This window comes from Clostridium sp. DFI.1.208 (genome assembly GCF_024463855.1).
Taxonomy (GTDB): Bacteria; Bacillota_I; Bacilli_A; order Erysipelotrichales; family Erysipelotrichaceae; genus Clostridium_AQ.
Window position 1 is genome coordinate 1 of record NZ_JANGCA010000016.1, and the last position, 93,499, is coordinate 93,499.

79 protein-coding genes are annotated in these 93,499 nt (G+C 42.6%); 19 read left to right on the forward strand and 60 right to left on the reverse strand.

The window, feature by feature from the left end:
• Positions 1 to 524 precede the first annotated feature (524 nt).
• On the forward strand, positions 525 to 1,220 hold the full coding sequence (locus tag NE665_RS09945) for a hypothetical protein (RefSeq protein WP_117441791.1): 696 nt from the start codon (positions 525 to 527) through the stop codon (positions 1,218 to 1,220).
• A 272-nt stretch (positions 1,221 to 1,492) separates the two neighbouring features.
• Here NE665_RS09945 and NE665_RS09950 read toward each other — a convergent pair whose 3' ends face one another.
• The 13 genes from NE665_RS09950 to NE665_RS10010 all read right to left on the reverse strand — a co-directional run bounded on the left by NE665_RS09950 (position 1,493) and on the right by NE665_RS10010 (position 14,816).
• A complete protein-coding gene (locus NE665_RS09950) occupies positions 1,493 to 2,365 on the reverse strand; it encodes a ketose-bisphosphate aldolase (RefSeq protein ID WP_117441792.1) in 873 nt (290 codons plus the stop codon).
• Positions 2,365 to 3,768, reverse strand: a complete 1,404-nt coding sequence (locus NE665_RS09955) for a fructose-specific PTS transporter subunit EIIC (RefSeq protein ID WP_117441793.1) — start codon at positions 3,766 to 3,768, stop codon at positions 2,365 to 2,367. The genes NE665_RS09950 and NE665_RS09955 overlap by 1 nt, the downstream gene beginning before the upstream one ends.
• A 69-nt stretch (positions 3,769 to 3,837) precedes the next feature.
• On the reverse strand, positions 3,838 to 4,284 hold the full coding sequence (locus tag NE665_RS09960) for a fructose PTS transporter subunit IIA (RefSeq protein ID WP_117441794.1): 447 nt from the start codon (positions 4,282 to 4,284) through the stop codon (positions 3,838 to 3,840).
• Positions 4,281 to 6,221, reverse strand: coding sequence for a PTS sugar transporter subunit IIA (locus NE665_RS09965; protein WP_178760097.1), 1,941 nt, complete (start codon positions 6,219 to 6,221; stop codon positions 4,281 to 4,283). The genes NE665_RS09960 and NE665_RS09965 overlap by 4 nt, the downstream gene beginning before the upstream one ends.
• A gap of 22 nt (positions 6,222 to 6,243) precedes the next feature.
• Positions 6,244 to 7,194: a Gfo/Idh/MocA family oxidoreductase gene (locus tag NE665_RS09970; RefSeq protein WP_117441796.1), complete on the reverse strand. Its 951-nt coding sequence runs from the start codon at positions 7,192 to 7,194 to the stop codon at positions 6,244 to 6,246.
• Position 7,195: 1 nt separating this feature from the next.
• Positions 7,196 to 8,146 (reverse strand): Gfo/Idh/MocA family oxidoreductase, encoded by a 951-nt coding sequence (locus NE665_RS09975; protein ID WP_178760096.1) that lies wholly within the window; start codon positions 8,144 to 8,146, stop codon positions 7,196 to 7,198.
• A 383-nt stretch (positions 8,147 to 8,529) separates the two neighbouring features.
• Positions 8,530 to 10,170 carry an AAA family ATPase gene (locus NE665_RS09980; RefSeq protein ID WP_117441798.1) on the reverse strand — a complete coding sequence of 547 codons (1,641 nt, stop codon included), beginning with the start codon at positions 10,168 to 10,170 and terminating at the stop codon, positions 8,530 to 8,532.
• Positions 10,171 to 10,282: 112 nt separating this feature from the next.
• Complete coding sequence (locus NE665_RS09985; protein ID WP_117441799.1) at positions 10,283 to 10,972, reverse strand: HAD family hydrolase; 690 nt, start codon at positions 10,970 to 10,972, stop codon at positions 10,283 to 10,285.
• A gap of 180 nt (positions 10,973 to 11,152) precedes the next feature.
• A complete protein-coding gene (locus tag NE665_RS09990; RefSeq protein WP_117441946.1) occupies positions 11,153 to 12,424 on the reverse strand; it encodes a class II D-tagatose-bisphosphate aldolase, non-catalytic subunit in 1,272 nt (423 codons plus the stop codon).
• 43 nt (positions 12,425 to 12,467) lie between these two features.
• Positions 12,468 to 12,923, reverse strand: a complete 456-nt coding sequence (locus tag NE665_RS09995; RefSeq protein ID WP_117441800.1) for a hypothetical protein — start codon at positions 12,921 to 12,923, stop codon at positions 12,468 to 12,470.
• A gap of 5 nt (positions 12,924 to 12,928) precedes the next feature.
• Positions 12,929 to 14,020 carry a PTS fructose transporter subunit IIC gene (locus tag NE665_RS10000; protein WP_117441801.1) on the reverse strand — a complete coding sequence of 364 codons (1,092 nt, stop codon included), beginning with the start codon at positions 14,018 to 14,020 and terminating at the stop codon, positions 12,929 to 12,931.
• A gap of 24 nt (positions 14,021 to 14,044) precedes the next feature.
• Positions 14,045 to 14,359, reverse strand: coding sequence for a fructose PTS transporter subunit IIB (locus NE665_RS10005; protein ID WP_117441802.1), 315 nt, complete (start codon positions 14,357 to 14,359; stop codon positions 14,045 to 14,047).
• Between the two features lie 13 nt (positions 14,360 to 14,372).
• Complete coding sequence (locus tag NE665_RS10010) at positions 14,373 to 14,816, reverse strand: PTS sugar transporter subunit IIA (protein ID WP_117441803.1); 444 nt, start codon at positions 14,814 to 14,816, stop codon at positions 14,373 to 14,375.
• 280 nt (positions 14,817 to 15,096) lie between these two features.
• Between NE665_RS10010 and NE665_RS10015 the strand changes: the two genes are divergently transcribed.
• Complete coding sequence (locus NE665_RS10015; protein WP_117441804.1) at positions 15,097 to 17,040, forward strand: PTS sugar transporter subunit IIA; 1,944 nt, start codon at positions 15,097 to 15,099, stop codon at positions 17,038 to 17,040.
• 235 nt (positions 17,041 to 17,275) lie between these two features.
• On the opposite strand, the gene NE665_RS10020 is transcribed toward NE665_RS10015, so the two are convergent.
• Complete coding sequence (locus NE665_RS10020) at positions 17,276 to 18,112, reverse strand: hypothetical protein (protein ID WP_233104577.1); 837 nt, start codon at positions 18,110 to 18,112, stop codon at positions 17,276 to 17,278.
• 814 nt (positions 18,113 to 18,926) lie between these two features.
• Between NE665_RS10020 and NE665_RS10025 the strand changes: the two genes are divergently transcribed.
• Complete coding sequence (locus tag NE665_RS10025; protein WP_117441806.1) at positions 18,927 to 19,877, forward strand: UPF0236 family protein; 951 nt, start codon at positions 18,927 to 18,929, stop codon at positions 19,875 to 19,877.
• Here NE665_RS10025 and glyA read toward each other — a convergent pair.
• From glyA to NE665_RS10085, 12 genes are all read right to left on the reverse strand, one after another.
• Complete coding sequence (gene glyA, locus NE665_RS10030; protein WP_117441807.1) at positions 19,843 to 21,072, reverse strand: serine hydroxymethyltransferase; 1,230 nt, start codon at positions 21,070 to 21,072, stop codon at positions 19,843 to 19,845. The genes NE665_RS10025 and glyA overlap by 35 nt on opposite strands.
• 48 nt (positions 21,073 to 21,120) lie before the next feature.
• Positions 21,121 to 21,495: a phosphate-starvation-inducible PsiE family protein gene (locus NE665_RS10035; protein WP_117441808.1), complete on the reverse strand. Its 375-nt coding sequence runs from the start codon at positions 21,493 to 21,495 to the stop codon at positions 21,121 to 21,123.
• Positions 21,496 to 21,511: 16 nt separating this feature from the next.
• Positions 21,512 to 22,240 (reverse strand): DUF5131 family protein, encoded by a 729-nt coding sequence (locus NE665_RS10040; protein WP_117441809.1) that lies wholly within the window; start codon positions 22,238 to 22,240, stop codon positions 21,512 to 21,514.
• Positions 22,241 to 22,251: 11 nt separating this feature from the next.
• Positions 22,252 to 22,581, reverse strand: a complete 330-nt coding sequence (locus NE665_RS10045; RefSeq protein WP_233104578.1) for a hypothetical protein — start codon at positions 22,579 to 22,581, stop codon at positions 22,252 to 22,254.
• A gap of 1 nt (position 22,582) precedes the next feature.
• Entirely contained in the window at positions 22,583 to 23,023 is a 441-nt protein-coding gene (gene rpiB / locus NE665_RS10050) for a ribose 5-phosphate isomerase B (RefSeq protein WP_008818196.1), read from the reverse strand.
• A 77-nt stretch (positions 23,024 to 23,100) separates the two neighbouring features.
• Positions 23,101 to 23,277: a hypothetical protein gene (locus NE665_RS10055; RefSeq protein WP_178760095.1), complete on the reverse strand. Its 177-nt coding sequence runs from the start codon at positions 23,275 to 23,277 to the stop codon at positions 23,101 to 23,103.
• Between the two features lie 59 nt (positions 23,278 to 23,336).
• The gene (locus NE665_RS10060) at positions 23,337 to 23,762 is read right to left on the reverse strand and encodes a hypothetical protein (protein ID WP_117441810.1); all 426 of its coding nucleotides are present in this window, start codon (positions 23,760 to 23,762) and stop codon (positions 23,337 to 23,339) included.
• 14 nt (positions 23,763 to 23,776) lie between these two features.
• The gene (locus NE665_RS10065; protein ID WP_117441811.1) at positions 23,777 to 24,961 is read right to left on the reverse strand and encodes a BTAD domain-containing putative transcriptional regulator; all 1,185 of its coding nucleotides are present in this window, start codon (positions 24,959 to 24,961) and stop codon (positions 23,777 to 23,779) included.
• Between the two features lie 90 nt (positions 24,962 to 25,051).
• Positions 25,052 to 26,935: a hypothetical protein gene (locus NE665_RS10070; protein ID WP_147324000.1), complete on the reverse strand. Its 1,884-nt coding sequence runs from the start codon at positions 26,933 to 26,935 to the stop codon at positions 25,052 to 25,054.
• 240 nt (positions 26,936 to 27,175) lie between these two features.
• Entirely contained in the window at positions 27,176 to 39,337 is a 12,162-nt protein-coding gene (locus NE665_RS10075; protein ID WP_178760094.1) for a SpaA isopeptide-forming pilin-related protein, read from the reverse strand.
• A gap of 421 nt (positions 39,338 to 39,758) precedes the next feature.
• Positions 39,759 to 40,946, reverse strand: coding sequence for a BTAD domain-containing putative transcriptional regulator (locus tag NE665_RS10080; RefSeq protein ID WP_117441815.1), 1,188 nt, complete (start codon positions 40,944 to 40,946; stop codon positions 39,759 to 39,761).
• 184 nt (positions 40,947 to 41,130) lie between these two features.
• Positions 41,131 to 41,745, reverse strand: a complete 615-nt coding sequence (locus NE665_RS10085) for an L-threonylcarbamoyladenylate synthase (RefSeq protein ID WP_178760093.1) — start codon at positions 41,743 to 41,745, stop codon at positions 41,131 to 41,133.
• A 214-nt stretch (positions 41,746 to 41,959) separates the two neighbouring features.
• Between NE665_RS10085 and NE665_RS10090 the strand changes: the two genes are divergently transcribed.
• The 5 genes from NE665_RS10090 to NE665_RS10110 all read left to right on the forward strand — a co-directional run bounded on the left by NE665_RS10090 (position 41,960) and on the right by NE665_RS10110 (position 47,661).
• Positions 41,960 to 43,384: an amino acid permease gene (locus tag NE665_RS10090; protein ID WP_117441817.1), complete on the forward strand. Its 1,425-nt coding sequence runs from the start codon at positions 41,960 to 41,962 to the stop codon at positions 43,382 to 43,384.
• A gap of 289 nt (positions 43,385 to 43,673) precedes the next feature.
• Positions 43,674 to 44,990 (forward strand): M18 family aminopeptidase, encoded by a 1,317-nt coding sequence (locus NE665_RS10095; protein ID WP_178760092.1) that lies wholly within the window; start codon positions 43,674 to 43,676, stop codon positions 44,988 to 44,990.
• A gap of 6 nt (positions 44,991 to 44,996) precedes the next feature.
• The gene (locus tag NE665_RS10100; protein WP_178760091.1) at positions 44,997 to 45,653 is read left to right on the forward strand and encodes a transporter; all 657 of its coding nucleotides are present in this window, start codon (positions 44,997 to 44,999) and stop codon (positions 45,651 to 45,653) included.
• A gap of 326 nt (positions 45,654 to 45,979) precedes the next feature.
• On the forward strand, positions 45,980 to 46,789 hold the full coding sequence (locus tag NE665_RS10105) for a C39 family peptidase (RefSeq protein ID WP_117441820.1): 810 nt from the start codon (positions 45,980 to 45,982) through the stop codon (positions 46,787 to 46,789).
• A 440-nt stretch (positions 46,790 to 47,229) separates the two neighbouring features.
• Positions 47,230 to 47,661 (forward strand): YjdF family protein, encoded by a 432-nt coding sequence (locus tag NE665_RS10110; RefSeq protein WP_178760099.1) that lies wholly within the window; start codon positions 47,230 to 47,232, stop codon positions 47,659 to 47,661.
• 79 nt (positions 47,662 to 47,740) lie between these two features.
• Here NE665_RS10110 and NE665_RS10115 read toward each other — a convergent pair whose 3' ends face one another.
• From NE665_RS10115 to NE665_RS10125, 3 genes are read right to left on the reverse strand one after another with little or no spacing between them, the layout of a single operon-like run.
• Positions 47,741 to 48,418 (reverse strand): nitrous oxide-stimulated promoter family protein, encoded by a 678-nt coding sequence (locus NE665_RS10115; protein ID WP_117441822.1) that lies wholly within the window; start codon positions 48,416 to 48,418, stop codon positions 47,741 to 47,743.
• The gene (locus NE665_RS10120) at positions 48,418 to 50,073 is read right to left on the reverse strand and encodes an ABC transporter ATP-binding protein (RefSeq protein ID WP_117441823.1); all 1,656 of its coding nucleotides are present in this window, start codon (positions 50,071 to 50,073) and stop codon (positions 48,418 to 48,420) included. The genes NE665_RS10115 and NE665_RS10120 overlap by 1 nt, the downstream gene beginning before the upstream one ends.
• Positions 50,066 to 51,805, reverse strand: a complete 1,740-nt coding sequence (locus NE665_RS10125) for an ABC transporter ATP-binding protein/permease (protein WP_117441824.1) — start codon at positions 51,803 to 51,805, stop codon at positions 50,066 to 50,068. Before NE665_RS10125 ends, NE665_RS10120 begins: the two co-directional genes overlap by 8 nt.
• 160 nt (positions 51,806 to 51,965) lie before the next feature.
• Between NE665_RS10125 and NE665_RS10130 the strand changes: the two genes are divergently transcribed.
• A complete protein-coding gene (locus tag NE665_RS10130; protein WP_178760090.1) occupies positions 51,966 to 53,591 on the forward strand; it encodes a GGDEF domain-containing protein in 1,626 nt (541 codons plus the stop codon).
• A 149-nt stretch (positions 53,592 to 53,740) separates the two neighbouring features.
• On the opposite strand, the gene NE665_RS10135 is transcribed toward NE665_RS10130, so the two are convergent.
• Positions 53,741 to 54,337, reverse strand: coding sequence for an RDD family protein (locus NE665_RS10135; protein ID WP_117441826.1), 597 nt, complete (start codon positions 54,335 to 54,337; stop codon positions 53,741 to 53,743).
• Positions 54,338 to 54,515: 178 nt separating this feature from the next.
• Between NE665_RS10135 and NE665_RS10140 the strand changes: the two genes are divergently transcribed.
• Together NE665_RS10140 and NE665_RS10145 are read left to right on the forward strand one after the other, a co-directional pair.
• The gene (locus NE665_RS10140; RefSeq protein WP_256302538.1) at positions 54,516 to 54,770 is read left to right on the forward strand and encodes a PD-(D/E)XK nuclease family transposase; all 255 of its coding nucleotides are present in this window, start codon (positions 54,516 to 54,518) and stop codon (positions 54,768 to 54,770) included.
• A 133-nt stretch (positions 54,771 to 54,903) separates the two neighbouring features.
• The gene (locus NE665_RS10145) at positions 54,904 to 55,677 is read left to right on the forward strand and encodes a sulfite exporter TauE/SafE family protein (protein WP_347285925.1); all 774 of its coding nucleotides are present in this window, start codon (positions 54,904 to 54,906) and stop codon (positions 55,675 to 55,677) included.
• A 175-nt stretch (positions 55,678 to 55,852) separates the two neighbouring features.
• Here NE665_RS10145 and NE665_RS10150 read toward each other — a convergent pair whose 3' ends face one another.
• Both NE665_RS10150 and NE665_RS10155 read right to left on the reverse strand, forming a co-directional pair.
• Complete coding sequence (locus NE665_RS10150; RefSeq protein WP_117441828.1) at positions 55,853 to 56,851, reverse strand: D-2-hydroxyacid dehydrogenase; 999 nt, start codon at positions 56,849 to 56,851, stop codon at positions 55,853 to 55,855.
• Positions 56,838 to 57,302, reverse strand: coding sequence for a hypothetical protein (locus NE665_RS10155; protein WP_117441829.1), 465 nt, complete (start codon positions 57,300 to 57,302; stop codon positions 56,838 to 56,840). Before NE665_RS10155 ends, NE665_RS10150 begins: the two co-directional genes overlap by 14 nt.
• Before the next feature lie 138 nt (positions 57,303 to 57,440).
• Between NE665_RS10155 and NE665_RS10160 the strand changes: the two genes are divergently transcribed.
• Together NE665_RS10160 and iadA are read left to right on the forward strand one after the other, a co-directional pair.
• Entirely contained in the window at positions 57,441 to 58,385 is a 945-nt protein-coding gene (locus tag NE665_RS10160; RefSeq protein ID WP_117441830.1) for an AEC family transporter, read from the forward strand.
• 11 nt (positions 58,386 to 58,396) lie between these two features.
• Positions 58,397 to 59,524 carry a beta-aspartyl-peptidase gene (iadA, locus tag NE665_RS10165; protein ID WP_117441831.1) on the forward strand — a complete coding sequence of 376 codons (1,128 nt, stop codon included), beginning with the start codon at positions 58,397 to 58,399 and terminating at the stop codon, positions 59,522 to 59,524.
• 135 nt (positions 59,525 to 59,659) lie between these two features.
• Here iadA and metK read toward each other — a convergent pair whose 3' ends face one another.
• Positions 59,660 to 60,757 carry a methionine adenosyltransferase gene (gene metK, locus NE665_RS10170; protein WP_117441832.1) on the reverse strand — a complete coding sequence of 366 codons (1,098 nt, stop codon included), beginning with the start codon at positions 60,755 to 60,757 and terminating at the stop codon, positions 59,660 to 59,662.
• A 242-nt stretch (positions 60,758 to 60,999) separates the two neighbouring features.
• Positions 61,000 to 61,161 (reverse strand): hypothetical protein, encoded by a 162-nt coding sequence (locus NE665_RS10175; protein WP_009588313.1) that lies wholly within the window; start codon positions 61,159 to 61,161, stop codon positions 61,000 to 61,002.
• A 543-nt stretch (positions 61,162 to 61,704) separates the two neighbouring features.
• On the opposite strand from NE665_RS10175, the gene NE665_RS10180 reads away from it, so the two are divergent.
• Positions 61,705 to 63,165, forward strand: a complete 1,461-nt coding sequence (locus tag NE665_RS10180) for a sodium-dependent transporter (protein ID WP_117441834.1) — start codon at positions 61,705 to 61,707, stop codon at positions 63,163 to 63,165.
• A 124-nt stretch (positions 63,166 to 63,289) separates the two neighbouring features.
• Here NE665_RS10180 and NE665_RS10185 read toward each other — a convergent pair whose 3' ends face one another.
• From NE665_RS10185 to NE665_RS10230, 10 genes are all read right to left on the reverse strand, one after another.
• Positions 63,290 to 64,036: an HAD family hydrolase gene (locus NE665_RS10185; RefSeq protein ID WP_233104579.1), complete on the reverse strand. Its 747-nt coding sequence runs from the start codon at positions 64,034 to 64,036 to the stop codon at positions 63,290 to 63,292.
• A gap of 346 nt (positions 64,037 to 64,382) precedes the next feature.
• The gene (dapA, locus tag NE665_RS10190) at positions 64,383 to 65,270 is read right to left on the reverse strand and encodes a 4-hydroxy-tetrahydrodipicolinate synthase (RefSeq protein ID WP_117441835.1); all 888 of its coding nucleotides are present in this window, start codon (positions 65,268 to 65,270) and stop codon (positions 64,383 to 64,385) included.
• 19 nt (positions 65,271 to 65,289) lie between these two features.
• The gene (locus NE665_RS10195; RefSeq protein WP_117441836.1) at positions 65,290 to 65,757 is read right to left on the reverse strand and encodes a PTS sugar transporter subunit IIB; all 468 of its coding nucleotides are present in this window, start codon (positions 65,755 to 65,757) and stop codon (positions 65,290 to 65,292) included.
• Positions 65,754 to 66,839 (reverse strand): helix-turn-helix domain-containing protein, encoded by a 1,086-nt coding sequence (locus tag NE665_RS10200; protein WP_117441837.1) that lies wholly within the window; start codon positions 66,837 to 66,839, stop codon positions 65,754 to 65,756. Before NE665_RS10200 ends, NE665_RS10195 begins: the two co-directional genes overlap by 4 nt.
• Positions 66,840 to 66,992: 153 nt before the next feature.
• Positions 66,993 to 67,406 carry a PTS mannose transporter subunit IIAB gene (locus tag NE665_RS10205; RefSeq protein WP_117441838.1) on the reverse strand — a complete coding sequence of 138 codons (414 nt, stop codon included), beginning with the start codon at positions 67,404 to 67,406 and terminating at the stop codon, positions 66,993 to 66,995.
• Between the two features lie 12 nt (positions 67,407 to 67,418).
• The gene (locus NE665_RS10210) at positions 67,419 to 68,021 is read right to left on the reverse strand and encodes an SIS domain-containing protein (protein ID WP_117441839.1); all 603 of its coding nucleotides are present in this window, start codon (positions 68,019 to 68,021) and stop codon (positions 67,419 to 67,421) included.
• Between the two features lie 9 nt (positions 68,022 to 68,030).
• Entirely contained in the window at positions 68,031 to 68,963 is a 933-nt protein-coding gene (locus tag NE665_RS10215; RefSeq protein WP_117441840.1) for a phosphoglycerate dehydrogenase, read from the reverse strand.
• Positions 68,964 to 69,042: 79 nt separating this feature from the next.
• Positions 69,043 to 69,894: a PTS system mannose/fructose/sorbose family transporter subunit IID gene (locus NE665_RS10220; protein ID WP_117441841.1), complete on the reverse strand. Its 852-nt coding sequence runs from the start codon at positions 69,892 to 69,894 to the stop codon at positions 69,043 to 69,045.
• Complete coding sequence (locus NE665_RS10225) at positions 69,891 to 70,637, reverse strand: PTS sugar transporter subunit IIC (RefSeq protein WP_178760088.1); 747 nt, start codon at positions 70,635 to 70,637, stop codon at positions 69,891 to 69,893. Before NE665_RS10225 ends, NE665_RS10220 begins: the two co-directional genes overlap by 4 nt.
• Before the next feature lie 15 nt (positions 70,638 to 70,652).
• The gene (locus tag NE665_RS10230) at positions 70,653 to 71,135 is read right to left on the reverse strand and encodes a PTS sugar transporter subunit IIB (protein ID WP_008818150.1); all 483 of its coding nucleotides are present in this window, start codon (positions 71,133 to 71,135) and stop codon (positions 70,653 to 70,655) included.
• 344 nt (positions 71,136 to 71,479) lie between these two features.
• On the opposite strand from NE665_RS10230, the gene NE665_RS10235 reads away from it, so the two are divergent.
• Positions 71,480 to 72,121, forward strand: a complete 642-nt coding sequence (locus NE665_RS10235; RefSeq protein ID WP_220431373.1) for a ketohydroxyglutarate aldolase — start codon at positions 71,480 to 71,482, stop codon at positions 72,119 to 72,121.
• 319 nt (positions 72,122 to 72,440) lie between these two features.
• Here the strand turns inward: NE665_RS10235 and NE665_RS10240 are convergent, their stop codons facing one another.
• Positions 72,441 to 73,892, reverse strand: a complete 1,452-nt coding sequence (locus tag NE665_RS10240) for a glycoside hydrolase family 1 protein (protein WP_117441842.1) — start codon at positions 73,890 to 73,892, stop codon at positions 72,441 to 72,443.
• Between the two features lie 44 nt (positions 73,893 to 73,936).
• Positions 73,937 to 74,653 carry a GntR family transcriptional regulator gene (locus tag NE665_RS10245; RefSeq protein ID WP_117441843.1) on the reverse strand — a complete coding sequence of 239 codons (717 nt, stop codon included), beginning with the start codon at positions 74,651 to 74,653 and terminating at the stop codon, positions 73,937 to 73,939.
• A gap of 368 nt (positions 74,654 to 75,021) precedes the next feature.
• Here NE665_RS10245 and NE665_RS10250 point away from each other — a divergent pair, with 368 nt between their 5' ends.
• From NE665_RS10250 to NE665_RS10260, 3 genes are all read left to right on the forward strand, one after another.
• Positions 75,022 to 75,468, forward strand: coding sequence for a GNAT family N-acetyltransferase (locus tag NE665_RS10250; protein WP_117441844.1), 447 nt, complete (start codon positions 75,022 to 75,024; stop codon positions 75,466 to 75,468).
• 456 nt (positions 75,469 to 75,924) lie between these two features.
• Positions 75,925 to 76,449 (forward strand): DUF5662 family protein, encoded by a 525-nt coding sequence (locus NE665_RS10255; protein WP_117441846.1) that lies wholly within the window; start codon positions 75,925 to 75,927, stop codon positions 76,447 to 76,449.
• A gap of 1,400 nt (positions 76,450 to 77,849) precedes the next feature.
• Positions 77,850 to 78,326: a hypothetical protein gene (locus tag NE665_RS10260; protein WP_117441849.1), complete on the forward strand. Its 477-nt coding sequence runs from the start codon at positions 77,850 to 77,852 to the stop codon at positions 78,324 to 78,326.
• Positions 78,327 to 78,409: 83 nt separating this feature from the next.
• Here NE665_RS10260 and NE665_RS10265 read toward each other — a convergent pair whose 3' ends face one another.
• The 14 genes from NE665_RS10265 to NE665_RS10330 all read right to left on the reverse strand — a co-directional run bounded on the left by NE665_RS10265 (position 78,410) and on the right by NE665_RS10330 (position 91,604).
• Entirely contained in the window at positions 78,410 to 78,988 is a 579-nt protein-coding gene (locus NE665_RS10265; protein ID WP_117441850.1) for a transcription repressor NadR, read from the reverse strand.
• A gap of 12 nt (positions 78,989 to 79,000) precedes the next feature.
• Positions 79,001 to 79,858, reverse strand: coding sequence for a carboxylating nicotinate-nucleotide diphosphorylase (gene nadC / locus NE665_RS10270; RefSeq protein ID WP_117441851.1), 858 nt, complete (start codon positions 79,856 to 79,858; stop codon positions 79,001 to 79,003).
• Positions 79,827 to 81,044 carry an L-aspartate oxidase gene (locus tag NE665_RS10275; protein ID WP_117441852.1) on the reverse strand — a complete coding sequence of 406 codons (1,218 nt, stop codon included), beginning with the start codon at positions 81,042 to 81,044 and terminating at the stop codon, positions 79,827 to 79,829. The genes nadC and NE665_RS10275 overlap by 32 nt, the downstream gene beginning before the upstream one ends.
• A gap of 21 nt (positions 81,045 to 81,065) precedes the next feature.
• Entirely contained in the window at positions 81,066 to 81,971 is a 906-nt protein-coding gene (gene nadA, locus NE665_RS10280; RefSeq protein ID WP_117441853.1) for a quinolinate synthase NadA, read from the reverse strand.
• A 490-nt stretch (positions 81,972 to 82,461) separates the two neighbouring features.
• The gene (locus NE665_RS10285; protein WP_117441854.1) at positions 82,462 to 83,346 is read right to left on the reverse strand and encodes a ParB/RepB/Spo0J family partition protein; all 885 of its coding nucleotides are present in this window, start codon (positions 83,344 to 83,346) and stop codon (positions 82,462 to 82,464) included.
• A gap of 12 nt (positions 83,347 to 83,358) precedes the next feature.
• Positions 83,359 to 84,141 (reverse strand): AAA family ATPase, encoded by a 783-nt coding sequence (locus tag NE665_RS10290; protein ID WP_117441855.1) that lies wholly within the window; start codon positions 84,139 to 84,141, stop codon positions 83,359 to 83,361.
• Between the two features lie 15 nt (positions 84,142 to 84,156).
• On the reverse strand, positions 84,157 to 84,921 hold the full coding sequence (locus NE665_RS10295; RefSeq protein ID WP_117441856.1) for a ParB/RepB/Spo0J family partition protein: 765 nt from the start codon (positions 84,919 to 84,921) through the stop codon (positions 84,157 to 84,159).
• Between the two features lie 11 nt (positions 84,922 to 84,932).
• Positions 84,933 to 85,643, reverse strand: coding sequence for a 16S rRNA (guanine(527)-N(7))-methyltransferase RsmG (rsmG, locus tag NE665_RS10300; protein ID WP_117441857.1), 711 nt, complete (start codon positions 85,641 to 85,643; stop codon positions 84,933 to 84,935).
• Between the two features lie 884 nt (positions 85,644 to 86,527).
• Positions 86,528 to 86,674: a hypothetical protein gene (locus tag NE665_RS10305; RefSeq protein ID WP_178759876.1), complete on the reverse strand. Its 147-nt coding sequence runs from the start codon at positions 86,672 to 86,674 to the stop codon at positions 86,528 to 86,530.
• A gap of 269 nt (positions 86,675 to 86,943) precedes the next feature.
• The gene (locus NE665_RS10310; RefSeq protein WP_117441858.1) at positions 86,944 to 87,561 is read right to left on the reverse strand and encodes a DNA-binding protein; all 618 of its coding nucleotides are present in this window, start codon (positions 87,559 to 87,561) and stop codon (positions 86,944 to 86,946) included.
• Between the two features lie 322 nt (positions 87,562 to 87,883).
• Positions 87,884 to 88,564 (reverse strand): LytTR family DNA-binding domain-containing protein, encoded by a 681-nt coding sequence (locus NE665_RS10315; protein WP_117441859.1) that lies wholly within the window; start codon positions 88,562 to 88,564, stop codon positions 87,884 to 87,886.
• A 26-nt stretch (positions 88,565 to 88,590) separates the two neighbouring features.
• Positions 88,591 to 89,310 (reverse strand): carbohydrate deacetylase, encoded by a 720-nt coding sequence (locus NE665_RS10320; protein ID WP_117441860.1) that lies wholly within the window; start codon positions 89,308 to 89,310, stop codon positions 88,591 to 88,593.
• A gap of 61 nt (positions 89,311 to 89,371) precedes the next feature.
• Positions 89,372 to 90,076 carry an MBL fold metallo-hydrolase gene (locus tag NE665_RS10325; protein ID WP_117441861.1) on the reverse strand — a complete coding sequence of 235 codons (705 nt, stop codon included), beginning with the start codon at positions 90,074 to 90,076 and terminating at the stop codon, positions 89,372 to 89,374.
• 265 nt (positions 90,077 to 90,341) lie between these two features.
• Entirely contained in the window at positions 90,342 to 91,604 is a 1,263-nt protein-coding gene (locus NE665_RS10330) for a UDP-N-acetylglucosamine 1-carboxyvinyltransferase (RefSeq protein WP_117441862.1), read from the reverse strand.
• Between the two features lie 258 nt (positions 91,605 to 91,862).
• Here NE665_RS10330 and NE665_RS10335 point away from each other — a divergent pair, with 258 nt between their 5' ends.
• Positions 91,863 to 93,347 (forward strand): DUF1846 domain-containing protein, encoded by a 1,485-nt coding sequence (locus NE665_RS10335; protein WP_117441863.1) that lies wholly within the window; start codon positions 91,863 to 91,865, stop codon positions 93,345 to 93,347.
• Positions 93,348 to 93,499 lie beyond the last annotated feature (152 nt).

Here is a 93,499-nt window from a genome sequence, read left to right on the forward strand (position 1 = left end):
TGGTTTGGTCGCTTAAGAAAAATACCATATGGTTTTCTTATATTCAAATATTCTTATTTTATACGATGAATAAAAGCGATATTCATTCTTTTGATAAAGATCTACCCACATTTAGTACAGAAGAGCCTAATTTTATAATATTTATTTTTTATAGCTGTTGTCAAAAAATTTGAGACCATATTGTTTCTTCATATCCTCCTATCCCAGATAGCATATGTTTGTTTCAAATTCATTTAAAAGACATCTCCTCTTTACAAATAAGATTATTGCCTATATGATTGAAAAGAGTAGGCACATATCCGATTGTAGTAAACAATAGAGAAAGATATAAAAAAGGCACTCTTTGATCCTACAATATTTTCATTAGCGTTAAATCCCTTATACCTTTTGCAGATAGAAGATTTAAAGCTAAAAACAATCATACGAATACCTACGAATCATTATCAGAATATGTAAATAAACATAGGGCTAGCTGCTTTCTGTTAAACTGTCAAATCATAATATCCCTACCAAAGGAGAACACCATGAAAAGAATAATTATTTCTATATTATTTATATTGTTAAGCGCATGCTCTACGAAAGATGAAAAAGCTCCTATAAAACCCACAGTTATAGAATACCCTACCTCCACCTTTGTCTCAGATGAAATACGAAAGAACAGTGAGCTGAATGAGCTTATTCGTTGTACTCTATCTCGCGATGAAAAAGAATTGAAAAAAGCAGCTACAGATATTGCTATGATAAAAGTCATTAGCATAGATTATTCAGATATGAACTTTTTCGATGCTGCACCAACTACCTACGGAAAATTCCTTGTTGATAAAACGATACATGGAACTATAAAAGAAAACAGCATTTACACTTATGCAAAGGAAGGGGGATTCATTCCTATCAATGAATATGAACAGATAAGAAACCCCGATTTTTATAATGAAACAACAAAGGAATACCGTAAAAAAAGAGAGAATCGCTATTACAATGCGACATTTGAACCTGATATAGAAATAGAAGCAGGAAAATGCTATCTCGCCCTGATGAGCTTTAATAAGGACAAGGATTTATATGCTTTTCTCGATATGGGCGATGGTTTAAGAGAGATTGACTTACCTGCTCAGAAGAAAGTAAAACACGAATCTTACGATTTAAATCAATTAAACGTTCGTAACAATACCACCGGTGATATGGAGTCTTTAAAATCAGTTATAGAAAAATTAAAGTAAACAATACAGATGACACATGCTATGATTTTCATGCGTGAATTGAATGAAAAGAATGATAAGCATTTTCATAAGCGATACGATAAAAACGGAAGAGAGCACCTATACTGTCTTCCGTTTTCTATTTGTGTTACTTACATAACAAATATTCAGTTTCTTTATACATTCTATTTACTTATATCTTAATCTTTTTTATAATTTCCTAAATATAGAATCCTTTTTCACACGAAATAACTCATCATAAGTTTATTTAAAACAATCGTACAGCAGTCAAATCATTCCCCGGTATACAACACTGCCTTACCGATTGTATGCAGCAGCTGAAGCTTATGCTTCACAACCCTATCAGCTGCATTCTGTGCATTCTTTAGAATAACATTCGGTTCATATTCCTGCGGATGTTTATCCATATAATGTTTTACTTCCTTAAAATATGCACTTTTTACATCACTTGAAATATTAACCTTACAGATCCCTAATCTTACAGCTTCTTCTACTTCATGATCCGGATTACCACTGCCGCCGTGTAATACCAATGGCAAATCTGTAGCATGCTCAATTTCTTTTAGTAATTCAAGCTGTAATTTTGGATCAAAGCCTTTCGGGTAGAGACCATGTGCTGTACCGATTGCAACAGCTAATGTGTCAATGCCGGTTTCTTCAACAAATTCTTTTGCAGTTATCGGATCCGTATAAATAATCTCACTCGTACCACCTTCAAAAGATACACCGGTAGCTCCAATCGTTCCCAGCTCTGCCTCTACTGAGATATGCAGGGGATGTGCAAGTGATACAGCCTGCTTCACAATTCCGACATTATCATCATAAGCAAGCCGCGAACCGTCAATCATGACGGAGGTAAAGCCTGCATGAATCGCCTTTATGATATGCTTTAATTCACTGCCATGATCCAGATGCAGAACACATGGTATGCTGGAATTAGACATCCGCAATTTCATCATCTGTATAAACTCTTCTCCGATATAAGACAATTCATCGGGATGCACTTCCATAATAACAGGTGCACAAAGCTCTTCCGCACAGCGCAGCACACTTTGAAATATATCCAGACTACTGATATTGAAAGCAGGAACTGCAAACCGATGTTCCTTCGCTTTTACCAGAAGCTCCTTCATATTATAAAGCATCAGATATTCCCCTTTTCCTTCTTAACCAGACCGAGCAGGACAGCACCTGCGATCGTACCACAGGCAATGCCAACGACCCACATAACCGGATTCGTAAACACATTCGGAATCAGCGTTGCCCACAGACCTCCATGCGGTACACGACATCCACAATCAAACATCAGTGAAAGAGTAGATGATACCGCACTTGCAGCCATAATACATGGAATTACACGAAGAGGATCTGCTACAGCAAACGGAATTGCTCCCTCTGTAATATTACTTGCTCCCAGTATCCATGCTGATTTACCAAGCTCACGTTCTTCTTTTGTATATTTTTTCTTAAATATGATTGTAGATAATGCCAGAGCAAGCGGAGGTGTTACACCACCAGCCATAACAGCCGCAAACGGCATATAATTTCCATCCGCAAAGGCAATCATACTGAAAGCGAAAATTGATTTATTCAAAGGTCCGCCCATATCAGCCGCCATCATACATCCGGTAATGACACCAAGTAAAACCTTATTTCCTGTACCCAGACTATTCAGCCAGCCCTCAAGTGCTTCCAGCAGCGCTGTTACAGGCGTTCCAATCACAAATGTCATCAAAAGACAGGATATTCCAACAGAAAGCACAGGTATAATCAATACAGCTTTGATGGATTCAATGCTCTTTGGAAGACGAATATACTTTACGAGATATAACGTGATATAGCCTGCGACAAACCCGCCGATCATTCCGCCTAAGAATCCAGCACCGATTGTCTTTGCAATCCAGCCGCTCATCAGACCAGCCGTAATACCGGCACGATCTGCAATGGAGAAGGAAATACCAGCTGCCAATACTGGCACCATAAGGCCCAGAGCTCCATCCCCTCCACCAATCGCATTCAATGCAGCCGCAAATGCATTATAGCTGTCACTGTCTTTTGAGGCTGAATCAAGACCCCAGATAAAGCTTATCGCAAGTAGAATACCTCCGGCAACAACGACTGGAATCATAAAGCTGACACCGGTCATTAAATGCTTATACACACCTGTCAGTCTGTTCTCCTCATTCTTTTTAGAACCGCTTGCTGCTGCGGATGCTTCTGAGGTATTCTTCAAAATATACGCATCCCCCAGATGCAGCGCCTCATCAATCACCTTCTCTGCTTCCTTTAATGCTCTTGATACATCAACCTCATAAACCTTCTTCCCGTAAAACCGATCCTTATTGACCCCTTTCCCCGCTGCGATAATGACGACGTCAGCCTGCGCAATATCATGCTCATTCAATGTATTCTCAGAGCCAAGTGCTCCCTGTGTTTCCACTTTTATTTGAATACCCTTGCTTTCAGCAGCTTCCTTGATTGCTTCCGCTGCCATATATGTATGCGCTACTCCAGTCGGACAGGTTGTAACTGCCACAAATCTTGTCATAGAAACTCCTCTCTTTCTCAATCATTTATGCAACAATCCATGGGGCCCTTCACGGATGGTTCGCCTGTTTTAATGAAGCATTAGTATCTCATATACATCAGATATACTCTTTGCATTTAATAACTGCTCACGAAATTCTTTGTGCATCAGCTTTGTAGCCAGTGAGCTCAGCATTCTCAGATGCTGTTCATTTGAATCTTTTGGTATTGCCAGCATAAACAACAGCTTCACCGTCTCATCCGATGATCCATACTGAAATGCCTTATCACTGCGTAAAAATGCAATACCTGCCTTACTCACACAATTACTGATTGCATGTGGAATCGCGGTTTCATGTCCTACATACGTACAGAATTCTTCCTCACGTTTATGAATGTCCTTTAAAAATGCTGATGGATCTGTAATATAGGCTTCTTCGTTCAAACAATCCGCAAGCATATGCAATGCATCTTCTTTGCTCTGTACATCTTTTTTAAGCAGTATACACTGCTTTACAATAACATCTTCCATACTCATCCGTTTCCACCCTCCATAATATAGTGCTTTAATATATCCAGCTTTTCCGGTCCATCGATCGTTCGGATAAGCTCACTTTTTTCAATACAGCTGTATAATCGCATAAAGAACCGCTTATTTTGCTGAATATCCGTAAATTTTAGAATGAGGAATAAAACAATATCAACCTGTTCATTACCCCAGTCTACCGGGACATCATTTCGTACAATAAATACTGCCGGCTTCATGATATGAGCATCATCCCCATGCGGAATTGCAATACGCTTTCCTATAGAAGTCGACGCTCTTTGCTCTCGCTCAAAAACCGTTTGCATATAGATATGATCACAATAGCCAAACTGCTCCGCTATTGACAGATATGTTGTGAAAATCTCCTCTCTGCTTCTTTGATGACTTTCAAAATACTTGAAGTCTATTGCATCATATGGTTCCTGCTTCACTTTTTTCTGAAGCCTTTGCGAACCGACTCTGAGAATCTGTTCAGATATATGTTGTATATCGTCTTCACCGATAAAATTACTGATACGAATCAGCTTTTCCATATATTCATGCTTTAAAAGCAGAGAACAGGTACTGATAATAAAGTCACAATCTTCCAGCTTGTGCTCATTCAGCATCAGACTGTTACAGGTATCATGAATCAGCAGATTATGAAAATGATTCATGACCTGCATAGATAACAGCTGTGTCTGTCCAACGCCCTCATCACTGACCAATAGAACTTTATAATACTGATTGCGGATATTCTTTTCATATATAGCGCAAATATATATGGTGATAAAACCTATTTCATCTTCATTTAAAGAGATGTTATAGCTTTTCTCAAATTGTGTAACATTGGTAAGAACCATAGAGTAGAATTTTCCATACTGCTGCTTAATCTTATTTAATACAGGATTATTGACCTTGATTCCGATATTCGAGCGCTTGACTGCCTGACATATATGAAATGCCAGATTTTTTATAAGATAATCAATTTCCTCGCTAGCCTGTAGATCAACCACAGAGCTTAACAGCTCTCTGGCAAGAATTAAGTATTTATCATCTACTTTTTTTGCATCCGTTTTCACAAAACGATTATTGATGCAGCGTCTCCATAAATAGATATAATCATTGTGATGTAGAAGCATGTGGTTTCTTTCAAACAGCTGAATAAATTCCTGAAAGTGCAAATTCATTTCACAGGGGTCTTCATGAATTCTATTGATATAGCTGCCTTGTCCGCTTCGATGACTGCTGATCAATATTTGCAGGATGATTTCCTTACTACCCTCATCAGTGAATTTTCCAACCAGCTCCTTCTGAATCTCCTTTACCAGAGATATCGCATTTTCAAGATATACATCAAATGCTATATCCTGAAGCACCCTCGCAACACCTTCATCAAAAACAATGCTTTTATGATGTGAATCCTTATAATAAACACTCTGATGTAATATGGTTCGTTCCAACAGCTGTCTACGACTAATTTCATCACCGGTTATACTAACACCTGCATTCTGTTTTCGGATCAGCTGTAATTGATATTGATGCAGCTGCTGTTGTAAGCAATCAAGATCCTGTAGCATCGTTTTACGGGAAACCAGATAGGTCTGTGATAGTTCCTGAATCGGCAAAGGAACGTCTGCCTTTAAAAGCTGCATCATTACGTTATTTCTACGATATTCTTCCTGAAAGGCCGGATGCTGTACAGCCCCGTTTAATTTATGGCGTAGAGAATCCAGTGCATCCTTTGTACCGTCCAGGTACATTCCTACATTCGTCTTTCTTACTAATATTACATCTGATCCCAGCATTGCATCTAAATTTTTAGCGTTAATTCTGTTCCATACTGTCTTTTCAGACATATGAAGCCGCTCTGCCAGTTCCTTGATTGTAATCGGCTTTTGAAAATCCAAAAGCAAACGGATGATATCTTCAGTACCTTTTTTCAGCAACTCCATCAGCTCCTATCATGTATTACATCAGATTCTCCTGTCTTAACAATGAATCCATGCAGCGAACGACATCGAGCGTAAGCCGCATATAATCCTTACCATTATCCGGATCATCCAGATAATCTTCGATATCCTTAATTTCGTATTCCAATGCCTGTTCTGTCTTCCCCTCCTGAATCAAAACTGTTTCACCATTCGGATAAGTAAGCTGTGCTTCCTGTGCGCGAACATAATTATATACTGTTATGTATGCCTTATCTCCTGCGATCACCCCTCGTTTTGGCAGCTTTGCCCGAAAGGTGATATTTGCATTTCCGATTTCCTTTTGGTCTGTTGTTACCGCGATGCCCCACATTTCATCTACACCGGTTGGATATTTATGCATTACGTGCTTGATATCGGTGATATTACCTTTCAAAAAATAGCGAAGGAAAGATAATGTGTAGGTGCCAATATCAAGCATTGCGCCACCGCCAAGCTCTTTTGAAAAAAAGCGGTTTGTCGGATCATCCTCTTTCAAGCTCCCAAGATCTGCTTCAACCAGCTTGATTTTTCCAAGAACGCCTTCATCAATCATCTCTGTTATTTTTTTGAACAACGGCATATGATAAATCGTCATAGCTTCACAAAGCAAAAGATTATGATCCTTGGCATAATTATATGCTGTTACCAGTTCTTCATAATTACCCCAGATTGCTTTCTCACAGAGAACATGCTTTCCATGCTGTAAACATTCCATTATATTTGTAAAATGCTGTGCGTTTACAGTAGCAATATAAACAATATCAATCGCATCATCCTCTAACAGCTCCTGATAGGAGGAATAAATATGAAGTACATCATATTTCCTTTGAAATGTCTTTGCTTTCCTCACATCTCTGGCTGCAGCACCATAGATGGGATGCAGCCTCACCATATTCTGTGCGAATTCCTCTGCAATATTACCTAGTCCGATTATACCCCAGTTTTTCATTTTATTTGCCCTCTTTTCTATAAATCTGCTTCATTGTATTCATAGCTTCTATTGTTATGAAGCGATTGGGATCCTGACAGCCTGCACGTACATATTCCTGAACCTTCTCTATCTCATACAAAACAGCCTGCTCGCGGCTTCCACACTTTATACTTTCTCTGTTTCCATCCGGATATACGATAGCCGCATGATCCCCTCTATGATAATCATAAACCTCAATGTATGCACGTTCCCCTGCTATAATAAGACGTTTATCCAGCTTGCTGCGAATGGATATGTCCAGACATGCCAGAATCTGCTGTGTGTTTTTCAGCAGAATTGTCCAGCGCTCATCAACCCCATATGGATGATCAAATCCGACCGTTGATACAGTTTCGATATCCGTTCCCATAAGCTGCAGTGCAGCACTCAGTGCATAGATGCCAATGTCCAGCAATGCTCCACCTCCACAGTCTTTTCGATAGATAGCCGCTTCTTCCTTTTCTTCTTTCAAACTGCCAAAATCTGCACGTATCATTTTCAGCTTGCCAATCTTACCATTTTGCATTATATTACTGATTTCTTTATATAAAGGCATATAGAAAATTGTATTCGCCTCACCTAGAAACAGCTTCTGCTTTTCTGCATATGCAAAGGCTTCCTGAGCTTCTTCAAAATTTGTAAACATGGATTTCTCACAAAGTACATGCATCCCCTTTTCCAGACATTGCATGATACATGAAAAATGTCTATGTCCATAAGATGAAATATATATGATATCTGCACAATCGGCAGCCAGCATATCCTTCAAATTCTTATATGCATGCATATTCTCATGCTTTCTTAGAAAGGCCGCAGTCTGCTCGTCATGCTCACATATAATACTATATGGCAACTGCATTTGTTCCAGTGCAGAAGCAAATTCTTCTGCAATCAAATCCAGTCCCCATATACTCCAGCGTAATTTTCTCACAAATTGTTTTTCCTCCTTACACCTAAAGTATATAGTAAAATTTTCAAAGATGGAGTGAGGAATAATTTTTCTTTTTACGATAATCCGTCGTAATACAAATCTGAATATGCATACAATGTGCATCACCAAAGTAGGCTATGTTATATATATTTTATTTGTATGGATTTCATAAATGAAGCAGCTATAATATAACGTAATTCCATTAAGTAAAACGAGGAATTGAAACCGTCGGTATCTTGTATAAATATGCTCAAGATGGAGAAGGAACGATACGTCTTCATCCAAAGGATTTCTTATGCTTCTCAGAAATACATGTAAAAAAAGAGGACCCCTGCTATAGAATCCTCCCCTTTTCATTTATCCACGATTACAGCTTCATCTCACTATACCTTTGTAATGACACACGATTTTTTATAAAATGCAATACCGTATCCAATCACATCCTCATATCCATTCGCTAACAGCCCCTCCATATATTTCTGCTGCCGGATTTGCTCACAGGCTTTTTGCGCCATTGCTCTTACTTCTGCCATTGATGCCGCAATTTTTAACTCCAATAGAAGTCCTCTATCCATTATAGAACGCGGCAAAATTGCGATATCCGCTCTACCTAAACCGTACTCCTTATTTGAAGCCACTATATAGTCATTCAACATTCCAAGCAGAAGTCCATGATAGAATTTCTCATCATAATCGAAATAGCTGATGCTTTGAAATAATACGTTATTTAATATTTCAGTTGCATTCCTTATCTGTTCTTTCCGTAATGCCTCTACAAAAGATGTACCATTATGTTCTACCTGTTCATTGAACCATTCACTGAATATAGACACATAGATTTGCTTGATTTCCTTATTGGGTATTGATAATTGATAAATCCTTTTTTCATTATCAACGCATTTCATCGCCTTTAGATAACCGGTAAATAACAGAAAACTGTAAACGTTGTTTATCTGATCCATTTCCCTATAGGTTATAGTATCCTTGATTGGTTTTTCTATCACCCCACCGGATACCAGTATATCAAACTCTTCCCGCATTTTGGGATTTGCTTCTTTTATATACCGGTAAATAATATCATTACCACTGGTGTTCGCCCAGAACGATTCCGGCTCATGCATATGCGTCTTATTCAGTTTTTCTATATACATTAAAACACTCCATGGATTATAGATATCACAGCTTCCAAACTGGTATCCGTCATACCATTCCTTCACTTTATCCCGATATGCCTCTGCCTGATAATCTGACAATAGTAAGTCCATTTCTTTTTGTGTGAATCCAAATTGCTGATTGGATGTATCATCGAAAATAGTAATGACCTTAAAATTATTCAATCCTGTGAAAATGGACTCCCTCGCTATTCTTAAACAACCTGTCAATATACCTTTCTCCAACGCATCATTGGTTTTTAATGCTGCACTGAGCATATTTTTTAGAAAAAAAACCATATCATCATAATAACCATTCAGGTAGGCACTTTGTAGAGGAACATCATACTCATCAATCAAAAGAACAACCTTTTTTTTCCAATGCTTCTCTAAACAACTACTTATAAATCGTAGTCCATTCTGAAGCTGTGCTTTATTTACTGTACCTGTTTTATATCTCTTTAATAAATCTCTATCCATTTCATCCAAATGCTCACTGATAAGCAATTCTTGATTCCTGCTTATAATTTCACTTAAAATAATTTGAAAATTATTTAACTGATCTTGAAAAGACAAATCTTTTAGATCCTTCAATGACATAAAAATAACAGGATATTGATTCTGATACTGCATTGCTTCCTTATCTTTTGAAATTTCTAATCCATCAAATAGATATGCATTATCCGCTTGGCGAATGGAAAAGAAATAATATAACATACTCATGTTCAAGGTTTTACCGAATCGACGTGGCCTGGTACAAAGAGCAACCTTTTCTTTCAATACATCACTAATAAATAAAGTTTTATCAACATAATAATAATCTTTATCTATCAGCTCTTTAAAATTCTCTATTCCAATAGGTATTTGCTTCATACAATCATCTCCTATTCTATAGGTTTATTATATCCCAAACAGATAGCAACTGCTATGAAAATAAATGTATTTCATGACAACTGACCACATTATTTAGCGCATACAGCTTCCATCAAAAATCAAAGAAATTTTGTAAGAGTGATTGCAATTCTCTTTCATCCCGCACGGTGAAATCAGCGTATTGATCAGACTCCTGTTGTCCATATTTATTCAGCCAGATAACTTCCCAGCCTGCTTTCTTCGCACCGATTACATCATTTTCATAGGAATCTCCGACATATAACCCGCTTTCACCTACCATATGGAAAATACGTTCATCCGGTTTAGAGATGCCTACCGCAGATGAAATGATCATATCCTTTTCCTCTATCCATTTCTCCAGTCCAAGACTTCTTATTTTCTTCAGCTGATGTTCGTATGGTCCATTGGTTATCAAACTGATTCTTACATCCCTGCTTTTCAAATAATTTAGTATTTCCACTAGCGTATCACTTAGGGAAATCTCATATTGTCCCTTCTGATAAGCAGCTTGAAAGCCTACTGCTTCCTCCTCCCTGATCAGAATGCCATGATCGTTTAATGCTTGCTGAATGCGTCCAATCTGCATAGCTTCAAAAGATATTTCTTTATTCTGATGCCGAAAAAACAATTCATTGCTACGAATGCGAAAGCTCTTATAAATCTCTCTCAGCTTTTCCTTTGACACCTTATGAATAGGATACAGTGCCTCCTTAAAGGGTGCAATCTGTTCATACAATGTATCATCCAAATCAAAGCATATATGCTTCAAACCTTCACGCATACTCTTTCCTCCCTATATTCTTTCCTATGTTTCACAATGTACCTGCTATGGTGATTGTATCCAGAATCCACACAGACGTCAAGCATTATATATGCGAGCGTATACGTACTCCTACATTACCGCCCGCATTGTGCAAGCAAGCAAAAACAGAAGTCGAATTTCAACTCCTGCTTCATCGCATTATTCAATTATGCTGCGAACTCTGCTCGTAATTCCCTTCAGATTATAGCATTCCGCATATTGCTGCAGCGGTCGCTTGATATGGTCAACAACAAACCGCTGTCCATCGATATGATGCTTTGCCAGATTCTCATACAGTGTCTGCAGCTCTTTCTTTACCTCCGCATCATTGAACGCATAGTGCCCTGCGATATCCAGAATATCCAGTGACAGCTTTTCATCCTTCAAAATATCGTCAACCTGCAGATTGCGCTGTTCACCAACCATCCATTTCCGCCAACGCTCTGTTTTAATTGCCTTTACCAGCAGCGTTTTTCTTAAATCAGATGTGTTATCAAGCAGGCCTTCCCGTTTCAGAATATCCTCAACCTCACACAGCTTGAGATATGCTCTGGTCTCCTCTGTTCCATATTGCGGTGCGACATTGCTTGCCGTCACATTTGCAGGGATATGCTCCAGCAATGTTACATCATCCAGATAATCTGCATTATGCTCCTTTAATCCGACACCGTATGCTTTTGCCATAGCAGCCAGATCATATGCATTATGGAAATTATAGGTTCCTACCTGCTCCGTTTTCCTGGTCAGTGTTCCTGTCTGCCCAACGATAAAGGTAGGCATCGGCAGTCCCTTAGCCTTCAGCTCTTTTTCCAGCTTCTCAATAAACTCACGATATTTTTCAGTCGACGTCAGTCCACCGTTGGTTTCCTCCGTACCGACCTCGTAGCCTATTTCCGGTAAGCCTCTGCGTTTGCGTTCCTCCTCGCAATAGGCAATCAGCTCTACTGTTCTCTGCAATACAACATCCAGAGGAATCACCTTTCCGATTTCAAAGGGATCCTTTGTCGGATCAATCATCAACAGATCAAAGCCGTTTTCAATATCCGCAAGATAGGACTGTCGTGCCAGCTTCATAGCCTCCTCCTCGCTCAGATGTGCATTGCGCTCATTATCTCTTTGCCAAGGTCCCCCATGATCCCTGCACAGGTAATACAAGCCATCAAATCCAACCTGCTCAGCAACTCTGCGGATATCCTCACGGAAGCGTTTCTGATCCCAGCCGTTTACATAACCGCCACCTAACGCATCCGCATCCACCTGATTCCGACTGGCGATAAACATCAAAGGAAAATCATAATCCTTCGCGATTTCAAAGCTTGCCTGCAACAGATTCGGTGACATTGGCCCGATACCCAGAAGTGTTGCACTTTCTCCTGTATCCTGTAATTTCAGTAAGCCCTCCACTACTTTCTTAATTGGTAATTTGTTCATATATATATCCGTTTCCTTTCGTTTTTTTCTATCCATTCAGCTCCTACAGCTCTTGCAGTTTCACCATCTGATGAAACCATGCGCTTCCTTCCTCCTGCATCGTCTGATGAACCGCTTTCAGAAGGCACAACGCCTGTTCCTGCTCTTCTTTTCTATACCACATTGTCAGCGGCTGCCCTGCATTTGTTTTGGCTCGCATTAGAAATACTGCTTTCAGATAGTCGGTACACTGCTTTCTTCGTTTATCAACGTCCACCAGCAGCACTTCATCTGCATAAACAAGAGCATGGCAATCCTGTGGTTCCCCTTTGCTTTTCCTGCATGTAAACTGCAATCCCGCTTTCTGCAGCTGGTTGCCTGTATCTTCATCCCTCATGAAATTTTCATCTGCATTCTCATCCCCTATGAATGTGAAATACGTTTGAGCTATGGCATGGTGTTTTAGATAAGACATGGCCATATCCACACCATCATTTCCCAATACAACAATCTGTTTCATACAGCCTATTTTATAGAGGCTTTGTTGTCCTCAGCAGCAGAGCGCTTGGCCGTCTTTTTTTCCTTATCCTCAAGATTTGGTTTCAGCAGCATCAGAAGCAGCGCTGTGACAACAACTCCGATTGCCATATCCAGTGTGTACAGCAATGGCTTGTTGGTTGCCGCAACAACAATCATTCCGCCATGAGGAACATAGCACTCGATAGCATGCATCATCGCAAGGCCGGCTCCAACTGCACTACCGCCCATAATGGCAGGCAATACATGCTTGATATCCTTTACTGCAAACGGTATTGCCCCCTCTGTGATACCAATCAATCCCATAAAGGCACTGGTAACCCCCAGCTGTTTTTCCGCATTATCGTATTTTCTTCGGGAAATGAAGGTAGACAATGCCAAGCCCAGAGGCGGAATTGCCACAGCGACACGGAATGCACCATTAGGTCCATACAGTCCCTCTGCCATAAGCGCCATTGTGAATGCAGAGGCTGTTTTATTTACCGGACCACCCATATCAAAGGCTGTCATGACGCCGATTACAATTCCCAGAAGTATGGCACTTCCTCCTTGCATTCCACTCAGCATGCCGGTTAATGCCTTCATCAGAGCACCAAGAGGTCCCACCAGAATGTAAAGATATGCAAGACAGCAAATCAATGCGGAAACAATCGGAATAATCAGGACAGGCATAATGGATTTGATCGTCGGTCCCACCTTCCAGCTTTTGATCCATTTACATACATATCCTACCAGGATTCCCATAATCATAGCTCCCAGAAAGCCTGTGGAAACATTGTTTTCACCTACCGGATTGTTTGCTATATAGCCCACGATCATCCCCGGTGCCAGTGCAGGCTTTCCTGCAAGTGAATATGCAATATAACCCGCCAGCATTGGAATCATCATCGCCATACCTGCAGAACCAATCGTATTGATATTCTGCATAAAGCCGTTTGTCACCTTCATGCCGTCACTGCCTGCTTCTCCGGTTGCCAGAGCGAATGCCAGAAATACACCGCCGATTACAACTGCCGGAAGAAAGTATGATACCCCTGTGTTAAATGCCTTAACTAAGTCTTTTCCTAAATTTTTAAACATAAGCTCTCCTCACTTTATTTAATGTTATAATTTCTCTGCCTGGTCAATGATTTCAGCCGGATCCCGTATGACAACAGACGGATCTATTTTAATGATTTTCCCCTCTTCTTCCTTTTCCTCGAAGCGTTCCTCTCCCTCAATACCGATGGCAACCGCCAGAATGACAGCATCTGCCGCTGCTATTTCTTCCTCATCCAGTTCATTTTCAATTCCCATGCCACCCTGTGTTTCCACCTTGCACGCATATCCTCGTTTTTTGCATTCCTGCTCGATGGCTTCCTGCGCCATGTATGTGTGTGCAATACCGATCGTACATGCCGCAACTGCTACGATTTTCATATACTGTTCCTCCTTACCTTTCATTTTCTAAAAATTTCATGCACTCGTAAAACGCATGATCTGTGCCTGCACTGCGTAATTCCTTTCGGAAATCTTCCTTCATCAAATGACGGCTAAGCATTGCCAGTATGCGCAGATGCTCTTTATTTCTGCTGGATAGCGGTACCCCTATCATAAACACAAGATCAACCTCATCATGATCCCACGTTACAGGCTGCATAAGATGCAGGCAGGCTACGAAGGACTCTCTGACTGCCACTGCTTCTCCATGGGGAATCGCAATTCCGAAGCCAACAGCTGTAGATGCTGTCTCCTCCCGCTCCAGTACCGCATGGATATAGCTGTCCACATCCGTGATTTTACCTGCATCCAAAGCCAACTGGCTTAAATGAACAATGATTTCTTCCTTAGTTTTAAACTGTACACTGGATACCTTTACGATTTCCGGTTCAAACATTTGACCACTCCTTTCCACGTCCTCATTGTATCGTCCACCAAAATTTTTTAAAATACCATCCGTCTTCCACAAGTAGTAGAAATAAAAAAACACGACGATATCTGTGCCGTTGTACACTCGCTATGATTGAACTTCTGTAAACCCGTTGCTTGCCCGTCCAAAACCACGTGTATTTTATTTTCTACTTTGAACAGAAGCAAATTGCTATTTCTTTTTCCAGAAAATCATTCTATTATGTAAATGGGAAATTCTATCTTGATAAAGCAGGAGGAGAAATCATATGAAAACATCTGCATTAGCTAAGTTTTTAAATCTTTTGGCAGAAGAAAGTGATTATCGTAAAACCAGTTATTTCGCAGAAAAACTCATGGTTTCAAATAAAACAATTTCAAATTATATCGCGGAGCTGCGTTATTACATGTTGGAATTCGGATTGGATATTACAGCAAAGCATGGCGTTGGTATCCGTATGGAGGGTGATATACGTACCATACAGCAGCTGCAAAACACCATACAGAAAAATGCGAGGGGCAGTCTTACAAGTGAACACAGACGTAAAAAAATAATGGAAAAGCTGCTGATGCAGGATGAAAGTATTTCCGTGCGCCGGTTATCCGATGAATTTTGTGTAAGCTCTACTTCCATCGTAAAGGATTTGGAAAAGGTGGAGCAGGAGCTGGCACAGCAGGACATTCTACTCCTTCGTACGAAATCCGGAACGCGCATCAGTGCTAAGGAGCAGCGGATTCGCAGCGCAAAGCGCAAGTTTATTTTTGAGGAAATCATGTCATTGACCCAGCAGGATCAAATCATGGATCTCACCCTGTGTACAAAGCTTTTATCGCGCTATGTAGCAGCTGAACAGCAGGCTGTCGCCCGCAGCATGATTGATATTGCACAGGAAAAGCTGGGCTTTCGTCTGGATACCAACTATTACGCTCAGATTTTTATATCCTACTCCATTTTTATTCAGCGAATCACAAAAGGATGTGAAATCACAGAAGCGCCTGCCAGACCGGTTGTCACAGAGCTGCATGTGCTGAAAACCTATCCGATTACAGAAGAGATCGTACAGTGGCTGAAGGAAGAGCATCACATCAGCATCAGCGATCTGGATATCCGCTGGGTCAACGCAAGGCTGTCCGGTGTTTATCATGAGGAGCGAAGGGAAACAGCAGACTATTCTCCCATCATTCAGGAAACCGTCGATGAACTGATTTCTTCATTCGATGATATCTTCAATGCGGATTTCTCTGGTGATGAAGTATTAAAAACCGGCTTATCCAAGCATTTTATTCCGATGATTGCGCGTCTGAACAATAACATAAAGATTACGCATCCCTTCATTATGCAGATTAAGCAGCAATATACCGCTATGTTCAGTGTGGTTTCACTGGCTTCCAGCATTTTAGAGAAAAAGCTTGGATTTACACTATCCGATGATGAAATCGGATTCATCCTGATTCACTTTCAGGCAGCACTGGAGCGTCACAACCTGTCAAAGAAAATTGCAGTCGTGTATAACTGCGGCCTTGCGAGTGCTATGCTGATTGAAAATCAGATTAAGATCAATCTTCCTACCTTCGATGTCATCGAGCTAATCAATATCCATGATTTGAAGAAGGAATATCTTCAGCATTTTGATTTCATTATTTCCACAATGGATTTGCATGTTTGTGAAATTCCCTCGGTCGTCATTTCTCCGGTGGCCCACAGTAGTGATATCCAGCGAATTGCCCACACCTATGAAAAGCTCATACGAAATGTAAAAGAGGCGCGCTTTCACTCTCTGCTTCAGGCGATCAGTGCGGATACAATTCTGGTTCATGAAACGTGTAGAACAAAGGAGGAAATTCTGGAGAAAGCAAATGCAATCCTTCTGGAAAAGGGATGTGTGGAACAAGCATTTTTTGAAAGTGTAAAGGACAGAGAGAAAATATCCTCTACGGAAATCGGAAACGGGATCGCGATACCTCACGGCTCTGATAAGTATGTTAGGCAAACCTCTATTGTTTTAATTACACTGGAGGATGCAATCCTGTGGAGAGATGATATGGTAAGCGTAATTTTATTTACCGCTGTTTCATTTGAACAGAAGGATACTATGCGAAAGCTGTTAAAAGACCTCTATCATCTGATCAGCTCTGAGAATTTCATAGAAAGAATTCAGAAAGCAACCTCGATTGAAGAGATCCTCGGCGTATTATATGGAAGAGGTCTGTAAGCATCCTTCGTATTGCAATGCGCCTATAGCGCATATTAAAAAGGTGAGATATCGGTATACTGCCTATGCAGATATCGTCACCTTTTCTTATTGTATAGCTATGCATGGGTGGTCAAAGCAACCGTATTGCTTAACAAAATTCTCACAGATAATTATTATGTTCTCTGTTCCTTCTGCGTTAATTTAAAATCTTGCAGTTCTTTACAGCTTCAATCATTGCCTCCCCTTACTTTCATTATTCCAGCATATCTTTGAATGGCTTGATATTAAAATCATCATAGGTTTCATAAGATGCTGTATAGGTGAATTCCTTTTTCAAGCTATTGAGCTGTGTAGTAGTAGAAGCAGTATAATATTTTAAATAGCCGTCCTTACTGACATGATATTCCAGCTTTTGATCCGTAATCTCATTTACGTCCAGCTTGCAGCCGTTGCGATTCAAGATATCCTCGCCGTTTTCCTCGGCTTCTTTTTTGATTCGCTCATTCATCTTATCCTGATCCGGCAGAGTCAATACATATACTACTTCTTTTTCAGATTCTTTCTTTTCAATATGAAAATATTCTTTATCCACATCACGAACTATCATATCAAAATGGTTCTTTTCATATGGGAATGCTTCTTTCCTTGGCACATTTTTCTGTTTGTTACGTTGATATGTCCGCTGTCCATCCTTTTCAGAAAAAGCCAGCTCGGTATAATAACCATTCACATAACACAAAGCCACACCATAGCGACCTGTCGCTTGCGGATCAGCCGCCTCCATGGCATAGAAATGTGTAATGCTCTGTTGATGATCAAAGTCATAGTCCGTGATAGCTCTGGTAGCTACTGCATTCACTTCCACCAGTTCTCCATCCTGACAATCCAGATCCTTTGTTTCTGCATACTGCCAGTCGATCCGCAAATTACCACGATCAACACTACGCTTGCTAGCAGCATTTAATTCTGTAAATAAGGAATCCTGCTCCTTTGTAGCATTGCCTTTCGAGGAATCCGCTGTCTTTGTTTTGCAGCCATACATAACCAGCAGCAGTATTCCTGCCATGATGATTTTTTTATATGTTTGCATAAGCCCCAACCTTTCTCTATTTCTCTACTTAAAGTATACCATTTTAAAAAACAAAAGATTAGTAGAAAATGATTTCTGATAGAGTAAAAAAGTTATGGAATAGAAAAAAGTAACAAACTCTGCTATAGTGATATTGACGATATACACAAAGGAGGTTTGTTACTTTCACTTAAACCTCCTGAGAGGAGGTCCTTGTATGAATAGTATATCACACGATCCCTAATTTGGGTCATGCATTTCTAAATAATTTTTTTCCATCTGTCTTTCATTTTATGGATTCTATCGATGGCCTCATGAATCCTGATTTTCCTTCCCTTATTTATGCTTCTTTAACCGATTGCCTTCAATGTGATCTTAATCATTTCGCTATTACGATTATCTCATCTGCTATACATTCTCTTGATCAATCGTTTCATTTCAGTCCTCAGCGCATCGCCGCTTATCATGTGCGTGGTAATCCTGTCAGAACATTACATACTGTTTTTGGTGACCTTACCTTTCAACGTACTCTTTATAATGATATCCATGATAAACATCATCTTTTTTGTTTTGTCGATTACGTACTTGGTTTGCCTAAGTATATACAATATGACCCTTGTATTCGTTCCCTTATCTTTGCCTATTCTCTTTCATTCAATTCAATGGAGAAAACGGGTATGGCTGTTGGTGACTTGATACAAGGGTTTTCATTAGGGTTTCATAAAAGAAAGTATAAAGCCATATCGAAACAAACTGTTTCTTATATTCTCCATACTTCTCCTTCTTTTTCTATCCCTGTCTCCGCTGTGAACATACGCCTGATCACATCTATATCATGTCTGATGAAAAATATAAAGCACTTCAAAACGAACATGCGGATAATGGTAAAGCTAAAAAAACAATGATCAAAATGGCAGTGATCTTTGAAGGTGTTGAACATATCGGTAAACGCAACAAGCTTATATCTCCTTATACAGTCATAGGATATACCTCCACATTCTGGCAGGATGTCATGGATAAAGTGAAATTGATTACCAGTATGGGAGATGGCGCACCCTGGATATACTCCTCAGCAGAGGAATTGAAAACATCATTAACAAATACGCGATTTCTTCTTGATGGATTTCACGCTAAACAGGCCATAAACAGAATCAGTACAAAAAAAGAAAACAGAGAACTTCTTGCATATTATTTAATTCATGATGAGAAAAAAGAATTTAAGTATCTAGTGGATAGAATAAGTAATGGAAAGAAAACCGAGAGAATCAAGAGAATCAAAAAACAATGGAATTACCTTCAATCCAGGTGGTCAAATGCAGTGGAAATATTCCAAGCAGAAATAGGATGTTCCATGGAGTCCCACATAGAGCATAATCTGGCAACACTGATCAGCAGCGTGCCTAAGGCATACAGTCGTGAATGGCTGGAGAAGCTAGTAAAATTGATAGCAATGGATAAAAATGGAGAAGATATGCAGATACTGTATTTAAAATCCTTAACTATGAAAGAAGATAATGGAACCGTTAACTTTAATCCACCAATGGATCTTAGTCTATTTGATAAAAAAGCAGATACCTACGATAAAGGAGACAGCAGTAGATCAATACACTCATTTTTGAAAAAACATCTCAGGGAATTAGCCTTATTTTTAGCAGGTAATAGAAAAGAGAAGAACTTAACCTTTTTTGATTTCTTCCTTCTCTTATCATATAATCCCATAACTTTTTTACTCTATCCCCATCACTTCTTTCTTATTTCTCATTCGGAAGTGGAAACTGAACGGTAAGCGCACGCACTTCCTTGCGCACTTCCTCACGCACCGCTTCATCCTCTGCATTTTTCAGTACACGGCTGATCCATAAGGCAACCTGACGGAATTCATTTTCCTTGAAGCCTCTGGTTGTCATTGCCGCAGTCCCCAGACGGATACCGCTTGTCACAAACGGTTTTTCTGTTTCAAATGGAATTGTGTTCTTATTGCAGGTGATCCCTGCTTCATCCAGCAGCTTCTCTGCCAGCTTTCCGCTCATATCCAGAGAGGATTTCACATCAACAAGAATCAGATGATTATCCGTTCCTCCGCTCACAATGCGAAAGCCTTCTTCCTTTAACGTGTTGCTCATGACTGCACAATTCGCAATAACCTGTTTTGCGTAATCCTTAAACTCCGGCTGCATCGCTTCCTGCAGACATACCGCCTTAGCCGCAATGATATGCATCAGCGGGCCGCCCTGCATACCCGGGAACACCTTTTTATCCAGCAATGCCGCATGCTCCTTTTTACAGAGAATCAATCCGCCGCGAGGTCCGCGCAGTGTTTTATGGGTTGTCGTTGTCACAAAATCAGCATAAGGAACCGGGCTTGGGTGTTCTCCTGCCGCTACAAGTCCTGCGATATGTGCCATATCCACCATGAAATATGCGCCGACTTCATCCGCAATCTCACGGAACTTCTCAAAATCAATCACTCTTGGATAGGCGCTGGCACCGGCAACGATCAGCTTCGGCTGTTCCTTTAATGCGACTCTGCGCACCTCTTCGTAGTCGATTGTTTCACTGTCCTTTGTAACACCATAGTCTACAAAACGGTACAATGTCCCGGAAAAATTCAGAGGATGTCCATGTGTCAGATGACCTCCTGCGGTCAGATTCATCCCCAGTACAGTATCGCCTGGCTGTAAAACAGATAGATATACGCCCATATTTGCCTGAGAACCACTGTGCGGCTGCACATTGGCATGCTCAGCGTTAAATAGCTGCTTTGCCCGCTCTCTTGCGATTTCTTCTATTTCATCGACATGTACACAGCCTCCGTAATAACGCTTGCTTGGATATCCTTCTGCATATTTATTCGTCAGTATGCTTCCGGCAGCCTCCAGTACATCCCTTGATACATAATTTTCTGATGCTATCAATTCGATATTATACAGCTGGCGCTCTGCTTCCCTTTCAATGGCTTCCTGAATTTTCTTATCGTTCATACGCTACCTCCGTTTAATGCCTCTATTTTACCACAGATTTTTATATTGTCATTTCTTTTGTTCTGCGTTCGTCAGGAAATATTTCTTTACAACAAAAATCAGTGCCACTGCCAGCACTCCCACCAGATTTTCCATGGCGCTTTCATGTGATATGATAATCTGCCGGGCAACCGCATAGAGCAGTACCTCAATCACTGATTCCGGTGTATGCAGAATCAGCATCTTTACAAATTCCACGCCGACAACCAGGGTCAGTGCCTTTTCCAGTATAGCTTCCAGCTGAAAGCTCTGATCCATAAGAGACTCCGCCCCAAAGCATACCGTTGCCAGTGTTGATATTGCGATGGCAATCATTAACAATACGGCAATCACAAGCTCAACGGCTTTCATCATTTTAACAAGTCTTGTGTTGATTTTGTGCATGACTTCCTCCTTAGCATTATAAGATGATTTTCGGATGCAGATTGATATCCGCTTTTTTGGCCTGCAAATGCTGCTGACGGCGCGGTATACGGTAATGGATATTGTCCTTTACAAAATTTGCGCCAGTCTGCTTAAACCAGAAGGATATGCCCTTTTCCTCACACTGCTTACGCAAATCGAGAATCCATTCATACCGGCAGACCCTAGCCTGCGGTCCGCTTTCTCCTCCGACGATCAGTTCTTCTATGCTCTCATCCAGCCAGGGCCTCAGGTTTAAGGGCTCCAGCAGCGGTTCACATACCACATACTTATGGCGCAGTGGTGCCGCCTGATAAATCGGAAGCCGATCCGCTGCACGCTCCATCGTTTCCACCGTACAGGCGATACCCACATGATCCCATCCCGTTCCCCAGTCATGCGGGATGCAATCCATTAGCCGGTCAATCCGCTTTGTAATCATAAAGAAAAACAAATCCCTGCGCTGCCGCATGATATCCCATGCCTCATCTCGCCAGACATCTGCTTCCTCTACAAAAAAATCGCTGGTAAAACAGGTATAGACAATTTCATCGGATGCTATCTTGTATTCACCTTTGCGATTTTTGTGCAAAACTTTATCAAAGTCTTTCAGACGGGTAACAACACCGGTCTGTTTGCCATGCCTTTCATCCATCCGATATACATAGCAATGCTCACATCCGGCACTGATTTTATGACAGCCATGCCAGGGGTTCCAATTTGCCATCGTGTTCATCCTCACCTGTATGTATGCAGGACACGGCCGTCCGCAGAAAGCTGTTGAAGACTCTGTGCTGCATATCGAAAGCAGAGAATACCGCCATGCCTGCGCAATCTGACATGAATTTCCCAGATATCCTGTTCCACCTCATCACATATGCTGATATAACCGAATACCTTTTTCTGTCCGGTCTGAATGGAAACGACACCGGAAAGACGTATTTGTATGATTTCTTCATCTCCATGCCACACCCTATAAAAGGGACAGGCAGCCTCACGCTGCTTCAAACGGTATCCGTATACATATAGAACAGCCAGGGATAGCAGCATTCCTGCAGTTTTCTTCATATTATTTTTCCAGAGCCATGACCTTGTCAATTCTTCTCTGGTGACGCTCATCATGGGAAAATTCGGTATTTACCCAGACCCGTACAATTTCCTTCATCAGCTCCACACCGATGATTCTCTGTCCCATCGCCAGCACATTGGAATTATTGTGCTCTCTTGTTAGCTTGGCACTGACCGGATCACTGCACAGCGCACAACGGATTCCCTTAATCTTGTTGGCGGCAATGCTGACACCGATTCCTGTTCCGCAGATAACGATTCCCTTATCGTTTTTACCATCCGCAACACTCTGTGCAGCCGGTCCTGCATAATCCGGATAATCCACAGACTCACAGCCATGACATCCGAAGTCTTCTACCTCATGTCCCATTTCCGTTAACATTTCCTTCACGATTTCCTTATATTCAAAAGCACCGTGATCACAAGCTACAGCTATTTTCATATACAGTTCCTCCTCTTGATTTCTTTCCCATTATAACATAAAACCGATGGCGGAAACATCCCGTACCATCGGTTTCTTCAGTCTTCTTTTTCTTCTCCCATATCCAGTGTGGAATCAATTAGCTTCATCAGCTCCAATGCACTTCTGAAATACTCAGTTCTGCCGATATCTGTCCAGGTAATGGAGCCCTGCCAGGTTTTGTTTTCCGTGTCCTTAATTTCTACTACAAACATATTTCCTTTACGCTTACCCATACTGCCACCTCCTGGATAACTCTACAATATCAGTATACAGAATAAGCGTCACAAAACCGTCATACCGGAATATTTTCTGTAATTTTATGCAGCAGCTCGAGGTCACTTCCAAAGCTTGCCAGTACATTTCCCTTTGCATCCTTTAAAAGTCCCTGCCAGCTTGTCTTCTTTCTTGTCTGCACGATGATATCAAAGGTTGCACATTGTCCTTGCTGCTCATAGATCATCAGTGGATTCTCCCATGGCGTCCATGCAATCGATGTAAGATAGCCCTCTACCTTGCGAAACGAGCGCTTTTGCTGGTAGGCCTGCGGTACCTGCAGGTAATCAAAAATTTCCTCTCCCAGCATAAACAGCGTGCAGGAATCATCAAAGGTCACTGCCTCCTGCCCTGCCATGCAATATAAGCGGCCGTGTATGTCCTCATTCCTTCGATCTATACAAAGGCGCAGGGCATTCCCCGGAAAATTCATTCTGTTTTCCATATCACTCATCTCCTTTACGCACCGATCTCATCGTAGGTATATTCAATTTCAAACAAATGAAATTTACTCTGTGCTTCATAGCGTCCGATCAGTCGGTCCACGATGATCTGAATATTTTCTGCATTGCAGCCGTACAACAGCATGATGTACTGATTCCCGCTGTATTTTGATACAACATCCCCGTTGCGAAGACTGCTCATCAGCACCTGTTCCATTTTTTCCATCTCTTTATTCAATAAGGAAAGATTGCTGCTTGAGCCGGCAAATTTCCTCTGTGTGAGTGTAAACAGCACCACATATTCCGCATAGCCGTGCCGTTCACAGCGGCGCATATCCAGATGATAGATTTCCCGAAATACACCATATTCGCAACGAAACGCCTTTTTCATGGGATCGTCGAGTAACTCATCCTTAATGGTTTCCAGATTTTCCTCCGTATCCTCCTGCTTTTTCATAATCTCCATATAGATTTTCTGAAGATTCTCCGATTGGCGAATTCCCAGGCTCTCATACATCATATGGCTTGCGGTCTGGTACTGCTTCTTCGCCAGATCTATGTGTCCCTGTAAAAGCAGGGCCTTGATAAATAAATATTGTGTTTCATCATCTAGGGGATCGATCAGCAGCGCGTTCTTGCAGATTTCACTCATAGTGTCATAGTCTTCCGCTTCACCGCACAAAAGAGCCAGCTGCTTTGCGTTTCTCAGATACAGTGAATGAAAATAGGTGGTCAGGGAAATAACCCAGTGGGATGAGGAAATTGCGGGTAACAGTTTTCCCTTATACAGAGGAAGGATCCTGCTCATCCGCAAAATATCCTCCTGCGCCAGCTGTTCCTTTTCCTTCAATTCCTTTTCCATGAATTCAAACTGTTCAATGTCCAGTTCAATGCCATATTCGGGATTCCAGGAATAGGAACCTCTTTGTGTCAGAAAAAAATCACTGACCCCAAATGCCGACTGCAGTACCTTACGCAGCCGGTAGGTCAGGTTTTTCAAAGCGTTTCTCGGATTCGTAATATCCTCATTGCTCCACAGGATGTCCATGATCTCCGTCACAGCGATCGACCTGTCATGATAGATCATCATATAGGAAAACAGTGCCACAAGCTTTGAGGAATGCATATCGCTTTCATCCAGTATACGATCCTGAAATTGAATCTGAAAGGTACCGAACAGCGTTGCCTTTACCTTTTCCATGTATCTCGCCCCTTTGTATGATTTTTGCGTGCTTTCAATACCTTCATTATAATGAAAAAACAGACAGATTCCTAGTCTGTCTGTTCAGATTTATGCATTTTCATTGCTCTTCTTGTTATTTTTCTTTTTCATGAAGAAGAATACCAATCCAAAGAGTGCAGCTACCGCACAGCCTGTGCCGATATACCATGCGGTATAGTCTGCAGATGCCTTGTCTTTACCACCTAATGCTGTTTTATTATCCTCAACATCCTCTGTGCCTTTTACGTCTTCCTTATCCTTTTTTCCGTCACCCTGTGGAGTTGTGTTGTTTTCTTCCTGTACCAGATTATTGTCTTCGTTCAGGATTTCATTTCCGTTTGGTGTCTGAACTGTCAAGTCACCGTTTGGTGTTACAGTCAATACGGTATTATTTCCATTTGGTGTCACAACTGTATTACCATTGGTATTTGGTGTTACAACAGTACCTTCGTTTGCTGTATCTTCTACATCACGATAGAAATAGATATATCTTCTTCTGGAAGAATAGAAGGAATGCTTCGTTTCTTTATCCTGACCATTCAGCATCTTGTAGGACTTGCCTGCATCCTTTACAGTTTCCGGTGCAGCTATTACAGCATCTTTTCCAAGCTCAGCCTTTACGGTTCTGGCAGAAAGAACACGGTTGTTCGTGATATCGAAGTAAACGACAGATACATCATAGCTTTCCACTTCTTTTCCCTTTTCTGTATAATACATATTGTAAGTTCTCTGTGCATTTCCAAACTTATGAGAAATTGCTTTTGCCTGATTGCTTGCCAGTATATACGTTGTATCCCCATCCTGGATACTGGAATCAACATTTACGGATACTGTTTTGTTTACAGCTACATCAACACTCTTACTGGAAATCGTTCTTCCACTTAACAGATCCACATAATTCACACGAATACTGTAGGGCTGATTACTGTTTGTCACGTTTTTTTCATATGCTACGGTATAGGTTTTCATACCCTGCTCAAAGCTATGGGAAATCACTGCATCCTCCCCGCTTTTTCTCTTATATTCCATACCGTCCGGTGTAGTATAGGTTGCCGGTGTGGAGACCTTTACGGTTTTTCCATTTGTGACGGTATATGTATTTGCATTCAGCAGCGCTCCGTCACTGACATAGCGTACGGTAATAAAGTAAGGTCTCGCCGCTACGTTTTCCTGAAGTTGATAACGGAAGGTGTAATTTCTTGCTCCGTCTTCATAGCTCTGGGATACGGCTTTCTGTCCGCTCATCAGCTGATAGCTTCTTCCGTTCGCTCCGGTAAGAGAAGCCTGCGGCGTAAAGGAACCGCCGTTTGCCTCTGTTACGGTAAAGGAATCTCTTCCAATACCGTTTCCATCCTGATCAACATAGCTAATCGTGGATGTATAAGGATTTCTTGCCACACGGCTGTATGTAAATTCTACAGACGGTGTTCCAAAGGATACCTGCTTGTAATTCGAGCCGCTGATCTGATATTTGGCACTTGGATTATTTGGATTTACAACTGTTTTCGGTGCAGAGCAGGTAGCGCCTGTTGATAAACGGTTCACGACCGTGGAGCTTTGCACAACAGTTCCATCTGCGATATAGCTAACCGGCATGTAGTATGCATCGTTGCTGGCAATAACGTTCATTTCACTGTTATATTCCGTATACAAGCTTGTGCTTTTTGCAGAGCCAACATAGACGTTCAATGCAACACTTGCATTTGGCTGAAGGGTGATTGTCTGATCTACAGAATTGTTTGCATCGTAGCAATGAACATTTTCCAGTGTATTGGATGTCAGATTCTGAATGTAGAAGGTTCTTATATCATAGCTTTGTGATATGTCCGTAGTCACCTGCACGCTTCTTGCGGCATAGCTCTGTGCATCCTCGGCATGAATCCGTGAGGATGTTCCCATCACCATTAGGAAGCATGCTGCTATAGTTATAATTTTTTTCAATGCTTTTAACATATCCAACGCCTCGCTTTTCATCTTACACCTATATCATAAGCTTTTATCGTCACAGAGTGGTCACACAGGTAATAATTTCCGAAAGTATTTTTATTTTTTTGTGACCTTTTCTTTTCGGCTTCTAACCAAATTTGTACAATAGGGGAGCCGTTGCGATGTTTTTATTGAAGGAAAAGGAACTGCAGTGCCTCTAGCGATCATTCCACAGGAGATGCATCTGCTGTTGTTCCTTTCTCTCTTTTATATTTCTTTTTTAAGCCTGTGCAGCTTTCTTCCCAGCACCAGCAGTGCTACAAGGGACAGCCCTGCTACCAGTGGCGATTGGCGCTTTGTTGTATCTGCGGTTTGTACAGGCCCGTTTATTGTTTGGGAAATCATTGGCCTTGTGAATGCGGCACTTCCATCTGTGTTGTACACACCGCAATCCCAGGTCATGTCAAACCCGCCATCCTCTAGGTAGAACGGTCTTGTCAGATACCAGTCCTGCTTCTTATCATATCCATCAGAATCCAAAGCGGCATCATCTCCTGTGAGCGGCAGTGTTACCGCATAGCCCTTTAAGTAAAATTTCAAGCGATAATAGCCGGCATGCAGATCATCAAAGCGATAATAACCGGCATGATTGGTCGTTGTTTCTCCAACATATTCCCATGCCTGATCGTTCAGCTCCTCACTGTCATTGCGCTCAAGTATGACGCGTATACCGGCAATGCCGGTAGCCTCTTCATCCTGTATGCCGTTTTTATTTTCATCGAACCAGACATAATCTCCAACACTTCCGGAGGTCTGTATGATACCGGCATCCCAGGTCATATCATGTTGACCATAGCCCAGCTGAATGCTGTCTGTCGGAAAGCCCCAGCCGTTCATGTACCTTGCAAGGGCATTGGAATCCTTACGAATATCCGCTGCAGCTAACGGTGTTGTCAGCTTGGTGTCGTAAGGGAGATCAAATACCACACGATATTCAATGCCGGTGTAGGCACTGCCCTGCAATCCCTCAAACACATACCTTCCATGTGCATTCGTTTCCGCAGCCGCATAAAAGCTCCAGGTGCTTTCGCCCTGATGGCGTATCTGCAAATACACAGGAACACCGGATACCGGTGGTTCACCGTTCTCCTGTACACCGTTTTTATTCAAATCCTGCCATACATAATCACCAATACTTCCATATCGTACCGCTCCGGCATCCCAGTGCTCCTCCAGGCTATTTGGTGCTATGTAGAATACCGGTGTATACCCATATTGGCGAAGCTCATCCAGCTCATCGGAAACATCACTGTCAATTTCTTCATTTCCCTGATGCGCTTCCACCGCTTCAAAGCCATTCGGGAAGTGGAATTTCACCTGATAATAGCCCTCCTCCAAATGGTCAAAGAAATAGGTGCCATCCTTTCCAATTGTAGCTGTTCGCAATGGATCCTGCTTCCGCTTACCACTCTCATCGATTTGATACAGCTCAACAATCGTAGACGGCAGGGCAATTCCTATATCCTGAATATTATTATAATTCCTGTCCTCAAAGCAATATCCGCTGAGTGCACTATAGTACGTCAAGCCGGCATCAATGCTGAGATCGACAGCATGATCGTTCAGTGTGAACACATCACTGCGTGCCAGTGTTTTACTTACGCCGTATAGTCTGGCATTGGAATCTATGTCACTGGATGCGTCCTGAAGTACATACGGCGTAGTAAACGTGTAAGACGTGTAGCCATAGGAGTTGGTTTTTGAAATATCAAATTCAACAACATAACTTCCTGCACGCAAACCGCTAAACAGATAGCTTCCAGTATGATCGGTTTTTGTTTCCATTATGGCAGCTCCACTATGTCCTGCATCATCCACCCGGTACAGGCGTACAGTTACATCGGATACCCCTGGCTCATCACTATCCTGAATACCGTTTCTGTTTTTATCGATCCAAACCGTATCTCCGACAGCTCCCAAGGCGATAAAGCCTGCATCTATCGTCATATTGTCCTCACCGCTGATGCTGCCATCGCTTGTGTGCTGCGTCGCAAGCCGAATCTCGTCACTGATGTTGATTGTCTTTTGATTTTTCTTTTCCTGCGTAATATTTGAATCGCTTGTATTATCACTTACGGCAAAGCGAATGGTCGGTTCATATGCATATCGGGATTCATCCTGCGGTGTCGCAAATTCAACACGATAGCTGTAAATCGCATTGCCTACATAGCTGTTTGGATCATCCGCATCGGCAGTGCCGGCAATTTGTTCATTGCAATCAAGATTGTCGAATCGGTAATATCCCAGCTGATTGGTCTGCGTCTGCTTTTGGTCAAGCTCTGTTTTTATCAGCTCGCCCCTCTCATTTCGATAGGTTTTATACGTATGCAGCGTTACCTGTAAGCCGGTAACGGGAATATCCCCGCTGTCCTGAATACCATCCTTGTTGCGATCAAAGAATGCATAATCTCCGATACTGCCCTTTGCCAGTATCAGCTTCACCTTGACAGGATCGTTTTCCACGGTATCGGATAAATCAATGGATTTACCATCCGTACCAAATCGCTGTACCGCTCCCATCGCTGAATTTTTGATCAGCTTATCCTGCATCGCTGCCAGCTCATCTGTAGAATATGACGGTGCCTGCATTTCGATATGAACCCGGAAGCCCTCGTAGCTGCCAAGAGGCTGGTTTTCTGTATCAAATTCCACAGCTACTGCAGTAACCGTACGCATATCGGCAGGAGCATCCGTCTGCCAGTGATGTGCGCCGTTTTCCCAGACACTATCCTCCCAGCTGTCGTACAGCATAGGAAGCTCGTATTCACGATCTGTTCTCTCCCGTTCGCTCTTTGTCCACTCGGCTGTCAAAGCTTCCTCCGATACACCTGTGCTCACACAATAGTATATTGTATACGGCTGTGTTACCGCACTGCCATCCATAGCTGAAACTGAAACATCCTTCAGAATCGGCCGCTTAGCAAGCTCACTGCCGCGCTCTGTAGCCTTACCGCCAGTATTGGTTCGCGTAACAAGCGTATCTCCCTTAAACGGCAGGATATCCACCACGCGTGCTTTCTTTATGCGCTGGTCCGAAGCACCGTTTTGAAGCACGATAGTATAGGAAATACTGCCGCCCGGAGCCGTGGAGCCTGTGTTGGCACTGCTCAGATAGGTCTTATCGTACTGTCCTTTTACTTCCTTATATACATTCAGATTGTTGCTGGCCTTTACACGTACATCCACACCGGAATACGCATACTTCTTTCCACCTGCCGGTTTTCCAAGCGTATTATCCAGAGCTTTGTCTTCAACGACATCTCCTCCGCTGGAAACATCAAATTCAACTGCGTTTCCATAAGGATTTTCTGCGGATAGAGGCAGCGATGCGCCTGATGTAAGATAGCTCGGTGCCAGCAGTCCGCTTACCGACGGTGACTGCGATATCTGTGCTGCAAATTTGACATACAGCTTATTGGATGTATCAATAGCCAAATCCTTCAGCTTGATGGTTACCTTGGTCGTTGTCTTTCCGGTATCGACCAGCTCACCGGCATCATTGATTTCCTTCACCGGTACATCTTCCGTTATGATAACCTCCATTTCATCCGGCTCTATGATTTGTGCATCATCCTCGGCACCATATAAAACCAGCAGATTTCTCCCCATGTTTTTATAATCATTTACGAAGGAGGTTCCCTGTGGCAGGTCAAAGCTGATGATCGGCTTTTCCAGATTTGCAGGATTCAGACCGCCGCTTCTGTTCTCCGCTGTAATCGTATAATATACAATATCTCCGGGAGCAAAGGAGGTTCCGTTATCCGTTTTAATTTGCAGACCTGCTTTGGGCGCAATATTCTGACACAGTGGGAAGTAGATTGCAACCTCATTGCTTGTTTTATGATCCGTTTTCCCTTGTATCGTGGCACTTTCATTTTTTATGTTGTAAAGATATTCGACATCCGCCCGATTTCCTGCCTTACGAATTTCATGCACGTCGGATGCTGCAATCGCACTTCGATCTTGAAAGGTCACAGAGAATTCTATACCACCTGCATGAAACTTCTTTTTCGTTCCCTGATATACGATACGGAAATGGACGGCCTGCAGGCTTGAGACATCCATAGTGACTCCTGTTGAAGAAGCCTTTTGAAGATTTTTCAATGCGGCTTTGCTGTCCTCGTATGTTGTCCATGTGCTGCTGCCGAAGGTCTGATATTCCAGAACTGCATGAACCGGATCCGAATCCTGCGGGATATCGCCTGCATAGGCGGGATATACCGTAACACGATCGATGGTATAATCATTCGCTGCGGCGGTTTCCTTTTCATACCTTCCATTATTCATATAATACAGATATAGCTCTGTATCTGAAACAGTCACACGCTCTGCATCAATTTCATTTGTACCTTCTGCATAGCCATTGATCCGAAATACTGCATTCTGATCATTCCCAAGCAAAGGGCTGGTTTGCGACTCCGGTATTTCTGCATCTGTAAATGTGGTATCTGCCTGTTGAATCTGTTTTGCGACGGATATCTGAAAATCTTCATAAAAGCTCTGTGGCTTGTTGAGGAAGGGGACATAATTGGAGGCCTTGGCATCCGCTTTTTGATTTTCTAAAATAATATCACTGCTTTGCAGTGGTTTCACCACAACCTTCTTTTTTAATGGATAATAGCGATCATCCAGTGTATAACCCACAGGAGCCTTTGTTTCCTCCACGATGTATGTGGTACCTTTTTCATCAGCCTCCAGAAGCTCGCTGATAGCATATCCGTTCTCATCGCTGAGCAGCGGTGTGGTTGTTATCGGTGTTCCATCCGTCTTAAATATCTGGAACTCGGCCCCCTGCAGTGGCTTGCCCGCTTCATCCGTTTTGTGTATCACAAGGCGTCCATGCGTTGCTGTATTGTAGATTTCACCCTGATCCGTTTCCTGTGGATAATAGGTTTTTATTTCACTCTGTCCGGCTGCAACCGTTACGTGCATCTGCTCCAGTTGTTCATATCCCTCCATTTTCGTTTCTTCAATGGTATATTCTCCCGGAACAAGGTTCTTCCATTCGCAGACACCATTTGCATCACTTCTCACCGTTTGGAATACCTCATTACCCTTTAGTGTGAATGCTACCCCCTGCATCGGATATTTCGTACCGGCTTCATCATACAGATAGGAATCACTGTATTTTATTATTTTCACATTACCGAGTGCTTCGTTTTCCACCGTTGATCTCTTTGCACTAACTACCTCAGTTATCTGGCTTGACTGGATTGTAAATTCAATCGGCTTCATGACAGCAAAGCCGGATGGTGCCTGCTTTTCAGATAGTCGATAGCTTCCGGCCGCTAGCATTCCACTTTCAAAGCTGCCTGCAGAATCATCCACATGGAAGGCCTCATAACCCGACACTACCTGCCATGTTTCGTCAGCGGTGCGTTTCTCCAAGGTAAACTGTGCTTCCTTTACATTTGCGATGTGTTTTTCATTGATGGTCGTTTTTTGAAAGGTGAATTTTCCCTGAATTGGATTATTGATGATGGCTTTTTCTCCGGTCAGCTCCTTGTTTTGCTTTCCTGCTGTAACCTCTAAGCTCCAGGTAGTCGTTACACCGTCTTCACTAAAGCCCTCCGGAACAGTCTCTGTCAGTGTATATATCCCCTGTTCCAAACCTCGAAATTCTGCGAAGCCGTCCGAATCCGTTTCCTTCTGCATGGAGAATTCAGGATCGTCGGCTTTCGTCAGCGTAAAGGTAACCTTGGAAAGCGGCAGCTTTCTGCTATCATCAGCATTGAGCATCCATTGCGCGTTCTTTTCAATCAAAATACTTCCCTGTGCGCTGTTTTCAATTTCCTTTTCCAATACAGCAGCATCCCCGTTAGCACTCCCTGTAGTAACAGACACAGGCTCTTTCCGCTTTGTATAGCCATCTGGCGGTGTCAGCTCCTTTATCCAGTAGGTCTGATCAGGAAGCAGATTGGTAAATAACAATTCTTCATCGCCGGATACCCTTTGTATTTCATTCTCTTCAGCTTTGGCGTCCTCTTCTGATAAATAGATTACGAACATCGCAGGCTTCATGTATTTTTCAGGAACAGCTTCCCGTGTAGCTGCATCTATTTTTTTGATGCGGACACTCTGCAATGGCTTATTATCAATTTCTCCACCATCGGTAATCTGCTGACTGTTGATTTCATAAGGCCCATACACCGCATTTGACAGCAGATAACCGTTCGGACTTTCCTTCTCCCGCAGCCAATATGAGCCGGCAGGAAGCATCTTCGTATAAGAAGTTCCCGCAGCGCCTGTCGTAATAGTGTCCACAGGCTCTCCCGTGCATTCCTTGTTCGCATAGACATCAAAAACAGCATGCTTTAAGCCTTCTTTGGAATACGCATCCGTTTTTTTGATTTTCAGCTTTCCGTATGTAGATGCATTGATAAAATCTGATCCATCCTTCAGGGTTACCGTCTCTTTACCCGGTTCAATTTGTACCTCTGCAAGCTTTCCCTCCACATAACCAAGCTCTTTATTTGCTGCATTTACTTCTGTTTCCTTGAGCCAGTAGGAGCCGGCATCAAGATTCTGTATTTTTATATGACCGGATGCAGAAACAGCCTCGGCTACAAAATTCTCATCACGGATATCCCTGGATGGATCGTTCGTTAGGTTACGATACAGTCTGAACGTGATTCCGTTTAATTCCGATGGGCTTTCACCTTCGATTAAAATGCCCACCTTGCGTATATTCAGGGAGCCCTTCTCCCTGTTTTTTATCAGAATCGGCTGATTGCTGTAGGCATCCAGTGGCTGAATAACACCGTCCTTCATACCGGTAATCTTGTTTGCTTCAATCTTAAATTCTACCGGGGCTGTCGCCAGACTATAGCCGTCTTCAACTTCGGTTTCAATCAGACGATAGGTGCCAGCCGGCAGGTAATCGGATTCATAAACACCAACAGCTTTATCAAATTCCACTTTATCCGTGTACGTTTTGAATTCCTTTGTTTGATCATCATAGCGTTCCAGTCGGAAGACAGCATGCAGCAGTGTCTTCGTGTCTGTATCCTTTACCTTTTGGAAATAAAACTTTCCATAATGCGCTATATTCTCAATCGGCGTATCGTACAGCTCCTTGTTGATTTCTCCCTCCTTCACCTCAATTCTCCAGACCTTATCTGTACCCGGCTGCTCAATTCCCTCAGGAACAGCAACCTCTTTTACGATATACCAGCCCGGTGTTAACCAATCGGTAAGGAATGCTCCATTGTTTCCTGACTGATAGGTGCCTGTCACATAATGCATCGCATTGCCCTCAGTTGTTAAATCTCTGGAATCCGCATGCTGATCCTTTGCTTTATAGATATCAAAGGTTACATCATCCAGTGGAAGGCTCACACCCGACAGCGTGACAATCTTTTGAACAAGCAGCTGCCCGCGTTCTCTGTTCATCAGCTGGAATTCTTCATCCTCTTCATAAAGCTGATAGGCACCATTGACCTCCCTCACAGTAACCGTATGCACATTCGGATCTCGTTCATAGGCGTCTAGTGTCTTCACCTCAAGGGCATAATAGGTTTTTTCTATATTCAGATTTTTAAACACAAAATACCCGTTATCATTGGTGGACGCTATTTGAAGAACACCCATAGAGTCCCAGTTATTCTGATTTTCAAGCTTTTTCAGTACAGCTGCCGGATTGGCTAACAGATTATTCTTCAGCGTCTCCGCCTTTTTTTCATCCTGTAATAGAGCAATCTGTATTCCCTTTTCCTTAATCAGCTCCTGCTTCTGATTCACCTTACTTCCGAGCGCTCCCTGTGGCTTAAAGTTTTCAACCGTAATTTCCTTCAGCTCACCTTTTTCCAATGTGATGGGACCGATCCATTCCTGCTCTCTTTGATATCCGGCAGGTGCCTGCCATTCCCGCAGATAATACACGCCATCCGGATTGAAATATTCTGTAAAGGCATAGCCGTTATCATTGTTTCCATCATTGGTTACATCAGCGGTACCTGTAATAGAATTCACGGTACTGACCTTTTTAAAATAATGAGTTACCCCGTTGATAACAAACTTCTGTACGCCCTTGGTATTCTTATCTACTTCCTGAAAGACGCTGAACTTCGCCTTGTTTAAAGGCGCTTTTGTTTCCCGATCAACCTTTTTGATCAGCATTTTGCTTTTCTTCGGGATGTTCTCAAAGGATAGCGGATTGGCCTTTTTACCACCTATCTCTGTATTGTTGACGGCATACCCCTTCATGTGATTCTGACCTGCCTTCACATGTACCAACTTGGCCTGCGGTTCTCCGTATATTTCTTTCTGTGCGGCTGTTAATTTTTCTTTTACATAATAAGTTCCAGCATCAAGATGAGGGGAAAGGATTGCGCCAGCAGTAGAGCTTGTCATGGCTGTGACTTCATCCTTACATTCTGCATCCCTGTATATACCGAAGGTCATAACCTGATTCAGTCTTCGTTCCGCAGCAGTGCCGTATCCCCAGATTTCTTCTTTTTTCAGATAGAAACGGCCCTTGGGCGTATTTTCAACCGGTGTACTTACCAGACTATTATTTAACCTGTTTGCGCTTACCTCTACCTTATATACCGTATTGAGATCCGGTGTATAATATTCCATATTGGTACCGATTGGTGTGACCTCCAATACAGCGTATGTGTCAGGCTTCAGAGTGACTGCATGAATACCGTCCTTTTCTTTTATATCAAAGGCCTCAATCGGTTTATTCTTGCGATAATCCGCATATGTATAGCCTTCTACATATTTATAAATTTCAAATCTGGCACCGCCTGTGATGACAACCTCCTTATTATTTAATTTCATGGAGCTGACTTTTTTAATTTTCAGCATTCCAAGGCTAGTTTTATTGATGACCTCCTGTTCAACTGTCGTGCCGGAGACTACCGTTATCGTGATAGGATCTGCTTTTTCATATCGCTCATCCTCTTCCTCTACCAACCAGTACGTACCCGGCTTCAACTTTTCTGAGGTAAAGGTGCCATCACTGCCGGTTTCTGCTGTTCGCAGTGTAAAATTAGAGGTTGCCCAGTACAAATCTTGCGTAACATCCTCTGTAAGCTTTGGAAAATACTTAAATTTAATACCGCTCAGCGTTTCTGATACCTCTTCTGAATTAAATTTCTGCAGCTTTTTTGTTATTCTGAAATCCCCATACTTTTCATTTAGAATAAGCGGAGGCTCCTCCTGCTGTTTATATGCAGTACCCTTGCCCGGAGAAGTAAATGATTTTATCGCATCATCCAGAATATAGTCATCGGATGCTGTTTTTGTCTCCCTGTAAAAATATTCCGTCTGCGGCTCCAGCTTTTCAAATCGAAGTTCTCCGGAAGCAGCCGTTGTATACGTTTTCCCATTGGTATCGTTTTCTGCATCCTGCTTCGTCGGATACAGCTTAAAGCTGACTCCCGCTAAAGGATTGCTCTTATCATCCGTCTTTTTTATCGTATACGCTACAAGTGGTTCATTCTCGATGATGACCTCAGAAACAGCATTCTTTTTGACCTCAATTCCCGTTCCCTCTGTTTTCGCCTTCCCCTGCGCATCCAGCCCCATGAAAAGCTTTCCCTTTGCTGTTTTGGAATAGCCTTCCGGCTGTGATATCTCCTTGATTTTATACCTGCCGTCATTTAAAAATACAGATTCCGCAATACCCTCCGAATTGGTGCGAACTGTATCAACTTTATTGCCTGCTTCATCGTAGATTTCAAATTCTACCCCTTCCAGCTTTACCGCACTGTCAGACGCATCCTGCTTGATAATTTTTAGCAGACCCAGACTGGTTGCTATATTCTTTGCCTCATAGATGAATTCATATTTATCCGTGTCCAGCAGCTCGCGGAGCAGTCTGACATTCTTATCCATCTCATAGCCCTGCGGCGCCTTTGTTTCTTTGATCCAATATGAGATGCCCTTTCTCAGCATGACTGCATTTGACGTTGACTTCCCTCCGGATAAATAGGTTGTCAAAACAGCATCCTTAGGCTCCTCAGGATTCGTATAGTCCTGTGCTGCCTGCGTGCATTCCTTATCCGTATACACGCGGAACTGTGCTCCGCTCAGCGGTTCACTCGGCTGCGGCTTATCCGCAGACAGCTGCCCTGTTTTCGCAACAGTCAGGGTAATCATTTTTTCATTTTCTATTTGTAAGCTGTTGATTTGATTTGCCTGAATCTCGGAAACAAATCTTCCATCGGCTACAGCATAGCCGTTTGGCGCCTTTGTTTCTACAAACGCATACCAGCCCTTTGCTAATGCATAATAGGTATTCCCATCTGTAAACTCACTGGTAATAGCGATTCCCTTTTGTCCCTTTGTATCTGCGGCCTCTGCGGCAGCTTTCGTATCATAGGGACCGTATGCCATGAATTCAGCACCTGTAAGCTTCTTTTCCTTATCCTTTTTATCTACCTTGATGATTTTCAAGCCGCCCTTTTGTGAAATATTTTCAATATACGGCTTTTGATTTTCATCTTTATTCAGCGCTTCATTATTCGCTTTAACAGGGTAATTCACCTGATTGCCTGTCACAGTAACCTTCCAGTCATTGGAAGGTGATTCAAATTCTCCATCCCCGCGGTCAATCTCCTTTAAGCTGTATTTTCCTGCTGGTATACCCTGAAATAAAACCAGCCCGTGCGCATCAGACACCGCAGTATAGGTTTTTGTAGAATCTGTCTCGGAAATCAACTGAAATGTAATATTCTGCAAATACTGCTTTGCATCCTTTGATATCGCCGTGGTACCCTTTTTCCAAAAAGCCACATAGCCAAAGCCCTTCTCATCCGCAGTATTCACAATGGTAACCGGAGCATTGGCTTCTACAGGTTTCCCATCAACATGAATACCTCCATCCTTTGCGATTACGATTTTTTTGACAGATGGCTCCTGAAATCCTTGAAAGTTCATCGTTTCCTTCAGATAGTATGTTCCTGCAAGCAGATGATCGAAGCTGAACAAGCCATCCTTTACAGGCTGATCCTTTCGCAGAATTACCGGCTGTACGGTATTTCCGTCCTTATCCTTTGCCAAAACGGTTGTGCTTTTATCCTTATATAGATGAAATTCGATTCTATCGTCAGCCGCAAGCAGCTGCTCCTGAAGACGTTCATCGAAATTTCTGGTTTCTTCAACACCGGAACCGGACAGCAGCGCATCAACGCCGATCCTGATCTGCTTTTGAATGTTTAGATTAAAAACACCCGGATTTTCATCCCGCCAGCCCAGAACGGCAGACGCCTCTGCTTTTATGGTTTGCTCTGCCTCCATTAACGGCTGATAGGTCAGCTGCAGCTGATTGTTTAAAAGATATCCGTTGATGTCCCTTTCATTAAATGGAATTTCATATGCACTATAATCATAATCTGCATATACCTGGAAGGTTGTTCCCACCATCGTTCCGGCATCAATGGTATTTCCGGCGCTTGTATTCATGGCAGACGCCTGTATATGAATTTCAGCGATTGTTCCATCTGCCGCCTTTGTCAGAGTATAGTCTGCCCCTTCCTTCAGCTCCCGCTGTATATCCTCATTTTCATTTGCTATGATACGTATCGAGCTGGCACCTCCGCCCGATGGATACCCCTGTGCAATACCATTTGTAATTTCCGAGGTAAACGGTGCAGGAAGCTTGTCTGTCAGCTGAAACGTCGTACATTCCAAACGACCATAGCGATCTGCATTACCGCCGGGATTTACCTGCAGCTTGTATTTCAGACGATAGGTCCCTTTTGTTTTATCATATATATAATCCTGACCGTTCTGCTGCTCAATTCCCTTCTGAATATCCCATGTCTGCGATGCCTTATTTACAACTGTCAAATCCCCCATCTGAATAGGATTGATCGCACCGCCGGATGTAGATGCAGTAAACTGAATATTGCGAAAAATCCCATGATAATCATTTTCTGTAGTCATGTTTGAATAATGAAAAACCATGTATAAGGAACCACTCATACCACTGTTAAAATCACCATTCGTGGTAAAGGTGATCAGATGGTTTGTTGGATTATACACAAAATCTGTAAAAATGGAAGGACGTGTCTGCATGAGCTCACGCGTTGCTGCTTCGTCAAATACAGCTTTTTCCGGAATCTGTAAGGCCAGTGTTCCCGCCGTATACACATTTTCTTGTCCGCCACCAAGCGAGTTGATGGTATAGCTGCTTTTCACATAAAAGGCTTCCCCACTTTGTACTTCGATGTTATCAGTACCAGCTCCATCAATTGCTTTTAACAATACCGCCTGAAAGCTGATATTGGAATCCGCCGCAAAAATCCCCTCCAGTCTGGAAAGGTCTGAAACATTCAGCAGCAGAAGCAGACATACCAATACAATCCCCGCTTTATAGAGAACCATTTTCACGTTCTTTTTTAATCTGTATTTCTTCATTTTTTCTCCCTCTCCTTTATAATTTATAACTATATGAAAAATTTTATAATATTTTATAAATCTATCATACACCCATATGGTAATAAATTGGTTAGATAAATACTTATTTTCTTTTTTTACAGGTTATTTCTTATGACTTATTCTATTTAGTATAAGAAAAGAAGAATTTCATGCAAAAGCGAAAATTCCCTTATCCATAGGCAAATTATGAAGTGATTGCCTAGAAAATATATATAAATCCTTCATCGCCATTAAAAAATGCCACAGCCTGCGGCTGTATCATCCTACATATTGTATCAATATGATAGATTTTATCATTCCCATAGATTTGTTTCCTTCCAGCATCTGTACACAGACGCGATGATCGCACTCTCTTGCGTACATAAAAAAAGAGCCGGTATATGCCAGCTCATGTAACAATTTAATTTATATGCTTATATTCGTACACCAGCTTTGATTCCGGAATCGTCTTCTTCTGTTGGAATCTGTCCAGAATACGGCTGATCGCCTTATCACAGCCCTCAATCGAGGTTGTCGCAATAATCAGGGAATACTGAAACGGACTGCATTTTGTGAATACATCGTTTTTTCTCAGCTCCGTCGTGATAACATCGCGAAGGATATCGGATTCTCTTTGCTGAGCCTCTTCCTTCAGTCCCTCCGGCTGCTGCATGGTCAACAGCACCAGATAACGGGAACGCGAGGATCGTCTTGCGGAACGCAGATTCATCTGGTATATGTTTTTGAATACATCAAAGTCACAATAGAAGGTGCCTTCATTTCTGACATTTTCCTTCAGCTGCTGTTCCAGCTCATGCACATCGACCGGATTGCTAGCAATGCACTGCACAACTTCCGTATAAATTTCTCTGCACAGCGGCGTTACCTCGATTCCAAGCCTACCATAATACATATCGATAACCTTGTGATAATACGACAACGCCAGTGAGTATTGATGCGTCTGCCGATATGCCTCCAGCTTATATTCATGGATATGGTTATTCGCATAGTGCTTAAAGCCCAGAATATCGCACAGCTTGATCACTTCATCATAATATTCCTTATCCATCAACAGCTTGCAGCTGCGGTTGGTTGCTCGCATCAGATTGTTGTCATAGTAGGTTTTCTGCAGCTCTACCCAGTTCTGTGTATGAAATTCAAACATGAAATCTTCCATATAATTACTGAGCAGCTCCTTGCAATACTGATAAGAGGCTTCCGGTGCTTCCTCCTCTTCGATTTTCCTGCACAGCTCATCCATCTGCACTACGTCAATCTCACAGGGGATTTCAGCATTCCATGCATAGGTATTGCCTTTTGACAGAATGAAGGATAGCTCGGGATTATCCGGATAAAACTTCTGCAGTTCCTTTCTTGCGCGGTAAACAAGATTACGCAAAGCTCCCTCGGGCTTATCTGATTCATCCTCCTTCCACAAAATTTTTATCAGCTTCTCCTTCGATACCACCGTATGCCGATACATAATCAGATAGGCGATCAGAAGAATCAGCTGTGTGCTTTTCTTTGTTTCCTGTGGAAACCGATAATTTTTGTTTTCCATATAAAATTCACCCAGCAGATGAATTTTTAATATATTTTTCTTTCTCATAGGATGTCCTCGTTGCTTTCTATGATTTCATTTTATCACAAATCCATCTCATGAAAAGAGGGCTAAAAAAAATCAGAAATCATAGAAAAACAAAGCCATTAACGGACTGTGAATTTCAATTTTTCTGATTTTCCTGCATTTATCTTGACAATATAACTATATGAAATTGAACAAAAGCCCTCCCTTATGCGTTATGTAACACCTTTTTGATATCATCCGCAGAGATTGGACCTTCACGGACAATGCGCGGTTCTTCGTCGCTCATATCTACGATCGTGCTTGCCAGCTTGCCCTTCGCCTCTCCCAAAACGATGGCATCAATTCTACCATCCAGCTGCGCCAGCACCTGCTCATCTCGTACTCCGGTTTCCTCTCCGGAACGATTTGCACTCGTTACCAGAAGCGGCTTTCCGCATTCCTTAATCAGATGCAGTACAAACGGATCGTCCGGCATCCGGATTCCCACGGTAGGAAAACCGTTTGTCACATAATCCGGCAGCGTATCCTGCTTTCGCAAAATCATCGTAAATGCTCCCGGCATAAAAGCATCCGCCAAAGCAACGGCATCCGCACGCATAAGCGCAATACGCTTCATCTGTTCCACATCCGCAACCATAGTCGGAATGGGCTTGTTTTCCGGACGTCCCTTGCTTTCCTTCAATGCACGCAGGGCTTCCTCGTTTTCATAGATGACACCCAGTCCAAATACCGTATCTGTAGGAAACGCCACAACCTTTCCGCTTTTCAGCAGCTCTGCGACTTCCTTTACATCCTTTTTCTCAAACCGTCTGGTTTTCATGTTCATCATTTCCTTTCCATTATCAGCATTGTAGCACAGAATTTCCACAAAAAACACAGTGGATAGAAAATGATGGAAAGTTGATGGAGAATCATAAACAAAATATGGAAATTGTAGTATATTTTGCAAACAAAATGTTGAAAAATCGTGGAGTTTATGGACTACCTATGGTATGATAGCTAGGCTCGACATTTATATTCTAAGGAGGGTAAAAATGGAAAGTTCAAAGAAAATAGTCTGGTATAACCTTGCGTTTATGGCATTTTCTACCGTATGGGGTTTTGGAAATGTATTGAACGGCTTCGTATACTTCAACGGTATTCAGGTTATATTCAGCTGGATTCTGATGTTTGCTCTGTACTTCGTGCCTTATGCATTGATGGTCGGAGAGCTGGGATCCGCATTCAAAGACTCCGGTGGTGGAGTCAGCTCCTGGATCAATGAGACAATTGGTCCGAAATTCGCCTACTATGCCGGGTGGACCTACTGGGCATGTCACATTACGTACATCGCAAGCAAAGGAAGCGGTGGACTAAAAGCACTGAGCTGGGCTGTGTTCCGCAATGCGGAAACTTATGACACATTCCCGACCATTTATGTGCAGTTGGGTACACTGGCAGTCTTCCTGTTCTTCTGCTGGGTCGCAAGCCGCGGTCTGAATCCGCTGAAGAAGCTGGCGACGGTTGCCGGAAGCAGTATGTTCATCATGTCCATACTCTACATCATTATGATGTTTGCCGCACCGGTTATCAATCCAAACGGCGGCTTTGTCACTCCGGATTTCAGCTGGGATAACATCTTCCCGCAGTTTAATCTGCAGTATTTCACATCGCTGTCCATTCTGGTATTTGCCGTCGGTGGCTGTGAAAAGATTTCCCCTTATGTAAACAAGGTGGAAAATCCAAGCAAGGGCTTCCCAAAGGGTATGATCACACTGGCAATCATGGTTGTTGTATGTGCTATTCTGGGTACGATTGCAATGGGTATGATGTTTGATCCTTCCGTTATCAACGGAACGACGGAATCCTTTAATTCCTATGTATCCAACGGTTCCTACTGGGCATTCCAGAAGCTGGGCGGATACTATCACATGGGAGATGCACTGCTGATCATCTATGCATTGTGCAACATGATCGGTCAGTTCTCAACACTGGTATTAAGTATCGATGCTCCACTGCGTATGCTGCTGGACAACGAGGAAGCCAGAGAGTTTATCCCATCCGGGCTGCTCAAGAAAAACAAATACGGTGCTTATATCAACGGTATCTGGATGGTTGTCATCCTGTCCGGAAGCATTATTCTGATACAGTCCTTCGTACCTGGTGCTGCCAGCGTACTTGCACAGCTGAACAAGCTGAATTCTGTAACCATGCCGATGCGTTATCTATGGGTATTTGCCGCCTACATCGCGCTGCGGACTGCACGAAACAAATTCCAGCCGGAATACCGGTTTGTAAAGAATCAGGGAGTCGCTATGACCTTTGGTATCTGGTGCTTTGCTTTGACTGCTTTCTGCTGTATCTTCGGTATGTATACACCGGGGGATATGTTCACCACAGCATTAAACGTCATTACGCCTATCGTACTGACAGCGCTTGGTATGATCCTGCCGGTTATCAAAAGAAACGAAAAGGCATAAACCTTAAGACAAGATCAGCCGGTCTTGTCTTTCTTACTATTAAGTCATTGTACAACATTTGCTTTTTAATATCCGTGTTTATAAGCTGTGCCACCTTTCAGCGGATTGTGGCAAATCAAAGATAAACAACAGGTCCACGAAATCAGGTAAAGAAAACGCTGCTCTTTGGGTAGAATTCCCCAAACAGGAATTACCCTGTTCAATCGACATGGTATGCCGGAGGGCATGTTTACCCCGTAAGCATACCATGCTATACTGTACGTGTAGATTACAGGAGGATAAATCAATTATGTATAAAGATATTGCAAAAGAATTAGGAAGCTTCATTCAGAAAAGTCCAAGCTGCTTTCATGCAGTGCATACCATGAAAGGTATGCTGCTGGAAGAGGGCTATACGGAATTACGGGAATGTGAAGTCTGGACGCTGGAAAAGGGCGGAAAATACTTCACAACTAGAAACGGCTCCAGTCTGATCGCCTTTCACATTGGAAGCAGTCTAACGGATTATCACTTTCAGGTTACTTCATCCCATTCTGATTCTCCTACCTTCAAGGTAAAGGAAGAAGCAGTTCTGAAGGGAAAAGGCGGCTATCTGCAGCTGAATACGGAAGGCTATGGCGGTATGCTGTGTGCAACATGGATGGATCGGCCGCTTTCTTTGGCAGGGCGTGTCCTTGTAAAGGAAGGCAACACCTTCACCAGCAGGCTCGTAAGCTTCGATCGTGACCTTCTGCTGATTCCAAACGTTGCCATTCATATGAATCGTGATGTAAATAACGGTATGAAATATAACAATCAGGTGGATATGCTGCCGCTGTTCTCAGCCGGAGAATGCAGTGAAAGCGATTATGCACAGCTGCTTGCTGATGAGCTGGGCTGTGCAAAAGAGGACATCTTCGGAACTGATCTGTATTTGGTAAACCGCATGGCTCCAAGCATCTGGGGCATGAAGGAAGAATTCATTTCCTCACCAAAGCTGGACGATCTGCAATGTGCATTCACATCTCTGAAGGCGATGCTGCAGGGGACAAATGAACAGGCAGTCAATGTATTTGCATGCTTTGACAACGAGGAGGTTGGCTCCGGTACCAAGCAGGGTGCCTGCTCAACCTTCCTGTATGATGTACTGCAGAGAATCAATGACAACCTTGGCTACACAAAGGAGGATTATTACCGCGCTGTTGCGAAGAGCTTCATGGTTTCCTGTGACAACGCACATGCTGTACATCCGAATCATCCGGAAAAAACAGATGATACGAACTGCACCTATATGAATAAGGGGATCGTTGTGAAATTCAGCGCCAACCAGAAATATACAACCGATGCAATCAGCTCGGCAGTCTTTGCGGGTATCTGTGAAACAGCAGGAGTACCTGTTCAGCATTTCGCAAATAGAAGTGATGCAGCAGGAGGCAGCACACTTGGAAATCTCTCCAGCCAAAAGGTATCCATGCACACCGTGGATATCGGATTGGCTCAGCTTGCCATGCACTCCTCCTATGAAACAGCAGGTATCAAAGACAGTGAGTATATGATTCGTGCACTCACAACCTTCTATAACACCAATCTTCATATTACCGACAGCGAAACGATTGAGGTCGCATAGAGCTCCATGAAAGGTCAAAGCAGTCAGAAAAAAATTCATATTGACAATCTGTATCTGATGAAAAAGCTGGATGAGGATTATCATAAGGAATTTATGCGTTTCTATGACTATGTACTGCACAGCAATAAATCCGATGCGGATATCAACATCATTGTCAATACCGCACTCAATCAGTGTCTGGAGGGAATGAAGAACAGAAAAAAGGCTACGCTGGTAATCCCGAAGGATTTGAAAGAATATACGGCAAAGCTTTCCCGCGGTAATGTGTATAAGGATATGAAGCGGAAAATTCGCAATCAGGATTATGAGAAAATGCAAATCAGCAGTATCTGGTATGTATTCTCCCTCTGTATTGTGCTGTTCTTCTTTAAAAATCTGATGGATCAGAAATTTATAGTGAATTATCTGGTTGATGTCATCGTTGCCTGTATTGCAGGTGGTATTGCAATGAAAAACTTTCTGATACGCAAAAGAATTGTAAAACGCTATCAGTTCGGCAGCTTCTATATGCGAATGGACATCATCGCAATCGTCGCCTGTGTATTTATAAAAATAGTGACACCTGCCGCATATGCTAATTTTGATATCACCTATCTTCTTCTGGTGATTTCCTTCTTCATTATGAAACGGAAGATCAAGCCGCAATTTGAAGCGGTGATATAGCAGACATGAAAAGCCCTCAGCAATACGCTGGGAGCTTTTTTGTTATTGTTATCCAAGCAGAAATGGTTCTTTGAAGTATGTATGCGTATGCTGGAGTCGTGATACACAAAGGGGATTCGATGTAAAAACAGCTGTATATACCGCATCCTGTATCAAATACTTCCATCCGGATTTCGACTCCATTGGAATAAAGCTGTCATGCCCCTTCTCTTGTATGAAAGAAAATTCATGGAATTTTAAAATTTGTAAAGTATTTCTTTTTGTGTGATATTTTGAAATATATACAGCTACTGACTCGTATAGTAAATGAAAGAAGGTAACCCCCTATGAAACGAGCCTGCAGCATTATCCTTATCCTAGTATTGATCTCCATTGTTTTTCTGTCTGCATACAGCAGTTTACAGACAGACTATAAGCTGATTTCGGCAACAGGAGCTTTTTCCCGGGGAATAATTGTGCATTCCATGTATTCTGGTGATGAAGCTGCGGCTACAGACAGGCAGGAGGAAGCACCATCCGTACAGACTGATAGAGAAAGCAAGCCAGCGGAACAAAGCCATGGTACTGCATCATCAAAGCCGCAACAAAAAAAGCTGCGCATAATTCAAAGCGTACAGGAAACCTCGTATTACTGCGTTCCTGCCTGTATACAGATGACGCTTCGCTATCACGCTATAGAATGCACGCAGCACTCCCTTGCACAGCAGCTCCATACAGATCCTGTAACCGGTACGGAGTATGTGGATATGGCAAGGGTTTTGAACAGCTACCTGTTTCCTGATGCAAGCATGCCATCAGCGGATGAAGCAGGCTATCATGTACAGACAATAGCACCTACAGATCACACACAGGAAGTATCCGAGATATTTTCACGCCGCTGTGAACAAAACATTAAAGACGGTTACCCTGTATTCGCCGCAGTTGATCTGCATGCGCTTTATCCTGCACTTGCACATGCCAATCATATGGTGCTGGTAATCGGTTATGCAAAGAATGATGAAACGATAACCTCCTACTATATCATAGATCCATATCCGCCTGTTCAGGATGATGTATACAAGGGATTAAAGATATTTTCTGCCGAGGAGCTTGTACATGCCATGCTGGTAAATGAGGAGCCTGCCTACATATGGTAAACTATGGCAAAATTTATCAATTAAAATCAAAGCAGCATGCCCTGGCGCTGCCTTGGAATTGAGGCGCGAAAAATGGTCAAAGGAAACGAAGCTTCCTATCATAGGGGATCTTACTTGGACAAATGAAATAAAAGATTTCAAAAGCTATTGTATTCTTCAATAGTAATGAAATCTTTTTTTACATCTATCCTAAAGGCAACAACCCTAAAGTAAGAAAGAACTATCATAGGAATTTGCTTCTTTTTTCGTTTTCTCCTTGTCCTCTGATAAGAGCAGGATATCATGCTTTCTCACATACTTCTATTGAGCATCTTATTGACGATTGCATGCAGCCCTGTTAGTATAATATGGGAATAAAAACACGGTCTGGTTGGTAGTCCAGACGCAATGAGAATTGTCAGTAACCTGCCTCCTTGGTTGTCCGTTTCCTTATATAGTATATAAGGAGGAAGCATTATGAATCAGACTCGCTTAGCTTTACTGTCTTCTTTGAAGACCCTTTTTGGATTGGTTTATTTGAATACCGGGAAAATCAGCTGCTGTATTGGAAACGCATCGTATTTGGCAGTGAGCCCAGTGAGCAGTTGGTATATGCATGGCTGAAGAGCTTCTGGTATTCCATCAACTTTCAAAAACCTGTGGAAAGCGTGCAGCAAAAGGTGCATCATCGAAATCCCAAGCGCATACAGCGCGAGGCTCGTAAAGCACTGGATGTAAGGCTATCCTGTACAAAATCACAGCTGGCAAAAAAACAGCAGCAACAGGAGCGTGCAGAGCAAAAGGCTGATAGGCGAAAGGCAGACAGAGAAGAACAGAAGGAAGCGTTTCGTCTTAGACAGATGAAGAAAAAGGCAAAGCATAAGGGTCATTGACATTATACGTTACCAGCTGTACAAAGGGTATGCCTGCGCATACCCTTTTATATGAAAGCTGCGTGTGTTTGCCTATGGACTACTGATGAATCGTTTTGATCCGAAAGAGAAAATAGTAGTATTTAAAGAGCATGAGTGCAAACAAAAACAAACGTAGCCATAGATTGTTCATAAAATACATAGCAGCAAGCAGCATCAAACTGGCAAAAGTCAGTAGAGAAGCCTTGGTTTTCCGTGTCATGGAACGATGCTGTACGAAGGAATCCAGATGATTTTTGTACAGCTGTGTCGAAATGAACCAGCAATGAAAGCGCCGTGAGCTTTTCGCAAAACACCAGGCAGAGAGAAGCAGAAACGGTGTTGTAGGTAAAACAGGAAGCACAACACCCGCTGCCCCCAGTATCATAGATAAAACACCAATGATAAAATAAATAGGTTTCATATATGTCTCCTTTCGTGACAGCCATATATGCTGTATCACCATGAGCGGTCGATGCAGGAGCATCCTCCAGCCGCTAAAGCGCATGACGCTGCGAATCTGTTCACGCTGTTCCTTTTGATAACAATGTACCCTGCAGCTGCTGCAGAAGGTCTTGCTTTCCATAAATGGACAGCTGTCAATACGCTGATGTGCGTAGCTGCGAAGCTCCTCGCATTCCTTGCAAAGTCCCTGTCCATGATGCTGCTTTCGGCAATACAGGGATATCATTTCCTCAATGACAAGCTTTTCCTTTTTCCGTTTGGCTGTGGCATCCATCAGCTAACTCTCCCGGATTCCACAGAAAGCACTGTATCCGCAATGCGCATAGTCGTAGGACGATGGGATACCAGAAGAATCGTTTTATCCTTCTGTGCCTGAATACTTTTCAGGATAACAGCTTCATTCAATGCATCCAGATTACTGGTCGGTTCATCCAAAAGGATACAGTCGGAATCATGCAGGAATGCTCTTGCGAGTGCGATTCTTTGCTTCTCCCCTCCGGAAAGGGAATCACCGAGCTCTTCCACCAGTGTTGCATACTCCTTTGGCAATGACATAATAAAATCGTGAATTCCCGCTTTGCGGCAGGCCTCTTCAATCTCATTAACAGATGCGTCCAGCTTCGCGATTCGTATATTGTTGAAGATGGTATCGTGAAATAAAACTGTTTCCTGTGTAACCAGACTCTGCATGTTACGCAAATCACAGGTATTGATTTCCTCCAGACTGACACCATTGATGGAAATACTGCCCTGCGGCGCATTCCAGAATCGCATAAGCAGCTTCAGCAGGGTTGATTTTCCAGAACCGCTCTTCCCATGAATACCTGTAATCTGGCCCTTTTTGAAGCTTGCCTGTACCTTACGCAGCACCTCTTCCTGCTCATAGGAGAAGCTCAAATCCTTCACTTTTATATCCCCGCTGTATGCCGGCTCTTTCCCGCTGATTTCCTCAACCTCTTCTTTTTCATCCAGCAGCTGCAATACACGTCTTGCACTCGCCATGGTAATCAGAAGATTATTGGAAAGACTGGCAAGAGCAAGAAGTGGTCCGAAGCTGGATACCATCAGCACGGTACTCATCAATACCGTTGTAAAGCTTACCCTTCCCTGCAGATACAGCAGGCTGCCGCATAGCAGCATAAGCAGGGTGAATAGCGTAACCACCGCATTTCCAAGAATCGCAGAGGTACCTTCATGCAGCTTCAGACGCTTTGCTGTATCATGAAGTGCTTCACTTTTTTTCTGCATTTCCTCCATACGACGGTTTCCGATACGGTATTGTAATATATCCTGCATTCCACGAAGCGATTCCAATACATAGCTGCTCAAGCTTCCAAATCCCTCACGGGACTGACAGCCCTCCTGCTTACCCAGCTTTGTGATAAGAAGTGGAAGCAGTACTCCGCAGGACACATATCCAAGCAGTGCAATCATAAAGAACAGCGTATGCATGTTCGCAAACTGTATCAGAAGTATGGCAGATGTGAATACAGCAATTAAGACAGGGGAAATCGTATGGGCATAAAACACCTCCAGCGCTTCTATATCACTGGTAATCAGATAAATCAGATTTCCCTTATCCTGTCCCTCCAGCTTTGCCGGTGCAAGGCGTCGCAAAACAAGGAATACCTTATCTCGAAGAATGGCAAGCAGCTTGAATGCAATATAATGATTGCAGGCCTGCTCACCATAATGCAAAATCCCTCGTAGAAGTGCCAGTACAAGCATGATTACAAAGAACACACTCACTGGAAAATCCGGTGCCTGTATAGCGATATGGCTAATGAGAAGTGCACTGAAATACGGAATGTATATCGCACATAGAAAGCCCGTAACACCGAGAAATACCGCCAGCAGCATATAGGGAGCCAGCGGCTTCACAAGCAGACTCATTCGTGCCATCAATCGTATATTTCCTATTTTATCCATACTGTATATCTCCCTCCATAGCTTCCAGCTCCTGCTGTTTCTCATACATTTTTGCATAGGCTCCCTGCAAATGCAGCAGCTCCTCATGTCTGCCATGCTCCTGACAGGTACCCTGTTCAATCACATAGATCTGATCACAGTTTATAATGCTCTTCAGCCGATGCGTGATCATGATTACCGTTTTCGTTTCTGCCAGCTTATGAATGATCGATATAATGGCATCCTCACTCTTTGCGTCAATATTACTTGCGGCCTCATCAAAAATATAAACATCGCGCTGAGCCAGCAATGCCCGGGCAATGGATAAACGCTGCTTCTGTCCACCGGATAAATTATTCCCCTGCTCCTGCAATTCCATATCCAGGCCGCCCTGTTCCATGACAAAATCAAGAAGCTCCACCTTACGCAGTGCCTCCAGCATATCCGCTTCACTCAGCGAAGCCTTTGCTATTGCCAGATTTTCGCGAACACTGCCCTTAAAAATAAATGGTTGGTGGCTGACATATAGAAAGGATTGATAGAAGGCATCATCGTCAATATCCCTCCGCTGCGTTCCCGCAATCAGCAGCTGTCCATGGTAATCTTTGACAATGCCGGCAATCAGCTTGGCAATCGTACTCTTACCGGAGCCGCTTTCTCCAACGATTGCAGTGAACTGTCCAGGTCTAAGCTGCATATATACATGCTTTAGGATAACGCGTTGCTCATCATAGGAAAAGCTAAGATCACGCAGCTGGATATCCCCTGTTTTTGCTTCCCTCTGCATGCCCTCTGCATGATTCAGCGGCTGATCCAGAATACGGAAAATTTTATCACTCGCGGCAATACCATTCATCGCAATATGGAAAAAGGAGCCCAGAAGACGCAACGGTATAAAAAATTCCGAGGAAAGCAAGACTATGCAGATAACCTGAAATAATGACAGATTTCCATTTTGAAATCCGAGGATGGCCACAATACTCCCCAGAGCCGCACCGCCATAAGCAATCAGATCCATGACACTGACAGAGTTTAACTGCATTGTGAGAACCTTCATTGTGATTTTACGAAAATTCTCCGCCTCCTTGTTCATTTCCTGCTGCTTCCATTCATCCGCCTGATAAATTTTCAGTGTGGTAAGCCCCTGCAAATTCTCTAAAAAGCTGTCTCCCAGTGTCGTATAGCTGCTCCAGTACTTAGATAACAGCTTCTTTGCAAATTTCTGTACCGCTATGATAGACAGTGGTATAAGCGGTACACAAAGCAGAAGAACGAGTGCACTTCTTACGTCCATCCATACAAGAATCAGGAATAGCGTTATCGGTGCAAGCATACTGTAGAAAAACTGGGGAAGATATCTGCCAAAGTAAATCTCCAGCTGATCAATTCCTTCGACACTCAACTGCACCAGCTCACTGGTCACTGCACTCTTCGTATAGTCATTTTTCATTTCCAGCAGCTTTGCGAAAAGCCGCATGCGAAGGTGCTCCCGTACATGACAGGAGGCCTCATGGGAAAATATACTCGTTTTTTGAACACAGATTGCTCGAACCGCAATGCACAAAAGTACGCCGCATGCTGTCAAAAGCAGAATCCGTGGTTCTATGGTCTTGTTGAATATGTGTGAAAGTACGTTTGCCAGCAGTATCACGAAGACGATATTGCAGAGCAGGGATAACCACTGCATACCTACCTGCTTCAGGATATATGGTTTTGCCTCCGGCATCTCTTTTAAAAGTCGTTTATCAATCATAGTGCCTCCTTGTTAGTTTGAGATAACTTATCGGATAGAAGTTTACCACGGTTAACAAAAGGTGTCAATGTATAATGATTTTTTATATGAGAATTCAACAAAAAATATAATGTAATTAAAAAGTATGTTAAAATTATCTGGATAGGAAGGATGTGGAAGAATGACCGGAAAGAGAATGCTGTATCTTTATGCATGTCTGTGGATTATCGGCTTCTGTATGGTAGTATCTGTCATTTTTCCAAAGACAACACCACAGGCTGCTGTTATAGTTTCGCAACCCAAAGATATTGAGGTCCTAAACAACAGCTGGAAGGCCAAAGATGGTAAGGCTGTAGTGAATGCAGATTTCCGGGATAAAACCTTTAGCAGAAAAAGAACCCTGCCGGTAATTGCGAAGGATACCATGCTTGTTATCAGAAATAATTATCGTGGTGTACAAGTTTGTATAGATCAGGATGTTCGTCTGGATTATGGTTACCGTCAGGATGATACCACCTTGCTTGGCAATGTATATATACGGGTGCCGCTTACACCCAAGGACAGTGACAAAGAGCTGCTTCTGAACTTCAAAAATAATTATTCAAATCTAACCTCTGATATAGAATATCCCATGCTGGTTTCCGCATCCTCTTTCTCTTTTTATGTATTGCAGAAGAATGCCGGAATCGTTCTCACGGTAATCCTGCTGCTACTGCTTGATGTCATTCTTGTTTTTCTGATCATATGGTTGAAAAACCGCAGCTTCTGGTTGTCTAAAACATCCCTGTATGCACTTGTGGGCTTTATTTTTCTCACTGCACTGTGGCTGCTTACAGACTCCCCGGTATTACAGCTGTATGTGAGTGACAGCCTGCGTATCGTTTTATTATCCTTCTGCAGCTTTATGCTTATGCCGATTCCGCTTCTGGTCTTTATAAATGACGCATTAAAGCTACGGCGCCCTTCGTTGACTTTACTTCAGCTTTTGCTGCTGGGAAACACCATTGTGCAATGTATTCTGTACCAAGCAGGCATTCTGGATTTCGTACAAATGCTGCCAATTACCCACTTCCTGATGATTATCAGTATCGCTGCCCTGCTGTTTACATTGATTCGTGAGGTACGCCTGTATAAGACAGACTATTCCCGCAATATCCTGCTATCCTTCTTTATCCTTGCCCTGTTCTCCACAGCAGCACTAATTGCCTTTTACCTTCATCCGATGAGTGACTATAATATTTTCTTCCGCATCGGGCTTCTACTGTTTATTGTCATGCTGAGCTGCTTTTCCTTTCACAAGATTTATCTCCTGTCACAGGAACAGGAACAAATACAGTTTTATCGCCAGCTTGCCTATACGGATACTATGACAAAAACACGCAATCGCTCAGCGTTTGAACAGGATTGCGAAAAGCTTGCCGACAGTGGAAGTGCAGTCTCTCTTACTGTATTCATGTTCGATATCAATAACCTGAAGTATACGAATGACACCTATGGACATCAAGCCGGTGACAGTATTATCAAGGATGCAGCGGATATCCTGCACAGTGTTTTTTCCGATATCGGCCAGCTGTACCGGATCGGTGGCGATGAATTTCTAGTCATCAGCGAAAGAACATACACCTCCGCACAGGCTGTATATACGTTATTGGAACAGCAGTTGAAGGAGTATAATAAGAATGCTGCCTATCCTCTATCTATTGCCAAAGGATATGCCAGCAATATTCGGCATAATAAAGGTATTGAGGAGCTGCTGGAGTCAGCGGATCATGCCATGTATGAGGATAAGAGAAAGAGCAGAGAATGAGAAAAATCCCCTTTGGGGGGGATTTTTTCATAATGGAATTATGTATTCATATGGATCTATCTTTCATTAACAAAAAACAGACATTGACTATTCGCTGTCTTATGTAAAAGGACAGATAGCAGGCATGTCTGTTTCTTATATATTGTGGTTTATTTCTCAACCGCAACTACCTTGGTATCCGCCAGATAGTCATGAATCATTCGTCTCGATTTCTTTTTCATAGCGATATAAATGGACAGGAAACAGATAACACCACTTGCTACTCCAAGAACCAGTGTTAAATCATATCCTGCAGCCAACGACAGGAGCTGACAGACATAGCTTCCTCCTGGAATCAGACAGCCTTCCAGAATGATACAGCCAAGGATCTGCCGTATGCACAAGGACTTCAAATCGACATCGCTGCCATCCCGCTTAACGATTTTCATATCCATGAATTTCTTTCCACATGTCTGGCCATTATGGCGATAAGGGTAAATCACATAGTATGCAATGCAAAACAGCAGACTGAGTATACCTGCCACCCAGCCATAAGGCTGATCAAAAATCAACAGATTCTGATTAACCTCCTGTGTTTTGGTCAGAGCCATATATAAAATGACAGTTGGAAAAGCAGTAATCATAGAGCCTGCCACCCAGTCAATCAGCCATGCTACAGCTCGATTTGTCATGTCTACGTTACATGCTTCATTGTCTAGTTTTGAAAATAGTCGAAAATACCATTTCAGCTTTACTGTATCTTCCATATGCCAAATCTCCTTTACGTATTGGTTTTTAGTGGTCTATACCACTTGACAACCATAGTATAACACACATGAAAGCGCATTCCAAGTATTTTTATATATAAATATGATTCCTCTTTGATACACAATATTACTAATATGAATAACACGCTTTGATGAAATACAAAATTACGATGTCCACGTGAAGGATGAGGCAGGACGTTTCTATAATCTCGAGATGCAGACCACGTATGCAGGAATTGCGGAAATGATGCGTTTTGAATTTTACGGAGTCAGAGCATTGAACATTCAGCTGAAAAGCAGTGAGAAATACAGGGATTTGAAGCCTGTATACCAGGTTATTTTCATTGAAAAATATGCTTGGAATAATAAAAATCTGATCAATCACTATAAAATGCGTAATGAACAGGGTAAGCGGAGAGTGCATATCCACTGATCAGAAGAACCTTCATCCATCTACCGGTCATCCATGACATCGCAAATGCGTTTATGATTCATGTAAAAATATTTGCATCCCCTTATATGCAGGAGTATAATAATATTCATACATTATGAACAAAAAAGGAGTTATGTTTATGCTATATACCTTTGTTATCTGCTTCATCGCCGGTATCGGTGCAGGTCTTGGCACCGGCTTTGCAGGAATGAGCGCCGCGGCGGTAATATCCCCGATGCTGATTACATTCTTGGACATGGAACCCTATATGGCTGTGGGGATTGCTCTGGCGAGTGATGTGCTGGCCAGCGCTGTTTCCGCTTATACATACGGCAAGCACGGCAATCTGGATATCCGCAACGGCATTGTAATGATGATATTTGTTCTTCTCTTCACACTTGTTGGAAGCTATATATCCAGTCTGGTTCCGGGAACAGCAATGGGTGGCTTCTCCACCTTTATGACGCTGCTGCTTGGTATCAAATTCATCGTGCGTCCGGTCATGACAACAAAAAGTAGTATGGAGCATACCAATCCGAAGAAAAGACTTATGCAATCCATGGTGTCCGGCGCGATGGTTGGCTTCATCTGCGGTTTTATCGGTGCAGGCGGCGGTATGATGATGCTGCTGATTTTGACCAGCGTACTTGGCTATGAATTAAAAACAGCAGTCGGTACCAGCGTATTTATTATGACCTTTACCGCATTTACCGGTGCTGTTAGCCACTTTACCATCGGTGGTATGCCCGATATAACCGCTTTGATTCTCTGCATCGCCTCTACACTTCTTTGGGCGAGAATAGCAGCTAGATTTGCCAACAAGGCCAGTGCCAAAACACTGAATCGGGCAACCGGTGTTGTACTTACGGTATTAGGCATTGCCATTCTGGCTGTCAATTATTTGTAATCTTTTATAGAATGGATTGGTAATATGCAGCTCTGCAAAAAATAAAAAGGGAAGACATGTGTCTATTGTGATCATAGACCTGTTTTCCCTTTTGCTGTAAACGTATTTGTATAGAGAAACGGAAAGTGCGTTTCTACATACTTCCCTTATGATATACGGTGAAATACAGCATACGTTATTCAATTTCCTTGTTTACATAATTGACGGTATGCACACGGTATCCCAGCTTTCGATCAACGACATTCTTTAGTTCTTTATGTTCCAGAAATGCCTGCAAATTATAAAGTGCAATTTCTGTAAAGCGATAAAAGGATTCCTTCAGCTGAAAGGTACCGGAAATATGAGGTGTGATAATGACATTTGGCTGTTTCCAGAGCGGATGCTCCTTTGCAAGGGGCTCCCTGTCGCATACATCCAGAACAGCTCCTGAAAGCTGCTTCTGCTGTATAGCCTGCAGAAGTTCATCACAACTCAAAGCATCCCCTCTTCCCACATTGACAAGAATTGCCGTTGTCTTCATACAGGCAAGCTGTTCACTTCCAAAGCATCCACGGGTCTTTTCTGTACTCGGAAGTGCCAGCACCACCACATCAGCACGCGGAAGCAGCGTACACAGCTCTTCCATCGTATGCAGCTCATCGAAATAAGGAACTCGCTCCTGCACCCGTCGGCGTATTCCTATTGTATACGCGCCCATTGCTTTCACTCTTTTCGCAAATTCCTGTCCTAAGTCACCGGTTCCCGCAATCAAAATCGTAGAGCCGTAAATCGACTGCACCGGCCCTTCCATATGCCAGTACGCCTGCTCCTGATTACGGATATACAGATTCATATTCCGCATCAGCATCAATATTGTGCAAATCAGATATTCGCTGATTGCCATTCCAAAGCTTCCGGAAGCATTGCATAGCTGACAATCCTTCGGAAGCAATCCATCAGCTGTATACTGCTCACTACCCGCACAATCCAGCTGCAGTAAACGCAGTCTCTGCGCATTTCCTAAAAGCTCTTTCGGTACTCTGCCAATGATGACATCCGCCTCTTTTACCATAGCGGCACTCACACACTTCGCATTTGAGCATGTCACAATATAGCTGTCCGGTATTCGGGCAAGCTGTTCCCGTTCAAAGCCGGAAAGCTCAAGCAGATGCAGCTTTTCCCTACTCATCTTCATGCAGCAGTACTCTTCTTGAAATATCGGAAAGCAAATAAATCTGATCAAAAACCTCTTCCATTCTTTCATTCAGCTCATCCAGAATCTCTCCGTCTACATTATAATTCAAAAAGGCGTTTTCAATTTCCTCCGTCAGCTGCAGCCCCTTGTTGGAAATCTCCAGAAACTTTATGAAATTTGTACTGTTAGCAGCATTTTGAAACTTCTCAACATCATGCTTGATGAAGGACAGAACCTCATATTCATTGGAAAACTTGCCATGAACCATGGAATAAGGGCGCATCCTCTGCAGAAAATATTTACCCTCTCGTGTAATATTGAATACATAGGAGATTCGCATATCCTCCTTCAAATCAAAATTAACCAGATACATCTGTGAATCCAGCTTCTGTATCTTTGTCGCATTCATTTCCTCCAGCTTTTCCTGAATCAGCTCTTCATTCATATACATAATCAGCCCTCATTTCTCTTTTCGCTCTTTTCCTATACGCTTACCTACAGTATATCACAATCTAAATACTCCTCCTTATAAAATATTGCGTTCCCTTTTTAAAAATTAGATGTATAATAGAAAGCTGAGGGATATCGTATGGAAAATTTAATATTTTGTCTGAATGCCACGATTCCGGTATTCATAACAATGATTTTTGGTTACTTCTTTAAAAGGATACACCTGTTTGACGCAGCCTTCCTTTCTAAAATGAACAAGTTTGTATTTGTTGCAGCGCTGCCTGTTCTTCTGTTTGAGGACATCAGCACAACAGACCTTAGAAAAGCATGGGATACATCCTTTGTCGTCTTCTGCTTTCTGGCAACACTGCTCTCCATTCTCTTTTCAATCGCCGTTTCCTATCGATTAAAGGATCGAAGTATTCAGGGAGAATTTGTACAGGCAAGCTATCGCAGCAGTGCTGCGATTCTGGGCATCGCCTTTATTCAAAATATTTATGGAAATGCAGGAATGGCTCCACTTATGATTGTTGCGACTGTTCCTCTCTATAATATTATCGCTGTTATTGTGTTGTCGATGATGAAGCCAAAGCGAGAAGTGTTGCATAAAGAGCTTATCCTGCAAACGGTTAAGGATATTCTGCGCAATCCGATCATTCTGGGAATCGGTGCCGGTATGCTTTGGTCCCTGCTAAGAATCCCGCAGCCCGTCATACTGCAGAAGTCACTGCATAATCTGGGAGCCCTTGCGACACCGCTTGGGTTGATGGCGATGGGAGGTTCCTTTGAATTTCACGATCTCTATGCCAAACGAAAGCCCGCTCTGATCTGCACCTTCATGAAGCTGATTCTGTTTGTCGCAATCTTTCTGCCGATCGCAATTTCTCTTGGCTTTGTGAATGATAAGCTGGTGGCGATTCTGGTCATGCTTGGCTCTGCCACGACAGTAAGCTGTTATATTATGGCTCGGAATATGGGGCATGAGGGAACGCTATCTAGCAGTGTTGTCATGATGACCACACTTGGCAGTGCATTTACATTGACGATGTGGCTGTATATATTAAAAAGCTTGCAAGCTCTATAGGAGGAAACGCTATGCAACTGGTGAAACACGTACATATTTATGCACCAAAGGATCTGGGGATACAGGATATTCTTATAGCAGAAGGGCACATCGCCCACATCGCGCCTCACATCGAGCCAGCTCCCTATATGGACATTACCGATGGCTGTGGAAAACGGTTGACACCGGGATTGATTGATCGCCATGTCCATGTAAGCGGAGGAGGCGGAGAAGGCGGCTTTGCGACACGGACTCCGGAAATTCAGTTATCTGCACTCATACAGGCAGGCATCACTACGGTGGTTGGTTTACTTGGGACTGACGGTGTGACACGCAGTGTAGAGGATTTGATTGCCAAAGTCAAAGCGCTTAAAAGTGAAGGAATTTCCGCCTATGCTATGACAGGCTCCTACGCTTATCCGAGTGCGACAATTACAGGCTCAGTAAAAAAAGATATCCTGTTTATAGACGAAATTCTTGGTTTGAAGCTTGCATTAAGCGATCATCGAAGCTCTCATCTATCACTGGAGGAATTTTTCAGACTTGCCAGTGATGTCAGGACAGCTGGCATGCTCGCAGGAAAGCCGGGTTGTATGACATTGCATATGGGGGATGAAGCTGACGACCTTGCCTATGTCATGAAAGCCGTGAAAAACACCGGACTGCCATGTACCATGTTTCACCCGACCCATGTCACAAGAAATGAACAGCTGTTCCAAAAAGCCCTGCAGCTATTATATATGGGCGGTACCATAGATATAACCTGTGATGAGCAGGGAGGATGTGCTTCCTGGATTAAGCAGGCAAACCCAAAGGATTATGAACGAATCACCGTAAGCTCTGACGGGCAGGGGAGCTGGTCAAATTACGATGAAAACGGAAATCTGACTGCAATCGGTGTCTCCAATGTTTCTGTTCTCCTGCAAAATGTGCAGGAAATGCTGCGGAAACAGGACTTTTCAATTACCGACTGCATTTCCTTCGCAACAGCGAATCCAGCCCGTGCGCTTGGCTTATACCCTGCAAAGGGGTGCATCTGTGTTGGAGGAGATGCCGATCTTTTGCTGTTTGATGAAGATTGGCAGCTTCATGATGTAATGGCGAATGGGAGCTGGTTAATGAGAAAGCAAAAGCTTTTGAAGAGAGGAACCTTTGAATAAAGGTACTGTCATTGATATAAGTCCGATATACAGCAAAAAGGTATCCGCAAGGACATAACGGTAGGCTCCATACCGTATATCTTTCGATACCTTTTTTTCTATGAATTTTTCACTTTCACAAATAACGCTTTGCCTTTAATACTTTAAATCTATAATTTTCTCCCAGCTGAATTCCTCTCTGCCAAAATGCCCATAGCAGGATGTTTCCTTGTAAATCGGACGGCATAGATCCAGTTCCTCAATGATATCCTTTACCTCAAAGCTGAAATTGCTGCGAATGATATCGAGTATCTCCTCATCACTTTTATTTCCTGTTCCAAAGGTATCCACCATAATGGATACCGGCTTCACCTTACCGATAGCATATGCAACCTGTACCTCACATTTGCTGGCCAGCTGATGTGCCACGATATTCTTAGCAACATAGCGGCAGTAATATGCTGCACTGCGGTCAACCTTGGAAGGGTCTTTACTGGAGAAGCAGCCTCCACCGATTCTTCCCATGCCACCGTAGCTGTCTACAACGATTTTCCTTCCCGTTGTACCACTGTCTCCAAAGGAACCACCCATGACAAAGCTGCCACTTGGATTGATCAGATAAATGGTATCCTCATCCAGCAGCTCATCCGGGATGACAGGGGTTATGACATCCTTCATGACGATGTCAGCAATCTGCTGCTGTGAAGCCTTCGCCACATGCTGTGTGGAAACAACAATCGTATCAATTCTCTTGATTTTATCATTTTCATATTCCACGCTCACCTGTGTCTTTCCATCCGGAAGCAGCAGAGCATTCCCACGACGTACATCACTCAGGCGCTTTGCCAGCTTGTGTGCATATTCAATAGCAGCTGGCATATAGTTATCTGTATCATCACATGCATATCCGAACATGATTCCCTGATCTCCTGCACCGATTTCTCCATCATCCTGTACAACAGCCTGATTGATTTCCTGAGACTGCTCGCGTACCTTCACCAACACCTCATACTCTTCCGTATAGCCGATTTCCCGAATAACCTCTTTTGCGATTTTCGCATACTCCAGCACAGCCTTGGTATTAGCCTCGCCATAAACAAGTACAAAATCATCCTTGATGGTTGCCTCCACCGCCATTTTACTGGCAGGGTCCTGACGAAGAGCTTCATCCAGAATACTATCTGCGATACGGTCACAGATTTTATCCGGATGCCCCTCTGTAATACTTTCTGATGTAAAAATATAATCCTTCATTTCTCAAATCTCCTTTGCTTCTATCCTGAAAAATGCCTTCCCTAGCGTGAGAGAAGGCAAATCGTTATGTGATTGTTCTCTTATCGCTGTTAGCAGTACCACCTTATATGATGCGTCATACAGGTTGGTGTGGGATCAAGCGAGCTAACTCTCTACCCCAACTCTTGATAAAAAGGCATCTATATTAAACCACAATATAAAAAGCATTGCAATAGTAAAAAGAGATTCCGCATTGGAAATCTCTACATAAGATTGATGGAATAAATCTGTATGATTTTCTTATATACTTCCTGAAGACCAATCTGTCGGATCCAGTTATCCAACTCAAATATATTCTCAGGTTCATTCTGTATATCCATGATATCAACAATTATACGATAAATTTCGTTATCTGTTACAGTCATGCCCACCCTCCCATTGAATATTGAGCATCTCCCCATGATAGCTCTCCTATATCATAACACAAAATTGATAATTACACCAATTTTTCGTTAATTTGATATGAATAATTGTTACCTTACCAACAAGATAGCTAAAAAATCAACGCAACAATTTAAAAAAAGTGATGATTCATTATATAAAAAGAGAAAATCCCTGTGGGAAAGGCAGAGATTTTCTTGAAAGAGAAAGGGCAACAGCAATGAAAAAGCTATTTATCAGGATGAGGAAACAAGAACTGCTGCCATCTATTAGCAAACAGACATATCTTTGTCTGTACCTGTATCTTACACCTTTTATGTGAATACCTCGTGAAGCTGTCATGAAGGATGGGTTAAGCTTTATGTGAAATGATCAGAGGAACATGGGGGAGCTTTGTTTGTTTCTTGTGCAGAGTCCAAATTACGCAGCTATAGAATTTATGTAAGGAAATGAAAATCCTTTCTTTTTTACATTGACTTTCCTAATGTCAGCTTATAAAATGTACAGGAAAGGTGTGTAGAAAGTATATGAAATCAAGAGAAAAACTATCATCCAGACTCGGATTTATTCTGATATCCGCTGGATGTGCAGTCGGTCTGGGGAATGTATGGCGTTTTCCATACATTACAGGCCAATATGGAGGAGCAGCCTTTGTACTGCTCTATCTGGTTTTCCTGGTACTGCTGGGATTGCCTATTATGGTTATGGAATTCTCCGTCGGACGTGCTTCTCAGCGCTCCGCAGCGAAGTCCTTCGATTTATTGGAACCGGAAGGAACCAAGTGGCATCTTATAAAGTATGTCTGTATGGGGGGCAACTATCTGCTGATGATGTTTTATACAACAGTCGGAGGATGGATGATCAATTACTGTTTAAAAATGGCAACCGGAACCTTTGAGGGTCTACGGCCGGAACAGGTAGGACAGACATTTTCCGATATGCTTGCCAGTCCCGGACAAAACCTGTTCTGGATGATTGCGATTACTGTGATCGGCTTCTTTATCTGTAGCAGAGGACTGCAAAACGGCGTGGAAAAGATGTCAAAATACATGATGTCCTGTCTGTTTATCGTCATGCTGGTTCTTGTGATTCGTGCAGTTACCCTGCCAAACGCAGTAGAAGGCTTAAAATTCTATCTGATTCCGGATTTTCAGAAAATGATGGCAAATGGCTTATGGGATGCTATTTTCGCAGCCATGGGGCAGGCATTTTTTACGCTGAGTCTTGGCATTGGTGCCCTTGCTATCTTTGGCAGCTATATTGGAAAAGATCGCTCTTTGCTGGGAGAAAGTCTGAATGTATGCATTCTGGATACCTGTGTGGCCTTTATCGCCGGACTGATTATATTTCCTTCCTGCTTCTCCTTCAACGTTGCAGCGGACAGTGGTCCTGGTCTGGTGTTTGTCACATTACCAAATGTTTTCAATGCGATGTCACAAGGAAGATTATGGGGCTTTCTATTCTTTCTATTCATGTCCTTTGCGGCAATCACGACCATCATTGCAGTATTTGAAAATATTGTAGCCTTCGCAATGGACAGCGGCTGGTCCAGAAAAAAAGCTGTTCGTGTAAACTTTATCCTGATCCTGCTTTTATCACTCCCTTGTGTATTCGGCTTCAATCTTCTTTCCTTTATAGAACCGCTTGGAGATGGAAGTACCATACAGGATCTGGAGGATTTCATTGTATCCAATAATATGCTGCCGCTGGGTTCTCTCATGTATCTGCTGTTTTGTACCTTCCGCTATGGTTGGGGATGGAAGAGCTTTACGGATGAGGCAAACAGTGGTACAGGCTTTAAATTTCCTGTATGGGCACGCTTTTATGTTTCATACATACTGCCTGTTGTAGTTATTTATATTTTCTTTCAGGGCTACATCGAGAAATTCGCAAAGCCATGGAATATATTGATTCCACTCGTTCTGCTGCTTCTCATGATTTATGTCCCTTTGCAGGCATGGAGAAAGAAAAGAGCAAATAACAAATAAGACCACTCTCAGAAACAAAGCATAAGAAAAAACGATATATGAAATAGAGGCTCCTCATCAATCATACAGGAGCCTTTTTTGGTTATCCGCAAGAGAACGGCATAATAAAAATATTATAATCGTATCACCTTAACATATAGGAACGAATCGCTTCACCTACAGAATCCACCAGATGATCAGCAGCTTCTCTTACCTTCTGTGGAGAAGACTTGAAGGTAAAGGATACATCCGCATCCTGCAGCATAGGAATATCGTTATAGGAATCTCCGATGCCAAAGCAGCTGTGCAGATTCATGAGCTTTTTCAGCTTTAAGAGCGCCTTTCCCTTAGAACAGCCGTAAGGTACCACATCAACAAAATTCTGATTCTGAAATACCGCACAGGTATTGGGAAGCTGTTCTTCCATAGAGCGGCATAAGCGAGCCGCGGCCTCCTCATCTACCATGCGAAAGGACAATCCATGGATATTCTGATCCTTTATTTCCTCTATTTGTTGAATGACCGGAATATCTGTAAATGCTCTTGCTTTCTTATATGCATAGATATTACCACCAGCCTGAATGGCGATACTTTCCACATCCTCCTCAAGCATACTCAGCTGCTTTGCGGTTTCCAGTGAAAGACAGCATTCAAACAGTATCCTTTGATCTTTGTCCAGTATCATTGCCCCGCTGCTAACGATATAAAAATCAGGATGCAGGCGTTCGGAAAGAAATGCCGTAATGCCCCATAATGGCCGTCCTGTGCACAGACCAAACAGACACCCCTGCTTCTGCAGCTGTTTGATTCCTGCTATATCCTCTTCCCGATAGCTTTCTACTGCATCGTGCAGATACAGTGTTCCATCGAAATCACTTGCCAATGCCTTCATAATATCACAACCCTTCATCTGCTTCATTTTAAGAGGAAAGTGTTCAGCTGTCAATAAAGAAAATACCTGTATGCTGTTAAATAGCTTTACAAAGGATATGAAGCAGGAAATAGAGTATTTTAAGGATCATAACAAATGAAAGCCAACAGACTTTGCATAATTAAGCAGCTAAAAAAATGCTGGGAGTCAGCATTTTTTCAAATCCTATATGTTTACTCATGTATAGGCAGTTATCAAATTATTTATGCATAGCCTAAAGCAAATGATTAGGAATTCAAATTCTATTGATATACACAATAGCTTGAATTCCTATCTTTTTTAATATCACAAGGATACAGGTCCCTTTCTATAATAGATGGTAATGCCGCAGCATCTCTTTTATTTTTTCATCATCCTGCGCACTGCATTCCAGCACCGGCTTCCTTGCCGGCCCGATTTCTGCGATTCCCGCAAGCTCTGCCGCACGCTTCATGACAACCGGTACCGTTCCCAGCTTCAATACGCCGCGCAGTACATCGATGTCCTTCTGCAATTTCTCTGCTTTTTCTATTTCTCCATTTCGCAGTGCCTTGTCCAGCTCCACCAGCACCTCCGTTATTACATTGGAGGTTCCTGCCACTGCACCGCTTGCCCCTACTGCATAGCCATAGCTGATTTTGGAATCCGAACCGATCAGCAGATCGAAATCATCACGCTTCGCAATTTCTGCATACGCCTTCAGATTTTCTTCCTTTCCACTGCTGTCCTTGATACCGCGGATGTTCTTTACCTCCGCCAGACGTCCCACGACCTCTGCGCTCAAATTGCAGCCTGTCGCCTTTGGAATGTTGTAAAGAATGATCGGAATGCTGACACTTTCCGCAACCGCTGTGAAATGCTGTACCAGCTCTTCCGCAGTCGGTGTCAGAAAATACGGTGTGATGACACTCAGTGCATCTGCTCCCAGCTCCTCCATCTTCTTTGACAGACGGATGGTTTCCTTTGTGCTGCACGCCCCTGTCCCTACATATACCGGAACACGGTGGTCTACCATTTGGATTACCTTTTCGGCAAATTCTATTTTTTCCGCTTCCTCGATCACATGAAACTCCCCGTTGCTTCCGAGAATGAAGATTCCCTTTACCCCCTTTGCGATTAGGTGGTCGATCAGCTGCTGTGTCGCCTCATAGTTGATGCTTTGTTCCGCATCACGATGAAACGGTGTTACGATTGGTGTGATGATACCGTCAAACATATAATTTGTCCTCTTTCCTTTATTTTTTAAAGATTGAGTAATCCTTATTATCGAAGGGTGCCGTCTGAAAGAACATACGGATTCCCTGACTCTGGATATACCGAATCTTTTCTATGTCTTCTTCACTGAAATAATCCGAGAGGCTTTTGATCATCATGCGGCTTGCAGGATATGGCATCTGAATCTCCTTTGTACGGAAACCTGCCTTCACAGCATCACAGGCAACACTTAAATTCGGAAAAATAACCATTGCTTTGATACTGCGGCCTTCATTGATATATTCGAGGAATTGTTCTATAGAGAAAATTTTAACCTTCATGGTTTTGGGAAGACAAAGCTGCATTACATCAGCAATGAATGGATCATTTACATAATCCGGATCTACAATCAGTACATTATCTGCATCGATAAACTGATTCCAGTTCAAAGCAACTGTCGCATGCAGTAATCGTTTGTCTATCCGCGCAAGTTTGATTTTTGTACTCATGCTTCATCACCTACTTGAACTCGTTTCTGATATTCTCTCAATGCATAGGATATCAGCATTAAGAGAACCTTTCCCTGAAAACTTCCCCGGACATCTATCTGAAAAACTTCCTCATATTTCTTAAGCTTATATATCAATGTATTTTTATGCAGAAACAGATCATCTGCGGCCTGTGTCAGATTGAAATCATTCACAAACAGCTTATCACAGATATCCACCATTTCCTCTATATCGATACCTTTTCCACATTCCCTGTAATAATCAAACACATCCCTGACATCATCCACCGCTACCTTTGACAGAAAATAGTCATAGAGGTAATCGGAGAAAAATACCGGAACATCCTTCTCGTATGTCACATTGTTCTTCAGCCACAGACAATTCTGATAGCTGATTGCATACTGCCGCAGCTTTTTCTGAATGGAACCGACAAAATAATAACAGTCCGTCATCTCCCATTCCCGCAGGCTGCGGATATAATCGCGTATAAATGGTTTAAAATCAGCCGTATTATGATATTCCTGCGGCAAATCCTTAAAAATCAGCAGGCACTTGCTATTCAGCAGAGAATAGATGATTTCCTTACTATCCGGCTTCATTTTCAAACGCATGACATCCTTTGTATTGAACCCTTCATTATGAACCACATAGATCGCCACCCTTGGTTTATTTTTATCTATTTCCAATTCATCCAGAAGGCTTAACACATGATTCATATCAAAGTTTTCCGTATTTAATATATATTTCACCAGCTCGTCATCCTTTGTGACCTTCTGGTTCAAGGTTGTCTGATTGATTTCATACATGAGCCGTACCGTAAGAGATTCATTCAAAAGCTTACTGATCATCGGCAGATTTTCATCATTACCGCTCACCCATAAGAATCCGAAATCCTGACCCTTTACACGTACTTCAAAAAATGCATTATGCTCATCCGGCCGATTTACATCAACCTGACGTCCGATTTCCGCTTTATTACTGCATAATGTCACTGTCATTTTATCATTCACAAGCCCAATCGTATAACGGTTGTTTTCCTGAACAACATTTATAAATTCCTCAAAAACTTCACCTATCAGCATATGATCTCTCCTTTCGCAAGAGTTGAACTCTCATGAAGTCTGACATCTTCCCTGTATGCCAATAGTACCACAGAATAATATATCCCCTTCTGCATGATAGTGCTTTCATGGAAATTATAATTCATATGACAGGGTTTGTCCAGACAGCTTTATTCAGGATTCCAGCTGTGTATTCGTATGTACGCAGCTGGTTTGTAAAGTTTCCATCGTTTCCTTCAGAAGTGCTTCCTCCTCCAGATCTGTTTCCTCCATATTGGAGAGCTTCAGATACAGATCAATCAGCATCGGAAGATTCAGACCGGTAAGCACCGGATAGTGATACTTTCTGCTCATGACAGTAAAAACATTGCAAGGGGTTCCGCCATACAGGTCTACCAGAACGATGGTAAAGCCTTCCTTTGTACGCATGGTTTCATCCACAAGCTTCATGTAATCCTCAAAGGAATATTCCGGAAGCAGTGAACAGCAATCTACATTCTCCAGCGCCCCTGCAATCATTCTCGCAGAATTCACAAGCTCCTCACCGAATTTTCCATGTGTTCCTATAACAATATTAAATTTTTCCATAGCTCCTCCTGTTTATTTCTGCAGCTCTTTGATACTTTTACCAAGACTTCCACCCGGATGCCATTTCACATACTGATTCAAATCCAGCTGCTTTGCTTCCTGCAATACGACACTCAAGCATTGCAGAATCAGTATTTCCGACAGGATGGATGCTCGCGGCGGCTTATTCAGCTCGTCCCCTTCTTCATCCACATGCGCTACCAGACAGACCTCTGACTGCTTTGCCAGCGTCGATTGCGGATTTCCCGTACAGCTGATGATGTGTGCTCCGTTTGCTATCAGTGTCTGTACCGTTGCCTCCAGCTCCATCGTTTCTCCACTATTGGATATGGCAATCACCACATCTCCTTTTTTTACCTGTCCGCTGGATCCATGTACGGCCTCTGTACCATGCAGCTCATAGGCACTCGTTCCTGTGGAGGACAACAACGATGCAATATAGCCTGCCACATGCCCCGGCTTCCCGATTCCCGTGACATGGATTCGTCCTCCCTGCTTTTCACTTTCCATTATGATATGTGCTGCACGCTCGATGCTTTCCATATCCATTTCTTCTATATTTTTCCCTAATTCCGATGCAATATTGCTCAGATATTCCTTTACACATTCTATCATACGTTTCACCTAGTTTCCGATCAGCTGTTCCAATATGATGTCCGTAGACATTGCACAGGTTCGCTGTTCACTTTCCTTGCTTCTTGCGGCTGTGTGCGGCGTCAACAGGAAATTATCCAGTGTGAGCAGCTTATCATCCTCCCTTGGCGGTTCACTGCTGTACACATCGAAGCATGCACTTCGTATTTCCTTATTCTTCAATGCTTCATATAAAGCTTCTTCATCCACGATACCCCCACGCGCTGCATTCAGCAGGCAGGCATCCTTCTTCATTTTTTTGAATTCCTCTGTGGAAATCATATGTCGTGTAGAGTCCAGAAGTGGTACGTGAAGAGAGATATAATCACATTCTGCTAGGATATCCTCCAGTGTGGAAATCTGTGCATGGTACTGCTTTGCACTTTCCTCTGCGATTGCAAAGGCATCATAGGCATATACCTCCATACCGCAGCCGTAAGCATATTCTGCAAGATACTTTCCGATCATACCAAAGCCGATGATTCCCAGCTTCTTCCCATAAATTTCTCTGCCGGTAGGCTTATTCCAGCCATGCTGCTTCACATCCCGTACACTGGTATACAGATTTTTAGCTTCCATCAGCATCATGGAAAGGACATGCTCGGCGACTGAGCGGGAATTGCTTCCCACACAGCGTCCGACATGGATATGATGCTCCTTTGCATAATCCAGATCGATATTATCCGTTCCAACACCGAATTTACACACTGCCTTCAGCTTCGGACAGCCCTCCATCATTTCCTTATCCATCGTATCCACACCGACGATAATAGCATCGGCATCCTTCGCCAGTGCTTTAAACTCCTCCTGTGTATATGCCTTACCTGTGGCATTGTAATGTACATCCAGACCCTTGGATTTCATCCGCTCCACCTGATCCAGACCATAATTCGCAAACCCTCGCGGGGTTATCAGTACCTTCATAAAATCTCCTTTCTTTTCCTATCCTCCATCTGTCTGTAAAGAAAACAAATCCATGCTCTTCCATGGATTTGTTCACATCTTATATAATATGGAAGAAGGTTAATACGATTGCGATAATCATTGTATAAATCATCAGACGAATATACTTTGGTCCTCGCTTTGTAATATACAGATACATTCCCATAACGACGATGAATGGCAGCATATTCGGCAGGATACCGTCGATGATTTCCTGCAGCTTCACAGTTGACGTATCACTGGCGAATTCCACAATGGTCTGCACCTTTATATAAGAGGCAGACAGACATCCGATCATGAACAGACCAACGATGCTTGCGATGTCAATAACCTTTTTGATTGCTCCGGAGTGCAGAATTTCCAATACAGAATTTTTACCCAGAGAGTACCCCTTGTTGAAGAGGAACCAGGACCAGCCAAAGCTCCATGCAATATAGATCAAGCCAGGAATAAAGGCGGCGATGATTGAGCCCTCCAGCGCCATCGGGACAAAGATTGCCAACGGAATTGTCGCAACGATTCCCTGATCCACACTGTCACCGATACCGGCAAGCGGTCCCATCAGACCAAGCTTTAAGGATTGAATAACCTCCGGTGAAATATCGTCGTGACCAAGCGCACGCTGCTCCTCCAAAGAAATCGTAATTCCATGAATGATACTTCCCCAGTCACAGTTTGTATTGAACATGGATGTATGACGGCGCATTGCTGCCTGCAGCTCTTCCGGGTCATCCTTGTACAGCTTACGCAAAACCTTGTTCATCGAATATCCGAAGGCAAGTGCCTGCATACGGTCAAAGCTTACCGGAACCTCTACAGCAAGCGTCCATTTCCACCATGCCTTTAACAGATCCTTTTTTGTTACGATTGTTTTCTTTTCTTCAGCGGCTACACTGTTTACTGCTTCACTCATGCAACTTCCTCCTCATCGTTCTGTTTGAATAGGGATACGATCAGTGCAAGACATAATGCAATCACTGCTCCTGTCAGCATGGAGAAGCCCATGACAGAGTACAGGAAGAATCCCAGTACGAAGAATGGCAGATATTTCTTTTTTCCCATAACAACCAGTGTCAGTGCGAACCCTAACCCCGGCAGCATGTTTCCTGCGTTGGTAAGTCCATTCATCGCCCATTCCGGTATCACGTTGATAAATGCCTGTACAACGCTGGAACCGAATAACGTCGCAATGAATACCGGTGTAAAATACAATACACCATTGGTAAGCCATGGAAGCACAAAGGAGAAGATGGACAGCTTGTCATACTGCTTGTCCTCTACAAATTTATCTGCCTTCGTATTATAGAAGGAGTTGATGGTACGACGTACATTATTGATCAAAACGCCCAAAACTCCGAATGGAACGGCCAGAGCCACAGCCGCAGCCGGATCCAGATTGTTTGCGATAGCGGCAGGAATTGCGATACAGGTTGCCAGTCCCTGATCACTTGGAATATTTCCACCGGCTTCGATACCTCCCATATACATCAGCTGGATGGTGGCACCATACAGCTGACCGGTCTGTACATCCCCATATACAAGACCGATAAATACGCCCAGTACGACTGGCTTACGGAATGCAAACGAGATAAAATAGCTCGCACGTCCCATGGAAAGCCAGTACAGTATACCGACTAAGATTGCTTGAATTACCATATACATGTCCTCCTGTTATAATTTAGCGACAGCTTTTTGAAGTGTTTCGGAAGGATAATCCGGAGTTGTCTGGAAATAAATTTCGATCCCCATCTTTTCCAGTTCAAGCAGAGTATCTGCATCTGCTCTGTCCAGTGTGATTGCGTTGTTGACAGCCTTACGTCCCGGTCCCCCGCCAAGACCTCCAATCTGTACCTTTTCCAGCTTCAGTCCAGCCTGTACTGCGGCATTCAGTTCTGCCACACCCTTAAACAGCACCATGACGCGGTTCTTATCAAAGGCTCCCTCCTGCTGGCGTTTTACCGCATCCTCTACATTTACGATTGTGATTTTTACACCCTTTGGAGCTGCCATTTTAAATACTTCCTGCATGAAAGCATCCTTGCTCAGGGCAGTGTCGATTGTTACGATTTCATTGATCTGACACTGTGTCAGCCATCTGGTAATAACCTGACCGTGAATCAATCTGAAATCTACTCTTGTCAATTCAATACTCATCTTGAATTCCTCCTTACACCTACATTATATTGAAATCGCTTTCAAGTCGCTATGTTCAAACAAACTAAAAAGCTTATGCCGTTTTTGGTCAAACGCACAAAGTTGAAAAAATGCATCCGGAAACCGGAGCATACTTGTTTTCTATATATTATATGTGTTTTGATTGACCTTCTAAAAGTCCTTTATTTATAGGCTTTTTAAGCATAAGCCAGGCAGACGAGCAGGCTCTTTCCAACTGCAATCTCATTTGTTTAAGCGCACATATTTCACCTCTAATTTTGTTCACTCATCCAATTGTAAGCGTTTCTAAAACAACGTAAGATATAGGCAAGGAGGATGTCATTATGAATATGAAAAAAATGAATGTCACAAACCGTATGTATGAGGCAGGAGCACTTGCTATCGTTCGTGCGGAAACACTGGATCGAGCATGTGAAATAGCGGAAGGCTGCATGAAGGGCGGTGTACCTGTCATGGAAATGAGCTATACATTAAATAACGCTGGAGATATCATACAGGGGCTTTCTGAAAAATATGGTGATGCGCTATGCGTAGGTGCCGGAACGGTGCTGGATGCAGAAACAGCAAGACACGCAATCCTGCATGGAGCCGATTTTATTATCGCACCCAATTATAATGAAGAAGTCGCAAAAATGTGCAATCGTTATCAGATACCTTATGCACCCGGTTGTACAACGATTACCGAGTGTGTTGATGCATTGAGCAGCGGAGCGGCATTCGTTAAGGCATTTCCTATTTCTGATTTCTATGGGCCAAAGCTGGTAAAGGTTTTTAAAACACCAATTCCAGATATGCCGATTCTGGCAAGCGGTGGAATCAATCTTGATAATCTGACAACATGGCTGGAAAACGGTGTTGATGTCTGTGGCTTCGGTGGTCTTCTGACAAAAGGAAGCAGTGAGGATATTGCCGCAAATGCTACCAAAATTCATGAAATCATTACCGGCTTTCGTTCCAGTAAATAAGGGCAGTTAGAAAGCTTATCTGATATTTCTGTATTCTTACAAAAAAACTGCATGGCGTATCTTAACGGTACACCATGCTTTTCATTCTTTATTTAAATGCTTCCAAATTTGTTAAATAATTCAAATATCCATTACTTCCCATTTGTTTTTCCCAAAAATCCATACTTTCATGTATTCTGATGAGCAGCCGAAATGCCATCGTGACCATTCCTTCACAAATCTTATTTCTATCCATAGCTGCGATATCTGCAGCTTCAAGAATCATACAGCTTTGGATGCCTTACAAGTTTTTACCATCCGTTTACTTACGCTGTGCACCCTATAAATTTTCTGCGTTTGTCTTTATTACTTGGGTGTACCAGTGGAAGGAATCCTTTGGATACCGGTTTAGTTTTGCTGTATCATCATCTTCTTCCCTTTCCACATAAATGAAGCCATAACGTTTCTGGTAACCATTTAACCAGCTTAATAAATCTGTACAGGACCAGGTACAATATGCCAATACCTCACATCCATCATCGATTGCTTTTTTCAATTCTTTGATATGCGCCTGTAGATATTCAATACGGTACGGGTCGTGGATTGTTTTATCTTCTTCCAGCTTGTCAAACGCTCCAAGGCCATTCTCAGATATAATGATAGGTAAATCATAGCGTGAGGTTATTTCCCGACAGCACATACGTATTCCCATTGGGTCAATCGTCCAATCCCAATCCGTTGTATTCAAATATGGATTGGCAGGATTTTTATACAATCCGGGTACTCCGCTGATTTTTGCTGTTCCCTTTTCTCCGGTTGTGTTCACCTCATGATTCGCTCCAACACCATGAATATCATTATACTCGGCAACCGCTGTCTGATAATAATTAACACCCATAAAATCTATCAAAGCCGCAGCCTGCCGGATATCCTGCATTTCATCCGCGGTAATATCCGGTGCACAGTTAATAGATTTCAGATATTTCATAGCACTCTTTGGATAACGGCCATATCCATAGATATCCAGCCACCAGTAATTGCGTAAATCATCAAAATCTGCTTTTGCCATCGCATTCTCAGGACGGCAATCAAGCGCATAGCATGGAGAAAACGCAAAGCTTGCGCCTACCATAGCATGAGGAAAGCGTTTCTTCAATTCCAAAACACTCCGCGCATGTGCAACGTTCGCATGATGATTTACCTGATAGAACAGCTTCAGCTGATCTGTTTTTCCCGGTGGATGCAATCCTTCCATCCAGCCCATAGAGGTGAAGATATTCTGTTCATTCATGGTAATCCAGTATTTTACACGATCTCCATAGCGTTCAAACAGAGTAATAGCATAATTTACAAAATCCTCTATAATCTGTGGATTCTCCCAGCCATGATATGCCTCTTCCAGCGCCTGTGGCATATCCCAGTGATAGATGGTGACCATCGGCTCAATTCCATATTTTAAGCATTCATTGATCACATTGTCATAAAACAATAAGCCCGCTTCATTTACTTCCTTGCTTCCTTTTGGAAAAATTCTGGTCCACGCAATCGAAAACCGATAGGTCTTTAGCCCCATTTCTGCCATGAAAGCGATATCTTCCTTATAGCGATGATAGAAATCAACCGCAACCGCGCCTGTCGTACCTTTAAAGGTTTTTCCCGGTATCTTTACAAATTCGTCCCAATTTGAAATACCCTTGCCATCTTCACAATCTGCACCTTCAATCTGATAGGCAGCAGATGCACTGCCCCATAAGAAATCATCTGGAAATCCTGCTGTTTTTTCAAAATACATTGTATCCTCCATTCTCCCGCTGTATGCGAGTATCCAATATTCGTTTAGTTATCATATAATTCCTTTATTACGTTGGTTTCAAAGTGAAAATACTGTGGAAGATGCCGTGCGATAGAATACTCGAATATCTCAGATGTATCCAGATATGCAAGCTCTTCCACCTGACATACAAAATCATTGTCATTCATGTGAAAATATTTCTTTTCCAGTGCCTGCGGACGAACAGCCTGAAATGACAGATGTGCGCCTTGTATATGCTTATGAAGCTGTTTTTCAATATACGCATAGATCGAGGTTTCCACATCCTTGTGCTGAAGTCCCGGTATAATCTGTAGAGGCATCCATGTATATTCTACAACTCTTGGCTCCTGCTTATACAAGCGAACACGCTCTATTTCATAAACAAACTCTCCAGCTTGTATATTCATTTTATCCGCCAGCTCTGCCGTGCATGCCACTACCTCAAATTTCTCAACAACAGAAGTAACCTCCTCACGGATCAGATCCCGTCCGATAACAGGTACTCCCTGCATGCGATCAAGACCGGTTTCACATTTCTTTACGAAGCTTCCCAGACCTCTTTTTCTTACAACGAGCCCCTCACTGACAAGGCGGTCCAACGCTTTTTTCACCGTCAGCACACTGCACTCGTATTGCTTTGCGAATTCCTCGCCACTTGACAGCATGTCGTTAGGGCTATAGCTTCCCTTCTGAATTGCATTTTTTATATCTGTATACACCTGCATATATTTGGGTATCATAGCACACCTCCAATACGTATATTATAACGCAAAATTCGTTGACTGCAACATAATTATATACTTTTATTATAAAACATATATATTTTTAAAACACTTCTAAAAAAACCTCTGTGACGGGACAGAGGCTTTGTGGCAATGACGATGGATAACATATAGATGAATAGGAAATTGTCATCACCCTTCTTTCAGACAGAGCTTGTCTGTATGTACAGCATACACCCGCCGTGTGAACAGCATGTGAAGTATGTTTGAATATCCATACAATATCTGTATAATGATGTATGGAACAGAAAAGGAGGACTTCTATAATCCTTTATAATCTGGATTTCATTTACAGTACACGCAAAGAAAGGATGGGGGAGGCAACTATGAATATAAACTACAAAAGAATGGAGAGTCAGCATGTAGATGCAGTGGTAAAACTATACATAGACTATTATAATACCTATGAGGGAGGCTGCTGGACTTATGATAAAGCATATAAAAGACTTCATCAGCTCATGACGATCGAGGATGCACTGTGCTTTATACAGATGGTCGATCATGTTATCAGTGGATTCGTCATGGGATATTTTAAAGAATTTGATGATTTGACCGGTTATTATCTGGAAGAAATCGTGGTCGTCAAGCAATTTCAAGGGGCGCATCTTGGTACGCATTTTCTAAATAAACTGGAGAAAACCGTAAAAGCGAACGGTGCTTCCTTCATTGAGCTACTCAGTGTAAACGATGAGATGCATGCGCATTTCTATACGAAAAGCGGATACAAAAATGCAGAGAATATGATATTCAAATGCAAGCATTTTGCGGATTAGCAGCAGCATTGTAGGGAGGGGATGTCCCTATTCCTCTCACAAGCAGCAGCCCAGCAAAAGCAGCCTTTATTCTGTATACTGATCATAGCCTTCAACTTTCACTTGAATGGTCGCCTATATGTATGGGAAGCAAAAAAGAACCTCTGCGAGGGACAGAGGTTCAGCATGAAGGCAGGTAATGGAAATGAAAAAATATTGTAAACATGATAGCTGTTTTGTTTTTATAGGGATGGGGAAACATTCCATTACCTTTATTAAGATTTCACAAGCATTGCTTTGCTTGTGTCTATATCATACATCGCCTATGTGAACGCTGTGTGAACGTTATATGAAAAGGGAAAGAATTAAGCAATTCATCCATATCTGCATTCTGTATCCGCATAAACTGGGGAAATGAATTGTCTGAACAATTCCTATCATGGTAAAATAGATAGGAAAACGGAAGGAGTGTGGATCATGAACAAGCTGTGGGGACATTTGAAAACAATAACTGCGCACAAGCTTGCGGTCACAAAGCTTTGTTTTCGTTGCGGTTTGTATAAACAGGGACTTCTGCATGACCTCTCCAAATACTCTCCTGTTGAATTTTGTGCAGGTGTGAGGTATTACCAGGGAAATCGCAGCCCCATTGATTATGAAAAGGAAGTAAAAGGCTATTCCTTAGGCTGGCTGCATCATAAAGGAAGAAACAAGCATCATTGGGAATACTGGTTGGATAATGCTGTCGGGGGAATCAAGCCTGTGAAAATGCCGCTTCATTATCTTGTGGAAATGTACTGCGATCGTACTGCCGCTTCCCGCATTTATATGAAGGAAAATTATCATGACGGCAGTGCTTATGAATACTTCATGAACGGGTATGATAATGTTATTATGCATGAAGAGACAAAGGCAATGCTGAAGATGATTCTGGAATATCAGCGGGATCATGGAACGGATGCTACAATTAACTTTATACGAAAAGAGATACTGCAGAACTGAATGATCTGGTATATGACCTTATTATAAGTGAGCTGGCACTCCATTCGACAGATACCTTTATTCAAATTTCACCTTTTGTCAGTAAAGAAGAGATACAAAGCATACAAAATAATACAAAGATGCCTGAATCGAAAAAAGGAAGTTGAGTTTGAAAACTGTTCTTTAAAACGATGCATCAGGACAGTAAAAAGCCTTACTGTAGGAGATTACACAGAGCGTTATCTCGTTGGGAAGTGCGAATCATGTCTTTACAGATCATGTTTTGATAAGGGAGAAATTATCAATCACATCCTTTCATAACGGTGTTGTGATACCCCATGCTTTGTATCTGAATGCCAGAAAGAGCTTTATTTCTTTTCTGCTGCTAGATACACAGGATGCTATTTTACGGAATGATTTTTTTCTGGTCATAGCTGATCCCGATCAGAATTACAATCCTGATCTCATCCTGATCCCATTCAATCAGATTGTGGAGCTTTTATCATGGCCTGCGGTTATTCAGAAGCTTGCCAATGTGTCAACATATGCAAAGCTACTTCGCGTGATTACAGCTAAGGAGTTAATCCTCATAATAGCTTTTATAATCATGCCACTAAACTACAAGTTATACTCCTAGTGATCATCTAGAATTAACATTTCCACAATTATCTTTTTTGCTCTATACAATTCCGACACACATTAGGAAATTCTGCAATAAGCATTACTGTATGCGGTGTTTACTTCGCCGTTATACTTATGAATATCTTTATTATTGATGCTACACTATTATCTGGCAGGAATTGAACAAGAAAATATGCAAAGTTTGCACCTATAGAGCATACTGAGCAGCACCTGCAAGGCCACGCATATATATCTCAAGGATTTTTACCAAAACCGCATAGAGGCGATGGTGGGAAATCAGACCCTATCAAAAATTAAGTTTACTAACATTGTTATGCTAAAAATTCCAATAAAATACTATTTCTTCCGAAACAATATCATCTTGAATTTGCTATGATACAATAAAAATGAGGAGGAATGATATATGAAGAAAATTATAACAGAGATTAATCAAATAGCTATATCATACTATATCACTTTCATTGTTCTCATTATCATTATGAGTAATCTAAACGACAGCGATATAAGAACTGCTACTTTACTAGATACATTTTTGTTTGCTTATATCCTTCCTATTTCCGTCATCACAATCCTTTTATCCAACTCATTTAAATATATATATAGTTGCAATAAACGAAAAATGTTTTTTGAAATTGGTATCTCTCTCTTATTATGTTTGTTCACAGTGTTTTTTCTCCGATTTGATTCAATGCTTACAATATCTAGACTGATTATGTTTTTAGGAATTGCTGTTTACTTGACTATGTTAATTTTTTCATTCCTAAAAAAAGGAGGGTAATATGAAAAAGATTCTTAAAATTTGTTTATCTATATTTCTATTCAGCCTATTCATTCTACCTGGGTTTAGCATACACGCAAATGAAGATACAGTATTGCGGGCTGGTGCAACTAGCCATAAAGTCGAAGCAATAGCTTCTGGATTAGGTTGGGCTCAATATAAAGTTACAGGAAAGATAACAGTCTATGATCTCGAAGGGAAAGATCCTAGAGAACTATCATACAGTTATAAAGTGAGAGTTAACTGTAGTACAAACGGCTATATTAGCAGTTTTAGTACTTCAGATACAAAGGTAACTGGTTCTATGCCTGAGTATAACGCTTACGGAAAATTAGTTTTTTACGGAACTAAGAATGGAACGAAGTTATTACTCACAGAAAGAGTTCAGATATGTTATACACAAATAGGTAGTGGTGAACAGCTTTCTCATTTAGCTGAAAACACATTCACTATATCCGGAAGTGGACCATACAGATAAAAAGTTTAAGTGTTACATCAAATGTAAGCAACATAAGAGAAGAAAAGCAGTGATTGTGAATCCCTGCTTTTCATTAAGCTTTCCTACTTTTCTTCCTCTTCCAGCTCATAAGGCAGAAACTCTGCAAGCAGATGCTTCTGCCGAAGATTCTCTTCAATTTCATCCAGTATTTCCTGTGAATCCGCAGTTACATGGTGAAAGTGATAGCCGGCTGTCACATTCATTAAAGGTGTGGACTTTCCTGTCTTGAGATTATCCAGCAATGTTGCCACATCCCGACGGTTTCTAATACGCAGAGGTGCTGACATCTTCCCATAAGCTCTGTGGTTCACCATCACATCCTCTACACTTCCACCAAGATCAACGATCGTCTCAAGCTCTTCACTGATCTGCTCTGTCGTGTGACAGACCTTAAACAGGCGAACTGCTTTTTTTGTTTCATTCAATATATAGCCCCGTGCGGTAGCAATGATCGGATAGCCCTCTGTCCGCAGCAATGCGATATCCTGAACCACCACCTGTCGGCTTACACCGGTATCTCGTCCCAGTGCACCACCGGAAAGCGGTTGGGAAGACTGCCTCATCATGGTTAATATGCGTTTACGGCGCTGAGAGCCTGTCAAAGCTGTAGCCATAGGGCTGGCTGCTCCTTTCTTACTCATAGTATCCGCTCTTTACTCATCAAGGACGCTCAAATGCTTCAGACTGATATCCAGAATCGGGGAAGAATGTGTCAATGCTCCACTGGAAACATAATTCACACCGAGATCCTTCATCAGTTCAATATTTTCTTTTGTGATATTACCGGAGCATTCTGTTTCTGCACGTCCGCCAATCAGCTGTACGGCCTCCTTCATCTGCGCAGGTGACATATTGTCGAGCATGATAATATCTGCACCGGCCTCCACTGCTTCTTTCACCATGTCAAGATTCTCTGTTTCGATTTCAATTTTGCGAACGAATGGTGCATGCATTCTTGCGGCCTCGATTGCCTGCTTTACACCGCCTGCCGCATCAATATGGTTGTCCTTCAACAGCACTCCATCGGATAAATTATAGCGGTGATTTCTTCCGCCTCCGACAAGAACAGCATATTTCTCAAACACCCGCATGCACGGTGTCGTTTTTCTTGTATCTACCAGACAGGTTTTAGAGCCTTCCAGCATATCCGCTACCTTTCTGGTATATGTCGCGATTCCACTCATTCTCTGCAGATAATTCAACGCAGTACGCTCACCGGATAGCAGTACACGAACATCCCCGTGTACTGTTCCCATCAGCTGTCCGTTCGTTACCCTATCTCCATCCTTAACAAGGAAATCAACCTTTGTTTGTGGATCCAGCAGCGTAAATACACGCTCGAATATCTGAAGTCCGGCAATGATACCGTCCTCCTTACAAATAAGCTGAACCTCTCCTTCCTTATAGTCCGGCATAACGGAACAGGTTGTTACATCCTCACCGTTAATGTCCTCCTCTAAAGCAAGACGGATATATTTATCAGCAACAAGCTGCATCGTAATTGGATTCATAAGCTCTTTTTCCTTTCCGGCAGACTGTTATGTTATCAGCTGCTCTTTTCGCAAAAACAAGACTCTCCAGCAGACTGTTGCTGGCAAGGCGATTCTTACCGTGCACGCCGTTACAGCTGGTTTCTCCAACGGCATACAGATGCTGCATGGTTGTCTGTGAATGACTTCCCACATGGATTCCTCCCATAAAATAATGCTGAGCAGGAACCACCGGAATACATTCCTTTGTAATATCATAGCCTTCCTTACGGCAGGCCTCCTGAATATTTGGAAAATGACTTTGTATGGTCTCTTTGGGTACATTTTGAAAAGACAGCCAGACATGCTCCGTTCCATCCTTCTTCATCTCCTCAAAGATAGCCTGAGATACTACATCCCTTGGCAGCAGCTCATTTACAAAGCGTTCTCCCTTTTTATTCAGTAAAATCGCTCCATCTCCCCGGGCAGACTCGGAAATTAAAAAGCTCCGTCCCTTTTTTCGACTATACAGGCTGGTTGGATGAATCTGTACATAATCGAGGTGATCCAGCTGAATCCCATGCTTTTCACAAATGCGCAATGCATCTCCTGTAAGGCTCGGATAATTGGTGGAATGCTCATAAAGTCCTCCGATACCACCTGTCGCCAGCACCGTATCCTCCGCATGGACGCAGACGACCTGCTGCTCCCTTGTTTTCAGTACAATCCCCTTACAAATACCATGCTCAACGAGCAGATCGCACATCAGGGCATGCTCCATAATAGTGATATTTGAACAGCTGCGAACATGCTTTTGCAGAGCTGTCGTTATTTCCTTTCCAGTGATATCCTTATGAAAACAGATTCTCGCACGGGAATGCCCTCCCTCACGGGTATACCGCAGACTTCCATCCTCATTTTGTTCAAAGCGGACACCCAGCCGAAGCAGCTCCTCAATAACCGGTCTGCTCTGTCGAATCATGATGTCAACACTCTCTCTATTATTTTCATAATGTCCCGCCCGCATAGTATCTTCAAAATAGGCGGTATAATCATCTTCATCATGAAGCACACAGATTCCTCCCTGTGCCAGCATGGAATCACATTCCGCCATATCCTCCTTACAGATCATCAGCACACGCATGGTCTTCGGAAGATTTAAAGCTGTATAAAGTCCTGCGACTCCACACCCTACAATAACGGTATCATAATACATATCTGATTGCATGGTTCGCCTCCTTAAGGCGGTTTACGCCGCAAGCTCCAGCATTCGGTTCAAGGTTGCCTTTGATGGCTCTGCGATATCCTCCGCTACAGCTGCACCGTTTTCTCCCGTGCGCAGGACGTGCAGAATACCATCCAGTGTAATCTTCTTCATATCCGTACATACCGGCTCTGTTTTTGGAAAGTAGAATGTCTTCTCTGGATTCTGCTTTTCAAGCTCATAGCGGACACCAACCTCAGTAGCAATAATAAACTCCTTTGCATTGCTTGCTGCAGCCTGCTTCAGAATACCTGTTGTAGAACCGATATAATCTGCAATTGAAAGCACAGCGGCATTACACTCCGGGTGTGCGAGCACTTCTGCCAGCGGATGCTGCTGCTTCAGCTCTTGAATTTCCTGTACTCTCATCTCCTCATGAACCGGGCAGTAGCCCTTTACCAGCATGACATTCTTTTCCTTAACCTGCTCTGCGACATAACGTCCCAGATTTTTATCCGGAATAAATAATATATTCTGATTTGGCAGATTCTTCACGATCTGTACTGCATTGGCTGAGGTAACACATACATCTGACCATGATTTTATCTCTGCTGTTGAATTGATATAGCAAACGACAGCTAAATCCTCATAGCGTGCTCTTACCTCATCAATCTCTGCTTTCGTTACCATGTGTGCCATCGGACAATCTGCGGATGCGTCCGGCATCAGTACCGCTTTATCCGGATTTAATAGCTTTCCACTTTCTCCCATAAAGGAAACACCGCAGAATACCAGCACCTTATTCGTCAGTTTGGACGCTACCTTGCTGAGATAGAAGGAATCTCCTACATAATCTGCTATCTCCTGCACCTGTGCAGGTACGTAATAATGTGCCAGCAATACGGCATCTTTTTCAAGCTTCAGCTGTTTAATTTCTTCCTGTTTTGTCATATCCTTTGATGATACTGTTCCATCTATACAGTATCTTCATCTCCCTTTCTCTTTACCATTATATCTGCCTCAGTATAGCATATATAATGACAGGTGACAAGACACATGTCAGATTATTTGTATAAATGCCGCCTCTGTAAGGTATTGTTCATTGCTAGATATCCTGTATTGTGCCATGAAATGAAGTGCGTTAGAAGAAGGTACGCTTCAGCAGCTCGGATACAAATACGGGAGTGATCGTAGCTGACAGCCTATCTCAGCCATAGCTTTTCTATTTTCTGGTTACAATACATAGTAACCCATATACTATATGTATAAAAGACCTTCTGAATTTATCCTATAATTGTTATCTAATAAATAATGCCTTGCCAAAGCGGGTTATTTCCAAGATACATCGCGTTTCTAAAGAAAAAAATCAAGCCCGTAAAAACGATGACTTGATCCTTCTTTTTTTTGTTATTTTTAAATCAATTATAACCATCCAGATTAGCTATTCTTCCTCAATTCCACCCAGCATTTCCAGCAGACGGTTCAGATCCTCATTGCCCTCATAACGTATGGTGATTTGCTTTTCATCAATGCGCACCTTTGTTTGAAAACGGCTCTGCAAGCGATCCTGCACCTTATCCAGATTGATATCCCGCTGCTTCTTCTCCGGTGCACTTTTTGGTTCATTCATATTTTTTACAAGCGTTTCAACCGCACGCACACTCAGATGCAGCTGGATGGCTTTTTTTGCCACATCCTCAATCTGTGTCGCATCCTTTAACCCAAGCAGTGCACGCACATGCCCCATGCTCAGCTGCTTATCAATAACATACTGCTGGACAGCCTTCGGAAGCTTTAACAGACGCAGCATATTCGCAACATGCTCTCTTGATTTCCCGATTCGCTTCGCCAGCTCTTCCTGTGTATAGTCAAGCTTCTTAATCAGCTTTTCATAGCCCTGTGCTTCCTCAATGGCATTCAAATCCTCACGCTGAATATTTTCCAGCAGTGCGATTTCCATCATTTGCTGATCGTCAAATTCCATTAGAATAGCAGGAATGGTTTTCAATCCTGCAACCTTACTGGCCCGCAATCGACGTTCTCCTGCAATCAGCTCATAGCCCTTAACGGCTTTCTTAACCAGAATCGGTGTGAATACACCATGCAGACGGATGGAATCAGCAAGCTCCTGAATCTTGTCATCATCAAAGTTTTTCCGCGGCTGATACGGATTCGGCTTTACATCCTTCACCGCAACCTCAAACTTGGAATCCTCGTGAACCTCTGTCTTTCCCTGCTGAATATCCTCTAATACATTATTGACGTCTTCACCAAAGATGGCAGACAAGCCCTTCCCAAGTCTTGCACTATTCTCTTTTTTCGGCATTCATCCACCTCCCTATCTGGCTTTCGCTTTCTTATTCATTTTCACAACTTCATTGGATAGCCCGGCATATGCCTTTGCCCCCTCACAGCGAACATCATATTCAAAAATCGACATTCCTCTGGATGGTGCTTCGCTCAGCTTGACATTTCTCGGTATGTAGTTTTTATAAACGCGATCCTTGAAATGCTGACGAACCTCCTGCTGTACCTCAACACTCAGCTTTGTTCGTGCATCATACATCGTAAGTACAACGCCCTCAATCATCAGATTACGATTAAACAGCTGCTGTACCAGACGAATTGTCAGAAGCAGCTGTGTGACTCCCTCCAATGCATAATATTCACACTGTACCGGTATGATTACAGAATCCGCAGCGGTTAAGGCATTCGTATTCAGCAGTCCCAAAGAAGGCGGACAGTCAATGATAATAAAGTCATATTCATCCTTGATCGGCTCCAGCTTATTCTTTAACAGCTCTTCTTTTCCTACTTCAAATTTTACCATTTGCAGATCAGCTCCTGCCAGTGCAATGCTTGCAGGAACAATGTCAATAGGCGGAGACGTCAGTTTTTTTCGGATATCCTCAACCTTATAATCCTCCATAATCAGATTATAAACAGAAAGCTTATCCTCTCCGACCTCTGCACCGACACCCTGTGTGGCATTTCCCTGGGGATCAAAATCGACCAGTAGCACTTTATTTCCAAGGTATCCCAAGCCAGCAGCGAGGTTAATCGATGTTGTCGTCTTTCCTACGCCGCCCTTCTGATTGGATACCGCTATGATTTTACCCATAAGATCATTTCCTTTCTATTTCGGAATGCGAATGGTAATGATTACTTCATCCTCATGTTCCTCTTCGTTTATTTCTGCCGCTGTACCGGCACGATTCACCATACTGACCGCCTGATGGATGGTATTGATAGCGATTTTAATATTTTTGCTGATACCCTTCAGCATCACTTTTTTCTTTTCTTTTTTCGGTTGTGCCTGTTCCTTCAGCATTTTTTCCGTCTGAGCAACCGTCATACCCTTTTTTACGATTTTATCAAGAGCATCATGCTGCTTTTCTTCATCCAGACCAATCAGTGCCCGTGCATGCCGCTCACTGATTTTTTTTGTGCTGACGGCCTCCTGCACATCCTCATCCAGATTCAACAGGCGGATTTTATTCGCAATAGACGACTGGCTCTTGCCAACGCGAAGTGCCAGCTGACTCTGATTCAATCCGGAATACTTCATGATCTCGACATAGGATTTTGCTTCTTCTATCGCGCTTAGATTTTCTCTTTGGATATTTTCAACCAGTGCCATTTCCGCCATCTGCACTTCATTGGCATCCATGATCAGTACCGGAACATCGACAGCGCCATTCAGCTTCAATGCACGAAATCTTCGCTCACCTGCAATAATCTGATATTTTCCATCCATCTCACGAACTGTGATTGGTTGAATCAATCCGTTTTCCCGGATGGATTGTGCCAGATCCATCAGTGCTTCATCATCAAATTCCAGACGCGGCTGATATGGATTCGGCTCCACCAGATCAATATCCACAATTCTTGTATCTTTCATTCTATTCCTCCTCAAAGGGGATTTTTCTTCATCTGTGCAAACGGTCTTGGATACTTTTTCGGTGTCCTTCTCGTCTTTTCAAAAACAAAATTGATCCGCTGTGATCCATCCGACAGCGTATGCACATCCCTCTGCTTCATTTCACACCCCAGAAGTCGAATTGCTTTTTCAGCCAATGCGTATTCTTCGTCCCCATTGGCACCCTTCAATGCGAGAAAGCAGCCCTGCGGCTTCACCAGCGGTATACACAGCTCACTAAGCAGAGGCAGATTTGCCACAGCTCTTGCACTGACGATATCAAAGCTTTCGCGATGATCCTTCGCATACACCTCGGCACGCTCATGCACACAGGTAACATCCTTCAGCTTCAGCTTTTCGCATAATGCATTTAAAAAAGTAATTCTTTTTCCCAGAGTCTCCACAATCGTCAGCTTTAGTTCAGGATATATGATTTTTAACGGTATCCCCGGAAAACCGGCACCTGCTCCGACATCGCAGAAACTTCCCTGTATCGGCATATCAAAGGAAGGCAATATGGAATCCAGAAAATGCTTTTCATAAATCTCATCCGGATCGGTTATGGCGGTTAGATTTATCTTCTGGTTCCATTCGATCAGCATGGATGCGTACTCTTCAAACTGCCGAAGCTGATGCTCCTGCAATATCATTCCGTACTCAGCAAGCACCTTGGAAAAGTCTTCTTTATGAAATATTTTGGACATAGTATCCCTCCAGCACCTACTATTATATCAAAGAACACTCTCTAACTAAACATTTAGTTTGTGAATTTTCCACAGAGTGCCCTATCAAAAGTGTAATCGCTTCATATCTGACAGAAAAAGGGTAAATGGATACCGAAAGCCATGTTACAGCGTTTAAACTGAAGTCTTTGACATGCTATGCAGCCATACATGCTTCATAAGCAGTTAACCTGAAAGATGTCAATCCAGTGGCTCTCATAAAAAAATGAGTATCTACATCATCGTGGTGATAAAGTCCTCCTTTAAATTATCACAGAGAAAATCAAAAAAAACCTCTGACAGCATTTCACATGTGCCAGAGGCTTTATCATTTACTTGTATTTTATCACATCCATTTCTTCTTATCTATGTCTTTGTATAAGATACAAATCTTATGATTCAAATCAAATTACAATACATCATGACAAGCTTTCAATGAACGCTTCGTATTTGAACTATTAACGGAATCTGCAGTTTTTTTCTTTCTACCATATCTGTTGCAGGTTGCCAGTTTGCTTTATCCCTGCTTTTTACATTTTCTGCAATTCCTCCTGATGCTTTCTATATTGTTTCCTGACTTTGCCGGAAGTGATGGTTCTCATGATATCCTTCCAATCTCATCAGTTAAGATAGTTTCAGGCTCCTTATGACATCTTTTTGTTTAGCGGATACATCTCCTGATCTCTGTAACGGACAACAATCTTCTGTTTCGTTCCTCATCAGTTTCTCCTTAAACTCTGCTTTCCCATCAAATCATAGTCCAGCCGGTCATAAGATATAGATCTATTTACTTAACCATCGATATTCAACAGCCGTTCGATTTGTCTACTTGTATTAACATTCAAATTACATTGGAGTTTTCTGTTTTACCAGCTGATATAATCACTTATATCGTTTCCTGATACCTTGTCTGCTGTCACCAGTTCTTCTTCAGGCTTTAACTTCCGATGATCCACACCGTATTTCCGATTTACCGTTAGATTATTATGATATTCAAATAACTTTCTTTTCACTGACGAGCTCCTATACAAGAAACCCTTTCACGCATCAGCATCCTATGACAAGTTCCAGAATAATCTAACTAACAAACTGTCCCATTTTCTCACCGCTCTCTTTTCTTTGGTATTTCTTTTTACACTTTTATTATATTCGCTGAGCGATATCTGTAAAGGCTTGTGGAAAGATTTGCAGAAATTTGGAATAATTGGTAATTTGCCTGTGGTATACTTCTCATAATCTCATTTCTACTGGAATCCCCAAGCGACATTCAGAGTCCAAATTTTCAATGATAGGCAGGTGGTGTAACGATAATCTTTATTGTTTTATATGCCTGATTTCCATGCCCGTCATACGCAGATATATGAATATTATGAACACCAATAGCATCCTGATCAAAACTACAGGTCTGATTCCTTTCATCACAGGTATATTCATAATAGCGGTATGCTTTATCCCCATCTTTTTCCTGTAAATCAAATTTCACCTTATCATAGGCTCGAACATCATAAACCTCCAGGTAATCACTTAATCTAAAATTGGGATCGCTTTCTATTTTTTTCGGTCCCGTATAGTTTATAATCGGAGAATCCCTGTCAATAATTGTCAAATTGAAAGCCCGGCTTGTTTTATACCCATTGCAGCTAACCGTTACCGTAAGCAACTGTTCTTTATTGATAATTGAGTCATCATAATGAAACAGGACAGTCGCATCCTTGGCAGAGGAATCTAATTCTACAAAATCTTTCTCAGCCAGTGACTCTCCCCAAAGTATTTCTCTTGGGCTATCTTCCTTAATGAAATGAATAGCTTCTTTTATACCTCTCATCCACGTTGCATAGCAAACAACACCCAAAGCCATACAAAGGAATAAGATAAAAAGAATACTCGACTTTTTTTTCATAATGTACCTCCAAAACGAATCCATCCTGGCTCTTCTTCAAATTTAAACTTCCGATGATTTTCCTTCGTTCCGTTTCTCGTTAATTATGATGATAGCTGAATAGCTTTCTGCTTACTGACAAGCACCTATACAAGAAGCCCTTTCATACTGTAGCTTCCTATGACAAGCTCCAGAATAATCTAACTAGCTAGCCTTCCCATCTTCTCACCGCTCTCTTTTCTTTGTAATACCTTGTACACGCTTATTATACAACGATACATATATGCAAAAATATGAAAAAGGTTTTGAATGCATTTGAAGGTCTATGGAATGTTCCGTGCCCTTACTCTATAAAATTATGAAAAGTGCTTAATACCTCTGCTTTTTTTGATCTGGAAATCGGCAGATGAATGGATGGCAGCATGACCATATCATTTTCAATTTTCAAAATATATGACATGTTTACGAGATAGCTGACATGAATCCAAAGAAAATTATAGACCTTAAAATCCTCATAGGCATCCTTCATGTTCTTCCGTTCACGAAACTCTCCTCGCCGGGTATGATATACAAGCAGCTTATCTTCCTTCTCAATGTAGTATATATCGCTGATTTTCAACGGAACCTTTACATTATTATAAGAGAACAGATATTCATCCTGATTACGAATCAGCTTTTGTATATAGGGCAGAATTCTCTCCATTTCCCGTTGCATATGCTTGCGTTCCACATAAAAGATACGGGCAAATGGTAGAATCTGTTGTTCAGACGGACTGAGTTTGGTCTTGGTATAGATGATGATACGCTGAGGCTTATTCAGAACAAAGGATTGTGTTACTCTTGGAATCTCCATTTTCTCATGGAAAATCACGACATGAAATTCCTTTTCCGCCTCCGCCTTAGCAAATTGGGATATTTTTTTGAAGCAATAGAAGCAGCAGTCCTCCTCCTGCAGCTTCTGCGCAAGAGAAAACATGATATTTTTCGCAGCCTCTTCATTTTCCAATATCGCTATTCTCAGCATACGTATCACCCCCATGTTGTTATATATTACAATTCCTTATAGGTACACAATTCAATTTGATATTGTTGCAGCAAAGAAGCCGCTTCTTCACTGCACAGGATTTCCAGCTCCTTCATGCGTTTCAATGAATATGAGGTTGTTTCATACAAAAACTGATCCATATAGGCAGGATGACACATCAGATCGATCACGCCATTCTCTGCAATCGTTTCCAGTATTTTCTTTAATGATGCTAAGGATGCCCCATCGTCATAGAAATCCATAGAAAGCTGGGCATGCGGAAAGGATACGGGATATGCAAAGCCGCCGCGAAATGGCAATGCATATTCCTTATATAGTCTTTCTACCACCTTCTGCAGCTTTGTGGTTGTATGAATATGATGATGGGAGTCCAGATGGTCAATCCGAATTCCCTGTGCCAGCACATAGTCGATCTGTGCCTTTAATTCCTCGTACATTTCTTCTTCGCAACAGCCTGCAAGCTCTCCCTGCTTATGGAAATAGCCGGTTTCCGTAACCAGGGTTTTGTGCGTGGATAGCAGCGGGCGATAACAGGTAAGATTCAGATGTACGCCAACCGCCATATCCGGATGTTCATGGTACAGCGCTGCCGCATGGGCAAAGCCGGGCATGTTCGCCATAATTGATGTTGAGGTGACAATACCGTCCTCCATCGCCTTCAGAATACCGTGATTAACCGCCTCACTGAAGCCGAAATCATCCGCATTTACAATCAATTTTCTCATTTGCTTCTCCTCCTTTATACAGCTTTATTATACGCCGATTGAAAGGCAGAGTATATGAAAATCAACGGTTGTTCAGCATTGCATATTTATATGCCAGCATAATTATCTGATCTGCATGACTGCCAATAACCGGAATGCCGTGTCCGCCTGCCACAATATCCGGATGCAGCTGCAGCTTCCAGAGCTTTAGAAAGCTTTCCAGCAAACGGGAGCCGTCATAAGCCATATCCCCCTTCCAGCCGGTATATGCTTCTTCTCCGGTTTCACCATCCGCAAAAAACATATCGCCACTAAAAAGAAGTACTTCCTCATCCAGCGTCAAGTAATAAATCATGGAGCCATTGGTATGCCCCGGCATACGCAGTGCATGGATACGCAGACCTCCTGCACAAATATCCATATCCTCCTTCATACAAACATCCGGATGACACGGCGGCATTACGTGATTGGTAAACGGACTGTTTGAACCGAAATTTCCGTCCGACATACTCTTTTCATCACCAGCACCAACGTAAACCTGTGCTCCCTTGCTTTGAAACCAGGAAGCGCTTCCCGCATGATCATCGTGACCGTGCGTCAAAAGGACATGTGTGATGTTGTCTTCGGGTATATTCCAGAAAGCCATATTCTGCCGTATGATATCCAGAGCATCATAACGCCCGCAGTCAATCAGGATGTAGCCGCTGTCATGCTGAAGAGCATAGACATTTCCCAGCTTTCCATATACGCCTCCGGAAAGAAGATACAGGTGTTTTCTTAATTTCATTTACATTACCTCCTTCATCTCTGCCATACAAGTGTAAGGGAGCAGTCTCTATCGTTAAGGAAAGTATAGCATATTCCAAGCTCATACTGCGACTTAATTTCAGTGTGCAGTAAAGCCTGTGTCTTTTCTTTCCACTGTTTTATGTAATCTTTCCCTGCATGCAGTCCTTGGTATCCGAATAATGTTACATATACAAAACGATAACGGTCAGCTGTTTTGCAAAGCATGTAAAAGAACCGCCGTTTCCAGCCGTTCTTCTCTTTGTTTATTCTACGGTTTCTCTCCATATTTTTGCGCCGAGAGCCGTAAGCTTTTCATCAATATGTTCATATCCGCGTTCGATATGATAGATGTTGTGAATCGTTGTCACACCATCCGCAATCAGACCTGCAATCACAAGACAGGCCCCGCATCTTAAATCTGTTGCATAGACCTCGGCACCGGATAACGGTGTTGGTCCGTTGATAAAGGAGCTCGGTATCATCACATTGATGTTTGCCCCCATCTTGTTTAACTCCTGACAGTGCTTAAACCGCTCTGTATAAATCGTTTCCGTTACAATCGACTGTCCCTGTGCCTGTGTCAGCAATGCTGTCAGCGGCTGCTGAATGTCTGTCGCAAAGCCCGGATACGGCAGCGTCTTGATATCCGCAGCCTTTAAGTCCTTGGAAGCGCGAATTACTACATTATCCACACCGATTTCCAAATCCGTTCCGATTTCCTTCAGTTTGGAAAGTAGTGCCTCCAAATGATGCGGGATAATATTGTCGATGCGTACTTCCTTTGCGGCAGCTGCGGCAAGCACGATATAGGTGGCTGCCTCGATTCTATCCGGAATAATCTCATGGAAACAGCCGGCCAGCTGATCCACGCCATCAATCGTGATGACGTTTGTACCCGCACCGCGGATATTGGCTCCCATTTTATTCAAAAGGGTTGCCACATCAATAATTTCCGGTTCCTTTGCGGCATTCTCAATCGTCGTTCTCCCCTTCGCATGAACGGCAGCCATCATAATGTTAATGGTCGCTCCCACACTGGCGATATCCAGAAAAATCTTGGTTCCAATCAGCTGTGGTGCATCCAGAATATAAGAGCCGTGATCATACCGGATTTCCGCTCCCAGGGCTTCAAACCCCTTTAAATGCAGATCAATCGGTCTGGGTCCCAGATAACATCCCCCCGGCATTTTGATTTCCGCATGCCCGTATTTTCCCAGCAGTGCTCCCATGAAATAATAGGAAGCACGAAGTTTATTTACAGCGTCCTGTACCAGAGGACGATTTTCCATTGCGGTTGGATCAATAACAATGGTATCAGAAGAACGGATGTCCACCAGAACACCCAGATCTCTCAGCAGTACAGACAGGGATTGTACATCAGATATTTCAGGAACTCCACAAATAGTAACTGGTCCATTTGCCAGAATGGCGGCCGGGATCAGTGCAACGGTAGCATTTTTTGAACCGCTGATTCTTACTGTCCCCTCTAATGCATGCTTTCCTTCAATTTTTATAACTTCTTCCATGACAATTCTCCTTCCAGTATTACTATTTTATTGTGATTTACTGTTCGCGTGATTCTTTACAGGCGCAAAAGTGCATTATTATTATAAAGCATTTCAGGACAGATATCTATATAAAAAGAAAAATCTTAAGAACTTGCCATTTCCTGCACAGGAATCCGCTGTGCATCTTAAAATATTCCCGATTTTTTCCCATTTAATTAGTAAATGCATGTCTTTTTTGGTATAATACGAAATAGTGGGTTGAAAAGGAGTGGAACGATGAAAGAAGTGGCATTTGATAATGACAAGTATTTAAAACTGCAATCCAAGCACATCTTGGAACGTATCAGCAATTTTGACAATAAATTATATCTGGAGTTTGGCGGAAAGCTGTTTGATGATCACCATGCTGCCAGAGTTCTGCCAGGATTTCAGCCGGACAGTAAACTGGAAATGCTCCTCGAACTGAAAGAGGAAGTGGAAATCGTCATCGCGGTTTCTGCGAATGATATAGAGAAAAACAAGATACGAAGCGATATGGGAATCACCTACGATGTTGAGGTACTTCGTCTGATTGACGCATTCCGTGATACCGGGCTGTATGTTGGCAGTGTTGTCATCACACAGTATGCGAATCAGGCATCCGCAGATACCTTCAAGGCACATCTGGAGCATCTGGGTGTCCATGTATATCTGCATTATCCAATCGCAGGATATCCAAACAATATACCTTTGATCGTATCCGATGAAGGCTACGGTAAGAATGAATACATAGAAACGACAAAGCCGCTGATTGTTGTAACGGCACCGGGACCAGGTTCTGGAAAAATGGCGACCTGCCTGTCTCAGCTGTACCATGAGCACAAACGCGGAATCAAGGCGGGATATGCGAAATTTGAAACCTTCCCAATCTGGAACCTTCCGCTGAAGCATCCGGTGAATCTGGCTTATGAGGCTGCAACCGCGGATTTAAATGATATCAATATGATTGACCCGTTCCATCTGGAGGCCTACGGGGAAACGACTGTCAACTATAACCGTGATGTAGAAATTTTCCCGGTTCTGAATGCCATGTTTGAAAAAATACTCGGTACAAGCCCTTATAAATCTCCAACGGATATGGGGGTGAATATGGCCGGCTACTGTATTGAGAATGATGAGGCCGCCAAGCGTGCCAGCAGTGATGAAATCATTCGCCGTTATTATAAAGCCAGAGTAGATTATAAAAAAGGACACACGAGTGAAGATACCATCAGTAAAATTGAAATCATCATGTCACAGGCGAATATTCAGCCCAAGGAGCGAAGCGTAGTAAAACCGGCGCTGGAAAAATCTGAGGAAACGGATGCACCGGCTGTAGCGATTGAGCTGCCGGACGGACGAATCGTGACAGGAAAAACCACCTCTTTGCTGGGGGCAAGCTCTGCGGCTTTGCTGAATGCTTTGAAGGCACTGGGAAATATCAATGATGAAATTCCGTTGATTTCCCCGAATATCATCGAGCCGATTCAGAAGCTGAAGGTGAATTCTCTGGGAAATCATAATCCGAGATTGCATACGGATGAAATTCTGATTGCACTCTCCATCAGTGCTACCACCAATCCGGTATCCCACCTTGCTCTGCAGCAGCTGGATAAGCTGAAGGACTGTGAGGCACACAGTACTGTAATTCTGTCTCAGGTGGATGCAAATACCTTCCGCAAGCTGAATGTCAATCTGACATGCGAGGACAGATATCAGACGAAAAAGCTATACCACAGATAATACAGGCAGTCCCTTCGGACTGTCTCAGACTGTTGACAAAGTGACTGTCGACAGTCTTTTTAAAATCTGATAGAATATCTGTGGCAGAAACGTACTTCATAAACCCAAAAATAGTCGACGTTTCTGCCATTTATTATGCCAAAAATGATATA

Bases quoted from the DNA above. Each gene is read 5' to 3' on its own strand.
- NE665_RS10330 (WP_117441862.1), bottom strand. From the start codon at position 91,604: ATGGAAGAAGTTATAAAAATTGAAGGAAAGCATGCATTAGAGGGGACA.
- NE665_RS10215 (WP_117441840.1), bottom strand. From the start codon at position 68,963: ATGAAGGTACTGATAACCCCGCGAGGGTTTGCGAATTATGGTCTGGAT.
- NE665_RS10090 (WP_117441817.1), top strand. From the start codon at position 41,960: ATGGAAAGTTCAAAGAAAATAGTCTGGTATAACCTTGCGTTTATGGCA.
- NE665_RS09990 (WP_117441946.1), bottom strand. From the start codon at position 12,424: ATGAACAAATTACCAATTAAGAAAGTAGTGGAGGGCTTACTGAAATTA.
- NE665_RS10020 (WP_233104577.1), bottom strand. From the start codon at position 18,112: ATGCAAACATATAAAAAAATCATCATGGCAGGAATACTGCTGCTGGTT.
- NE665_RS10205 (WP_117441838.1), bottom strand. From the start codon at position 67,406: ATGGAAAAATTTAATATTGTTATAGGAACACATGGAAAATTCGGTGAG.
- NE665_RS10335 (WP_117441863.1), top strand. From the start codon at position 91,863: ATGAAAGAAGTGGCATTTGATAATGACAAGTATTTAAAACTGCAATCC.
- NE665_RS10315 (WP_117441859.1), bottom strand. From the start codon at position 88,564: ATGCTGAGAATAGCGATATTGGAAAATGAAGAGGCTGCGAAAAATATC.
- NE665_RS10120 (WP_117441823.1), bottom strand. From the start codon at position 50,073: ATGGATAAAATAGGAAATATACGATTGATGGCACGAATGAGTCTGCTT.
- NE665_RS09985 (WP_117441799.1), bottom strand. From the start codon at position 10,972: ATGCGTGAAGGTTTGAAGCATATATGCTTTGATTTGGATGATACATTG.
- NE665_RS10255 (WP_117441846.1), top strand. From the start codon at position 75,925: ATGAACAAGCTGTGGGGACATTTGAAAACAATAACTGCGCACAAGCTT.
- NE665_RS10125 (WP_117441824.1), bottom strand. From the start codon at position 51,805: ATGATTGATAAACGACTTTTAAAAGAGATGCCGGAGGCAAAACCATAT.
- NE665_RS10060 (WP_117441810.1), bottom strand. From the start codon at position 23,762: ATGGAAAACAGAATGAATTTTCCGGGGAATGCCCTGCGCCTTTGTATA.
- NE665_RS10070 (WP_147324000.1), bottom strand. From the start codon at position 26,935: ATGTTAAAAGCATTGAAAAAAATTATAACTATAGCAGCATGCTTCCTA.
- NE665_RS10015 (WP_117441804.1), top strand. From the start codon at position 15,097: ATGAAAACATCTGCATTAGCTAAGTTTTTAAATCTTTTGGCAGAAGAA.
- NE665_RS10285 (WP_117441854.1), bottom strand. From the start codon at position 83,346: ATGCCGAAAAAAGAGAATAGTGCAAGACTTGGGAAGGGCTTGTCTGCC.
- NE665_RS10080 (WP_117441815.1), bottom strand. From the start codon at position 40,946: ATGAGAAAGAAAAATATATTAAAAATTCATCTGCTGGGTGAATTTTAT.
- NE665_RS09995 (WP_117441800.1), bottom strand. From the start codon at position 12,923: ATGAAACAGATTGTTGTATTGGGAAATGATGGTGTGGATATGGCCATG.
- NE665_RS10100 (WP_178760091.1), top strand. From the start codon at position 44,997: ATGAAAGGTCAAAGCAGTCAGAAAAAAATTCATATTGACAATCTGTAT.
- NE665_RS10025 (WP_117441806.1), top strand. From the start codon at position 18,927: ATGTCTGATGAAAAATATAAAGCACTTCAAAACGAACATGCGGATAAT.
- NE665_RS10185 (WP_233104579.1), bottom strand. From the start codon at position 64,036: ATGAAGGCATTGGCAAGTGATTTCGATGGAACACTGTATCTGCACGAT.
- NE665_RS10105 (WP_117441820.1), top strand. From the start codon at position 45,980: ATGAAACGAGCCTGCAGCATTATCCTTATCCTAGTATTGATCTCCATT.
- NE665_RS10235 (WP_220431373.1), top strand. From the start codon at position 71,480: ATGAATATGAAAAAAATGAATGTCACAAACCGTATGTATGAGGCAGGA.
- NE665_RS10275 (WP_117441852.1), bottom strand. From the start codon at position 81,044: ATGCAATCAGATATGTATTATGATACCGTTATTGTAGGGTGTGGAGTC.
- rpiB (WP_008818196.1), bottom strand. From the start codon at position 23,023: ATGAAAATAGCTGTAGCTTGTGATCACGGTGCTTTTGAATATAAGGAA.
- NE665_RS09980 (WP_117441798.1), bottom strand. From the start codon at position 10,170: ATGAAGCAAATACCTATTGGAATAGAGAATTTTAAAGAGCTGATAGAT.
- NE665_RS10310 (WP_117441858.1), bottom strand. From the start codon at position 87,561: ATGAAAAAAAAGTCGAGTATTCTTTTTATCTTATTCCTTTGTATGGCT.
- NE665_RS10200 (WP_117441837.1), bottom strand. From the start codon at position 66,839: ATGCTGATAGGTGAAGTTTTTGAGGAATTTATAAATGTTGTTCAGGAA.
- NE665_RS10160 (WP_117441830.1), top strand. From the start codon at position 57,441: ATGGAAAATTTAATATTTTGTCTGAATGCCACGATTCCGGTATTCATA.
- NE665_RS10265 (WP_117441850.1), bottom strand. From the start codon at position 78,988: ATGAGTAAGAAAGGAGCAGCCAGCCCTATGGCTACAGCTTTGACAGGC.
- nadC (WP_117441851.1), bottom strand. From the start codon at position 79,858: ATGAATCCAATTACGATGCAGCTTGTTGCTGATAAATATATCCGTCTT.
- NE665_RS10135 (WP_117441826.1), bottom strand. From the start codon at position 54,337: ATGGAAGATACAGTAAAGCTGAAATGGTATTTTCGACTATTTTCAAAA.
- NE665_RS10055 (WP_178760095.1), bottom strand. From the start codon at position 23,277: ATGGGTAAGCGTAAAGGAAATATGTTTGTAGTAGAAATTAAGGACACG.
- NE665_RS10010 (WP_117441803.1), bottom strand. From the start codon at position 14,816: ATGTTTGAACCGGAAATCGTAAAGGTATCCAGTGTACAGTTTAAAACT.
- NE665_RS10065 (WP_117441811.1), bottom strand. From the start codon at position 24,961: ATGGAAAAGGTAAAGGCAACGCTGTTCGGTACCTTTCAGATTCAATTT.
- NE665_RS10145 (WP_347285925.1), top strand. From the start codon at position 54,904: ATGTTTATGCTATATACCTTTGTTATCTGCTTCATCGCCGGTATCGGT.
- NE665_RS09945 (WP_117441791.1), top strand. From the start codon at position 525: ATGAAAAGAATAATTATTTCTATATTATTTATATTGTTAAGCGCATGC.
- NE665_RS10290 (WP_117441855.1), bottom strand. From the start codon at position 84,141: ATGGGTAAAATCATAGCGGTATCCAATCAGAAGGGCGGCGTAGGAAAG.
- NE665_RS10230 (WP_008818150.1), bottom strand. From the start codon at position 71,135: ATGAGTATTGAATTGACAAGAGTAGATTTCAGATTGATTCACGGTCAG.
- NE665_RS10250 (WP_117441844.1), top strand. From the start codon at position 75,022: ATGAATATAAACTACAAAAGAATGGAGAGTCAGCATGTAGATGCAGTG.
- NE665_RS10095 (WP_178760092.1), top strand. From the start codon at position 43,674: ATGTATAAAGATATTGCAAAAGAATTAGGAAGCTTCATTCAGAAAAGT.
- nadA (WP_117441853.1), bottom strand. From the start codon at position 81,971: ATGACAAAACAGGAAGAAATTAAACAGCTGAAGCTTGAAAAAGATGCC.
- dapA (WP_117441835.1), bottom strand. From the start codon at position 65,270: ATGTTTGACGGTATCATCACACCAATCGTAACACCGTTTCATCGTGAT.
- glyA (WP_117441807.1), bottom strand. From the start codon at position 21,072: ATGAACGATAAGAAAATTCAGGAAGCCATTGAAAGGGAAGCAGAGCGC.
- NE665_RS10320 (WP_117441860.1), bottom strand. From the start codon at position 89,310: ATGAGAAAATTGATTGTAAATGCGGATGATTTCGGCTTCAGTGAGGCG.
- rsmG (WP_117441857.1), bottom strand. From the start codon at position 85,643: ATGTCCAAAATATTTCATAAAGAAGACTTTTCCAAGGTGCTTGCTGAG.
- NE665_RS10130 (WP_178760090.1), top strand. From the start codon at position 51,966: ATGACCGGAAAGAGAATGCTGTATCTTTATGCATGTCTGTGGATTATC.
- NE665_RS10005 (WP_117441802.1), bottom strand. From the start codon at position 14,359: ATGAAAATCGTAGCAGTTGCGGCATGTACGATCGGTATTGCACACACA.
- NE665_RS10240 (WP_117441842.1), bottom strand. From the start codon at position 73,892: ATGTATTTTGAAAAAACAGCAGGATTTCCAGATGATTTCTTATGGGGC.
- NE665_RS10210 (WP_117441839.1), bottom strand. From the start codon at position 68,021: ATGATAGAATGTGTAAAGGAATATCTGAGCAATATTGCATCGGAATTA.
- NE665_RS09960 (WP_117441794.1), bottom strand. From the start codon at position 4,284: ATGAGTATGGAAGATGTTATTGTAAAGCAGTGTATACTGCTTAAAAAA.
- NE665_RS10325 (WP_117441861.1), bottom strand. From the start codon at position 90,076: ATGAAATTAAGAAAACACCTGTATCTTCTTTCCGGAGGCGTATATGGA.
- NE665_RS10155 (WP_117441829.1), bottom strand. From the start codon at position 57,302: ATGTATATGAATGAAGAGCTGATTCAGGAAAAGCTGGAGGAAATGAAT.
- NE665_RS10035 (WP_117441808.1), bottom strand. From the start codon at position 21,495: ATGCACAAAATCAACACAAGACTTGTTAAAATGATGAAAGCCGTTGAG.
- iadA (WP_117441831.1), top strand. From the start codon at position 58,397: ATGCAACTGGTGAAACACGTACATATTTATGCACCAAAGGATCTGGGG.
- NE665_RS10295 (WP_117441856.1), bottom strand. From the start codon at position 84,921: ATGAAAGATACAAGAATTGTGGATATTGATCTGGTGGAGCCGAATCCA.
- NE665_RS10045 (WP_233104578.1), bottom strand. From the start codon at position 22,581: ATGAAGAAAACTGCAGGAATGCTGCTATCCCTGGCTGTTCTATATGTA.
- NE665_RS09970 (WP_117441796.1), bottom strand. From the start codon at position 7,194: ATGAAAAACTGGGGTATAATCGGACTAGGTAATATTGCAGAGGAATTC.
- metK (WP_117441832.1), bottom strand. From the start codon at position 60,757: ATGAAGGATTATATTTTTACATCAGAAAGTATTACAGAGGGGCATCCG.
- NE665_RS10000 (WP_117441801.1), bottom strand. From the start codon at position 14,020: ATGTTTAAAAATTTAGGAAAAGACTTAGTTAAGGCATTTAACACAGGG.
- NE665_RS10150 (WP_117441828.1), bottom strand. From the start codon at position 56,851: ATGAAGATGAGTAGGGAAAAGCTGCATCTGCTTGAGCTTTCCGGCTTT.
- NE665_RS10075 (WP_178760094.1), bottom strand. From the start codon at position 39,337: ATGAAGAAATACAGATTAAAAAAGAACGTGAAAATGGTTCTCTATAAA.
- NE665_RS10175 (WP_009588313.1), bottom strand. From the start codon at position 61,161: ATGACTGTAACAGATAACGAAATTTATCGTATAATTGTTGATATCATG.
- NE665_RS10085 (WP_178760093.1), bottom strand. From the start codon at position 41,745: ATGAAAACCAGACGGTTTGAGAAAAAGGATGTAAAGGAAGTCGCAGAG.
- NE665_RS09955 (WP_117441793.1), bottom strand. From the start codon at position 3,768: ATGACAAGATTTGTGGCAGTTACAACCTGTCCGACTGGAGTAGCGCAT.
- NE665_RS10220 (WP_117441841.1), bottom strand. From the start codon at position 69,894: ATGAGTGAAGCAGTAAACAGTGTAGCCGCTGAAGAAAAGAAAACAATC.
- NE665_RS10225 (WP_178760088.1), bottom strand. From the start codon at position 70,637: ATGGTAATTCAAGCAATCTTAGTCGGTATACTGTACTGGCTTTCCATG.
- NE665_RS10245 (WP_117441843.1), bottom strand. From the start codon at position 74,653: ATGATACCCAAATATATGCAGGTGTATACAGATATAAAAAATGCAATT.
- NE665_RS10115 (WP_117441822.1), bottom strand. From the start codon at position 48,418: ATGGATGCCACAGCCAAACGGAAAAAGGAAAAGCTTGTCATTGAGGAA.
- NE665_RS10180 (WP_117441834.1), top strand. From the start codon at position 61,705: ATGAAATCAAGAGAAAAACTATCATCCAGACTCGGATTTATTCTGATA.
- NE665_RS10195 (WP_117441836.1), bottom strand. From the start codon at position 65,757: ATGAGTACAAAAATCAAACTTGCGCGGATAGACAAACGATTACTGCAT.
- NE665_RS10040 (WP_117441809.1), bottom strand. From the start codon at position 22,240: ATGGCAAATTGGAACCCCTGGCATGGCTGTCATAAAATCAGTGCCGGA.
- NE665_RS09950 (WP_117441792.1), bottom strand. From the start codon at position 2,365: ATGCTTTATAATATGAAGGAGCTTCTGGTAAAAGCGAAGGAACATCGG.
- NE665_RS10260 (WP_117441849.1), top strand. From the start codon at position 77,850: ATGAAAAAGATTCTTAAAATTTGTTTATCTATATTTCTATTCAGCCTA.